The organism is Novosphingobium sp. YAF33 (genome assembly GCF_052113265.1).
Lineage (GTDB): Bacteria > Pseudomonadota > Alphaproteobacteria > Sphingomonadales > Sphingomonadaceae > Novosphingobium.
This window is the reverse complement of sequence record NZ_JBFRCW010000010.1, coordinates 56,622-159,389: the sequence shown is the minus strand read 5'-3', so window position 1 is coordinate 159,389 and position 102,768 is coordinate 56,622. Positions and strand designations below refer to the sequence as shown.

Here is a 102,768-nt window from a genome sequence, read left to right as displayed (position 1 = left end):
GCTCCCATACAACTGGGTCAATACAAACGCCGGGCAAACCATGTTCGAAATTAGCAACATCGTCACCGCTGCTTGATCACCGAAAAGACATCGGCAAACCTGACGGGGTGGCTCCACCGCCACGTGGGAGATTTTTACCGCTTACGACCTGGGCCAACGAGAAGGAGATCTACAATTCCGACTGGATCGAGATGGCGCTCGCGCATTCGGAAGACGACGACATTCGCGGTGCCTACAACAGTGCGCTCTATCTGACGCCGCGTCGCCGCATGCTCCAGGACTGGGCGGATACCATAGGGCGCAGTGGAGATGCGGCGATCGAGAAGCGGGCGTCTGCTTATGACAAGGTCGAAACGGACGCCGCTGCAGAACCAGAGGAAGGAAACGTCATCCGATTTCCTTCAAAGCTATAAACACCTTTAGAGTAGAGACTGTCCATCACAGCAACGGGCTCCATCTCGATCGCTTAAACTTCGCCACCGATCCCCGGAAGCCGCCATCACATTGGTGCAGAGTGCAATGACTGCGTCGGTGGTCGATCCGGCACCTTGAAATGGGATTCGATTGTGTCCAGCCGCAGATTCTTGCGCATCGTCTTGCGTGAGAGCCCGGGCCATGATCTCACTGGGCGAACCCATGCAGCTTCGATGGCGTTGTGTTTTGCGGACTCAGTCCTTCTTTACGAAAGGCGCAATAGCAGTCAGGAGTTTCCCGAGGGTCTCGGCCGAGCGTTCGAGTTCTGCTTTTTGCTCAGTATTGGGGGCGCTATTTCGATCAATCTCTGCGAGACCACAAACAAGCTTCGAGTACGAAGTCTGATCCGGTAGTTCAGATCCGATAACCACGGCAGCGATCCTGGCTTCTGCCGAAGTCAGTTCATTATGATAGTATTTGATCTCGGTAAGGCTGTATTTGTAGAGTCCGAGGAAGAAAAATGCAAAAATCTCAATCGAAAGGACGAGCGAGATGCGTGGTGCAAAACTGTATAGAAACTGAGATATCGTGACGTTGGCGTAGTTAGCCGTAAATACAAACACGCCTAGGGTCGTAATTCCAATAATGGTGGCCACAATGCCAATCGAGAGGTTGAGATTGCCTCTAAATTCAAGCGCCTCGATCTCTCTGCGCATTCTGTTGACCGATTGTTCCATTAAATCGGTGTATCGCTTGGCGCGATCATCGGCCAGAACGCGCTGGCTTATCCGGGCCAACAGTTCGGTATGTGCCAGATCATCGATCTGATTCTCAATCGCCTCTCGAACCTTATCCTTGTCGACCTTGCGAAGATCGTTGCCGAGACGTGCAGCGAGACGTTGAAAAGAAATCATTTTCTTTGTGTCGCCGCCAAACGGCAGGATGCTATCCGGGAAAGCCGAAGATCGTCTTCTTGTTTTGTTCAGATAAGTCAGCGTGGCCATAAACAGCGTGGCGGATGCGGCGGCGAACAGTGCAAGTAATTTGGCATCATGGGTTTGGGTAAAATTTTCAAAATCCGATTTGTTCAGGCTGGACGTGGAACCAATCAGTGCAATCAAAGCCGCGGATAGACCCATCGTTGCGGGTACTACCGACATCACTAGGTGTTTCAGTTCTTTGAGATAGTGTTTCTTCAAGAGCTTCAGTTCGACCTTACCCGCAGACACCTTCTATCCCCCTATGATTAAGGGGGGGTAATGCAAAGAATGGACGGAATGTTCAAGGCGATATCGAAGGCGCAATTCGACCGAGCGACGTCGCCCTAACGTTAATAATTTGAGAGATTAAGTGCAAAACGAGGTCGAGTTCGCACGGTGGATTGTGCTGTGAACGGTCTAATCGATCTATTTATCTATTAATCGATTGAGTATGGGACTACTTCCCGCCGAAAGCTATCGATGGAGATGTCTTTTCCGTTAGGAGGAAATGCTCTCTGGTCGCAATTATGCCGGCTACAAGTTCGGCATGAAGCTCCGATAGGTGTGGCGGGGTGGCTCAGGTTTATTTCGTCCGCGTAAACGAACTCTGCAGCGAAGTCGACTTCACACCCTAATGCAACGGCGTAGCGACGAGGGCGCTCCGCGTAGCTGCCGGTCGGCTTCACAAGACCTTTCGCCATGGAAACGTAGCGGACGCCATCTGGCATCTCCGCGAGCTGAATATGAATTCTATCAGGCACCGCGGCAGCCTCATGGACTACCCAAAGGGGGCAAGCGCCGCCGAAACGCGCAAATCGAAGGCGCGTAGCCGAGTGCCGTTTTGTGATGTTGCCGGCCAGGTCGACGCGGCAGAAATAAACTGGCGTGCCGCGTGCGTTTGGGCGCTGGAGTGTGGAAAGCCGGTGACAAACTTGCTCGAAGGTCACATTGAAAAGGTGTCGGAGCCTATCAACGTCATGCCGCATGTCGCGCGCCATCGAACGAAATTGCTCGTATGGCATCAGGATCGAACCCGCCATGTAATTGGTTAGGCCAATAGATAGAAGATTCCGAGCGGTTTTGGAGCGGACGTCTGCGTTACTTGAAATCGTCGCGATGTCTTCGTTGAAGTGCGTGCTGCTGATGTGCCAAGCTAGGTGGAACCTAAGACTGTCGTTCGCTTTTGCCGTATTTATCGTGAGTGTACTTTGTTGTTCGTCGAATAATCGAACAGGCCCTTTGTCTGAAAAAATCAGCGAGATATTTTTATCATTGAGCCACGATACCAAGTTTTGGGTTGATGGTGACAGAGTGTCTTTTGCCAATTCTTGAGAGAAAGCCTCTGCTAGGCGATCTAAATCATCGACATAATTGTTGATGTTGTGAAACCAGTCGCGGACCTCCTCCCATGGTAGCCTGCCTCCAGCCAGATTGTCTGCGCCCAGAGCCTCGTCGAGCATCTCGAGGCGCTGGGAATTGTCTCGATTCACGCGTGCAAGCTGGATGAATGACTCTGCAAAGCTTGGGAATTGTTCCACGATCTTGCGAACTTGTGCGGAGGATTGCGGATCCCGTGAGTGCGTGTCCGACATTGCGTCCTCGAAGGCGCGAAGAAGTTCGGCGCTTTGATCGACGGGGACGTCCTGCCACTCCACCGGAAAATTGCTCCGCAGGCGGTCGAAGATTGCGGGGGTCAGCGGGCGATCGTCGCTTTCGAGCTGCGACAGATATGATRCGCTGATGCCAATAGCTTTGGCTAGATCGGCTTGTTTCATCCCGCGAGCAGCACGCAGGCTCCTCAGCGTGGTTCCTGCGAAGGTGCGGCGCAATGTCATTCTGCGTGTGTAGTTTGCAAACCTCTAGTTTGCAAATTTGCAGATTTGCATTGGACAGCGATCCATTGGCCGCGCAGTTAGGCCGGAATCGGGTTTGTATGGATAGTGGATATGTCAGCCAATATCGCCGAAATGGAGAAGCGCCGCGCCGCAGCAAAGCTGGGTGGTGGTGAGAAGCGCATTGCCGCGCAGCACGCCAAGGGCAAGCTGACCGCGCGCGAACGCCTCGATATCCTGCTGGACGAAGACAGCTTCGAGGAATTCGACCTTTACGTCGAGCATGATTGCACCGATTTCGGCATGGAAAGCCAGAAGATCCCCGGCGACGGCGTCGTCACCGGCTCGGGCACCATCAACGGCCGTCTGGTCTTCGTGTTCAGCCAGGACTTCACCGTGTTCGGCGGCTCGCTCTCGCACCGTCATGCGCAGAAGATCTGCAAGCTGATGGACAACGCGATGAAGGTCGGCGCGCCGGTGATCGGCCTCAACGATTCCGGCGGCGCGCGCATTCAGGAAGGCGTGGCTTCGCTCGGCGGCTATGCCGAAGTGTTCCAGCGCAACGTGCTTGCCTCGGGCGTGGTGCCGCAGCTTTCGCTGATCATGGGCCCCTGCGCGGGCGGTGCGGTCTATTCGCCGGCGATGACGGACTTCATCTTCATGGTGAAGGACAGCTCCTACATGTTCGTCACCGGGCCCGACGTGGTGAAGACCGTGACCAACGAGGTCGTCACGCAAGAGGAACTGGGCGGTGCGATCACGCACTCCAGCAAGACCTCCGTGTCCGACCTCGCGCTGGAGAACGATATCGAGGCGCTGCTGGCAGCGCGCGATTTCTTCGACTTCCTGCCGCTCAACAACCGCGAGGAAGTGCCCGAGCGTCCTTGCGCCGATCCGTGGGACCGTGCCGAGGAAAGCCTCGACACCGTGATCCCGCCTTCGGCCAACCAGCCTTATGACATGCATGAGGTGATCCGGAAGACGCTCGACGAGGGTGACTTCTTCGAGGTCCAGCCGCTGCATGCCGGCAATATCATCGTCGGTTTCGGCCGCATCGAGGGCAAGACCGTGGGTGTCGTCGCCAACCAGCCGATGGTGCTGGCGGGCGTGCTGGACATCAACTCGTCCAAGAAGGCCGCGCGTTTCGTGCGCTTCTGCGATGCCTTCAACATCCCGATCATCACGTTCGTGGACGTTCCGGGCTTCCTGCCGGGCACCGATCAGGAGCACAACGGCATCATCAAGCACGGCGCCAAGCTGCTGTTCGCCTATGCCGAGGCGACCGTGCCGAAGATCACCGTGATCACCCGCAAGGCCTATGGCGGCGCTTATGACGTCATGGCGTCCAAGCACCTCCGCGGCGATCTGAACTATGCCTGGCCTACCGCCGAAATCGCGGTGATGGGCGCCAAGGGCGCGGTGGAGATCATCTTCCGCGGCCTCTCGCCCGAAGGCATTGCCGAGAAGACCAAGGAATACGAAGACCGCTTCGCCAATCCCTTCGTGGCGGCGAGCCGGGGCTATATCGACGAGGTGATCTACCCGCACTCGACCCGCAAGCGCATCGCGCTTGGACTGCGCAAGCTGCGGACCAAGAGCCTCGAAAACCCCTGGAAGAAGCACGACAACATTCCGCTTTGATAGCGTCACGGATCGCGGCGTATCGCCTTTGGGCGAGCACCGCGATCCACCCCAGCCGCGAAAGACGGCACGCATCGAAAAACCAGATTGGGAAGTCAGGTCATGGAAGACATCTACATCGTCAGCGGCGTACGCACGGCAGTTGGTGATTTCGGCGGCTCGCTGAAGTCGTTCATGCCCTCCGATCTGGGCGGCAAGGTCGTGACCGAGGCGCTGGCCCGCGCGGGCGTTTCGCCTGAGGACGTCGGCCACATCGTCATCGGCCAGGTCATGCCGACCAGCGCCAAGGACGAGATGCTCAGCCGCGTTATCGGCCTTAACGCGGGCGTACCGTTCGAAGTGCCTTCGATGACGCTGAACCGCCTCTGCGGATCGGGCGTGCAGGCGATCGTTTCGGCAGCGCAGATGATGAAGCTGGGCGAGGCGGGGATCACCGTTGCGGGCGGCGCGGAATCGATGTCGAACGTGCCCTATCACGACCACGGCGTGCGCTGGGGCAAGAAGATGGGCGCCAACACGCAGGAAGACGCGCTGACCGTCGGCCTGTCGGACGCCATCGGCGGCTACCACATGGGCATCACCGCCGAAAACGTGGCGGAGCGCCACTGCATCTCGCGTGAGGATATGGACACGGTCGCCGCGACCAGCCACCAGCGCGCCGCCAAGGCTATCGCGGAAGGCCGCTTCAAGGAGCAGATCCTCCCCGTCGAAGTGAAGACCCGCAAGGGCGTCACCGTCTTCGATACCGACGAACATGTCCGCGCGGACACCACCGTCGAGACGCTCGGCGCGATGCGTCCGGCGTTCAAGAAGGACGGCACGGTCACGGCGGGCAATGCCTCGGGCATCAACGACGGCGCTGCCGCCGTGGTGCTGGCGACGGCTTCGGAAGTCGAGAAGCGCGGGTTGAAGCCGATGGCGAAGATCGTCGCCTGGGGCCATGCCGGTGTCGAGCCTGCCTACATGGGCGAAGGCCCGATCAAGGCTGTACCGGTGGCTCTGAAGCGCGCCGGGCTCTCGCTCGACCAGATCGACGTGATCGAGAGCAACGAGGCTTTCGCCGCGCAGGCTGCCGCCGTTTCCAAGGTGCTCGGCTTCGATCCTGAGAAGGTGAACCCCAACGGTTCGGGCGTCTCCATCGGCCACCCGGTCGGCGCGACAGGCACGATGCTCGCCATCAAGTGCATGTACGAGCTGAAGCGCACGGGCGGGAAGTACGGCCTTGTTACCATGTGCATCGGCGGCGGCCAGGGCATCGCCCTCGTGCTGGAGAATGTGGCGTGAAGCTGGGTCGTCTCAACCACATCGGCGTCGCCACGCCTGATCTCGACGCCTCGATCGCGTTCTATCGTGACGTGATGGGCGCCACCGACATTACCGAGCCGTTCGTGCTCGAAAGCCAGCAAGTGCGCGTCTGCTTCGTCAACACACCGGGTGAAGATGGCACTGCCGGTACGCAGATCGAACTGCTCCAGCCCACCACGCCGGACTCGGCCGTGGGCAAGTGGCTGGAGAAGAACCCGCTCGGGGGCCAGCACCACATCTGCTACGAAGTGCCGGACATTCACGCGGCCAAGGCGTGGTTCGAAGGCCTTGGCAAGCGCGTGCTGGGTGAGCCGCGCATGGGCGCGCACGGGACGCTGATCTTCTTCGTCCACCCCAAGGACATGGGCGGTCAGCTCACCGAGATCATGGAAACGCCCAAAGAGGCGCATTGAATAGAAGCCGTCGCCCAAGCTCCACCGTCATCCTGAACTCTTTTCAGGATCCATTTCGCCTCCGGGCGACGACGGTGAGAGGGCGAGGAATGGATCCTGAAACGAGTTCAGGATGACGAAGCTGCAAGGGTAGTGCGATGACCGAGGGACCGAACATCAACGACTGGAAGGCAGCCGCCGACAAGGAGGTCAAGGGCAAGGACCTGACCTGGAACACGCCCGAGGGTATTGCGGTAAAGCCGCTCTACACCGCAGAGGACGTGACCGTCGATCCCGGCCTTCCCGGCTTCGCGCCGTTCACGCGCGGCGTGCGTGCCTCGATGTATGCCGGCCGTCCCTGGACCATCCGCCAGTACGCGGGCTTCTCCACTGCCGAGGAATCGAACGCCTTCTATCGCCGCAATCTTGCAGCGGGTCAGAAGGGCCTTTCGGTCGCCTTCGACCTTGCCACCCATCGCGGTTACGACAGCGACCATCCACGCGTCGTGGGTGATGTGGGCAAGGCCGGCGTCGCCATCGATTCGGTCGAGGATATGAAGATCCTGTTCGACGGTATTCCGCTCGACAAGATGTCGGTTTCGATGACGATGAACGGCGCGGTGATCCCGATCCTGGCCTTCTTCATCGTTGCCGGCGAAGAGCAGGGCGTAGACCGCAAGCTGCTCGACGGGACCATCCAGAACGACATCCTCAAGGAGTTCATGGTCCGCAACACCTACATCTACCCGCCAGAGCCTTCGATGCGGATCATCTCGGACATTTTCGGCTACACCAGCCGCGAGATGCCGAAGTTCAACTCGATCTCGATTTCCGGCTACCACATGCAGGAAGCCGGCGCGACGCAGGTGCAGGAACTGGCCTTCACCATCGCCGACGGCGCGGAATACGTGAAGTACGGCGTGGCCTCTGGCCTCGATATCGACAAGTTCGCGGGTCGCCTCTCGTTCTTCTTCGCCATCGGCATGAACTTCTTCATGGAAGTGGCCAAGCTGCGCGCCGCGCGCGTGCTGTGGCACCGGGTGATGACCGATCTGGGCGCCAAGGACGAGCGTTCGAAGATGCTGCGCACGCACTGCCAGACTTCGGGCGTGAGCTTGCAGGAGCAGGACCCCTACAACAACGTCATCCGTACCACGATCGAGGCGATGGCCTCGATGCTGGGCGGCACCCAGTCGCTGCACACCAACGCGCTGGACGAAGCGATCGCGCTGCCGACCGACTTCTCGGCCCGCATCGCCCGCAACACGCAGATCATCATCCAGGAAGAGACCGGCATGTGCAATGTCGTCGATCCGCTGGGTGGGTCCTACTACATTGAATCGCTGACGCAGCAGCTGGTCGACCAGGCCTGGGAGATCATCGATCGCGTTCAGGCCGAAGGCGGCATGGCCAAGGCCGTCGCTGCCGGTTGGCCCAAGGCGATGATCGAGACCGCTGCCGCCGCCCGTCAGGCGCGTGTGGACCGGGGCGACGACGTGATCGTCGGCGTCAACAAGTACCGCCTTGCCAGCGAAGACCTGCTGGAAACGCTGGAAGTGGACAACGCCAAGGTCCGCGAAGGCCAGATCGCCCGCATCAACAAGATGAAGGCGGAGCGTGACGAGGCTGCTTGCCAGGCCGCGCTCAAGGCCCTGCGCGACGGTGCCGCCGCGCCCGCCAGCATCGAGAACAACCTGCTCGCACTTGCCGTCGAATGCGCCCGCGCCCGCGCTACGCTGGGCGAGATCAGCTCGGCCATGGAAGACAGCTTCCAGCGCTATGGCACTCAGCCGACCCCGGTGAAGGGCGTCTATGCCGCGCCTTACGAGGGCGACAGCCGCTGGCAGCAGGTGCTGGACGGCGTGCAGGCGGTGGAGCGCCGTCTCGGCCGCAAGCCGAAGGTTCTGGTCGCCAAGATGGGTCAGGACGGCCACGATCGCGGCGCCAATGTGATCGCTTCCGCCTTCGGAGACATGGGCTTCGACGTAGTGTCCGGCCCGCTGTTCCAGACTCCGGAAGAAACCGTGGTGCTGGCGCTGGAGAGCGCGGTCGACGTGGTCGGCGCGTCCAGCCTTGCGGCAGGTCACAAGACGCTGATCCCCGAACTGATCCAGAAACTGCGCGAAGCCGGTCGCAGCGACATCAAGGTGATCGCCGGCGGCGTCATCCCGCCGCAGGACTATGAGTTCCTGCGCAACGCGGGCGTTCAGGGCATCTACGGCCCCGGTACGAACGTGGTTGAGAGTGCTGCCGACGTACTGCGCCTGCTTGGCCACAACATGCCGCCGCTCGGTTCTTCGCTGGAAGTAGCATGAACGATCCAACAGCAGGAGAGTTTGCAGAAAATCTCCGCAAACCATTCGGTACGAATACCTGGAAAACGGATATCTGATGTTCAAGAAAATCCTCATCGCAAACCGGGGCGAGATTGCCTGCCGCGTGATCAAGACCGCGCGCCGCATGGGCATTCAGACGGTGGCCGTCTATTCGGACGCCGATGCCCGCGCACCGTTCGTGCAGATGGCCGATGAGGCCGTCCACATCGGCCCCGCGCCTGCCGCGCAGTCGTACCTGATTGCCGATAAGATCATCCAGGCCTGCAAGCAGACCGGCGCCGAAGCCGTCCATCCGGGCTATGGCTTCCTGTCCGAGCGTACCTCCTTCGCAGAGGCGCTGGCCGCAGAAGGCATCGAGTTCATCGGCCCTCCCGTTGGCGCTATCGCCGCGATGGGTGACAAGATCGAGTCCAAGAAGCTTGCCAAGCAGGCCGGCGTCAATGTCGTGCCCGGCTTCGTCGGCGAGATCGAGGACACCGAGCACGCCGTGCGCATCTCGAACGAGATCGGCTATCCGGTGATGATGAAGGCTTCGGCCGGCGGCGGCGGCAAGGGCATGCGCCTTGCCTACGACGAAAAGGACGTGCGCGAGGGCTTCGAGAGCGTGAAGCGCGAGGGCCTGAACTCCTTCGGCGACGACCGCGTCTTCATCGAGAAGTTCATCCTCAACCCGCGCCATATCGAGATCCAGATCCTGGGCGATAAGCACGGCAACATCCTCTACCTGAACGAGCGCGAATGCTCGATCCAGCGTCGCCACCAGAAGGTGGTGGAGGAAGCGCCGTCGCCCTTCGTCACCGAAAAGATGCGCAAGGCCATGGGTGAGCAGTGCGTCGCCCTGTCGCGTGCAGTGGGCTACTATTCGGCCGGTACGGTGGAACTGATCGTCTCCGGCGCCGACCCGACGGGCGAGAGCTTCTACTTCCTCGAAATGAACACCCGCCTCCAGGTCGAACACCCGGTCACCGAAGCGATCACCGGTGTCGATCTGGTCGAGCAGATGATCCGCGTCGCCGCAGGCGAGAAGCTGGAGATGACGCAGGCCGACGTCAAGATCGACGGCTGGGCCATCGAAAACCGCGTCTATGCCGAAGATCCCTATCGCGGCTTCCTGCCCTCGACCGGCCGCCTCGTGCGCTATCAGCCGCCGGTTGACGGCTGGGACGACGACGGCTCCGCAAACGGCCGCCGCGGTATCGACGGCGTGCGTGTCGATGACGGCGTCTACGAAGGCGGCGAAGTCTCCATGTTCTACGACCCGATGATCGCCAAGCTGATCACCTGGGGCGAGACCCGCGACGAGGCGGCCGACAAGCAGGTTGCCGCGCTCGACCTGTTCGAGATCGAGGGCCTTGGCCACAACATCGATTTCGTCTCGGCCATCATGCAGCACCCGCGCTTCCGCTCGGGCGAGCTGACCACGGGCTTCATCGCCGAGGAATATCCCGAAGGCTTCACCGGCGCGCCTGCGTCGGAAGAACTGAAGGGCAAGCTGGCCGCCGTTGCGGCCTTCGTCGCCACCGCGCGGGCCGACCGTGCGCGCCGGGTTGACGGGCAGCTCGCCTCGCGCCGTCTGGCGCCGCCGTCGGAATGGACCGTCATCATCGACAAGGCGCCTTTCGAAGTTGTCATCGACGATGAGGACGTGACCGTGAACGGTATCTCCGTCGACCTTGCGATGGAATACACGCCGGGCGACCGCCTGATCGACGCCGAGATCGACGGCGAGGCCATCGGCATCCGTGTCGCGCCCACGCGCACGGGTCTGAAGATGACCACGCGCGGGGCGATCCACGACGTGCAGATCCTGCCCAGCCGCGTGGCTTCGCTGATCAAGCACATGATCGAAAAGATCCCGCCGGATCTTTCGAAGTTCCTGATCTGCCCGATGCCGGGCCTGCTCGTCGCGCTCCATGTGGGCGAGGGTGACAAGGTCGAAGCCGGACAGCCGCTTGCCGTCGTCGAGGCCATGAAGATGGAGAACATCCTGCGCGCCGAGAAGTCGGGCGTGGTGAAGGCGGTCAACGCCAAGGCAGGCGAAAGCCTTGCAGTGGACGCGATCATTCTGGAAATGGAGTGAGTTCGATGAAGATCCTCGTCCCCGTTAAGCGGGTGATCGATTACAACGTGAAGCCGCGCGTAAAGGCGGACGGCACGGGCGTTGACCTGGCCAACGTCAAGATGAGCATGAATCCGTTCGACGAGATCGCGGTCGAAGAAGCTATCCGCATCAAGGAAGCGGGCAAGGCTGAAGAGATCGTGGCCGTCTCGGTCGGCCCGGCCAAGGCGCAGGATACGCTGCGCACCGCACTCGCCATGGGTGCAGATCGTGCGATCCTCATCGAGACCGACGCAGAGGTCGAGCCGCTGGCCGTCGCCAAGATCCTCAAGGCGATCGTCGCCGAAGAGAATCCGGGCCTCGTGATCCTCGGCAAGCAGGCGATCGACGACGATTCGAACCAGACCGGCCAGATGCTCGCTGCCCTCACCGGCCGCCCGCAGGGCACGTTTGCCAGCAAGGTCGAGATCGACGGTGATCACGTTGCCGTGACCCGCGAAGTCGATGGCGGTCTGGAGACCGTGAAGCTTTCGCTGCCCGCGATCGTCACCACCGACCTGCGCCTCAACGAGCCGCGCTACGCTTCGCTGCCGAACATCATGAAGGCGAAGAAGAAGCAGCTCGATGTGAAGACCGCCGCCGATTACGGCGTCGACATCGCTCCGCGCCTCAAGACCATCAAGGTCTCGGAGCCGCCGGTGCGTGTCGCTGGCGTCAAGGTTGCCGACGTCGATGCGCTGGTAGCCAAGCTCAAGGAACTGGGAGTCGCCTGATGAAGACGCTCGTTTGGGTCGAACACGACAACGCGTCGGTCAAGGACGCAACGCTCCACACCGTCACTGCCGCTGCCAAGCTCGGTGAAGTTCACCTGCTGGTCGCAGGCGCTGGCTGCCGTGCCGCTGCCGAGGCTGCCGCGAAGATCGCCGGCGTCGCCAAGGTCCACGTGGCCGACAACGCCGCCTACGAACATGCGCTGGCCGAAAACGTCGCGCCGCTGATCGTGGAACTGATGGGCCACCACGACGCGTTCCTGGCGCCCGCCACCACCACCGGCAAGAACGTCGCCCCGCGCGTTGCCGCGCTGCTCGACGTGATGCAGCTGTCGGACATCCTCTCGGTCGAGGGCGAGAAGACCTTCACCCGTCCGATCTACGCCGGTAACGCCATCGCCACCGTCGAATCGAGCGATATCAAGCTGGTGATCACCGTGCGCGGCACCGCCTTCGAGAAGGCCGCTGCCGAGGGTGGTTCGGCTGCCATCGAAGACGTCGCCGGTGCCGGTGATGCGGGCCTCTCCAGCTTCGTGGGTGCCGAACTCGCCAAGTCGGAACGTCCGGAACTGACCAGTGCCAAGGTGATCGTCTCGGGCGGCCGCGCGCTGAAGGATTCGGAGACGTTCGAGCAGGTCATCATGCCGCTCGCCGACAAGCTCGGCGCTGCCGTCGGCGCCTCGCGCGCTGCGGTGGACGCGGGCTATGTGCCGAACGACTACCAGGTCGGTCAGACCGGCAAGATCGTGGCTCCCGAAGTCTACATCGCGGTCGGCATCTCGGGCGCGATCCAGCACCTTGCGGGCATGAAGGACTCCAAGACCATCATCGCCATCAACAAGGATGAGGACGCGCCGATCTTCCAGGTCGCCGACGTCGGTCTGGTGGCGGATCTGTTCAGCGCCGTGCCGGAACTGACCAAGTCCGTTTGAAATGTTCGCCGTCGCTGTCAGGGCGCTCAGGCGCCCTATCCGAAGGAAGGTTGCGGTATATGGAGGTTCGCCGCAAGGTGACCAGGAATAGATTTACAGCGTTTCAAGGCCCCTTGCTTTGAAACGCGGGCGCCGGGCGGGTCGGAGGAGGGCCTGCTCGGCGCATGACATCGAAGACCGGATTGGTTCCATCGACGAGCGAAACAATTCGGCTGACGAGGAGGCCGAAAATGGGCATTGCGGATCGAGGCGATTTGCCGATGTGCGCACCTCACACGGCGTCTTATTTCCGCATTGAACGCGAAATCGAAATAAATGGCATTTTCGCGGACATCCGCCATTTCGGTTGGAATGAGGGCAGTCGCGCTCTGTACGAGCCGAATTCATACTACCTTGATTTTTCGCTCGGCCCGCGTTGCCCAAACTCGCGATTTTTCAGGACGGCCAACGAATTGGCCGATCCTCCGGGAGACGTCGTGTTTCTGCCAAAGGGCGGCGAATTTGCGACGTGGAGTGAGCCTGGCGAGCATAGCCTTCTTTGCCTGACGTTCGCCAACGAGCGCGCCGAAGAACTGTTCGAAGATGAACGGATTGCTGATCTGGCTCCTTGTCTCGATGTTCAGAGCGTGTCGATAAGGCAGGGCCTTGCCCGATTGGCCAATGAACTGCGGCATCCGGGATTCGGTCAGGCAATTCTGCTGGAGAGCATGGCGCTCCTCCTTGCCGTCGAGCTGTGCCGCCATTTCCAGAAATCGGGATCTCCAGGGGATGCCGGATCCGGACAAATGCCGATTTGGCGATTGCAGCGAGTGAGAGACAGGATCGAAGCGGACTTGGGCACCGACCTCTCGGTATCCTGCCTCGCCGCCGAAATTCGCACCAGTCCGAGACATCTCATCCGTACCTTTCGCGCGACCACGGGAGAGACGTTGACCGGCTACATCGCCAAGCGCCGTATCGCCCGGGCTCAGGAGCAACTTCGCGACGATGCGATGATGATCAAGGTTATCGCCGGTAATTGCGGTTTCCAGAGCCCGGCCGCTTTTTCGGCGGCTTTCCGGCGGGCTACCGGCCTGACGCCGCGCGAATATCGCGAGCGCTCAATCAGTTGCACACCGTCATTCGACATGACCTCCTGACAATAGTTTGGCGCGAACGGGGCACCGTTCTTCGTTGTCGTGAGCCTCCATGGAGAGCCAGAATTCGTCATCGAAACAGGACGGATTCGCATCATGACCACGTACCTCGACCGCCTCATCGAAGACCCGACAAGCTTTTATGATGCGCCCTATGATCTGGCCTTTACGCTTGAGCAGGAGGAAATTGACAGGTTCCATCTTGCGGGCGCGCGCAAGCGCTTCGCACAGCTCCGGCCGGGTCTTTCCGTTCTCGACCGGTTGGCCCGAGAACAGGGGATCGAGACGATCGAAACGATCGATGACCTGGCGCCGCTGTTATTCCCACACACCGTCTACAAGTCCTACCCGATAAGCTATCTTGAGCGAGGCCGCTTCGACAAGCTGACCAAGTGGCTTTCGGGCCTTACGACGAGCGATATCTCTCATGTCGATGCGTCGGGAATAGAGACTATCGATGACTGGATCGATCTGCTGGATGCCGCGACCGACCTGACCGTGCAGCATACTTCGGGCACCACCGGCAAACTAAGCTTCGTACCGCGCAGCAAGGCGCAGTGGCGAGAGACCATTATCCACTCCGCGATAATCATCCGCGATTGGTGGCCGGATCGCGGTCCGGACATCCTGAAGGACGGAATGCCGATCATCATCCCGGGCTATCGCTACGGGGCGGCTGCGACGCAGCGAGGGAATGGCATTCAAATCGAGCTTTATGCCAAGGGTGAGGAAAATGCCCTTTTTCTCTATCCAGAATCCCGCTTCAGCGCGGATATTGCTTCGCTCGGTGGGCGGCTGAGGGCCGCTGAGGCGAGGGGCGAGGCTGGTGCCCTCGCTATTTCTCCTGCGCTGGCGGAACGCCGGGAGGCTCTGCTCGACCTCGAACGCCGAAGACCGGAAGACCTCAAACATTTCTTTGCCGAGGCGCAGCGTCGTTTCGGCGGCAAGGATGTCTATGCCACGGCTATGTGGGCAATCCTTTACGATTGGGCGGAAGAGGGGCTGAAACGTGGTCTCACGAACGTTTTCGGTAAAGGCAGCGTGTTGCTGACCGGAGGGGGAAACAAGGGCAAGGAGCTTCCGGACAATTGGCGCGAGCGCGTGCTCGAATTCCTTGGATTCGACACGATCTACGAAATGTATGCTACCTCGGAATTGATGGGGCTGTGCATGATGTGCGAGCAAGGCCACTATCACATCCCGCCGATCCAAATCCCGTTTCTGCTCGATCCGGCCACGGGTAAGCCCCTGCCGCGCAAGGATGGCCAGACCGGACGATACGCTTCGTTTGACCTGATGCCCAATACCTATTGGGCGGGGCTTGTCACGGGCGACGAAATCACGCTCTCAGGCTGGCAGACGCCCTGTTCCTGCGGCCGTACTGGGGTGCACATCATCCCGCCGGTTCGCCGTTACAGCGAGAAGGAGGGCGGTGATGACCGCGTAGTCTGCGCCGGCGCTCCCGAAGCTCATGACAGGGCGCTGGAATTCCTTGCCGAACTATCGATGTGAGAAAGCTGATGAACGATGACTTCCGCGTTCCTCTCATTATCCGAGGGCAAATCATCGGTGATGGTGATGTTCTCTACGGTGGACGCCGGGGAGGCGTATCCTTTCGTGCCCCGGATTTGGCAAAATACGTAGCGGATTTGCCGCTACGCACGCCGTCGTCGATGGCTGATCTCTATTCGCTGCGGTTCGAAGAAATCCTCGATTTCCTGGTCGCGCTGGGTGAACGATTGGACATCGGACGGAATCGCCATCTTCAGCATGCATTTCGTCTGTCCTGCCTGACGTCTGGACTGTCCGAAAGCATCCTGCGCCGCCACTTCCAGCATATGGGCGCGACGTTTGATCGCGGGGAGATGCGACGAATGATGGAGCGTTCGTGCGGCGTCGATTATCTGGAGGGCTGGGTTGACCAAGGACCGAGCATTTTCCCTGGCCTTTCCGCGCGCACGCGCGCTTTCGGTGCACGAGCTGTCCATGTCATAGCCGGCAATGCACCTATCGTGTCGATATTGACGGTAATCCGCAACGCGTTGACGCGATCTGATGCGATCATAAAGTTGCCGTCGAACGATCCGCTGACGGCAGCGGCGATCGTCCGGACCATGGCCGAGATGGCGCCGGAGCATCCATTGTCCAGACACATATCCGTCGCCTATTGGAAAGGCGGCGATGAGCAGGTTGAACCGGTGATCTATGATCCGCGGGGCATCGAGAAAATCGTTGCCTGGGGCGGTTTCGATTCCGTGAAGCACATCACGCGCTACCTCCAGCCAGGCATCGATCTCATAACGCAGGACCCCAAGCTCTCCGGAACGATCATCGGAAGGGAAGCCTTTGCCGACGACGCAACCATGAAACAGGTGGCGCGTCGCCTCGCTCTGGATATTGGCGCACAGAACCAGGAGGGCTGCGTTTCGGCGCGCGTCATCTACGTCGAAAGCGGGACAGATGATGTCGGACTGCGCAACGCCAACCGCCTGGGCGAACTCACCTTCGAGGCTCTCCAGCGATTGCCCGATCATCTCAGTACGCCTCACAAGGCATTCGACACAGCACTCAAGTCGGAAATTGATGGCGTTCGCCTTAACGATGAAGAGTACCGGGTTTTCGGCGGGCGATCTAATGAAGGCGCGGTGATCGTCAGCCAGGATGACTACCCAGTTGATTTCTCTCGGACACTGGCATGCCGCGTGGGCAATATCGTCCCGGTCGATACCACGGATACTGCGATCAATTCCGTGAACGCCTACACTCAGACGATTGGGATTTTCCCGGAAAGTCTCAAAGAGGCGCTGCGCGATCGCTTGGCTTATCAGGGAGTTCAACGGATCGTGTCGTTGGGGGGCGCTGCGACCATGCAGCATAACATGGAGCGGCAGGATGCGATCGAGCCGGTCCGCCGGATGGTGAAGTGGGTGACCGAGGAACATGCACCGGGTGAACTTTTGGCCTCGTTGGCGGATTGAAGGATTGAGCCATGCCCGACGCAGATTTGATCATCCGAGGCGGCACGATCGTCGACGGGACCGGCGGGAATCCATTCGTGGCAGATATTGCTGTCCTCGACGGCCGCATATCTGCCATCGGGGCGAACCTGGAGCGAGCCCGAGAAGAGATCGATGCCAATGGTCTCCTCGTGACGCCGGGCTTCATTGACATCCATACGCACTACGATGGCCAAGTGACTTGGTCGGACAGTTTGGTGCCGTCCGCCGAACACGGCGTCACAAGTGTAGTCATAGGCAATTGCGGGGTTGGCTTTGCGCCATGCCGCGCGGGCGACCGAGAAGCACTCGTCAATGTCATGGAGGGTGTTGAGGATATCCCCAAGGCTGTCATGGCCACGGGTTTGCCTTGGAACTGGGAGACTTTTCCGGAGTATCTTGAAGCGCTAGGCAACTGTGCGTGGGACGTAGACGTCGGCGCATACATTCCCCACTCTCCCTTGCGCGTCTATGCGATGGGCCAGCGCGGCCTGGACCGAGAAGCCGCGACGCCTGCGGATATCGTCCGTCTCTCCGAGCTTGTCAGCGAGGCCATGGATGCCGGCGCACTGGGGTTCGCAACCTCGCGCTCGCTCGTCCATCGTCGCGGGGACGGAGCCTTCATTCCCTCCTTCCAGGCCGCGTGCGAAGAGTTGGAAGCACTCGCCCGGGCTGTGGGAGAGAGTGGACGAGGGGCCATTCAAATGATCCCTAACCTCGACACTGCAGACTGGTCGGGCGACGTCGATCTGATGAAGCGAATGGCTTGCGCTTCCGGCAGGCCAGTGACGTATTCGCTGGCCCAGTGGGCCGGAAATCCCGATGGCTGGCGGCAGACGATGGACGCGCTGCTGGAACATAACCGTAGCGGCGCGGCACCGATCCTGGCTCAGGTCTATCCCCGGCCCATGGGAGCATTGTGCGGCCTTTCCACTTCGGCAAACGCCTTCAGTTATTGCCGGACCTATCGGGCGCTCGAGGATCCGCCATTACCTGAAAAAGGAAGGCTCATGCGCGATTCACGCTTTCGCGAACGACTTGTGGCGGAAGAGCCCGATGAAACGCCTACGCCGCTCCACGCACTGCTGCGAGCATGGGATAATCTCTTTCCGCTCGGTGATGAACCGGACTACGAGCCGTCGCCCGATTCCAGCATTGCATCTCTTGCAAAACGACGTGGAATCGAACCGGCCGAACTCGCCTACGAACTGATGCTGGAACAGGAAGGGAAATCCTTAATCCTGATGCCTTTCTCAAACTATGCGCAGTGCTCTCTCGATCCGGTGCTCGCCATGATGAAGGATCCTTGCAGCATAATCGGCCTGGGAGATGGAGGCGCGCACTACGGTATTATTTGCGATGCCAGTTATCCAACGACAATGCTCGCCTATTGGGCACGCGACCGCGGCGGTGAGCGACTTTCCGTCGCGGCTGCTGTTAAGGCGCTTAGCGCTGATAATGCCGCCTTTCTCGGTCTGCACGACAGGGGGCGGCTGGCACAAGGGCTGAAGGCCGACATCAACCTGATCGACCATGCAGCCCTCAGGCTTCATGCCCCGTACGTCGTTCATGACTTGCCGGGAGGCGGTCGCCGATTGGCGCAACATGCGTCCGGATATCGTGCGACGATGGTTAGCGGCGTCATCACTCGTTGGGATGGCGTCGATACCGGCGCACGCCCCGGACGGCTAATCCGGGCAACCTAAGCCAGCACTCCATCAGCTTGCTCGGGGTCGCACTTTGGTGCCGGCGGTCAATCCGTGGCGAATGAAGTCCGTTGCCAGGAAGTCGTGCGGGAAGCCTTTCGGAGTGAAACTGGCCGCTTCCAATCGATCGAGATGGTGCAGATCCAGCGAAACGCCGAGCGCGGTTACATTGTCCTCATATTGCCGCATCGTTCGTGCACCCAGCAACGGCGAGACCACGGCCGGGTTCGCCAAAGTCCAAGCGATGGCCGCTTGTGCCGAAGTAGCGCCGACGTCGTCGGCGACTGCCTGAACGGCGTCAGCAATGGCCAACGTACGAGCGTCCAGCTTGCCCGCAGCGGCGAGCATGGCGCCACGTCCTCCGGTGTCCTGACCCTCTCCGTTGCTCCGGGCCGCGTATTTGCCGGACAGCAAGCCGCTTGCAAGAGGAGACCACGGCATCACGCCAATGCCGAGTGCTTTTGCGGCAGGAATGAGATCCCGCTCGGCGGTACGCTCCACAAGATTGTATTCGGCTTGCAACGCTGCGAACTGGGTCCAGCCTCGCAGGTCGGCCATCGTCTGCAATCGCGCCATCTGCCAGGCGGGCGTATCGGACAGACCCAGATAAAGAACCTTGCCCTGGGTCACCAAGTCATCAAAGGCGCGCATGATTTCGTCTGCGGGGGTGCTATCGTCCCAGACATGGAGAAATAGCAGATCGATGCGATCGGTGCGAAGCCGGCGCAGGCTCGTCTCAACGGTCTGCATCATGTTGCGCCGGCTGTTTCCGGCAGCATTGGGATCTCCAACCGATCGCGTCAGGGAGTATTTGGTGGAGAGAACCAGTCTGTCGCGCTTCGCCTCGGCGAATTTGCCCGTCAAATCTTCCGAAACGCCGCCTGCGTAATATCCTGCAGTGTCGATGAAATTGCCGCCCTGATCGACGTAGGCATCGAAAATGCGTCGGGATTCCTCTTCGCCAGCGCCCCATTCCTCGCCGAATGTCATTGTACCCAGAGCCAAAGGCGAAACTCGTAAGCCCGAACGGCCAAGCAGCCGGTAGGTATCGAGCGAAAGCGGTCCTGTATGCGTGCGGTTCATGGCTGTGTTGGCTCTCTCTCTGCTTCAGTCACGACCCAATGCATCATGCGATGGACGGGCCATCCCCCGTCGTGCGGCAGGCCGCCGAACTTTCCGCTATTGATGTTGCCAAGGCCGACGATGCGTTGCGCGCCGGCCGACGACAGCCCGTCGCGCAACTGCGTGATGCGGCCGGGCGGATAGACGCCGACCGACTGGGTGGCCACGGAGACATGGGCAATCGCCTCCGCCAGGCTGGAGACGGCGACCACGTTGACAAGCTTGCCACCGGGATTGAATGCGACCGGATCGCTTGATCGAACAACCATTCCGGTGCCGTCGGGTTGTCCGAACACACGGTAGATCGGCTCGAGATTGCCGAGCATATCGAGTTCGTCCAACAATGCCTCGGGAGGACGTGGTCCGCCTTGTCCATTCCCATACCGAACATCCTTGCCCATCTCGGCTACGAGAGCCTCACAATAGGCATCGACTTGCGGTAAGGATCCCTCGACGAACTGGAAGCGAGCGCAGCTACATGCGTCCTGATTGAAAGCGATGATATCGGCCGCGCTGCGCCGGGCGATCTCGGCTATAGGCAATCCTGCGAAAGCCTCCTTGCCGATCAGCGAAATCGAGATCTTGGGGTCGAAGGATATGATCTCGAAACCGGGAGCTGCATATTTCATTGCATGGCGAACGGCCGCTTCGCCTCCCCACACCGCCAGCTTGTCGAAATACTGAGATCTGAAGATGTGCTCCTCGATCGCGGTATCGCCGCCGCGCCAATAGGCCGCCGAGAACGAGCGTGTCACCGGGTGATTTGGCCCGACATCAGCCATCGTGCGCAGAAGTGCCGTGGCAGTGAACATGTCGTTCGAGGGCATCTTCAGCAAATGAACGCCCTTGCTGATAGCCCCGCGCACGATCGTCACCGGCGGCACGATGGGGGCATTTCCGGCAAGGATATGGACCATGCGCGGCGGAAACGCCCGGATGTCGAAGGCTTGGCCCTGGATATCACGTCTAACCCAGCCGTCATTCGCGCCGAGCCAACCGAGAGATTGCTCCGCCTCGGCTTCGACGGCCTCGCGCGTGAAGAACCAACCGATGTCCCTGTAGCAGTTTTCCAGAATTCGCGCGCCAAGACTATTGCAGTGGAGATTGAGGGCTGCCGCTTCCTGTAGATAGGCATTTTTATCGAAATCGAGTGCCTTGCCGACCTCGACGAGGAAATCGACGATTTCCGCCAACGGCGTTTCGAACGCAGGTCCGGGGTCGCGTCTGGGCCAAATCAGCGCGTCGAGATCCAGTGCAGGGGTCATCACCGGGCTCGCGCTCGCTCGGGAGCGATGCTCGACTGCAGCGTCGAGCTGTACTTCTCCCTTTATGACGTGCGCTATCAGCAGCCTCGGCTCGTTGGACATGCTTTCCGGTCGCATGACTGTATCCTCGTTCAAGCCGCGACAGTCGGGGAAGACGAGATCGACCCGCGGACGTAGGAGTCGATGGATCCCGCGCAGCTGAGTTTGTCCTCGCCCCCTTCGAGATCGGCATAACGAGCTACGGCGTGGATCACCGGTGTCTTAACACCTTCAAGGCCCGATCCGAACTCCACCTGGACCTTGTCGCCGGAAATCACGCCGCCCCAACGCGCATCGGCGAGGATGTCGAAAAATGCCATACGCCCCTCGACGAGGCCGATGTCACCGGTCGTGCCGAGCAGATGCTCGCCGGACTTGTCGAGAACCAATGGGACGATCCACGGGGGTACCGCATAGGACTCGGTCGGCTGGATCTTGGCGCAGAAGCCGCTCATCTCCACCATTGCGTAAGAACTGGTAATCCGGTCGGCCGTGACGCCGAAGAATTGCTGGATCTGATCCCGGTAATCTGCCGGGACCGCAGCGCCCTTCGTGCCTCCCCCGAAACTCATCAGAGTGTCGGGGTGGAAATCTCCGTTCTTTATCCCGCGCTTTCGTAGCGTTTCTACGATCTGCCAGGCAACGCCGTACATTACGCCGATGTAAAGGGGACTGTGCCGGCGGTCTTCCAATAGGTCGATCCAGGTCTCGAACTCGGCTGCACGCTTGATGCGGCGGACCTCAAGTTCGGCTTCGTAGGCTGCGATCTCGCCCGGGCCGATCTTGCCTGCTGCCAACAAGCGCCGCAATTGCGCAGGCCTCATGGCATCGAACGCACGGATCGGATCCTCGCTCAATCGGTGCAGTTCGCCGGGCGCTGCCCAGCGAGGAAAGTGGCGGTTGCAGAAATCGATCATCTTATGGGTGCCGCGCTCCGGCATCATTGTGAAGACCGAGCGCGAGTGATCGGCGACGTAGCCGGGCGTGGACAGGTCCGCGGCATGCAGACAGGCTGTGACACTGACGTCCCGGTCCTGGTCCGATTGATCCAGAAATGAGGATTTTCCAGATGTTCCGCTCGAGGCAAATACGTGGTGGCCGGCCAAACGTGCGCGGTCCAACCACTCATCGATGTCGCGCACGTCCGACACGTCGATGTTGTCGGTAGGATAGGTCGCGAGGGTGCCGAGCCATAGGTTCATGTGAGCCCATTGCCCGTTGTCGACAAAGGCTTCCGGATAGCTCTTGTAGTTTGTGTGAGCGAAGAGAAGGGGCACAAGATCGGATAGCCGGTCTATGCCGTCGATCCCTGCCTCTCTGGCGCGCTTGTTCAGCACACCAATCTGCCCGCGCCGCTCCGAAAAACGTTCCCGTGCGGCTTCGAGCTGCAGTTCGGCCAACTGTTTCGGGGCGTTRCGGAATGGGTCTGCTGATCGTGCAAGTGCGATCAGTTCGTCGACGGCGCTCATGGTTGCGGCACTCCCGTTCGCTTGTGCCGCAGCACTATAGGAAGCGCTGTGCAGGATGCTGCAACGATGACTTTCAACACGAGGACATAGTGTCGCCGAAGCGACGTCACGTTGCGGCAAATGATTGGGCGGCAACGAACGGCCAATGCCAGGCACGAGGGATTCCGATCTTCCCAATGCGATGAAGGCCAGAGCGCCGGCCCTAACGCGGGCTGGCTATCTTTCGGCAGGGGCATTGCCTGCCATCAGTCCCCATGGTGCCCCGATTGCAGATCGGGGAGGCGAATATGGCGGGACCGTTGCAGGAAGTGCTGGCATTTTTCGGTGAAAGCGGCGGCACCGCGCAAGACATGATCTCGGCAATGAGGAAGCGATTCACGCCCATCACGCGCTGGGAAAATGTTGGCGTGGCGACGACAGTCGGAATCGAGGAAGCAATGGCCTTCGTTGAGGGTTTCCTGGCCCGCATTCCCTTCGAGCGCTGCGAAGTCGTTGTTCACCACGCCGCAGCGCATGGCAACGTCGTCCTCACGGAGCGCAGCGATATTTTTTACGGAGCAGACGGCGCGGAACTCGTTTCGCTGCGGCTGATGGGCGCACTGGAGATGGACGGGCCGTACATTACGGCATGGCGCGACTATTTCGACACCAAGGGCTTCTGAAAGGCGATAGCATGGCAAAAGGAAAAGCTGTTTGGGCACAAATCGCGCCAATGCCTGGTGAGGAGCTGGTCGCGGCGGCGCGGAGCTACGAAGCCACCGGAGTAGAGGGAGTTTGGGCACCCCAAATGTTTGGGGCGCCGTTTTCGACCCTCGCGGCCGCCGCGCCTGCCACGCAGAAAATCAAACTCGGCACGGGCATCGCCTTGGCATTCGTGCGCAGCCCGCTTGAGACCGCTTGCAGCGCGGTTGATCTCGATCTGATCAGTGGCGGCCGTGTCGTGGTGGGACTTGGCTCCAGCGCGCAAAGCCAGACGGAAGGATCGTTCGGGTCGACCTATGGAAAGCCACTTGCACACATGCGCGAAGTTGTGGGCATGATCCGCAAGATCGTGGCGCTCGGTCACACCGGCGAACTGTCGCAGCTTAAAGGCGATTACCATAGTCTCGACCTTTCGCACTTTCGCCTGCTGCAGCCGCCGGTGCGAAGTGAGATTCCGATCTATCTTCCTGCAGTATTTCAGAAGGCTTGCCTTCAGGCTGCCGAGATTGCCGATGGACTGCTGGGCCACCCTTTGTGGAACGAGGCCTGGATCGAACGCGAGGTCATTCCGAATATCCGGGCAGGGCTAGACAAATCTGGACGAGAGCGCGGAGATTTTTCGCTCAACCTTTCGATCTTCACGGCGATTGATCCGGATCGCAAAGAGGCCATCGAGGATTGCCGGGCGACCGTGGCCTATTACAGCCAGTCCCCGCAATATCTGCGCTATTTCGAGGAGATCGGCTTCGGCAAGGAAGCCTCCGCTATCCAGGCGGCATTTGCTCGAGGCGATCTAGCGGCAATGACTGCCGCATGCCCGGACGAGATGGTGGAGAGCATCGCGGTCGTAGGCGATGTAGACGAGGTGCGCGCCGGCGTGGCCAGGCGGGCAGCGGCGGCAGACGCGATTACGCCCGTAATTCCGCACTATGGCCTCTCGCCCGAAAAGAGCAGGACATACAGCGCGCGGCTGGCGGAGGCTTTCTATGGCTGATCCAGTGCGCCAACCGATCGCCTCGATGGCAGGAGCAGGTGCTTACAACCGGCATTCCGGTTTGCAGCATGCCAATCTTCATTCGGCGCTTCCTCTCTGGGAGGAGGCAGTGGGAACTATCGCTGCGAATTCCCAAGGCTTGGTTCGGATTGTGGACTACGGCGCCTCGCAAGGGCGCAATTCGCTGCTTCCTATGGGCACAGCCATCGACCTTGTGAGGGATCACAACGGCCAACGAGCACTGGAGATCATTCATACCGATCTCCCATCCAACGATTACACGTCATTGTTTGGGCTCCTTGCGACCGAATCGGACAGCTACCTTGCGGGCCGGCGCGATGTATTCCCGATGGCGGTGGGCCGGTCCTATTTCGAACAGATTCTACCCTCCGACAGCGTGGACTTGGGGTGGTCGTCCAACGCCTTGCATTGGCTCAGTCACAACCCCGTCAATGTCGCCGATCACGGCTGGGCCGTATACAGCAACAGCGTGCTCGCGCGCGAAGCGGTCGATGATGTGCTTGCCCAGGATTTGCTCAATTTCCTGCGGGCCCGGTCGCGGGAATTGAGGGTCGGAGGGCGTCTAGTGTGCCAATTCATGGGGCGTGGCGGCGACCGACATGGCTTCGAATGGATGGCTGGTCACTTCTGGGCAACGCTCCTCGACTTGAGGCGCGAGGGCCTGCTCGATGACGACGATACATTCATGGCGACCTCTCCATCGGCGGGACGTTCCCTGGAGCAATTGAAGGCGCCGTTCGAGCAGGGGCTCCTTCCTGACCTCTCGGTAGTTCACGTGTCTTGCGTCCGCTCTCCAGATCCATTCTGGGATGCCTACCGCGAAACCGGGGACGCGGAGGCATTCGGCTTTCAGTGGGCGTCGATGATGTGCGCGGCGAACGGCCCCAATTTCCTGGCCCAGATAGGCCGCGACAGAGATCCGGAACGCCTGATGAAAGAATTAAGAACAAGGCTTGCCACGCGTCTGGCCGCTGATCCGCAGCAGAGTGTTTCCTATCTCGCGCTCCTGTCGATCCGAAAAGGGAGCTAGCCACGCGGAATGGACGATCAACGAAAGTCATATCGGAACGTGTAGATTTGCGAACGGCACCTTGGTGAAGGCAGCGGAGAAAAGCGGTGAGCGATATCGAGAAAAATAAGGCGATTGCACGGCGTTATATGCGGGCTGTGGAGGAAGGAGATCTCGAGACAATCGAGGCTTTGCAGCACCCCGATTGCCAATGGTGGATATTGGGCCATGGCGACATGACACGGGCGGATTTCATCGCCAGCGTGAAGGGCGGATTGCTGTCGGCTGAGCGGCGCACGGCGAACGTTGTTGGAATCACCGCTGAAGGTGAGCGAGTTGCCGTGGAAGTGAGCGGCGAGATGGTTTTTCCCGACCGGGTCTATCGCAACGAGTACCATAACCTTCTGATCATCCGAGATGGTCAGATCGTTTCGGGCAAGGAGTACATGGATACGCGCGCGGTGGCTGAGGCTTTTTCGTCCGGCGCTTGAGCACGTCAATATTTCGCTGCTCAAGCTAGAGTGTATTTGGGATGGCCTGATGCCCCCAAGCGGCCTCGCCAACTGCATCGGACGGTAATTCGAGAGCGCCTGCTTGAGGTGCTTTTTGGGAAAGAAAATGGGCATTTTTACCCACGCGTGCCTCGGCACCAATGACTTGGGGCGGGCAGCCTGCTTCTATGATGCTGCGCTGCTGCCGCTCGGTATTGCCAATTTGGGGCCGTTTCAGGAACAAGGTCTCTGCTATGGGCGCACTGTTCCGGAATTGCTCATTCTGCATCCCCTGGAAGGCCGCGCGACTTCGTCAAATGGTGCGACCTTGGGATTCAAGGCGCCCAGCAGGCTTGCGGTCGACCAGTTTCATGCGGCCGGGTTGGCGGCGGGCGGAACCGATGCAGGGGGGCCGGGACAGCGGAATGCGGTCCCCCACGCCTATGGCGCCTATTTGCTCGATCCCGACGGTAACAAGATCTGCGCCTATTGCTTCGATCCGTGCTGATCGGATTTCCGCCACTGAACCCTATCGGATTGCAGGTTCGCTTTCGCACCTCCCCGCCATCCTGCCCACATCGGGAGACGAGAATACCCAGGAGGACAGCCCATGCATGAAGCTGCATTGCAATTGCTCAAGCGGACGATGGACGATCAGTTGGCCCGGACTGAACACCCGAGCGACTTTCCTGCCTTGCCGCCCATTCCGGCTGGACGCTACACCGATCCCCGGTTTGCGGCCCTCGAGAAAGAAGGGCTGTGGGATCGTGCGTGGTTGCTCGCCGGCATAGCTTCGGAGCTGCCAGAGCCCGGTTCTTACCGACTCTTTCAGCACCTCGATCGATCCGTGATCCTTTCCCGCGGAAAGGACGACCGGATTCGCGCATTCCACAACACCTGCCGGCACCGCGGTTCGCCCCTCCTGCTTGAGGAGGAAGGACGGGCCTCGCGGTTCGTCTGTCCTTACCACTCCTGGAGTTACGCGCTGGACGGTGCCTTGAAAGCGGTGCCCAGCCAACACGATTTTGCCTGTTTCGAAAAGTCGGACCACCGATTGGCAGAAGTGCGCTGCGAAACTTATCGCGGCTTCATCTTTATCAATTTTGATGACGCGGCGGGTCCTTTGCGCGAATTTCTTGGCGAATTTGTTGCCTTGACCGAAGGATATCCCCTCGAACGCATGGTTGTGAAGGACCGGTTCACGGTCGAAATGGATTGCAACTGGAAAATCGCCTATCACAATTTCCTCGAAATCTATCACGTCAATACTGTTCATCCAAAGACGCTTGCACCGCACCTCGATTCCCGCAGTTTCGTGATAGCTCTTTACGACGGTGGCCATATGCGTTTTGGCACGCGCAAGAAAGGCGGCGTTTCGCTCTTCGAAAAGCCGCCTGTGCAGCCTGACGATATTGCCGACGTCTTTCTCGAGAACACGGTCGCATTGCCCACTTTTCCGAACACGTTCTTCTCGCTCGATCCCGTAGGTTTCAATCTGCAATGCTTCTGGCCGGCCGGGCCGAACAAGTCGATCATGGAAGTGCGCCAGATGGGATGGGCAACGGATGACGATGCCGACAGGGAATATTGGGGCGAAATGCGAAAGGCCACCGAACACATCCTGTCAGAGGACCTTTGCCTATTCTCCAGCATACAGCAATCGCTGCGCAACGGCGCATTGGCTTCTATCATTACGGGTTATCAGGAGCGCGCGCTCTATTGGTTCGAAGAGGAAATCGACCGCCAGATTGGTCCGGATCGTGTACCGCGGGACCTTCAGGTGCAGCCGCGATTGGGCTCCTATTCCACGCCCCATAGCGAATGAGCCGGGCAAGCCGACAAGCTGCGCGATCGTCGCGGTGAACCTATCAGTTGCGCCGTCATATCGTCCATGGGCGGCATGACGGCGTGGCTGATGCGATATACTTGGTTTCCGCCGGAAATTTGATGAGCAGTTTTGGAAAAATGAATCCAGTTGTTTGCGGCAATACAAGCGCATCGGCGGAGCGGTCAAATTCTCCTCGGGGAATAGCTCCGCCGCACTGGCTCATGAAGATGGATGCGGCGCGCGCGAATATCATTCGTCGATTAAACGCGTCATGTGGTGATTTGCATGCATTCAAAAGTTGAAGAACGAGTAGACAATTTGGAACGCGCAGCTCTCGAGTTCGAGGGAGCACAATTCGCAACGCGCCACCTTCTGGCAATGCTACTATCCAGGCTCGACAGACATGAGGCTGAAGAATACTTTCGGGATCTGCAATGCACCGGGCGTAAACACGTCGTCGAGCTCGGTAAGGCCCGCTTGACCGGGTATCTAGATGAGCTTGAAGCAGTTCGTCACGCTGCTTGCCTGGCGAGAACCCAGCCAGTTACGCCCTTGCGCGTCGTTTTGTGAAGCCGATCGCCCGAGTTTGGTGGCCATCAGACGGATTTCACGACTATCGCCCTCATCAGATGTCGACGTAATATCCCTCGCAGCAGTCATTAATTCGGAGACAAATCAGAGATAGTCTTTGCCAAGGTTTCAGTTTCGCTGGCCAACGCAAAGTGCGCACCATCACAGGTGGGCGGAGTGTGGGAGAGCGTGGGTTTGGGTCAGTTCAAACCACCGGCTACCTTGTTTTTTTAAGCGCTCGTAGCGCGCGGGTAGCGGCGATCCGTCCTGCAATACCGGACACACCGCCGCCGGGATGAGCGCCTGCACCGCCGATAAGAAAGCCGGGAAATGGCGGCCGGGGGCCGCCGAAACCGGAAGCCGGACGGTGCACCCCCGATCGCAGGGCACCGAAATCTATGTGGGTGACGCACCCATTGCTGACGTTGAGCCGCTTTTCCCGTTCGCGCGCGGTTTCCACGAAGCGCCCGACCTCTGTGTCGAGCCCGTCGTAGAACTCGCCAAGATGGCTTATGATCGAGGCCATCGTTCGGTCCTTCAGCTCCGGGCTCCAGCCCTCGCGCGCATCCACAGCAACACCGGGCAAGTAGATGTATGCCAGCGAACCGCCCGCCGGAGCCTGCGAAGGATCGGTATTGGACAGCGGGCTGAGGGACATCGCGTGACGTTCGGGAATGTCGCCGCGTCGCGCCATGGCAAATGACTTCCGCACTTCGTCGGGCGTTCCGATGAGCCCCACGGCCTTGTCGAGATCGGCATCGTCATGGCGCATGTCCTGATGTCGCTTGAGCCGCAGCGGCCCGGACATCGCAATATTGGCGAGAAGCGGCGCGGCGTTGGATCGGTTCGACGGGGCATGCTCGATGCGTTGCAATAATGTGCGCGAAACGCCGCCCGGCGTCGTCAGGCGCATCGCCGTTCGTGGGTCGCACGTCGCGATCACCATCTTGGCGCGTATGATCCGGCCATTTTCCAGCCGCACGCCTTTGGCCGCGCCGTCGTCGACGATGATTTCCGCAACCGGCGCATTGAGCTCGATCGAGGCGCCCGATGCTTCGATACTGCGAGCAAGCGCGTCCGAAAACGACTGGAGGCTGCCGATGGGTTTACCGGTGCCGTATTTATGCGTGACGGCGAAGATCATGTACGCGGCAGCATTTCCGTCGTCATCGATGGGACCGGCGCCTGCGGCGATTCCCAGCAACAGCGCGATTGTTGCGGGGTCTTCAAACCTTTCGCAGGCGATCTGGTCGGCGGTCGCCTTGGACATCGCCACCAGTTCGTCTTTCAGCCGGACGTTGCGGACCGCGCTTTTGATCACCTTCGACATATTCCGCACGTCGGGGCGTCCGGGCTCGGCCATCATCATGGGAAATCCGATATCCATCATGACGTTCAACGTCTTCATGAAATCCAGATAGGCCTTGCCGTCGTTGCGGTTGATGCGGGCGATGTCTTCCGCCGTGCGGCGATAGTCATAGAAGAGGGCGATAGAGCTGCCATCGGGATGGAGGTAGGCGTAAGTGGGATCAGGATCGACAGTCCGCAGGCCGTATTTATGGAGATCGAAGTCCTCGATGATGCCAGATTTGCGCGCAAACAGCAGTTCCACGGCGCAGGGCGTTACCAAGTGCTCAGGCGCTTCCGGAATCATGTAGCCCGAGCTCGTCATCCCGCCCACTTTCGCAAGGCGCTCGACGACGACGACTTTCTTGCCCGCACGCGCCAGATAGCCTGCGGCCGCCATGCCGTTGTGGCCGGCTCCGATAACGACGACGTCGACCTCGTCCATCATTTCCCGCTATCCCTTAGCAAATCAGCCGTTCGCCGCAGCCGTGTACGCCTTGCCCCATTCGGCGAGGGCAAGAAGGCGCGTCTTTCGGTCTGCCTGGATGCGCGGGATCTGCGCCTCATCCGGACCGTCGGGCACGATCACAAGGGGCTCCTTGCCCAGGCTTGCAAGGGCCAGTGCACAGACGTTTGCGGGATCGTAGGCGGTCGAATAGTCCATCCCGAGCCCTTCGGTCGCCCGGCGCAGGGTCGGAGTGTCCATGATCGGGGCGGCAATTCCGAGGATATCTACGCCTTGTCCGTCGAGCTCTGCCCAAAGCGATTCCACGAAATTCAACTCGAAAGCCTTCGTCGCTGAGTACATAGTCAGCCAGGGCTGGCCGCCAAGACCGGCTCCCGAAGACATGACCATGATCCCCCCGCTGCGCCGCTTGACGAGTCTGTTGCCGAAGCCATGAACGGCTTCGACGACATTGGCTGCATTCATGGTCAGAAGGCTGAGCGCTCGATCAACCGGCTCTCCAAGGAAACTGTTGCCGGCCCCGTCGGCCCCGGCGTTCGAAACGAAGAGTCCGATATCGAGATCACGGGTCTCTTCGACGAGCCGGGAGCCCGTTCCCGATTGCGTGAGATCGGCAACCACCGAGCGAAACGCAATCCCGTACAAACCGGCGAGCCGTTCGCCCAGTTGATCCAGGGCCTCCTTGCGGCGGGAAACGAGGACCACGTTGATGCCCATCGCCGCAAGTTGTTCTGCATAGCTTGCACCGGTTCCTTCCGAGGCTCCGGCGATCACCGCCCAAGGGCCGTAACGGCGTGCAAATTCGGCGTGATCAAGCGGGGGAAGCTCTACTGTTCGCATGCTGGAATGATCCTTGCCCGGGTAACCCGCGTCAGTTTGTTTCATTGCGCGGATGGCGCTTGTTACAAGCTGACGGGGAAGCTCCGTCCTATCGGGAGGCAGGGAGCATCCTTGTTGATTGAAAGGACTGGGACATTGCAAGGTCGTTAATGTTCCAAAACATCGGAAAACTACCATTCCGCCCCACGCTGGTATGGATTCTTGCGGCAATGGTGTTATCCTTGCCCGGTGGAAACAGCCTCGCCTCAACGACGTATACGGATACTCCGGCGAGCAACCGAAATTTTCCTTGATCGCGGTTATGCCGGTGCGACGATCGACGACATCGCGCAGGCTGCCGGTGTGGGGAAAGTTGCGATCTATCAGCTCTTTGGTGACAAGGTGGAATTGTTCGCCGAGTGCATGATCGACGCTGCGAAAACAGCTTCGGAAGGTACCCGGTCTGTGCTGCGCTGTGATGAACCGGTTCGTGACGTACTTGTCGCGTTTGCCGAGCAGCACATTCGCCAGATGCTCCGGCCGGTCTTCGGCGCCAGGCCGTTCTACGAATTTATTCGGGTGCTCCTGAGCGCTTCGATCACACATCCAGATATCAGTGGACGCTGCCTCGATATCCTTCGGACCGAGGAAGCCGCCCGGCTGAACGACTACTTCCAAGCGATGATTGATCGGCGGACGCTGGCAGGGGGCGATGCAGATTTTCTCGCGCGCCAATTCATGCAAACGATCTTCTTTACCAATGTGGTCATTTTGGAGCCCGCAAGCGCAGAGTGCTACAGCAATCCGCGCGTTTCCGCGGAAAATGCGGTTGACCTGTTCTTGAATGGATGTGCGCGAGGCGCTCTGCGATGTCTGGCGGTTGCTTCAGATTGACGTGATCGATTCTGAATTCTCGTCGTGCCATCATCTCCGGCCAGGCCCTGATCTGCTCGCATCATGAAGATGCCAAGCTGGCCGCTTGACACTAATCCATGAGACGCACCCTACCCTTGGAAAGGCGCGAAGATGCAGGGGCTCCGCAATTCTATAGAATATGGAATTGCATCGCCGCCTCCCTTCGCCAGACGTGCCTTCCGGCCCGAGCCTGTTCGGCACGGAGCCGGTCAGTACGCCGCCGACCCGCCGCCAGGCCGTTCTTGAGCGCCTTCGCAGCAGCATCGTTTCAGGAGCCTTGCCCCCCGGTACGCTGCTGCGCGAAACGAGTTTGGCGGCGCATCTGGACGTCAGCGCGACGCCCGTTCGCGAGGCACTTGGCACGCTAGAGGCCGAAGGGCTGGTCGAGATTGAAGTGCACCGCCTGAAACGGGTTGCGCGCATTGACTTTCGCAGCATGCGGGACCTGCTTCGCGTTCAGTCCGAGCTGTGGCGGCTTGGATACATATGGGGCATGCCACATGTTGGCGCAGGGCAGGTAGCTCAACTCGAACACGCACTTGCGCGCTACCGAGCGTGTTTGGCGAGCGATGATTCCGCAGGCGCCCTCACTGCTGGGCTGGATTTCCATACGATCTTCATCGCGGCGTCAAGCAACCAGGAGCTGCTGCGCTCAACGCTCGACCGCAGAGCCCTGATTGCAAGGTTTGTCCTGCTGCACGGTCTTCAAACGATTTGCCCTCTCGGGCTTTCCCAGCATGAAGCGATCCTTGCCGCCTTCCTGGCGAACGACCGCTCCGCAGTGCTCGCTGGTGTCGACCGCATCGCCACTCGCCTGATCGCGCTGGCCGAACAGGGGTGCGAGCTGTCCGACGATGTTGCTGAAAATCAGAAAATATCACTATACGAAAGAGATACCTGAGATGGATTTCGAACTCGAGGACGAATACCGTTCCTTTCGCGACACCGTGCATCGCTGGGTCGAAAACGAGGTGCCCAAGGAGTGGGCGCGAGCGCTCGAGAAGGACGAGCATGCCTACCCCTATGCCCTTTGGGACAAGCTGACTGAGGCGGGCTTTCACGGCGTCGGCATTCCCGAGGAATACGGCGGGCAGGGCGGCGACGTGGTGATGCAGATGCTGCTGGCCCGCGAACTGGCGCGTTCCCTGGGTGGACTGGCATGGATCTGGGGGATCACCAGTTTTGCTGGGGGGAAGTCGATCGGTCTCTACGGATCTGCCGAGCAGAAGGAGAAGTATCTGCCGTTGATCGCTTCCGGTCAGCTCAAGGCCGCCATCGCATTCACGGAACCGGGGGGCGGTACCGACCTGCTTGGCGCGATGACGACAACGGCGGAACGCGTCGATGGCGGCTGGAAGCTCAACGGCGAGAAAACCTGGTCCTCATCTGCGCATGTCGCCGACTATCTTCTGGTGATTGCACGAAGTGACAGGAATCCGGAGAAAAAGCATCAGGGACTGACTCTTTTTTGGGTTCCCGCCAAGACTGCCGGAGTGACGATAACCCCGCTCGCCAAGCTCGGCATGCGATCGATGGGGAGCTGCTCGATCCATTTCGAGGATGCTTTCGTCGCAGACGAACAAGTGCTCGGCGAGCCGGACAAGGCCTGGTACATGTTGCTGCCCACGCTCAACAACGAGCGGATCATGGTCGGCGCGTTCTGCCTGGGCGTCATCGACGGCGTACTGGAAGACGCTGTCGCCTACATGCAGCAGCGCAAGGCATTCGGCGGGATCATCGGCCGTTTCCAGAGCCTGCAGCACTATGTGGCGGATATCGCCACGATGCAGAAGACCACAGAACTCATGCTGCATTTCTGCGCCGACAAGCAGAGCCGAGGCGAAGACGTTGGCGTTGAGGCGAACATGCTGAAACTCATCGCGTCAGAGAATGCCAACGCGGCCGCAGATCTCGGCATCCAGATCCTGGGCGGCATGGGCTACTCCGCAGAGACCGACATGCAGCGATACTGGCGGGACAGCCGGCTCTGGCGGATCGGCCCGATCACCAACGAGATGGTGCGAAACGGTATCGCCGAGAGCCTCGGGTTGCCCCGATCCTTCTAAGCGACAGGTGCAGGAATGACCGGCCCCGGAAATGGGGCGGGACAAACGACAGGGAGTGTGGGAGTGATGATGTTTCCGGAGCAGGCGATCCCCGATCACGTGCCGCCAGCCTTGGTGAGCCGGGACTTTCCATTCATTTTCGGAACGACGACGGACAAAGATCCGTTCGACGATCTGGCCATGCGGATCCATGACGGACCCGATATCATTTACGCGGCCCATGCCTATCCCGGAGGAACGGGAGCATGGGTGCCACGCCGCATGGCGCATCTTCGCGAAATCTATCTCGATACAGAGCACTTTTCTTCCACCGACTTTTCGCCTTTCTCGAAGCTGGTCGGTGGAGCGTGGATCAATTCGCCGGCGGAACTCGACCCTCCGGCGCATGGGCCATTCCGTCAGATGGTGAACCCGGCCTTCACGCCCAAGGCCATGGCGGCGCTGGAAGACAGGATTCGGCACTATGCGGTGGAGTACATCGAGACCTTCGCCAAGCGCGGGCAGTGTGAATTCATGGGCGAGTTCGCATTCGAATTCCCGATCAAGGTCTTCATGGAACTGATGGGTTTGCCGCTCGACCGGGTCAGCGAATTCATGGAATGGGAAATGAATCTCTTGCATAACCACGATTTGTCCAAGATCGCGGATGCCACGCGCAGTGTGCTTGACTATCTGGCCGGCGAGATTGCCGACAGGCGCGCAAATCCGCGCGACGATCTCATTTCATTCGGCGTGCGGGGCGAGATAGAGGGACGTCCTCTGACGCAGGACGAACTGCTCGGCTTCATGTTCAACCTCTTTATCGGCGGGCTCGACACCGTCTCCACGAACATGGGCCTACAATTTCGCCACCTCGGCACACACGTTGAAGACCAGGCATTTTTGAGAGCCGACCCTTCACAGATCCCGCATGCCATCGACGAATTGATGCGGGCATACGGGGCGGTCACCACGTTTCGCACCTGCAAGAAGGAAGCGGTGATAGGCGGTGTGCAGTTCAGGCCGGGAGATAAGGTCGCCATGTCGACAACGCTCGCCGGGCGGGACCCCGACGAGTTCGAAAATCCCTGCGAGGTAAAGCTGGACCGGCGGCCGAGGCACGTCGGCTTCGGCTTCGGCATACATACCTGCGTCGGCATGCACCTGGCTCGCCGCGAATTGCGGATCGCGATGGAAGAGTTCCTGGCGCGGATTCCGGAATTCCGCCTTGCGCCCGGTCATCGGGTGCGTTGTCATCTGGGCATGATCCAGCCAGTGGAATTGCCGCTGGTCTGGTGAGGTTGCGACGGAGCCGTTTCCAGGACAGTCGCTGCTTCCTGACAGGAGAGCGCCTTGGAAACGGCTTTCGAGCCTAAAGGTCGACGCAGGCTTCGTCGAAGTCCAGCCGGGGATTGCGGGGATGGAGTCCTGCCGGATCGCCGTGACCGATGTTGCACAGGAAATTGCTTTTCCAGCGGCCATCGGGGAAGAATTCGGAATCGAGGCTGGCCGCATCGAAGCCCGACATAGGACCGCAGTCGAGACCCAGGGCGCGGGCGGCCATGATGAGATAGGCGCCTTGCAATGTCGAGGAACGGGCGACAGTCTGCGCGACGAGTGCGTCATTGCCTTCAAACGTCGCCCGCATGTCCCTTGCGGGAAACAGCTTGCCGTAGAATTCATAAAACCGTGTGTCACCCGCTACGATCACAGTGCAGGGAGCCTGCATGACCTTGTCTCGGTTGCCAGTGTTGACGTGAGGCAAGAGCCGGACCTTGGCATCGGCCGAGCGGATGAAGACAAATCGGGCCGGATTGCTGTTCGCGGTCGTCGGGCCCCACTTCGCGAGTTCGTAGAGGTTCCGAATGGTCTCCGTGCTGAGCGGACGATCTTGCCAGGTGTTATGCGTGCGGGCTTCCCGAAACAGGAGGTTCAGCATCGTGTCGTGTTCGAGCGTGGTTGCGCCAGTCATCCTCATTCCTCGTCAGTGGAGTAGGAACCGCGAATTCCACGCTCGATCCATTGGCGATGTTCGCGTGCGAGGATAGCTTCGGCCTCTTCGGCCAGAAGCGCCATCTCCGCGATCTCCCAGACGCGGTGGTTTCCGGTCGCATAGGCGCGGGCGTTCTCGCGATAGAGGAGCGCATCGATGATGTTGCCGTGCAGCTTGTCAAGAACGCGCGTCACTCGGCCGGGCGTGCCCATTACCAGGGAATTTGACGGAATAATGGTGCCGGCGGGCAAGAAGCTGTGAGCAGCAACAATCGAGCCGTGGCCTATGACGCAGCGCTCCATGATCGTGGCACCGATGCCGATGAGGCAGCCGGGCTCCAATGTGCATCCGTGCAGGACTGCACGATGTCCAACTGTACAGTAGTCGCCGATGATGGTCGGGTCATTCCAGCCGATGTGGATCATGGCGTGATCTTGCACACTTGCGCATTTTCCGATGCGGACATGACCTCTCTCGCTCCGAACGACCGCGTAAGGCCACAGACTGCAATCCTGTTCCAGCATGACGTCGCCGAAGATCCGGGCTGTGGGATCGACGTAAGCTGGTAGAGAGCCGATGCTCGCCTCGGTCACGATATCGCCGTTCGTTGTCTCTGTTGCTACCCCTGCGCAGCATCCATGGGCCGTCCCTCTCTAAATGGGCTGTGGATGCTGCCACTGGGGCGATCGCCTGCCTAACACGCGATCGCCCCGGCATTTTGGATCAATAGGCACCCGGCGGAGAGATCGGATCGGCTCCGGCAAGGTTCCGGCCATAGATTTCGTAGCCGATGGTCGGGATATTCTGGATGTGGCGGAGAGCCATCGAAATATCGCGCCAGTAGCGGTTGATCGGCTTGTCCAGCGCAAAACCGGAAGAACCCGCCTGGAACATCAGCGATTCACTCGCACTGTGAACGAGTTCGACCATCTGGGCACCGCCGGAGCGCTGCTTTGCCTTCTCGGCGAGGGTGAACTCCTCACCCTGCGCAACTCGGTCGAGCTTGGCTGTGAGGTTGAACAGGATCAACTTGGCCGTGTCGATCATGGCGGCCGCTTCACCAAGGTCGCGCATGTAGGCACCGGAATTGGTGCGCGGCGAAATCGTCGTCGTCAGTACGGGCTTCTTCGGCGATTCCGCCGTAACGATCTCCAGCATGCCCTCGACTGCGCCAATGAGCTGGGCAATGCCGGTCGTGCGAACCACCGGAACGGCAGGAAGGAGGTCTGAAGGCGCGCCGAAATGACGCTTGGTACGATCGATCTGGCCCGCGCGTTCGTCCATCAATACCATCTGGTCATCGGGAATGAACACGTCCTTTGCTATCGCCGTGTCCGACCCGGTTCCCTGCATGCCCGAAACGAACCAGGTGTCCTCAATAGTCATGCTGTCCATCGGCAGATAACACATGCTGATGCCCGGAACGACCGGCCCGTCGTAGCCTTCAAGCACCACGCCCTGTTGCGCCCACTTCGACTGGCGGGAGCCGGACATGTAGGGCCATTTACCGTTGATGATCCAGCCGCCGTCCACCTTGCGCGCCTTGCCCGGCGGGTTGTAGGCGCCGCACACGGTCTGCGGGCCCTCGCCAAAAATTGTGTCCTGGACACCGTCGGGCGCGAGACTGGTGATCCAGCTGGTGCCGTTGATGATCTGCATCACCCAGCTGACCGCGGGGTCGCCCTTGGCGATTTCCATCTGGACGCGGCAAAAGTCGGTGGTCGAGAGTCCGAAGCCGCCCAGGCGTTGAGGCAGCAGAAGCCGCAGGAAACCTTCCGTCTTGAGCATTTGATCGACGGCCGGGGTTGGGCTGCGCCGCTTTTCCCCTTCAGGCGCTTCCTTTTGCAGGAATTCGCGCAGGCTGCGCGCCTTTTCCACCAGGCCGTCGGCCACCGCCTTGTCGGCGAAACCGGATTGCGTGTCTGATTCGAGCTTTGCTACTGTTGCCATGAAATCATCCTCTCGTATTTTCGGCTTGGTGGCCGGCGATTTGCATTGCGATTTCGTGCAGCCGATCGGGAGAACCGTTCCAGAGTTCCAGCCATTCACCAGTGGCCGGAATGATCAGCGTGCTAAGCTGCAGGCGAACGAGCGTGTCGCAGAATGTGTCCCGGTCTATGGTATTTCCGGTCAGTCCTTCGAAATAGTCGAGCACGGGTTCGAGAGCGCGTTGCACGGCGGCCTTGTGACGGCCGAAATGGCTGCGCAGGAAACTCAGGTGAAAGGCAGGTTCAACTTCGAAGATCCGTTCCGGCGACCGCTCGATCGTAAAACGGCCGAAGAATTTCATGACGGCACGGAACCGCTCGATCGGATCGGGAATGCCTTCGCCAGCCTCGACAATGCCCTTTTCGAAACTGCTGCAGATGTATTCGCTGACTGCCGCGAGCACTTCTTCCTTGGACGCGAAATGACGATAGAGGGTCCCGCGCGACACCCCGCTGCTTTCGCTGATGTCACTCATCGACAGTCGCCGCGTGCCGATTGTTGCGATCGCGCGCAGTGTACCGTCCATGATCTTCTGGACGCTGCCCGTGCTGTCGGTGGCGACGACTTCGCTCCAGTCGGTGTGCGGCGTCAGTTTCATGTTTGGGCTTCCATTTCGGCAAGGTTGTGCGGAACGCTTACATAGCCGGGCAGATGCTGACCGCCATCGACATTGATCAGCTCGCCATTGACGAAACGCGACATTTCCGAAGCGAGGAAGAGCACGACCGGTCCGATGTCCTTCTCGGGATCGCCCGCGCGCTTGAGCGGATTACTTGCTGTTGCCATTTCAAGGAAGCCGGGCACGTCCTCTGCCAGCTGCGCGAACACCTGGCCCWTCCCTGTCGGTGCGATCGCATTGGTCCTGATGTTGAACCGGCCCCATTCAACCGCAGCGGTGCGGGTCAGGCCCAGGATCGCCCCCTTGTTCATGTTGTAGTCGGCATGAAGCCATGCACCCGTCTGGGCGTCGATCGAGTAGAAATTGACGATCGAGCCGCCGCCGCGTGCCTTCATGTGCGGGAAGGCGGCACGCATGGCCCACCAGGTTCCCCAGGTACCGATCTCGAGAGTGCGCTGGAGCATCTCATCGGTCTTCTGTTCCAGCAACACGTTGGCAGACAGCTGCGAGGCATTGTTGATCAGGATGTCGAGGCCTCCGAACTCGGAGACGACCCGCTCGATCATGCCTTCGACGTCGTCCTTGATTCCCATGTCCGCCGAAAGGCCCATGGCGCGGGTTCCGAACTCCTGGCTTATCTCGGCCGCAACCGCTTCCGCCGCCGCGCCGTCGCGCCCGGTAATGAGGATATCGGCGCCCTCACGCGCCAGACAGCGGCTGATGCCGTAGCCCAGCCCTTTTGCCCCGCCCGTGACGATCGCGATCTTGCCCTGAACCAACCCAGTCAAGCAGCTTCTCCTGCAAATTGTTCGCCCAGCGCGCGGTCCATTTCCATGCGTTCCTGGCAATAGTCCTGCGTAAAAACGTAGCCCCGCACGTTCTTGCCGTTGTCGCGGAACAGATACTTGAGCCCCCGCTCGTCGTTGGCCGCTTCCTCCCACCGCCCGGCAACGCCGATCGGAGCCGGAAGCAGCACCACCGGGTAGGCTGTGGTCTTGACCTGCACCGAGAGCGGCGGAAAGTGGATATTGGTAGGTGTTCCGAGCGCACTGGGAGCGATGGCGCGCGCTGCCGACATGATCGGTGTTACATAGGCTGCGAGGCCTTGCGGATATTCCGCGCAGTCGCCGATAGCGTAGATGTCGGGATCGGAGGTCCGCCCGGTCTGGTCGACAGTAATGCCCCGGCCGGTCTCCAGCCCCGCCTCACATGCCAGCGCGACATGAGGGCGAAGACCCACCGCTGAAAGCACCGCAACGGCTTCAATGACCATGCCGCTGTCGAGCTGCGCGCGAACCCCGCTTGGAGACTTGTGGATGGCCGTGATCTTGCTGCCTAGGTGCCATTCGACGCCCTTGGTAGCCAGCGCATCACGGATTCGATCACCGACCCCGCTGGGTACCAGCTGAGCCAAAGGATGGAGCAGCATGTCCACGACTACCGGAAAATAGCCTGCGGCAGAAAGATCGTTCGCAAACTCAGTTCCGACAAGTCCGCCGCCCATGACCAGCACTCGCCCGCCAGCGGGCAGCCGCTCGCGAAACTCGCGGTAATTGTCGAGATTGTTGACAGCAAGAGCCCGGTGGGCCGCGTCGCCATCGATCGGCGGGCGCACAGGATCTGCTCCAAGCGCGAGGATCAGTTTGTCGTAGAAGATCGGCCCGCCAGTTGTCAGTACAGCCTTGTCCTGCCGATCTATGGCCTCGACGAGGCGTCCTGCGCGCAGATCAATTCGGAGCTGAGCCGCCATTTTCTCACCCGGCGTGGTAATCAGGGCGTCGGGCATTTTGCCCTTGGCCAGTGCGGTGGACAGCGCCGGTTTGGAATAGAAGTGGCCATCGTCCTGCGTCACCAGGGTCAACCGGGCGTGCGGCGCGAGCTTGCGTAGCTCCCGCAGGACGCCGTAGCCGGCGAGGCCGCTCCCGATGACGACGATGTGCGGGGATGACGTCACCGTGCCCGTCCGATCAGAGGAAGATCGCAAGATTGGACATTCCCAGCGTGGATTGGTCGACAATGATCTCCCTTACGGACAGCTTGTAGTTGCCATCCACAAGACGCCAGACGTCCCGACGCTGGGCAGTAAGCGTCTCGTTCTCCGGATTGTCGAAGCGGCTGCGCTCGACGAAGAGGTAGCTGACCACTTCATATTCGCCGGTCTTATCGCTCTCGGCGATCCGCACATTAGTGACGAACCGCCGCGTGCGCGAGGGCGGGTCTTCTGCCCAGGCGCTCTTCGAGAGACGACCAGTGCGCATGAGGATCGACCCGTAATTCTCGTCGAAATGCTTCATCGTCCGTACGACGTCACGGTCCTTGTTGGGGCCATTTCGCGTGAGACGCAGCGGTGCCGTATAGATCAAATCCTCCGCAAGGAAGGCGACCCAGTCGTCGAAGCGCCGCTCGTCGAGCGCAGCCGCTTCGTCATAGAGCGTTTCCAGAATGCGGTTGTAGACCTCCGAACCGAGCGGTACCCGCTTGGTGGAAACAAGACCGCGCATCACTCCAGTCTTGTCGATTGCGGCCGTGGCGTAGTTCACCATGTCGTGATCCTCCCAGTCTCAGGCTTCGGCCATCAGATTGTAGTAAGCCATCCACCAGGCCCACTGCGTGTCGTCCTTGGTGAAGCCGGGATAGAGATCGCCGCCTCCCACCCAGCCTTCCGGCCGCTCGTGGCCGTGAAGCGCCTGGTACTTGAGCGTGATGGTCTTGCTCATGTGGCCGCGTGCATTGCGCATGATCTGCGGCCAGGTATCGGCGTCGTCCTGCTCGATCGTTCCGGAGGTGCCGGTCGACCAGATGGCGTTCTGCAACATATCGCGCTTTACGTCCTCAGGTGCGTCCTTCTCCGCGAAAATGAAGTTCACGAATTCGACCCTGTCCGGCCCCTTGGGAACATAGGTGTGCAGCGACAGCGCGCCTGACGCGCCGCCATCGGTGCGAGGCGCAAAGATGAATGCGATCAGCACGTTGGGGAACATGCCGCCGACTTGCGGGGGGATCGTCGCTAACTGGTTGACCTGATCTTCCGTCAGATTCTTGAAGAGCTGAGGGATCAGGTCCTTGGTGATGCCGGGCGGCGAAAGTAGATGAAGGCGCTCTTCGGTCGACTTCCCTTCAAAACTGACATCCGCAAACATCTTGAAGGTTTGGGCCGCTTCCAGACAGCGCAGGGTATGGCCTTGCGGAACCGAGATATCGACACCGTACATGCCGGGCGCCGTATCGTAGATCGATTCGGCAGTACCGCCCATGATCCCGCCTTCCATAAGCGAGCGGTGCAGCGTCAGAGTATGGAAGCCGTCGGATCCCGACTGTTCGCCAGGGATCTTCCAATTGCAGGGCAGCACGAAGCGCTGCGGCGGGCCGAGCATTTCAAGGCCGTTATCGGTACGGCAGAACAGCTGATCGAGATAGAACTTCGCGTCGCCGAGGTAATCGTCGAACGAAAGATCCTCGTTCCACGTTGCGAAGATGAGGCCGCCGTACAGATGGACGCGGGCCTTCTTGAGCCCGAGTTCTTCCTTCTGGCGCTTGTTGCCGTGCATCTGTTCCTTTTCGATCGGGGCGCCGATAAAGCTGCCATCGGGTCGGAAGGCCCAGCCATGGTAGATGCAGCGGTGGGCATGGGCATTGCCCGCCTCGGCAGTGCAGACCTTCATTCCGCGATGCGGACACACGTTGAGCATGACGTGAATTTCGCCGCTACGGTCGCGCGAGACGATGACATTGTCCTCGGCCATATCGCGCATGACGTAGTCGCCGGCCTTGGGAATCTCGGACTCATGGCCCAGCAGGAGCCAGGTTCGCGCGAAGATGCGCTCCATCTCCAGCTCGTACAATTCCTTGTCGTTCATCACACGCAGCGACACTTCGTTCATCTCGCGGTCGATGAGATTGTCGAGCGTCGTCCCGTCGCTGAGTGTCAACCCAGGGTGGTGCAGCATCTTCCTCTCCTTGGAAAATCCGTGTTTGATCGCGTTATACATATTGAACGAAATCTGTTCAAGCTGTAATAATCCGAAAAAAGGAGAGGACTATGAGTCAGAAGCTGAAAGTCGTGATCGATAAGGCCGCATGCTGCGGATACGGCGTCTGCGCCGAGATCTGCCCCGCGGTGTACAAACTCGACGCCAACGGCATCGTATACGTGGACGACGAAATCGTGCCGGACGGCCTGGAAGAGCTGGCACGCGAAGGCGCCGAAGCATGTCCGCAGGCCGCGCTCGCAGTGGTCGACGCCTGATAAGGGCTCGGTCGGTGGTACAAGAATCCTGATTCGCCCTCTGGGCGAACCTGTCGCCGGGAAGGTCTCAGGACGGAGCGGCTAGAGGCAGCAGTGTCAGAAATCAGGCAGGACGGGAAACCACGGCACTATGGCAAGCGGCACCGAAATTCTTTTCAGGCCATGTGAAGTCGGGCCGCTAGCGCTGCCCAACCGCTTCGTAATGGCGCCGATGACGCGAAATTTCTCGCCTGACGGGATTCCGTCAGCGGGTGTGGCGGACTACTACCGCCGCCGTGCCGAAGCGGAAGTAGGTCTGATCGTCACGGAAGGCATCGGGGTGGATCATCCTGCTGCCGTCGGCAGGGAGACAATGGGGGGCGGAGCCTCGCCGATCATGCATGGCGAGGCCGCGCTTGCGCGGTGGCGCGCGGTCGTGGACGGGGTCCATGAGGCCGGGGGAAAGATCATTCCCCAGCTATGGCACCAAGGCGTCATCCGAGTCCCGGGAACCGGCTATCATCCCGACGCGCCGTCTGCGCGCCCCTCAGGCATCTGGGGCCCACTCGACAAGGCGATGGTGCCCCCGGAATATCTCGAACAGGTTCGCGAGCCTACCGCGCCGCTGACAGAGAACGAAATCGCCGACATCATCGTCGGGTTCGCACGAAGCGCGGCAAATGCGAGAGCCGCAGGCTTCGATGGCATCGCCCTCCACGGTGCACATGGCTACCTGATCGACAGCTTTCTCTGGGGAGAGACAAACCTGCGAACGGACCGGTGGGGAGGCGCACTCCCAGACCGCGCCAGGCTTGCGGCAGAGTTGGTCCGGGCAGTGAGGGCCGCGACGGCGCCCGATTTTCCGATCATGTTCCGGTACTCGCAGTGGAAATTGCAGGATTACGATGCGCGAAATGCGCAAACCCCGGATGAGCTCGAATCCTTGCTGACACCGATTGTCGAGGCGGGCGTGGACCTATTTGACGTCAGCACCCGGGTGTTCTCGGCGCCCGCATTCGACGGCTCCGATCTCAGCTTGGCGGGATGGGTAAAACGGCTTACGGGCCGGCCAACGATAGCGGTGGGCGGCGTCGGCCTCTCGCGCGATTTGCAATCGTCGTTCGCCCAGCCGACCGTGATGACCAACAATCTTTCGCTTGTGGCGGAGCGCTTGGCGAAGGGTGAGTTTGATCTGGTGGGGGTGGGAAGGGCGCTACTGATGGACCCGCAGTGGGTTTGCAAGATGCGGAAGGGAGAGAGCGTCAATCCCTTCCGGCTGGAAGCTTACGGGTCGCTGGATTAACGCTTAATGCGTGTCACAGGCGGCAAACACTTGAATCCGGGCGAGGTTGGTGCGCTCGGGCTGAGCCGCCATGTACCGCACGGCATCCGCAACATCCTCAGGTTGCATCGGCGGTATGAAACTGTCCCAGGCCGGCTGTCCGCGTGACTTCATGTCCTCGAATATTTCCGTGCTGGTCGTGCCCGGCGAAACGATACCGACTTTCACTCCAGTGCCGGCCAATTCGACCCGCAAACAATCGGTGAACCCCTCCAGTGCTCGCTTCAGGCCGCCGTAGACACCGACACCAGGTGCAACGATGTTGGCGCCGATGCTCGAAATATTGATGATCTGGCCTCTGGCTGCCGATTTCATTGTCCGTGCAAACAGAGTACTGGTGCGAACGACCGCTTCGTAATTGAGCGCCATCATCGGTCGCAACTGGTCGAGATCGAAATCGTCGATCGGTGCCGCATGAAGAATGCCCGCATTATTGACCAGAATGTCGGCTCGCCCGAACTTAGCCAGAACGAAGTCGTGCAAAGCCCGAGCGGCGTCGGGATCCGCCATGTCGGCTGAATGGACACAGGCATGCTCGCCAAGTTCGCCCGCCAGTGAGGCAAGGCGTTCGGCGCGGCGGGCGACCAGCACTGTCCTCGCGCCCGCCTCGGCGAGCGCTCGCGCAGTGGCCGCGCCTATCCCCGACGATGCCCCGGTTATAATGGCGACCTTACCTTCAAGGGCGTTCATTACCGTCACTCGTGCGCTCCTGTCTCTTTCAGCCGGATCAACCGCTTGCCGTGGTTTTCCCCACGGTAAAGGCCCGCAAGGGCATCCGGACAGCTCTCAATCCCGTCGAGTATTTCCTCGCGCCACGTCAGGCGGCCCTGCTCGGTCCACTCGCGCAGCTGCGCAACTGCGGCGGCGTAACGGGCCATGTGATCGAAGACGACGAAGCCTTCCATTCGTGCCCGCTTGACCAGAAGGTGGCGTTCCACGCGCGGACCATCGGGCCAGGGAGCCCAGCGGTCCTGCGACGCTGTTCCGCAGACGATGACACGGCCGCCGAGCGCGAGGTGGGGCATTACCGCGTCGCTGATCGGGCCGGCGACGTTGTCGAAATAGACGTGGATCCCCTGGGGCGCGACGCGGCTCAAAGTGGCGGCCACGTCCTGGCCGCGGTAGTCGATCGCAGCCTCGAATCCAAACTCCTCGACACAGCGCCGCACTTTGTCTGCTCCCCCGGCAATACCCACCGTGCGGCATCCAAGGATATTGGCAATCTGGCCCGCGGCGGACCCAACCGCGCCTGCGGCCGTGGATACCAGCACGGTTTCACCGGCGCGCGGCTGCCCGACAAGCGTGAGGGCCAGATAGGCCGTGACGCCGTTTATTCCCAAAATGCCAAGCGATGCGCGAAGTTCTTTTTCGCTGGTCTTCTGAAGGATTTGATCGGCCGCTACGCAAGCGAAATCCTGCCACCCGAACCATCCTGCGACGTATTCGCCAACTTGGAAATGTTCGTGGTTCGATTCGATGATACGGCCTGAGGCGAGGCTGCGCATGACCGAGCCCAGGGCCACCTGGTCTCCGTAGTTACCGACGTCGGCGATCCAGCCGCGCATGGCGGGCTCGACCGAGAGATAGTGATTTTGTACAAGTATCTGGCCCGGACCGGGACGGTCCACCGGAGCGCTGCGGATTTCGAAATGCTCGGCCTGGGCAATGCCTGCCGGACGAGAGCGCAACCTGACCTGCCGGTTCGTCGCCATCAAAAACCCGCTCTGACCATCGTGAATTTCCGGCGGGATATCCGCCAGCCTTCTGCCGTGCGGATCAGGCAGTCGTCATAGAATCCGGCCGCTCTGGTCGCGCTGCCTCCCGGTGCCGGGTCGGTCAGCACAGCGTCCACATAACTGCGGGCCAGAATCTCGCTATTGCGGCTCTCGACCACGATATTGGTTATGCGGTGAAGCGTCGCGCCTAGATTGCGATGCGCGGATTCCATGTACTCGGTGATCTCGCGCGGTCCGCGCCATTGACCGAAGCTGCCGTAATCCACTTCGCAGTCATTCGCGAAGCAGGAGCGAAACAAGGGCCAGTCCCGGGTATCGATGCCGGTCGCGTAGCGCAGCAGCAGATTGCGGATTGCGCGCTCGTCATCGGCCGCGACAGGCGATGTTCTCGTCAGGCTGCCTGATGTCGGCATGCTCCATCCTCCCGTTTTTGTTACTTGCGACGATAGTGCGTAATCGGGGCGACTTGCCCGTCCAAGGATAGGAGCTTGCGGGGACACGCCCCTATTTTTTACGATTTATCTGGCCCATCATTTCGTCGGCAGAGCATAGGCGATCAATTCGTCACTCGTTCCAGACAGCATGGCTGCATGGCCGCCGGCCGCGATGACGACAAATTGGCGTCCGCTGGGCCGGGACCAATACGTGGTCGGCGATGCATTGCCGCCGGCTGGCAACCGTGCTTTCCACAACACCTGCCCACTTTCCGTCGCAAGGGCGCGAAATACGTGCTCCTGAGTCGCGCCGATGAAGGTGAGGCCGCTCGAAGTCGTTAGAGACCCGCCAATGTTCGGCACCCCCATAGGTATCGGTACGAGCGAAGGCAGAGCCAGCGGCCCGCTGTCGCGCGATGAGCCCAAGGTACGGGACCATACCAGCTTGCCGGTTCTGAGATCGACGGCGTTGATGCTGCCATAGGGCGGCTGCTGACACGGGATCGCGAGCGGCGAAAGAAAGGGTGCGATTTGCGCGGCGTAAGGCACGCCCTGTTGAGCCGCTGGACCTCCCACATTGCTCATGTGCGCTGCATTCATCGGCTTGATGCCGCGCCGGTCCGCCTCCGCTCGGGAAATGAGGCGGTTGTAGTTGGCGACCTGGTTGTTGTTGACGATCATGAGGCCGCGTCTCACATCGACGGAGACACCGCCCCAGTCGATCCCCCCAAGGTAGCCAGGCCACGTAATCGTGAAGCGGTCTGTCGAGAGGGGTGTCATTTCGCCTTCGAAACGGGCTTGCCGAAAGCGGATGCGGCACAATGCCTGATCGATCGGCGTGAGCCCCCACATGCTCTTTTCCGTGGGAGCCGGGCCGCCGAAACTTGGCATCGCGGCGGAAAAGGGCTGGGTGGGAGATAGTCGCTCACCGGCGACCGCTCCGCGGGGAACAGCGCGTTCCATTACAGGCAGTAGGGGTTTACCCGTCATGCGGTCCAGGACGAAGATCTGCCCACGTTTTGTGGGTTGTACAAGTCCATGGATGCCGCCGGGCAGGTCGAAGAGAGTAGGCTGCGCCGCAACATCGTAATCCCAAAGATCGTGATGTGTCGTCTGGAACGACCAGCGGACTGCTCCTGTCTGGGCGTCAAGTGCGACAACAGCGCTGGAGTAGCGATCGTCCAGCGCCGTGCGGTGGCCGCCGAAGTAGTCAGGCGTTGCGTTTCCGGTTGGCACATAGACGAGCCCCAGAGCTTCATCGGAACTCATCGGAGCCCAGCTATTCGGCGTGCCTCTTGTGAATGTCGCGCCTGGTTCCGGTGAACCGTGATCGTCCGGGCGGCCAATATCGAATGCCCACGAAAACTCGCCCGAAACAGCATCGAACGCGCGGATGACGCCCGAAGGCTCCTGCGTTCGCTGACCGTCGATGATCCAGCCGCCGACGACCAGCCGTCCGCGAACCAGCGCCGGGGGCGAAGTGACGAAGTAATAGCCCTTTTCGACGGACCCAAGGCCCTTGGTGAGATCCACCTGGCCGTTCTGTCCGAAGGCGCCGCAGGACTGTCCCGTGGCAGCATCGAGCGCCAAAAGCCGAGCATCCAGCGTAGCGGTATAGATACGTTCTGAGCAGGTGCCCGTCGCGCCGGGCACGCGGTAATATGTCACGCCGCGGCATACAAGGCCGTAAACGCCTTCGAGGTTTGTCCTTGGCGAGTGGCGCCAGAGCTGGCGGCCGGTTTCAGGGTCGAGTGCGATTACATCATTGTTGCCCGCGCAAATGAACAAGCGATCACCGATCTTGAGGGGATTGGTTTGAAAGGCCGTGCCCTGCTTGCCGCTTGTCAGTTTGCCCGTATGGTAACTCCAGACGGGTTTCAGATTGCCGACGTTTGCTGGTGTGATCTGACCAAGCGGTGAATAGCGCGAGCCTCCGCGGTCGTTGCCGTAGGCAATCCAGTCACCTTCTTCCGAAGCTGCTGGTGCCGGTCCCCAAGCTGTGCTTGTGGCAGCAGGTGTGCGGTCAGCCCAGAACGCCGCCCCGATCCCGGCTATCCCGATTACCGCGAGGCCAGGCCAAAGTAGGCGGCCGCCGGGCAGGGCTGCCTGCTGGCCCACATGCCGGCGGTACCAACCTGTCAGCATGTAGAGACCCATGACAGTCGGCATTGCGATCCGCGGCGCCAGTGCCCAGCCATCGAGGCCGCACTCCCACAGCGCCCAGCATAAGTTCACACAGAGAAATACCCAATAGAGCAGCGCAGACTTTGCTTCCCTCCGCCATCCCAGAACTGCGCAGACAAGCATGACAAGGCCGCTCAGCACATACCAGGGCGATCCACCCAGCAAGGCGAGCTGGGCGCCAAGGACTGTCAGGGTACCGCCTGTTGCGCCCAGCAGCACCAGGAAAGCATGATTGAATAGGCGTCGCATGTCACCGCCTTGGGTCTCAGGATGGAAAGTGAGCGCGAACTCAGGACGGCAGTTGTTCAGCCAGCCAGTCCGGGACATTGATCCGGTAGCATTTCTGTTCGTAAAGGCGGCTGATCTTCCAGCCCTGCTCGGTCCGGATAAAATCGTGAATATACCAGAGGCCAAATACGAGCGTGTCGCTCGATTGCCCCTGCGAGACGGTCATCGGATTGTAGCATACCGTCTTGGTCCGGGCGGTATCGCCATCGATAGCGTATTTTGTGGTCGACACTGCGTGCTGGTAGGCGAGAATGGGAGATAGCCCCTCCACGAGGAATTGCTTGATCTCGGTCAGTCCGCCGCGCACGCCCACCATTTCTGAATAGTCTATCAGCGCGTCTTGCGTGAAGAACTCGTCAAGCGCGTCCCAATCGCGATTGTCCACGGCATAACAATATCCCACGATCAGGTCCTGCAGTTCAAACCTGTCGGACATTTCCTGCATGCTCAGGGTCATGGCCTCTCCTCCGTTCGATATGGTGCGATCGCACGGGCGTTCGTCCTGGCCGCCTTTCGTTGGGTAGGTGGCAGCAGGTGCGGGGATCGGGATGACGGGCTACGGCCTGCGCGATGGGCGGGCCAGATATCAAGCAAGGAGAATACTGATGGGCCTGGCCCCGTTCACTGAAGCCGATTTCGTCCTGTCCAAGGAGAAGCGGGCCGAAATCACAGCCGGACTGACTGAGCGGCAGGCTTTCATGGTCACGCAATGGATGGACCTGCACGAAGTCATCAATCGGGGCGATTGGGACGGCATGGATGACTTCTTCAACACCGACACCATGACGTATGACAATCCGAACCGGCCGGATCTTGGCACCTACCATATCTGGAAGACCTCGCCGCAGGGCCTCTACAAGACGTTCCCGCCCAGCACTTACCGGACTTTGAAGGCATGGGGTCGCGGCGACGATGAGGTCTGCGTGCTCTGCCATCACTACGGCAAGCACACTGGCGGTCCCTAGATGGGTGTTCAGCCGACAGGAAACGAACTCAACGTCCTGTGGTTCTCCTGGCTGCGTTTCCGCGGCGACAAGATCGACCACATCTATTCGATCTCCGACGTGCTCTCGATGCTGAAGGACCTCGAAGTGATCGATGTGCCTCAGCCAGTCGATCCCTACAAGTGATCGAGCACGCCCCGGCCGCCTGCGTTGTCGGGCGGTCGGGGTGTGAAAAGGCCCAATCTTAGAGCGGGACTTGCGGCATAGCTCGCCAAGGGTTTGACGTGGGGCTCTCGGGTGCCTCGGGGTATCGGCGTCCTTAACGCTGAGAGTTTCCCAGTAGCGGCTGGCGTCTCATTCGCCCGTCTTGGCCATCTCATCGATCCAGCCGTTGAGTTTCGCCCAGCTGTCGCTGCGCGTCGAGGCGAAGTTATGGCAATGCGCAGAACCAGCGAGCGGCATCAGGCTGATACGGCGCGACTTGCCGTAGAACGACGGCTCAAGAAGCGGATCCGGACTGACGTCAATGTCCCCGAAATGCAGATAGACGGGAACATCGATCGCGGCTGCCTCATCCGCCACGCCGCCGGGCACTATCGCAAGGCGGCCGTAGCTGTTGGGCGTGACCGAGGCGCGGGAATCGTCGGCGGCAATGACGGCTTCAGGCACGTCAGGGGCGTGGAAACTCGCGCGCATCGAACCCCGATCCGCTTGACTGTAACCACTGCCTTCGACCCGCTTTTCGAGATCTGCACGCACTTCGTCCGGCAGATCGAGGCTGATATTGGTGAACCCAAGGATCGCAACCTGATCGAAGCTGCGAAACGAGGCCTGCTGAATGATCGTGAGCATTCCGCCCATGGAGTGACCGATGCCGCTGATCCGTTTGCGCTTCGCTGCAAGTTCGGCGCCGAAATCTCCAGCGTCGATCCGGCACAGGATGTTTGCAAGCGCCTGATGGTGCGCCTGCGCGCCGAGCAGGGGATTTAGCAGTCCTTCATCGAGTGGCTTGGAACTATCCCCCATTCCCAGTGCGTCGAGGGTGAGGACGGCCTTTCCCTGGGAGAGGAAGTAATCGATGAAGCTGTAGCCGGGGTGACCGTCAATCCATGCATCCCAGTACCAGCGACTGTACGATGCGCCATGTAGGCAGACGAGCAGGTCGAGAGCATCTGAAGGCACGGTTTCGGGCAGGGCCAGCGTAGCGGCAACCGTGAGTGGCTGCGCGAATTCGATCGCGGGTGCAACGGGTATCGACAGCGTTAATTTGGACACGGTTGCTATCCTGTTTCAGAGGCTGAAGCCACCGTCGACGATGAGGGTCTGACCCGTCACGTAACCTGCACGCGCTGACGCAAGGAAGGCCACGGCGTTGGCGATATCGCCTGCGCTGCCAAAGCTCTGGAGCGCGATCCGCTTGCGCTGGGATTCCCAGATGTCCGGTGTGTAGAGAGTTGAAAGAAATTCGGCGCCAAGCCCTGCGTCGATGATGCCTGGTGCGACCATGTTCGCCCTGATGCCGTATCGCCCTTCTTCTTTCGCAACAGCCCGGCAAAGAGCCTCGATACCGGCTTTGGGAACCGATGAAAGCGCATCGCCAGGGGGGAAGCAGTAATTGGCAACCGATACGACCGCGACGAAATTGCCGAAGCCCTGCGTCCGGAAGTGCGGCAGGGCATGGGCAACCACGCGGGTGAAACCCATCAGTTCAATCTCGATGACTTCGCGCCATTGCTGTTCGACGATCTGACTGACGAATGGCTGCGGAATTTCGACGCCGCTGGCGTAAACGACGGTCCCGATTGCTCCGAACCGCTCCACGGTGCTGCGCATGGCCTCCTGGATCGAAGCATTGTCAGAAAGGTCGCAGCGGACCGCGAGGGTGCCGCCGTTTCCGCCCATTGTTTCGGCGACTGCGAGGGCTCGCTCCTGGCTGGAACGATATCCAATGGCGACTCCGTTCCAGTCAGAGGCAAGCTGCCTGCATATCTCGCTTCCGAGGCCGCCGGTTCCGCCAATGACTATTGCGGCTCCCCGGTTCATAAAGGCAGATGCTCGGCCAGATGGCGCAGCAGTCGAACTGCGAAGGCATCGTTCTGGTCGCCGGTGAACATGTGACCGACACCCTCGGCGATTTCGACCTCCAATTGCGGTGTGAGGCTTTTGAAATGGCGAACGCTCTCGTCCGAGACAAGTTCGCTGAGCTGCGCCTTCACCAGCACGACGGGTGATTTCACCCTGCCGGCCGCTGCGAACAGGGATGCGCGTTCGGAAGGCGGATGCAGGAATTCGGGTGCGGTTGTGCGCGGATCCCAATGCCAGAACAGCCGGCCGTCTTGCTTCCGCATCGACTTGGCCAGCCCGGATACATTGGCAACGCGCGGTTGGCCCAAATGGCGATGCAGAGCATCGGCTGCGTCATCCAGCGTCGCAAAGCCGGCGTCGCTGCTGCGAAAGAAATCGCGAATGCCATCCACGCCGTCATCGACGATCAGCGGCGCCACGTCCGCCAGCATGATGAGCCTGACGAGATCGGGATGACGCGAACCGCCGACCAGTGCCGATTGGCCGCCTCGCGATGCGCCGACCAGCGCAACGGGCCTGGAGAGACGGGTGACGATGGCTTCCACATCGCGCCCGTAGGCTTCCAGCTCATAGTCGCCATCGGCCGCCCAGCCGCTCTCGCCATGCCCGCGCAAATCGAACGTAAGTGCATAGTAGCCGGCCTCCGCTGTCCGCCGTGCCGAACGCGTCCATGAGCGCCGGCTTTGGCCGCCGCCATGGAAGAAGCACACTGCAGGAGCAACAGGGTCGCCGAAGGCATCGGCTACCATGTCGAGATGGTCACCGGGCCACGTAGTTTGGGAAGCGGTGATCATGCGCAAGTCTGCCGATCACGCTGCCGCGACCGGGGGTACCAGTTCTGCAAAGGAAGGATGTTCGCCTGGCCCGCGGTACGCGAACTTGCCCGGCGCATGGTGCCACTTGCCGTCGTTCCTGCTCTCGTAGGGCGAGGCGACCTCGATAAGGCAGCCATGGGTGCTTTTCGGGCCCACCCAGCTCCATTTCTGCCAGGTCATGTCCGGGTCGTTGTAGGTCTTGCCGCCGCCAAGCACCTGAATGCCTTCTGCGGCCAACTTCTCCATCGCGTCCGGTACGTCGTCCGTAGCAAAGCAGAAGTGATGCACGTGCTCGCCGACCTTTTCGAGGCGGTCGCCCATTGGCGTTCCCGGAGAGGGCTGGATGAACTGGATTTCGGTTCCGCCATTGTTGACGAAAGTGGCCCACCGCATGCCTGCATCCGCACCGCTCGAGAATTCGTCGTACTTGACGATACGCTCTTCCAGCGATGCAGGGTCGAGAACGCGCAGGATCTTGGTCCAGTTCTCGATGGCGGTGTCGAGGTCGCGTACGACCATGCAAACGTGGGCAAAAGGTCCGCTAGGCATAATCTCTCTCCTGGAGAATCTTCAGATTTCTATTGTTGCTGTGCCGGAATTGACGGTACCGCGCCCGTCCACGTCGAGCTTGAATTCGCAAGTGACCGTGCTTCCATCGATCGCCGTGACCTTGCCGGTGACGACAGCGCGATCCTCGCCATAGACATTGTCCAGAAAGCGCGAATCCATCTTCGAAATCCGGCCGTTGGGGAAGGCACGCATGAGCATGTTCATCATGTAGGCCACGTTGATTGGCCCCTGGTTGATGACGCGGTTGCCCAGGCCCTTCGCCTTTACGACTTCGACGTCGAGATGGATCGGATTGGGATCCGCGAGAAAGACCGCCCACTGCTTCATTGCATCGGAGCTGACGCGTTCGATGGTGAAGGAAGGCAGTTCGTCTCCAACGTCGTATGTCATGCCGCAAACTCCTTGCGGGGCAGTACCCACACGTTGTCGGTTTCAAGCACTTTGGTGCCGTCCAGCAGGTGCAAACGGAGCCGGTAGGTCAGTACGTCCATGACGCCGAGCTTGCGGCTGCGCTTGCGGACGAGATCGAGGATTTCGCCGGTGACCCTGTAGCTTTCGCCCACCTTCAGAGGGGCGTCGAACGTTACGCCGCTCGAGCCCATCATCGGACCGTCCTCGACGTCGAATTCGCAGGCCTCGCATACGCCGGCCACCGTCTTGCCCATCGCGACCTGGGTCGCGATGTAGTAGTAGATCGGATGCGCAGTGCCGTCAGGCGCCGGCTCGATGCCGGTCGACCGGCACAGCGCAGCGTTTTTCTCGGCACTGATCGTGAAGATCGCCCTGCCGTCCAGAGACGTGCCGGCAGCGTTCGGGGCAGGGGGCAGATCGTCGAGATCGCTCATGGCCATTTCCTTCAGAAAGAGCGGGGCAGCCCGAGGCTTTCGGCAATGGTGTTGCGAACCATCTCGTTGCTGATTGGCGTCATTCTCAGGATCCGATGATCCCGCCAGTAGCGTTGCATGTCCGTCTCTGCGGAATAGCCCATGCCGCCCAGGATCTGGATGCCTAGATCGGCCGCTTTTACTGCATTTTCAGTGGCGACCATCTTGAGCATGTTCGCCTCGACACCGCAGGGCATGCCGTTGGCTTGCATCCATGCGACGTTGTTGAGCAGCAATTCGGTCGTTTTTTGCCAGGTGGCGATATCCGCAACGTAGTGTTGAAGGATCTGAAAGCGGCCGATGATGCCCCCGAACGCCTTGCGCTGCTTCATGTAGTCGAGCGCGTCTTCAAGTACGCCGTCTATCGCACCGAGGCACTGCGCGCCGACCATGATACGCTCGTTGTTGAGCGTCGGCAGCATTGCGTACCACGCCTGCCCCGGTTCCCCGAGCACGTCCTCATCCGGGACGAAGACATCGTCGTAATGGACTTCGCACGAACCCATCGCCCGCATGCCAAGCTTGGGCAGTAGCGAGCAGGTAATGCCGGGAGATTTGGCATCGACGAAGAACATCGTGAGGCCGTGATGCTTCTTTTCGACATTGCGATCCGTCCGGGCGAGGACAAGAAGCCGGTCAGCCGCCTTGGCGGCCGTCGTCCACATCTTGGCCCCCTTCAACCTCCAGCCGCCCTCGACCTTGTCCGCGTAAGTCTTCATCGCGCCCAGGACATCGGTCCCGCCATCGGGTTCGGTCATCGACAGCGAGACGCGAAGCTTGCCCTGCGCCATCGGCCTCAGCCAGCGATTCTTCTGCTCTTCGGTTCCCACCGCACCGATCGTCTTGGCGCCTCCGAACGAGGTAAGGCCCCACACCCAGAGCAACCCCCCTGCCGTGCGGGCGAACTCGCGGGCGAAGATCATCTGCATCATGACGTCGCCGCCAAGCCCGTCATATTCTTCCGGGATGCCGATGCCGAAAAAGCCTTGCTCTGCCAGCTTGTCCCAAAGCGCGTAAGGGTAGTTTTCCTCGTCGGCTTCGAGCGTGCGCATCCAGTCCTTCGGGGCTTCTGCGTCGACCCAGCGGCGCACCACGTCACGAAAGGCCTGCTGCTCGTCGGTGAGCGAAAAATCCATTGTACTTCCTGTTCTCTTGCGCTCCCAATTGGCACCCATCCGGTGCGCTCAGAACCTATCGTCCTATAGGGTCGGCCCTGCGTGGAAGCGAAACATCTGGTCTACCATCATGGTAAGCTGGCTGGTGACGGGCGCCTGTTCGATGGGATCGCCCTCGGTTCCGACCGTGTTGATCGCAACCCCGAGAGGTGTGGGCCAACCGCGCAGGGCATGGGTTATGCTGCGAAGCTGCTGGAGCGTTCCAACCGCAGCCTGCCAGCCAGCAGCCGTGGCGATTGCGCCGACCGGCAGGCCGTCGAAGTAGCAGCGACTGTCCCGGTTCGTATCCTCGACATAATCGAGCGCGTTCTTGACGAAGCCCGATATCGCACCGTGATAGCCCGGCGAACCGATGATGATGCCATCGGCGGTCCGAAGCAGTTCAATATAACGCCGTGCTGCGTCGGAGCGCTCCTGATTTTCCGGTGCATACGGGGGGAAATTGATGTCTTCGCCCGAAAGGATGGTAGTGCGTGCGCCGCGCTCCTGCGCGATTGCTAGCGCTTTACGCAGGGCGCGTTCGGTCGATGACATGGCGCGCATGGTGCCGCCGATGGCGATGAAATGGGGCTGAGTCATATCAGATCGACAATCCACCTTCGACCGGAATGACCGATCCTGTCACGTAGGCTCCGGCGCGAGAGGCCAGATAGATGGCGGCGCCCGCCAGGTCTTCCGCAGTACCGGTGCGCCCGCGCGGCACCATGCCTTCGACCATTTTTCTCATCTCGTCGGACGTGATGACGGTCATCTCCGTCTCGAAGAAGCCGGGCGCGATGACATTGGCCGTGATGTTATCGCGGCCCAGTCGTTTGGCGAGACCCTTCGCCAGCCAGTGGATCGCACCTTTGGATGCCTGGTAGGCGTAGTTCTCCTTGGGACCGACCTTGAGAGCGCCTACCGAGCCGATGTTGATGAGGGATGCCGGCCGTTCCTTTGTCCCGCCGGCGCGCAGTAGAGGGAGAAATTTCTGAAGCAGGAAGAACGGTGCCTTCAGGTTGAGATCCATGACCTGGTCCCAGTCCTGCTCGCTGTAATCGTCGATAGGCGCCTCGGCCATCGCACCGGCATTGTTGACCAGGATATGAAGCGCATTCTCGGCTTCACTCACGCGGGCGACGAGAGCGTCCACTCCCTCCAGGGATGAGACATCAGCGGTTAGCCCGATGCATTGACCCCCGGTCGAGGTGCTGATTTCCCGGGCGGCATCGAGCACTTTGGCCTCGGTCCGCGCGCAGATATAGACCTTGGCGCCGGCGGCCGCGAAGCCGGTCGCTATATGGCGCCCAATGCCGCCGGAGCCGCCCGTCACGACGGCGATGCGGTCCTTCACCGAGAACAGTTCTGCGGGGTTCATGCGTCTACCTTCAATCCGGCGATTTTAAGGATCAGGCCGGTGGTGCCTTCGGGATCGCCCACCAGCAGAGCATGGTCGCCGGGATGTTCGTGAATGTTCCAGCCGAGCGCGCGCGCGCGCTCGTGCATCGCCGTCATTACGGTCACGGCGGCGGCGATATAGTCCACCGGTCTTGCGATGGTTTCGCTGCCCTTGGCGATGGCGCCCGCTGTCGCCTTCATTGGCTGGTCAGAAAGGTTGTCGAGCAGCCACTTTTCCCGTGCGGGATCCATGAGGTGCGGATGCTCCTTGGCAGCCGCACGCTGCATCTCGTCGACGCCCGAACCGATCGGTCCCTCGCCGGCTTCAAGCAATGCATCGAGCTGTGCGACTTGTTCCTCGGGTACATAACCCATCAGCGAGGCGATGCGCTCGCCCGAATGGGCGATAATGGCGTCGAGGTAGATGATGCTGGCGATGCGGTCGCCCACCTCTGCTATGATACCCGGCGCCACGGTGCCTGCATAGCTGTGCGCTACCAGCACGACGTCATGCAGATCTTCGAATTTGAAGACGTTGACGATGTCGCGCACGTGGGTCTCGTTGCCCACATCGCGGCCGATGAGATGGCTGCGCTCGCCAAAGCCGGTAAAGGTCGGTGTGTAGACCTTGTGCCCGTGCGCTTCGAGAATCTCCCGGACGTATTTCCAGGTCCAGCCGCCCATGCCGCCGCCGTGAAGAAGAACGAATGTGGTCATGGCAATCAGGCCTCCGCTGGTTCGGTGTTCTGGATAAATTCGGGGAATGGGTCCGGCCCCCAAAGGAACATGCTGTCGTCAGGGGCGTGGTTGGCCGAGGGCCAGTCCACATCCGCAGGAATGAAATCGATGTCGGCGGAATACTCGCTGAAGCTGCCCCAAGGATCGCGTACGTAGTAGAAGTAGTTCGCACCCAGCACGTGCTGGCCGAGGCCCCAGTTGGGTCCGTAGCCGGCGCGCGCCATGCTTGCGCCGCCGAGACCCACTTCCATGACGGAACCCACGTCCCAGCTGTTGTGATGCATACCGCGGCGGTCGGAGAGCACGAGTGCGAGCAAGTGGTGATCGCTCCCATGGACACCATGGAGAAAGGCAACAGCGGGCTCGCTCTTGTCGGAGAGCCGCAGGCCAAGCGTCCGCTCATAAAAGTCGATCGCGGCGTTCACGTCGGTGGTGAAAATCGCAAAGTGCGAAAGACGCCGGGGGTGGACCTTGGGTGCCTTGCTGTTGGGAATCGCGCCGGACTTGCCGGGTTCTGAACTCGTGAAGCTGAAGCGGCTCTTTTCGGCGGGCGTCGCCTTTTCCGCAACGCGGACGTTGATGGGAAGGCCGTCGAACCCTCTGAACCAGATACCCTTGGCTTCTGCGTTGTCAGGTGCCGGGATGAATTCCACACCGGCGCGCTTGAGGTGGCCGCGAAACGTCTCCTCCTCATCCGCGAATATCCCGAAGCTGAGATAACGCAGCCGCTTGGCATCGCCTGCCTGGCTGAGGACTGCCCACCTGTGCGGATGACCCTGCGCATAGAGTTCGAGCCGGCCATCCGCCTCGCGCACGTCCAGACCGAAGAGCGTGTAGAAGCGTCGTGCCTCGTCGAGGTCGGGCACTTCCACCGCAAAGTGATCGATGGAATGGACACCAAGTACATTGGCGCGGCGACTGGCGATGCTTTTCTCGTTCATCCTGTCCTCCATGGCGGCCGAGCGATGTTCTGGCGCATCGCTCGGCCCGAAATCACGCTGCCTTGATGGGATTGACCAGCAAGCCGATTTTTTCGATCTCCACTTCGCACACATCCCCGTCCTTCATGAAGAGCGGAGGATTGCGGGCAAGTCCGATGCCCGACGGCGTGCCCATGACCAGCACGTCGCCTGCTTCCAGCGTGAAGCATGTGGAAAGCAAGGACACCGTATCGACAACATCGAAGACCATGTCAGAGGTATTGGCGCTCTGAACCACCTGCCCGTTCAGCCTGGTCTCGATCTTGAGCCCAGCGCCGCCCGCGGGCAGTTCATCGGCCGTGACCAGCCATGGACCGAAGGCACCGGTATCGTCGAAATTCTTGCCCACGGTCCATTGCGGCGTCTTGAGCTGATAGTCGCGCACGGAGCCGTCATTGAACACCGAGTAAGCGACGATGTGGGACAGCGCGTCTTCCTTTCCGATGTTCTTTCCGCCCTTGCCGACGATTGCGACCATTTCAGCCTCGTAATCGAGCTGGTCCGATGTGGCCGGCTTGATGATCGGTGCGCCGTGGCCGATCAGGCTCGAATTGAACCGTCCGAAAACTGTCGGGAATTCGGGAACCTGAAAGCCGCCTTCGGCAGCGTGATCCTTGTAGTTGAGACCAAGGCACAGGATTTTCGGCGCCTTGATGAGCGGAGGCAGAAATTCAAGGTCGTCTTGCGCGACGCTCTCTCCCTGGGCCAGGACTTTGCCGCCCGCCTTTGCGAGCGCTTCGCCGCCCTGAGCGACAAGGTCGTCCAGATCGTAGAGTGCCGCGTCGCCGAAAATCGCCTTGATGCCGGAGCCAGTGTCCACCGCAACGCCGATGCGACCGTCCTTCGAAACTTTTGCCAAGCGCATGATTCGATCCTTTTCCAAACTCGGGCACCGTGGGGTGGCTCGGTCGGCTCGTCAATCTGAAATATATTCTAAGTACTCAAATATACCTCTAGCGTTTACCTTGCATTTCGTTGCTGCTATGGAGACTGGGATGACAAAAAAGCTCAGCCTCACCGAGCAGGCCTATCGCCGGCTGCGGGACAATCTCCTGACCTGCCGCCTTGTGCCGGGGGAGCGGATCAACATCAAAGACGTGTCGGACAACCTGGGGTTCAGTCTCGGTGCAGTCCGAGAGGCCTTGTCGCGCCTGACGTCTGAAGGGTTCGTCGTCCTTGACGATGCGCGAGGCTTTCGGGCAGCGCCGATTTCCATCGCCGATCTGACTGACCTCGTCATGGTGAGGAGTGACATCGAGGGACAGTGTCTTCGCCGCGCCATCGAACGCGGCGGCCTCGATTGGGAATCGACGATCGTGAGTGCTGCCCACCGTCTCAGCAAGACGCCGACACGCGATCCCGACATGCCGGAGCGGCTCAATGAGGACTACGCCGAGGCCCATGGTGACTTCCATCATGCCCTCGTCGATGCTTGCGACAGCCCATGGTTGCTGCGCATGCGCGAATGGCTCTACGCTCAATCCGAACGATATCGCTACCTCACGGTTCCGCTCGCAACCGGCGAGCGGGATCTGGTGCATGAGCATGCCGAAATCGTCGAAGCCACGCTTGCCAGGGATGCGGATCGGGCCGTCGCTCTCCTCAGAAGCCATCTCGAGGCAACAGCCAGGCTTCTGATCGATGGACAGACCGACCCGGCGGGTGAGGCGAACCTGCGTTTCCTGGATGACAAGGCCGCCTGACACCATTTTCAGCGTTGCCTTTGCTGGCCCGTGCCGCCCCCGCTGGCCGGCATCAGCATGTTGCTCATGCCGCCGTCGACAAGCACATCGATACCGCTGATGTGGCTGGCCTGCGAACTGGCGAGGAACAGGATGGCGTTGGCGACATCCTCGGCCAGGCCGAGTTTACGCAAAGGTATACTGGCTTCCCGCTCTTCCCGGCGCGTCTTGTCACCGTAGCCGGCGGCCGTCATCGGCGTGTAGGTAGGACCGGGAGAGACGGTATTGCAGCGGATGCCATCGGGACCCCACTCAATGCAGAGTTGCCGGATCAGCATCAGAAGCGCCGCCTTGCTGCACGAATAAAATCCGAGCCCCGGCGTGGGCTGGGTGCCCGACATCGAACCTGTAGCAATGAAGGCACCCTTGCTGGCTCGCAGGTGCGGATGCGCGGCCTTTGCTAGCAGCCAGGTGGAGCGAGTGTTTACCGCGAAGATCCGGTCGAAGTCGGCAAGTGGCTGGTCGACAAGAGCGCCACCCATGATGATGCCCGCATTGCTGATGACTGCATCGATACCGCCCATGTGGGCGAGTGCAGCCTCGACGATGCGATCGCCGCAGTCGGGCTCGGCAAGATCGACGACGCAGCCCCCTGCCGCCGGCCCAATTTTGCCCGTCACTGCTCCAAGATTGGCCTCGTCCCTGTCGGCGAGGAGCATTGAGTGCAGGCCGGGCAACACTTGTCCCGCCGCCAGCAGTTCAGCGCAGGCGCGGCCGATGCCGCTGGCTGCACCAGTAATGACCACACGCATTCCATTCTCCCTTTGCGCGCAGCGCCTGATCAGTCCTTGAGACCAAGCTCGTCCATCAACGCGCTGCGCAGCTTGAACTTCTGTATCTTCGATGCCGACATCGGCCATTCGTCGATGAACCGGATGTGCCGGGGCACCTTGAACGAGGCAAGGCGCGCCTTGGTAAAGGCGATCAATTCCTCCGGCTCGACAATCACGTCGCCGTCTCGCTCGATGTAGGCTGCAGGGATTTCGGCCAGCCGCTCGTCCGGCAGGCCAACGACCTGGGCAAGACGAACAGCCGGATGCGCGGCCAGGACCGCTTCGACTTCTGCCGCCGCGACGTTCTCGCCGCCCACCTTGAGCATGTCCTTGAACCTGCCGTGAAACATCACATGCCCGTGCGCATCGATCGAGCCGATGTCGGCGCTGTGATACCAGCCCTCGCTGTCGAGCGCCTGGGCCGTCTTCTCAGGATCTTTGTAGTATCCGTCGAACAGATTGTAACCGCGGATCAATATCTCGCCCCGTTCGTCGACGGCTTTCTCCAAGCCTGTTTCAGGGTCGATGATTTTCATTTCGATGCCGGCAAGAGGATAACCGAGCTTTCTGAAGCCCATTTCCGGCTCCATCCCGTAGCCGCCGGTGGTCACGATTCCTGTAGCCTCCGTCATGCCCATGGTCCCCACCTGCAACATACCGGGAGCCTTCTCCCGGTATGCCTGACCGACCCGGTCGGGCATGAAGGCAAAGCAGCTGTTCTGGAGCCTGACCGAGGAAAGATCTGACGTTTCCCAATCGGGATGCGCGATCATTGCCTGATGAAATGTGACGAAGGGGAGGAACATCATCGTCACGCGCTCCTGCTCGATCTGGCGCAGGCTTTCTCCGGCGTCGAAATGCGGCTGTCCGATGAAGGTACCACCTACCTCCATCGCGCCGAGCATGCAGAGCATTGCGGCGATATGGAAAAGCGGCAGCGGCGACCATGCTCGCTCGCCGGGCTGGAAGGCCCAGCGATAGTGCGCCAGGTTGTTCGCCTCGCGCGTCACGGCTTCATGGCTTAGTAGACAGCCCTTGGGATTGGCCGAAGTGCCGGAGGTGTACAGAATCATCGCGGTATCACGTACGCGAACAGTGAGGCGCGCCGCATGGATTTCGTCTTCGCTGACCTGTTCGGCGGCTTCATCGAACATCGCCTGGTCGATGAAGCCGGGAACCGAACGACCGCCAAGCATGATGATGCGGGAAAGCTTCGGTGCCGCGGCAAGTGACAGGCGAGCAGGATTGTCGGCACTCGCCAGGTCTGCAAACGCCTCGTAAAGCCGGGCACCGAAGTCGACGTGTTCAGAGACAAGATCGTTTGTGACGATGGCTGCAAGGTCGGCGTTCTCCGACACGTACGCCATCTCTGGTGCCTTGTAGCGGGCATTCATGAGAACCGAGACGGCACCGCACATCGCATTTGCGAAAAGCGTTTCGACGAATTCGATGCTGGACGGCAGCAAGATGCCGACATGGTCGCCCCGCCGAATCCCGAGCGCCCTTAGCCCCCTCGCGCGGCGCAGAACACTGGCCACGACTTCGTCATAAGTCTTGCGTTCGCCCGGAAAAACCAGGGCCTCCCTGTCCTTGCCCTTGTCCCACCCCGCCAAGAGGTGATCACCCAACGTCGTCGCGGTGATGCGAATTGCGGCGTCGTCTTCACCCGTCATGCTCACAAAAGCTCGTCCTCAAAGTTCGTCCCTGCGCGATGAGTGCGAGATTGCAGCGAACCCGCGATCCTGCGCCTTTCGTTGGATAGGTGCGGACAGGCTGGCCAGACCCAAGAGCAGGATCACGAAAACACCGATCACTGGCCGGGAAATGACGATGGAAGCCTATATCTACGATCATGTTCGCACGCCGCGCGGCAAGGGCCGGCCCGATGGCGCGCTGCATGAGATCACTTCGGTCGAAATGGCGACACAGCTGCTCAAGGCCTTGCAGGAGCGCAACGCACTCGACACCGCCTTGCTCGATGACGTTATCATTGGCATGGCGCAGCCGGTCGGCGAACAGGGCGGTGTCCTGGCGCGCGCGGCAGTTCTTCAAGCCGGCTATGCGCAATCGGTGGCTGGCCAGCAGATTCACCGATTTTGCGCGACTGGCCTCGATGCTGTCAGTCTCATCGCGGCCCAGGTCCATTCCGGCATGATCCAGGCCGGCATCGGGGGCGGCGTTGAATCCATGAGCCGGACGGTCATGGGCTATGATTCCGGTGCCTGGACGTCGGACCCGGCTGTTGCATTCGGCAACTATTATGCGCCGCAGGGCATCGGCGCGGACATCATCGCGACGCTCGACGGCTACACCCGCGAGGATGTCGACCGTTTCGCGGTCGAGAGCCAGCGCAAGGCGGCCCGTGCCTGGGAAAACGGCTATTTTCGAAATTCCATCGTGCCAGTGAAGGACGTGCTGGGCGAGGTCGTGCTCGATCATGATGAGCACATGCGTCCGGGCACCACGCTGGAGAGCCTGGCAAAGCTCAAGCCCGCATTCGAAGGCTTCGGGAAAGCCGGTTTCGAAGCTGTCGCAAAAGCGCGGTACCCCGAGATCGAGGACCTCGACTACGTCCATCACGGCGGCAACAGCTCCGGTATTGTCGACGGTTCCGGGCTCGTCCTGGTCGGCTCACGGGCGTTCGGCGAGAAAGCGGGGCTCAAGCCCCGCGGGCGCGTCCGTTCCTATGCCAATATCGGTTCTGAACCGACGATCATGCTGACGGCCCCTGCGGAGGTCTCGCGCAAGGCTTTGCGGGCCGGAGGAATGATGCCCAAGGACATCGACCTCTGGGAGCTCAACGAGGCCTTCGCCAGCGTAGTTATGCGCTTCCAGCGCGACATGGACATTCCCGACGACCGGATCAACGTGAACGGCGGCGCGATCGCCATGGGACATCCGCTCGGCGCCACCGGCGCGATGATCCTCGGCACCGTGCTCGACGAATTGGAACGCCGCGACGCCGAAACCGGCCTCATCACGCTGTGCGCGGCCAATGGTCTTGGGACCGCCGCTATCATCGAGCGCGTCTGAACGCTGCTCCATTCCTAGAAAAAGATCGGGACACACCCATGAAGACAATGCGACTGGAGAAGGCCGAAGACGGCTTCGCGATCCTGACTCTCGATGCCGAAGGTTCGATGAACGTCGTCAACGACGGCTTCATTGCGGACATGACGCAGGCCACCAGGCAGATCGCACAGGACGACGCCATCAAGGGCGTTATCCTGACCTCGGGCAAGAAGTCGTTCATGGCCGGCGCGGATCTCAAGCAGCTGGTCAATGGCTTCGATACGCTCACACCGCTCGAGGCCTATGCGTTCTCGAAGCGGGCGACCGACATGCACCGCGCGATCGAGCAGTCGGGTAAGCCGTGGGTTGCAGCGATCAATGGTTTGGCGCTGGGCGGAGGTTTCGAACTCGCGCTGGCCTGCCATCATCGCATCCTCGTCGATGATGCAAAGGCCACTGTCGGCCTGCCCGAAGTTACTGTCGGTCTCCTTCCCGGATCTGGAGGCACGGTTCGGCTCGGTATCATCGCCGGCATGAAAACGGCGCTCGACCTGCTTCTGACCGGCCGCGCCGTCGCGCCTGCCGAAGCGCTCAAACTGGGCATCGTGGATCAGGTGGTTCCCGAAGCGGAACTTCTCGATACCGCCCGGACGTGGCTGGCGAGCGGGCCCGACCCTGTCAAGCCGTGGGACGTCAAGGGCTGGGTTCCGCCTCAGAAGAAAGGGCTCACGGTACCGGAAGATTCCGCCGCGTACATGATGGCGACGGGAGGCCTTGCGAAGAGCGGCTATAATCAGCCGGCTCCGCTCGCAATTCTCAATTCGCTGTTTCAGGCATTGCAGTTGCCGTTCGACAAGGCGCTCGCAGTAGAGGGCAAATACTTTGCTAAGCTGCTAACCGATCCGGTCGCCCGCAACATCATTCGCACGACCTTCATCTCGAAGCTGGCAGCAGAAAAGGGCGCTCGCCGCCCCGCAGGCTATCCCAGGTTCGAAGCGCGAAAGGTCGGCGTGCTGGGCGCGGGGATGATGGGTGCGGGAATTGCCTACGTTGCGGCCAATGCCGGCATCGACGTCGTCTTGATCGACCGCGATGTGCCGACGGCGCAAAGGGGCAAGGACTATTCAGCCAAGGTACTCGACAAGCTGGTCGAAAAAGGCAAGGTGACGCGGGACAAGGCCGATGCGGTTCTTGCCCGCATTGTCCCGACCGACGATTTCGGCATGCTCCAGGGCTGCGATCTGGTCGTCGAAGCCGTGTTCGAGGATACCGCGATCAAGGCGGAGACCACGAAGAAGGCAGAGGCAGTGCTGCCGCCCGAAGCCATTTTTGCTTCTAACACCTCGACTCTTCCGATTTCGCAGTTGGCGCTGGCTTCGAGAAGCCCGGATCAGTTCATCGGTCTGCATTTCTTCTCGCCGGTCGATCGCATGGGTCTGGTCGAGGTCATCATGGGCAAGCAGACCAGCAAGGAAACGCTGGCCAAGGGTCTCGATTTCATCGCGCAGCTCCGCAAGACGCCGATTGTCGTCAATGACAGCCGCGGCTTTTATACCAGCCGCGTGTTCCAGATGCTGATCCACGAAGGAGCGGCCATGCTGGCGGAAGGCGTGCCACCGGCAGTGATCGAGAATGCCGCCAAGGCAGTTGGCATGCCGGTCGGTCCGCTCGCGCTGCTGGACGAACTCACGCTGGATCTGCCGCTCAAGATCGTCGACCAGGCGATCGCGGAAGAGGGCGAGGCCTATACTCCGCCGGCCGGCGTTGCCGTCATGCGCAAGATGAAGGACGAGATCGGACGCTCCAGCCGCAAGACCGGAGGAGCCTTCTACGACTACCCTGAAGGCGGCAAGAAGCACTTGTGGAAGGGGCTCGTCGAGCACTTCCCTGTCAATGACAGTTGGGACATCGAGGAACTCAAGAAGCGCTTTCTATTTGCCCAGGCGATGGAGACGGCGCGCTGCCTGGAAGAGGGCGTGTTGGAAACACCGCAGGACGCCGATCTCGGCGCGATCTATGGGTGGGGTTTCCCGACGTGGACCGGCGGAACGATCAGCTACATCGATACGATCGGCATCGGCTCGTTCGTCGGGGAAGCGGATATCCTTGCCCAGCGATATGGGCCCCGTTTCCTGCCTTCCGCGTGGCTGCGTGAGAAGGCATCGCGCGGCGAGACCTTCTACACTGCCGAAAGCGCCGACGAGGCCAAGGAGCCCATGCCAGCATGAAGCGCCTGATCTTCGAGCCGGAGCACGAGCAGTTTCGCGACAGCGTCGTCAAGTTCATGAGCGCCAATGTCGGCGCCCATGCCGAACGCTTTCGCGAACAGGGCATGGTCGATCGCGATCTTTACCTCAAGGCAGGCGAGCAGGGATTGCTCTGCACCTGGGCCGAGGAACGGTACGGGGGTGCGGGAATCGACGATTTTCGTTTCGAGCAGATTATCATCGAGGAGAATATGCGCCACGGCGACATAGGCTTCTACATCAATCTCCATAACGATTTGGTCGCGCCCTACATCGCCAAGCTCGGCACACAGGAGCAAAAGGAGCGCTGGATGCCCGGCATCGTCAGCGGCGAGACTATTCTTGCCGTGGCGATGACCGAGCCATCTACGGGCAGCGACCTTGCAGGAATGCGCACGAGCGCGGTCGAGCATGACGATCACTGGGTGCTCAACGGCGCCAAGACATACATTTCCAACGGCATTTTGGGCGATCTGGTTGTTGTCGCGGCACGGACCGATCCGGCCAGCCGCCATGGGCTTGGCCTGTTTGTGGTGGAGCGCGGCTTCGAAGGCTTCGAGCGCGGGCGCAAGCTCGCCAAGATGGGTATGAAGGCGCAGGATACCGCCGAGCTGTTCTTCAGCGATGTCAAAGTGCCCAAGCAAAACGTGCTGGGCGATCCGACGCAGGGCTTCAAGTATCTTGCGCGCTTCCTGGCACAGGAGCGCCTTGTGGCAGCGATCGGTTTCATGGCCACTGCCCAGACTGCCTTCGACCTTACGCTGGACTACGTGAAAGAGCGCAAGGCCTTCGGAAAGCCGATCGGCGCGTTTCAGAATACGCGCTTCAAGATGGCTTCCATGCGCGCGGAGCTCGATGCGATCCAGACGTACGTGGATCAATGCGTGATCCTGCTCAACGCAGGCGAACTCACTGCCGAAGATGCCTCCGCTGCCAAGTTGCTCACGAGCGAACTGGAGGGCCGGGTGATGGACGAATGCGTCCAGCTCCACGGCGGGGCCGGGTACATGGACGAGTACCGGATCAGCCGGATGTACACCGATGCCCGCGTCAGCCGCATATTCGCCGGCACGAGCGAGATCATGCGCGAGATAATCGGGCGCGGGCTCGGGCTCGACGAGCGCAAGCTGACCTGACCGAAGGGAAACTCGCTATGCTGAACCTTGAGCGCATGCGCGGTTACCGGGTCCCGATCGCGCAGGACGTTTGCGATCCGCGTTCCGCCATCCTCTACGCCCTGGGCGTGGGAGCGGGGCTCGCCGCCATCGATGAGAGCCGCTTCCTCTTTGAGCGTGACCTCACCGTTTTGCCAACCATGGCGCTTGTGCTTGGCACGCCGGGGTTCTGGCCGATGGCTGCGGAACTCGGGTGGGACTGGCCGCGAATTCTGCATGGCGAGCAGAGCTTGCGTCTTCATCGACCGCTGCAACTGGGCCAGGTCATTCATGGCCGGATCGAGATCGGAGAGGTCGCCGACAAGGGACCGGGCAAGCCCGCTCTCGTTCGGGCGAAGCGGATACTGACGACGCCGACAGACCAGCTGATTGCGGAGGCAGAGGAAATCTGGGTCCTACGGGGCGAAGGTGGTTTCGGGGGAGACCGATCTCTCGTTCCGCTTGCGGATGGACAATGTCCCGATTTTCCGCCGGATGCAGTGCTTGACCTGCCTACGGCGGCTAACCAGGCGATGCTATACCGGCTGACCGGCGACCGCAATCCGTTGCACATCGATGCCGGAACGGCGGCGGCGGCGGGGTTCGAGCGCCCGATCCTCCACGGACTGGCGACGATGGGCCTCGTTAGCCGCGCATTGATCCATTTGTGCTGCGGCGGAGACGCGTCGTTGCTGACGCGCATGCATGTCCGTTTCACCGCGCCTGTGTTCCCAGGCGAAACCATTCGGACCGAGATCTGGCGCGATGGAGATGACATTCGCTTTCGCGCGTCTGCGAGAGAACGCGGCGTGGTGGTGATCGACGGGGGCAGTGCCTGCGTTCAAGGATTTGTGAAAGAACAGGAAGAGGTCACGTGAAAATACTGGATGGAAAGGTCGCGCTCGTTTCGGGATCGGGGCGGGGCATCGGCAAGGCGATCGCGCTCAAATTGGCTAGCGCGGGCGCAAATGTCGTGGTCAATGACCTTGACGAAGACGTGGCCCGCGCCACCGCGGCCGAGATCGAAGGACTTGGCGTTCGCGCCGTCGTTTGCGTCGGCGACGTTACTGATCCGACTTTTGGCGATACCTTCGTGTCCGCAGCAGTCGCGGCTTTCGGCACGATCGATATCATCATCAATAATGCCGGCTATGCCTGGGATTCGGTGCTTCAAAAGACCAGCGACGAACAGTGGATCGCGATGCTCGATGTACACCTGAGCGCGCCTTTCCGGATTCTTCGCGCCGCGCAGCCGATCATTTCGTCCGCAGCCAAGGCCGAGATCGAACAGTACGGGCGTGCCAAGCGACGGACAGTCGTAAACATTTCGTCAGTTTCGGGTCTTGGCGGAAACCCGGGGCAGGCCGGTTATGCTGCCGGCAAGGCAGGGATTGTCGGCCTCACCAAGACTGTGATGAAAGAGTGGGGGAGATACAACACCACGGTCAATGCCGTCGCCTTCGGCGCGATCATGACGCGTATGACGGCTGGCGAGGCTGGCAGTTCAACCATCGATATCAAGGGCAAGAAGATCAAGGCCGGGGTCAGCGACGAGATCCTTGAGGCCATGGAGAAAGGAATTCCCCTCGGGCGCGCAGGCACTCCGGAAGAAGCAGCAGGAGCCGTCTATCTCCTTTGCATGCCGGAGGCCGATTACATCACAGGTCAGGTCATAGTCGCGGGGGGCGGCTGGCAGCTCTGACCTGTGGAGCGAGGGAGGAACTATGTCCTCCCTCGCTCAAGTCTTTTCGCTGCCGGAGGAATGCGGTCCTCGGAGGATACGGCATCAGGGATGAGCCTGGCTGGACGCTCGTCCCTCTGCCGGCATCAAGATCACCCGCAGCCGACTACGCCGCCATCGACCGGAATTTGCGCGCCGGTGACATAGGCTCCTGCTCGCGAGCAAAGGAAGACGACAATTCCGGCGATGTCGTCGGCGCGGCCCAGCCTGCGCAGCGGAATATGGCTGAGCAATTTCGGGTCGACTGCATCCTCGTCACGCATGTGAGCGGTCATTTTGGTAGGGAAGAAGCCCGGTATCACGGCATTGACCGTGATGTTCCGGTCGGCAAGGTCGCCGGCGAGATCCCGCGTCATCATGTGGACCGCCGCCTTGCTGGCAGCGTAACTGTAGGCATTGAGCCGTTCGGCCTTCATGCCCGCCACCGAACCGATGTTGATGACCCGCGATGGATCATCGGCCGTGCCCGCCGCGACCAGTTCGGGAAGGAGTTCGCGCACAAGAGTGAAAGGCGTCTGGACATTGACTGCCATCACGCTTGGCCAGGCCTTGTCGGGAAAGGTATCGATAGGGCCGCCCCAGGTCTTGCCGGCGTTGTTGATCAGGATGTCGCATTGGCCCAGCGCGCTGCGATACAGTGCGGCAAGCTCCACCGCGGCTTCCGGAGTAGACAGGTCTGCGGCAAGCGGCAGGCATGGCCCGAGACCCGACATTTCCGCCGCGGCGGTCTCACACACATCGGCCTTGCGCGATGTGATTGCCACGCTAGCGCCTGCGCGCAGAAGACCTTCAGCGATCATCCGCCCCAACCCCTGTGCGCCGCCGGTGACGAGGGCTTTCTTGCCGTGCAGGCTGAACAGATCGCTCACATCGTCACCACGACTTTGCCGAACTTGTGCTGGTCGCGAAGGTGAAGAAGAGCTTCCTTTGCCTTCGCCAGAGGGTAAGTAGCCTCGATGACCGGCTTGATCCGATGCTCGCCGGCGAACGCTAGCATTTCCCGGAAGTCCTGCGGATCGCCGACCTGACTGCCGACGATGCTGGCGCTCTTGAGGAAAATATCCGTCGCATTGAACTTGACCTCGTTCCCGGCGGTCGACCCGTAGATGACTATGCGCGCACCCGGGTTGATGGCGCGGACATAGTTGGCAAAGCTGGGTGACGGTGCACCATCCAGGACCACGTCAATCCCGCCGGTCAGCTTGCCAACCTGCTTTCGCCAATCCGGGTCGGTATAGAGCAGGCCGCCCTTGGCACCCATCTCGATCGCCCGGTCGAGGACTTCCTGGCTCTCACCGGTCACATAGACGTTCGCGCCCTTGGCGACGGCGAATGCGAGGCCGAACGTGGCGACTCCGCCGCCGACCCCGCTGATCAGCACAGTTTCTCCGGCCTGAAGCCGGCCCTTGAACATCAGAGCCCGCCACGATGTCAGCGCTGTGAGCGGCATTGCGCCGGCTTCCTCAAAGCTCATGAAGGAAGGTTTGGGAGCCAGGTTCTCGGCAGGGATACAGATGTATTCGGCGATCGTCCCGGCAAATGGCATGCCCAGCAAACCGAAGTCTGCAGCGGGCGCATGGCGATTGGGGCCCCAATTGCGGGCCGGATAGAGAACGACTTCTGAGCCCACGTCCACGCCGCTAACGTCGGCGCCGACCTTGTCGACAATGCCTGCGCCGTCGCAACCCAGCGTTACCGGCACCACCATGCCGGGATATTGTCCATGAGAAATGAACAGTTCTCGGTGGTTGATCGAGGCGGCTTTGAGTGCGACTCGCACTTCCCCGGGACCGGGTTCCGGCGTTTCGACGTCGGCAACGCGGGTGGATTCAGGTCCCTCGGCGTTTTCGAGATACAGGGCCTTCATGGTCAACCTTTCCTAGCTTTTGGCCCCGGCAGCTTCGGGCGGCCTGCTTGTTTCGGGCGTAAAGACGGCAATTTACGAAAATTCCCGGCCATCCGGAGCAGGACAATATCTCCGGCTCGCGAGGACCTATCTGCGGATAGGAAAAAGGATTGCGTTTAGGATTTCACACGTCAGAATATATTTCGGATCAAAAAACAAATTGCCACAAGGCATGTCCAGGAGAGAGCCATGAAAGTCATTCCGACGAGCGCTTTGCCGCATCGGATAACGCCGACATTGATTGAGCGCGCTGCCATGAGAGACCTGACGGCCAAGGTCCGCGATTCCCGATTGACGATGGTGTCAGCGCCCGCTGGAAGCGGAAAGACCACCTCGATGCTCTACTGGGCGGACCTGCTACGCGCGCAAGGCCACCCGCTCCTCTGGGTGGCGACACGTGCGGGGATCTTCAACAAGGCATCTTTCCTCTCTGCCCTCAAGGCAGCAGGCGTTGCGGCCGGCCTTCCTTGGGAGCAACTTTCCCTGGATGGCGACGATGCGCCCTGGCTCGAAGCGTTGTCGATAACGATCGACCCGCGGCCCGTCCTTGTCATCGACGATGCCCATCTGCTCGATCAAGCCGCTCTCGATTTTATCGCACAGCTATCGGCGACAGCTCGGGATGCCCTGTGCATGATCGTTTCTGCCCGCGGCGCGATTGGGCTTCCGCTGGCGCGTATGCGCGCATTGGGTTTCCTCAATGAAGTGGGAAATGCCGATCTCTCACTCACGATCGCGGAAGCGGCTCAGCTGGTAACCCAGAGCATCGGAACGCCGATCGACTCCAAGGATCTTCAGGATATCGTGCGGGACACGCAAGGTTGGGTATCCGGCGTTGTGATCGCCTGCGACTTGTACCGCCGCGGCAAACAGGGGGCCGGCAGTCCCAGGTTGACGGGCTTGCGTCCGGAATTTGCAGAGTACTTCCATGAAGAGGTGCTCAGCCGTCAGCCAGAGGACGTTCGCCGCTTCCTTGTCGATACGTCGATCCTGGATGAACTGACCCCTTCTGCCTGCGCGGCGGTCACCGGCGACGAAGATTCTCGCGCGATGCTTGACCATGTGTTCCGCCAGGGGCTCTTCCTGAACGCGATCGATCAGGAACACAGTCGATACGCGTATCACCGCCTGTTTCGTGAGATGGTCCTTGGACGCCTGATGGACAGGGCGCCCGCACGGGCGGGCCTGATGCATTGCCGTGCCAGCGACTACTTCGCCGCCAACGATCAGGCAGTCCTGGCCATCGAGCATGCCCGACTGAGCGGCGATCAAGCATTTCTGGCCCGCCAGCTCGACCAATTGGCGGAACAGCTGACCTATACCGGCTATCTCTATCGCATCGACGAGTTGGGCTCCGCCTTGCCCTGGGCGGAACTGGCCCAGCACCCTTATCTGTTGTTGGCTCTGGCATGGCGGCGCATTCGCCAATTGTCTTTCACCGCCGCCCAGCGCTTTATCGACGCAGCGCGCGCTATCCTCGAGACCAAGGTCTCCGAAGGAAGGGTCGCTGCGCACGATGCGGATCAGATCGATCTGATGATCCGCCATCGCCTGGTCATGCTGGCCGCCGCGCGCGACGACATGGTCAAGGTTGAAGCGGACGCGGAGCCGCTTTTGGTCGAGATGGCCGAAAGCCATGCCTATCTCAGCTGTACGTTGCTTGCCCAGCTCATGTCGGCACGGCGCGAACTCTACCACTTTCAGGACATGCTCAAGCTGGAAGCGGAAACTCGGCGGGCGCTGTCCAGGCCGGGTTCGGATTTTGCCTCGATTGCGCTCAAGGCCTCCGTTGCCCCGACATTGATGGCACAAGGCAAAACGCCCCTTGCCGAGCGCTTCCTCGAAGAAGCCTTTACGCTTGCGAAAGGGTTACATGGCGAGGGCTCGGGACTGGCTGCCTTGCCAGCGCTCCCGCTTGCGGAGCTGCTTTACGACGCCGGCGATCTAGATCGCGCGGCTGACCTGGTCGAACGGCACTTGCCCGTCGTGCGACAGTGGGGATTCGCCGACCAGATGGCATCCGGTTATCTCGTCGATGCTCGCCTTCGCGCGGCGCGCGGCGACCTTCCCGGCGCGCTTGTCACTCTCAATGACGCGCATCTCGTTGCGATAGAATGCGGTCTTGATCGCATGCGCGCCTTCATTGTTGCCGAAGAGGTCCGTCTGCTCGTCAAGGCGGGCCAAATCGAGGAGGCTGAGCGGCACTTCCTGGCCGGCGATCCGCAGATCGACGGCGAGCCCATACCGACGCTGCGGCCGACGCGTCGTAACGAGTGCAATGCGATCGCCTGGTTGCGCATCGAAATGCAGCATCACCGATTGACCCGGGCGCGCAAGGTGGCCCATCGCTGGCTGGAGTTCGTAAAGCGCGCCGGGGCCATTCGCTCGGCCGTAACCTTCGAATTGCTCCTTGCCGAAATCGCGGTGCTCCAGGGCAATCGCTCCGAGGCTCGCCGCGCTGTGCGTGCGGCGGTGGAAATGGCGGAACCTGCCGGCTGGATGCGCACGTTTATCGACGAGGGCGAAGTCATTTCCGCTCTTCTTACCGAGGCCTATTCCCACGGTCCTGAACTCGAAACACCTGCCGACCGGTTCGCGGTTCACTTGGTCTCCCTGATGCGAAATGGCCCGCAGATCGAGACAGACGAGGACGAGGACGACGATTTCGGACTGACCGGTCGCCTGGCCAACCGGGAGGTGGACATTCTTACCATGGTGAGTGGCGGTCTGCGCAACCGGGAAATCGGCGATCGGCTGGGACTGACCGAGGGAACGGTCAAGTGGTACATGCAGCAGATATACGACAAGCTCGGTGTTCGCCGTCGCCCTCAGGCGGTTCTGCGCGCCCGCCAACTCGGAATCCTTCCCTGACGAGCCACCTCACTGCCTATCGAAGGATAGATTGCGGGCGGCGAGGCGGCTGCCATCGAGCGGCTGCGGGAAAGGAAACATCATGGCCAAACGAAAAGTCATCATCAGTTGCGCAATCACCGGAGCGATCCATACACCCTCGATGTCACCCCATCTTCCGGTGACAGCTGACGAGATCGCGGAATCTGCGGTTGGCGCGGCCGAAGCGGGCGCAGCGATCATCCACCTTCACGCCCGCAACCCCACTGACGGCCGGCCCGACCAGGATCCCAAGCTTTTCGAACCGTTCCTCAAGGTCATCCGCCAGCGCAGCGATGCTGTGCTGAACCTGACGACCGGGGGACATCCCTCGATGACCGTCCAGGAACGCATCCGTCCCGCCCAGACTTTCGCGCCGGAAGTCGCCAGTCTCAACATGGGCACGATGGGTTTTGGATTGTTCCCGATGCTGGACCGCTTCAAGGAATTCAAACACGCCTGGGAGCCAGCGGCGCTGGAAGCATCGCGGGACTTGGTATTCAAGAATACCTACGCGGATATCGAGCATCTGCTCGGCACGCTTTCGCCTCTCGGCACGCGTTTCGAGTTCGAGTGCTACGACACCAGTCACCTCTATAACCTGAAGTACTTCCTGGACCGGGGCTTGGTAAAGGCACCGCTCTTCATACAGACATGCTTTGGCATTCTGGGCGGGATCGGCAGCCATCCCGATGATATCATGCACATGAAACGCACAGCAGATCGGCTGTTCGGCGATCAGTATCAGTGGTCGGTGCTCGGCGCGGGTGCCCGCCAGATGAGTGTCGTCGCGATGGCTGCGTCCATGGGAGGAAACGTGCGCGTCGGATTGGAAGATTCTTTGTGGGGCGGCCCCGGGCGTCTGGCCGAGACCAATGCTGAGCAGGTGCGCAACGCGCGCCAGATCATCGAGGGCATGGGGCTGGAAGTGGCAAGTCCGGACGAAGCTCGTGCCATTCTCGACCTGAAGGGCGCGGACCGGACAAATATCTGATGCCGGAACGGTCAGGGCCGCTGGTCGGCGTGCGTATCATCGAGATCGATGCGATCGGCCCGGTGCCGCTGGCAGCGATGCTGCTGGCCGACATGGGGGCGGACATCGTTCGGGTCGCGCGGCCTCCCTCCGCTGGACCCGGTGACTGGGAGGACGTGGGCGGTGATATCCTTCATCGCAGCCGAATGGTCACTTATCTCGATCTCAAAAACGAGAGGGACCGCAGCAGTCTGCTCGACCTGATCGAGCATGCAGACGGTCTGATCGAAGGCTATCGGCCAGGAGTGATGGAGCGGCTGGGTGTCGGTCCGGATGTCTGTCTTGCCCGTAATCCCAGCCTTGTGTTCGGGAGGATGACCGGCTGGGGACAGAGCGGGCCGATGGCCATGCGCGCGGGACATGACATCAACTATCTCGCAATCACAGGGGCGCTGCATGCCATGGGCAAGACCGGGGAGCCGCCGCCAGTCCCTCTCAATCTCGTCGGTGATTACGGCGGCGGCGCGATGTTCCTCATATTCGGAATGTTGAGCGCCTTGCTTTCGGCACGGCGGACGGGGGCGGGCCAAGTGGTTGATGCCTGCATCACGGACGGCGTCGCGTCGCTCATGAGCCTGTTCTACGCTTGGCAGCCGAAGGGCCTTTGGAATGATGCACCCGCATCCAATCTTCTTGACGGCGGTGCGCCGTTCTATCGATGCTACGCCTGTGCCGACGGCAAATTCGTGGCCGTGGGCTGTCTGGAACCCAAGTTCTTTGCGCAGATGCTCGAGGGTCTGGGCCTTGCAGGTCGCGGTTACGATCAACATGAGCGGGCGGGGTGGCCTGGGATGGAAGCCGATTTCGAAGCGGTCTTCCGGACGCGTACGCGCGACGAATGGGGCGAGACCTTTGCGTCGACCGATGCCTGCGTGACGCCGGTCCTAAGCATGGCCGAGGCTCCGGCGAGCCCTCACAACAACGCCCGAGATACTTTCGTCACCCTGGGCGGCGTAACGCAGCCGGCGCCATCGCCCCGTCTCACGGGGACTGTCCCGGCAATCACCGCCGGGACTGAGGCCACCATCGCGGACCTCATTCGGGCTTGGGCGCAGCCGCGTTATTGAAACTCGCAGTGACCATACGCCTCGCAGGTGGCGGTGGTAAGTATCGGCGGAGCCCCGGCTGCCCAGTCCATAAAACTGAACAGTTTTGCCCTCTTTTGTATCATTTCCTCTCCGAAGATAGGTGGTGAAAGACCGTGAATAGCGGCCATTCAGAGTGCTTTGAAAAGCCTGCGAAGAGACAGGCGGCGGGAGAGAGAGTTGATGAAATCGCGTTTGCTGAGACTTGCGCTGTTGTCGGCAGGAACGACCTTGGCCGTCCCGGCGTGGGCGCAGGATGAGAACGCTTCTGCCCCTCAGATGGAAAGCGCGGCGACGGGTGACATTATTGTCACCGCTCGCCGGCGCGAGGAGCGACTGCAGGATGTTTCCGTCTCCATTTCAGCGTTTTCCGCTGAAGCGCTCGAGCGCAGCACGGTCCAGACAGTGAGTGATTTGAGGACAATTACGCCAGGGTTCACGTTCTCGGCTGAAGGCGGTAAGGACAACGTGGCGCTGACGCTTCGCGGCATTGGCCAGCTCCCACTGGGTGAAGTAACCCCGGGCGTCGTGATCTACGTGAACGATACGCCGCTCCCGGCTGTGGGATCGAACGTGCCGACTTACGATATAAGCAGCATTCAGGTTCTGAAAGGCCCCCAAGGCACGCTGTTCGGGCGCAATACGCTCGGCGGTGCGGTGGTGATCGGCACGCAAAAGCCGACATACCGTTTCGAGGGCTTTGGCGAAGGCACATACGGCCGCTTCGACTATCGGGAGCTGCAAGGCGCGATCAACATCCCCATCGTCGAGGACAAGGTCGCGTTTCGCGCCGCGGGTCAGATTCGCCGTCAGGACCCGCGAACGATCGCCTTTGACGAGGGCCCCGGGTTCGACAATATCCATCAGGACGCCTTCCGGCTTTCGCTGCTGATTGAACCCTTCGATGGGTTCACCAGCACCACCGTATATGAGTATTTCAAGGGCGACGAGCTGGCTGGCGGGCTCTATCTTTTGCGTCAGAATTTTCCTTTCGCGGCGCTGGGCCTCGCGGCCGTCGATCCTCAAGTCGAAGCCGCGTTGGCAACCCAGGCTTCCAATCGGCGCGGATCGTTCGACGGGGGAATCGACGGAGGTGCCTCGTATCGCAAGGCAACTGCGATCACCAACGACACGTCTTACAGTTTCGGCGACATGACGGTTCGGAACATCTTTGGTTATCGGAAGAACTACAGTTACCAGCTGATCAATACGGGCGGCCTGCCGATACTCCAGATTCCCACCGGCCTCTCCGCCCCGCTGCCGGCATCGGTGCCATTCACGCTGTTTACGGCGTCGTCGGTAATTGACCGCCAATATCTCACCAACGAGACACAGCTGCTCGGCAACTTCGGCGCGTTCAATTTTATAGCGGGCGTCTTCTACAACAACGACAAGCCCCACGGGCCCACCGGATCGCAGTTCACCGCGTTCTCGGTGGGCGGGGTTCCCGCTCCTGCGGTCACGTCCCATGTCCGTAACCGAAACTGGGCTATTTATGGGCAGATCGGGTACGACATAACCGACAAGCTGAAATTGAACCTGGGGGGACGCTACAGCTGGGACAAGGTTTCAGCGTGCGGCGGCACTATCGGGACCAGCTATGTGGACGAAGCGACTTGCCTGGCAACCGCGAACACCGGGGCAATTGATGGCGTGGGCACAGTATCGAACAAGGGGCAGGAGCCCAGTTGGACGGTCGGCCTCGACTACAAGGCGACGCCCGATTGGCTGCTCTATATCGTATCGCGTCGCGGCTATCGTGGTGCCAACGTCAACACGCCGAAATTCGAAACCGTCTATACGACTGGTGGAACCGATCCTGCTTGTGTCGCAACCGGAGGTGTTTGCCCCGATCTCCGGCCATTCCAGAAGACCAACGAAGAGACGATTACCGATCTCGAAGTCGGTTCCAAGTATGACTATCGCGTGGGAACCGCGCGGGGCCACCTCAATATTGCAGCTTACTATAGCAAATACAAGAATGCCCTCCAGTTCCTGAATACGCAGACGACCGTTCCCAACGGAACGCCGGATTCTCCTTCGAATGGTTCGCTCGCGGTCAATGCGGCGAACTTGCGGATCTGGGGCGTCGAACTCGAGGCCTCGATAAGCCCGGCACGCAGTGTAACCGTCGGCTTTAACGCGGCCTATACGAACGTGACGGTCGAAAGCCTTACCCTTCCCGCTGATTTGCCGCCGACGATCGTGCTCGGAAAGGATCAGATCAACAAGTATTCACCGAGCTTTTCCGGTACGGCCAGCTTCAACTGGATCCTCCCGGTGCGGCCCGCGAATGGCGAAGTCAGCTTCAATGCCGACGTATTCATGACCGCCGATTACGGTGGCCAGAACGGCGAGAAGCTGCCCGGCTACGAATTGGCGAATGCGCGCCTGGACTGGCGGGGAATTGCGGATACCGGGATCGATCTCGGAATCTTTGTGAAGAACGTTTTCAACGAAAAGTATTTCTCGGCCGCGAGCGTGCTTCTCCCGTCCTTCCCGACGAGTTCCGTTTATGCCGGCGACCCCAGGATTTGGGGCGTGTCGGCAAAGTACACGTTCTAGAGCGGCCGGAGCGACCGGTATGAAAATCGGCCTCGAACTATCACGGAGAATGTTGTGATGCTCGACCAACTGCACCTGAGCCACGATGATGCAAATCGCATTTACAGCGCTCTCACTTCGATTTCCCTCAACGAAATGATGGCCACGGCGGAGGCGATGACGCTCGCCGCCCATGGTCCGCGCATGACATATTCGCGCAAGGTCTTCATCCCGCTGACCAAACTGTGCCGCGACGTCTGCCACTATTGCACTTTCGCCACCACGCCCGGTCGGATCGACAAAGCCTACCTGGCCGCGGAGGATGTACTGGCGATAGCGCGCGCCGGTGTGGCGGCAGGATGCCGCGAGGCGCTTTTCACACTCGGGGATCGACCTGAACTTCGCTACGGAGCCGCACGCGACGCCTTGGCCAGATTGGGGCACGAAACGACCCTTTCCTATCTCGGCGAAATGGCAGCGCTCGTCTTGAACGAAACCGGGCTGCTTCCGCACCTCAATCCGGGGCTGATGGGTGCTGCCGACTATGCCTCACTGCGTCCGCATGCGGCCTCGATGGGCCTGATGCTTGAAAGTAGCTCGCAGCGCCTGTGCGAGAGAGGAGGGCCGCACTTTGGATCGCCCGACAAGGAGCCGGCGCGGCGGCTTGAGTCGATTGCTCAGGCAGGGCTTGCCAAGGTTCCTTTCACTACCGGCCTGCTGATCGGCATCGGCGAAACGTGCCGCGAGCAGGTTGATGCACTTGTCGCCATCCGCGACCTGCATCGCCAATACGGGCACATACAGGAAGTCATAATCCAGAACTTCCGCGCCAAGCCCGGCACGCAGATGGTAGATTTCCCAGAGCCGGCATTGGATGACCATCTCTGGGCCATCGCGGCTGCTCGTATCATCCTCGGCCCCGAGATGACGATTCAGGCTCCGCCAAATCTTCAGGAAAGCCATAATTTCGCTCCGCTGCTTCGCGCTGGCGTCAATGACTGGGGAGGAGTCTCTCCGGTAACGCCTGACCATGTCAATCCGGAAGCGCCTTGGCCGCACCTCGACATGCTCGAACGCGCCACCAATGCCGCCGGGCGCACATTGCACCAGCGCCTTGCGATCGGCCCCCGCTATGCAACGGCCGCAAGGCAATGGGCCGCGCCGCCTGTCGCGGCAACCGTTCTTCGGGCAATCGATGCTCGCGGACTGCCAAAAATCGACGATTGGGCCGCGGGCAGAGGCGATGCTGCGCCGCAGCAGATCTCGGCGGGTGGATTTGCGGTATCCCCGCGCATATCGTCGATACTTGACAGCGTGAAAGCCGGCCACGTGCTGGGCGAAGCGGATATCGTGTCGATGTTCGATGCCGAAGGAGCCGACTTCACAGCGATCGTGAACTTCGCCGATCGCCTTCGCAGGGACGTAGTGGGCGAAACGCTGACTTTTGCGGTCAACCGAAACATCAATTACACCAATATCTGCCTCTACAAATGCGGCTTCTGCGCGTTTTCCAAGGGTAGTACCAAGGCCATGCGCGGGCCGGCATATCGGCTCGATTTCGCCGAGATTGGCCGCCGGTCCGCCGAAGCCTGGGATCGCGGGGCCACCGAAGTCTGCCTGCAAGGCGGTATCCACCCCGATTACGACGGTAACACCTATCTGGATATACTTCGCGCAGTGCGTCAGGCGGCGCCGGATATCCATATCCATGCCTTCTCCCCGCTTGAGGTGACGCACGGCGCGAGAACATTGGGGCTACCGCTCGAAGACTTTCTGGCCCGTCTGAAAGCAGCCGGGTTGTCGACGCTGCCCGGCACGGCCGCCGAAATCCTCGATCCCGAAATCCGCGACATCATCTGCCCGGACAAGGTTACAGCGGACGAGTGGATCGAGGTCATGCGTGTCGCCCATGGCGTTGGACTGCGCAGCACCGCCACGATCATGTTCGGCCACGTCGAGGGATATCGTCACTGGGCACGTCATCTCCTGTCGATCCGATTGCTTCAGGACGAGACAGGTGGGTTTACCGAATTCGTCCCGCTGCCTTTCGTCCATATGGAAGCGCCGATCTGGCAAAAAGGCCTGGCACGGTCGGGTCCGAGCTACCGCGAGGCGGTGCTGATGCATGCCGTCGCCCGTATCGTGCTGCATCCCGTGATCGCCAATATCCAGGTCTCGTGGGTCAAGATGGGGCCTGAGGGCGCAGCGGCGATCCTGCAGGCAGGTGCAAACGACATGGGCGGCACCCTGATGGACGAGTCGATCACCCGTGCCGCCGGCGGCGTCAACGGGCAAGAATTTGGGCCGACGCAAATGCGGGCGCTCGCCGCTTCCGTCAACCGGCCCGTGCGCCAGCGCACCACTTTGTATGAAGATCCGCCGGTTCGTCACGGCCATTGCATGGAGACGTTATGATCGATCTATCCTTTCCGTTGCGCGACAAGGTGGCTCTCGTCACCGGAGGCGGCAGCGGCATCGGGCGCGCTACCGCCCGCATGTTCGCGCAGCGCGGCGCCATGGTCGCCGTCGCCGGCCTCGACGAGGCGCCGCTGCTTCTGGTTGCCGAGGAAATTGTCGCCGCCGGCGGGCAGGCATTGCCGATTGTCATGGACGTGACGAGCGAAGACGCGATCGCAGGGGGCGTTGCGCGCCTCGCGGATCGCTTCGGCAGGCTGGATATTCTTCACAGCAATGCGGCGCAGACCGGCGAACTGCAGGAGGATGGCCTCATCGATGCAATGGACGCGGACTTTTGGGACCGCACGTTCTCGATCAACCTGCGCGGATCCATGCTTTGCGCCAAGCACGCCATTCCGCTCTTGCTGACGAGCGGGGGGGGCTCGATCATTTTCACCGGCTCCGGCAAGGGTCTCGCCGGCGATCTTGATTACCCGGCTTACGGCACGTCAAAGGCGGCCTTGCTGGGACTTTCGCGCTACATCGCGACCCAGTACGGGAAGCAGGGCATTCGCTCCAATGTCGTTGTCGTGGGCCTAGCCATGACCGAGGCGCTTGACAGGAACATGCCCGAGGCGGCGCAGAAGCTGATGACCGAGCACAATCTGGTCGACCACCTCGGCAGGCCCGAGGACATTGCCGAAGTGGTCGCATTTCTAGCTTCCGAGCAATCCCGCTACATCACGGGAGCAGCGATCGTCGCTGACGGCGGCTTCACTTCGCACTCGGCCGTCTATGCGGACATGCTGCGCTTTGCAGCGATGGATACCGGAGCCAAGGCATGACGCAACCTTCTATTGCCGTCGTTGGCGGCACGGGAAACCTTGGTGCGGCTATTGCCTGGCGGCTTGCCCGAGCAGGTTATGAGGTCGTAATCGGATCGCGAAATGCCCAAAGTGCGCAGGACGCGGCATCGGGGTTGGGGCACGGACTTCGCGGCGCGAGTAATGTCGACGCGGTGGCAGGAGCCGATATCGTGATCGTCACGGTTCCCTTCGCCGCGCAGCAATCGACGCTTGCTGATATTGCGCCGCATGTCGCAGGAAAGCTGGTGGTGGATACTACCGTTCCCCTAGTTCCTCCCAAGGTCATGCGCGTGCAACTGCCCGATGAGGGATCGGCAGCCATGAGAGCGCAAGCGGCTCTTGGCCCCAGTGCCGTGGTCGTGTCGGCGTTCCATAACGTCGCTGCGCACAAGCTCGCTCAGGACGTCGATGTCGGCTGCGATGTCCTCGTATTCGGAGACGACAAGGAAGCGCGCGGACGGATTGTGGACCTTGCCGATGCCATGGGGCTTCGGGGTCTTCACGGCGGCGCGCTTGTCAATTCCGCCGCAGCCGAGGCGCTGACCTCCATCCTCATTTTCATGAACAAGACGTACCGTGTCGACGGCGCCGGCATTCGGATCACGGGCGAGCTTATCCCGCCAGATCAGCAATAGGCAGCGGCGATGATCGAAATAGTCGAACTGAGCGGCATCGGCGAAATCGCGCCCGGCGACGACCTCGCAGCGATACTTCGAGATGCCCTCCAACGGTGTGGATCGCCGCTTCGCGATGGGGATGTACTCGTGGTAACCCAGAAGATTGTCTCGAAGGCCGAAGGACGGCAGGTCGATCTTGAGCAAGTCGAACCGGGTGAGCCGGCCCGCGAACTGTCCCAATTGACGCGCAAGGATCCGCGCATGGTTCAACTGGTGCTCGACGAATCGAGTGAGATTGTGCGAGCGGTTCCCGAAGTGCTGATCACGCGGCACAAATTGGGTCACGTCATGGCCAACGCGGGGATCGATCGTTCCAACATCGGTCCATCACTGGGCGCTCGTGCACTGCTGCTCCCCCTGGATCCTGACGCAACAGCGGCGAATTTGCATAGCGCGCTTGGAGTGCCGGTAGTGATCTCGGACAGCTTTGGAAGGCCCTGGCGCCTTGGTGTGGTCTGTGTTGCCATCGGCGCAGCGGGCCTGCCGGCTCTCCACGATCGCCGCGGCGAACTCGATCGCGACGATCGCCCTCTGGAAGTCACTCAGGTGGCGCTGGCCGACATGATAGCCAGCGCGGCAGGGTTGGTGACGGGTGAAGGCGCAGAAGGCATACCGGCCGTTCTCGTCCGCGGATGCCGCCTTGAGGGGATGCCGCGCAAAGCCGCCGAACTGGTACGCCCGAGGCGCGAAGACCTGTTTGCATGAACGGGGCGCCTGCGCGCGCCTTCGTATTTGCAATTAGCTCCGCCGCAGGACTTGCACGATGAGAAACTGGATCGCTGTGGTTCCCTGGAAACAGGGGAGGGAAACGAAGTCGCGACTGGCCCCGAGCCTGAGTGCGAGAAAGCGGCAGGCGTTGGCCTGCACGATGGCGGCGCACGTCGTGGGCTGCCTTTCCGGGATCGAGGCAATCGAATCGACTTTCGTCCTGGCGCCTGCCAGCGTGGAAGGTTGGCCGGTGCAATGGCTGCGCGACAGCGGCTTTGGTCTCAACGGCGAACTGAACAGGATCCGCGAACATTTCGGCAGTCGGCCGCTCCTTGTTATCCATGCCGACCTGCCTGCGTTGGTCGGTGAAGACGTGGAGGCCCTGCTTGCCGCGGCGCGGGGGACAGGACGCGCATTCGCCCCCGACCGGCATGGCAAAGGCACCAATGCAATCGCTCTTGCGGACTCGGGCTCTTTCACCTTCGCATTCGGTCCTGGCAGTCTAGCACATCACCGGGCGCAGTCGCCTGCTGCCGCCATTGTCGAAAGGGCGGGCCTGGGTTTCGATCTCGATACTCCGGCCGATCTCGAACACGCAGTTTCCCGACGCCTGATCAGGCAAGCCGCATGAGCCTTCGCCGCTCGCTCCCCTTCCTAAGGAAAGGTGCGAGCACGCCGCCGCGCTTCACTATCCGCCCGACATCGTGAGAGGACAGCAGATGAAACTGAACGTCAGTGTGCCCAACAGCATGCACGTGGCTGCGATGACCCAGCCCTGGGAGCATGCCCTGACGGGCGACGATATTGGGCATGCGCTGAAAATTGCAGACGATCTCGGCTTCAACAAGTGCATGCTGGGCGAGCATTTCATAATTCCCCGTGAGCACATCGAACTGTCAGGCGACCATTACGTTCATGGAACAGTGGCTCTCGCATTCCTTGCCGGCCGAACCTCCAGGATGAAAGTCAGCTCTTCGGTCACGATCCTGCCCCTCCAAAACCCGATCGTCCAGGCCAAGGCATGGTCTACGCTCGACTGGTTGAGCGGTGGGCGGGCGACCGCGCTGTTCGGCGTGGGATGGCTCAAGGAAGAGTTCGACATGCTGGGAGTGGATTTCCATAACCGGGGACGAATGGCCGACGAGTACGTGGCTGCGATCATCGAGCTGTGGACCGCTGACAATCCGGAATTCGACGGCGAGTTCGTGAAATTCAGCAATGTCGGGTTCGCACCGAAGCCGGTCCAAAAGCCGGGCCTGCCGATCTGGTTCGGCGGCGACGCGGAAGCTGTTCTCAAGCGCGTGGCAAAGTTTGGCGACGGTTGGTCTCCGTTCAGGACACCGCCCGAAAAATTCCCGGAGTGCCTGGATTTCATCCGGTCCCAGCCCGAATATGACGGGCGCCCCATCGACTTGTTCTTCGCGCTCGAAATGCTCAATGTCGGTGCGCATCACGAAATCATGGACGACCCGCGCGCGCCAGGAACTCGCGACGCGCAGAAGATCATCGACCAGATCGGATGGCTTCGCGACCTGGGTGTCAACGAGACGATCGTCCCTCTGCCGCCAGGGATTGGTGGAATGGATGAATACGTCGAGCGGCTGCAGTGGGTCGCGCAAGAGATCATGCCGAAAATCTGAACTGGGCCGTCGGAACGACGGGTTTGGTGAGCGCCGTTCCATCCAAATCGAAAAACGGGAGGTAGCAATGACCCAGTATGATGTGGTCGTGGTGGGTTCGGGCGCGGCAGGCATGACTGCCGCGCTGCGCGCGGCGGCGGCGGGGAAGTCGGTGATCGTTCTCGAGAAGGCATCGCATTTTGGGGGAACGACCTCGATCTCGGGCGGCGGTATCTGGGTTCCGGTAAGCCCGCAGGCGCGGGCCGCCGGGGTCGACGACAGCAAGGACAGGGCGCGGCAATACGTCCTGGATGTCATAGGTCCCTCGGCCGAGCCGGCGCTCATTGATGCCTACCTCGATGCAGGGCCCCGGATGGTGGAGTGGCTGGAAAAAAACAGCCGGGTCGAATTCCTGCTCTCGCCGCCGAGCAGCGATTGGTATCCCGAAGTTGACGGCGCAGCCGATCACGGTCGTTTGCTCGCCCCTAAGGAGTACGATGGCAAGAAGCTGGGCGAACACTTCGCGCAGCTGAGGCCCGCGCGGGAAGAGTTCAACGCGCCGGGAGGCTTCATGATCGACCTGTTCGATCTGCCATATCTTGCGCAAATGCCCTCGGCAAAATCGCTCGTGCACTTCGGCAAGCTGGCTGCCAAATTCGGGTTCGACAAGCTTCGCCGCTATCCTCGCGGCACGCGTCTCACGATGGGAAATGCACTGGCGGCCCGTCTCCTTCGCTCCGCGCTCGACGCGGGGATTACGCTGCGCACCAATGCGCCGGTCGATCATTTGCTGGTGCAGTCCGGCCGGGTGACCGGCATTCGGGTAGGTGACGAAGATATCGGTGCAAGGCTGGGCGTCCTGCTGGCATCGGGTGGATTTTCCGCCAGCGAGCAGCTTCGCAAGGCTTATATCCCTTTTGCCGAAAACCATGTCTCGATCCTCCCCTACGAAAACACGGGCGACGGCATGAACATGGGATTGGAGGCAGGCGGCGCGCTTGCCGAGGAAAATCTGGTCAACGCGGTATGGGCGGTGGTCTCCAAGCTCACGCGGCCCGACGGATACGTGGCACGCTATGCCCATCTCATCGATATGTCGAAGCCCGGATGCATAGCGGTCAACGCCAAGGGCGAGCGCTTCGGTAATGAAGCATCTGTGCATTTCGTTGAAGCGATGCACCGTGACGGAGCTGTTCCGGCCCACATCATCTGCGATGCCGATTTCATCAAGAAGTACGGCATGGGCATGGTCTATCCCGGCGGCGGCGGTCTCAAGAAGCTTATCGCAGCAGGCTATGTGACCGAGGGGCGCAGTCTTCGCGAACTCGCAGAGAAAATCGGCGTAGAACCGGACGGCCTTGTCGCCAGCGTGGCCAAGATCAACCGCTATGCGGAGATCGGGCATGACGCCGACTTCGGAAAGGGAGAGACACAGATCGACATCGAGATCGGCGATCCCCGGAACAAGCCCAATCCCTGCCTGGGGCGCGTCGAGCGGGCTCCATTCTATGCGATCAAGATCTACCCCGGCGATGGCTCGACGACCGTGGGCCTCAAGGTCGACGCGCAGTTTCGCGTGGTAGGGGGAGACGGCACACCTGTTCCCGGTCTTTATGCTGCCGGGTTGGATGCCAATTCGATCTGGCGAGGCAAATCGCCTGCGCATGGGTGCAACGTAGGTCCTGCCATGGTCACCGGCTTTATTGCGGGCAATTCGATGGCGCAGGCCCTGACACTCGCAAACTAGCTCTCAAGTCACATACACGGCGCTTCTCGTCCCGGCGGGAAGCGCCCTGTGCTGTGCATTGCCGGAGGGCAGCGGCAATAAGGCTGCCGAGGCGGCCCCCGCGACGCATCGGTTGATTGACCATAATCGCCGCCATCCGGGGCGGAGCGCGCAGCAAGGAACGTGACGAAGGTCGACGGCTAGCGCGCTATGCGGCAACGCCGGTTCATTCGGCACAGAATTTGGGCCGCATCGCCGCACCGTGAACGCTCCCCAGCCTCGTGCCGTCGGACGCGTCCCAATACCCACGCCAGAACCAGACCCGCCCATCGAAGTCCAGATCGAACACCGCCGCGACGAGCGCTGCCGAGCGCCGTCAATCCCAAAGCCGGCGCGCTGTGCCTAACCATTCCGTAGAGACGGGGCCGGCGTCGTGATTTCCCGGACCACGCAGTAACACTCATCGTACAGCTCACTTCGTCGCGCCAGCTCTCGGCAGATCGGATCGGCACCCTGGCGCAGCGGGGCGACTGGAAGGGCCGATTGATAGTTGGCCCTCGGTGGCAAGCGCCACGCGCAATTGGCTTAGGTCGAGATGGGGACCATGGATGAGCGCCAAAACCTGCAAAAAGCCGTATCCCAGGTCTCCGTCGAAGGTCGGGGTGGTCCCTCTCTTCGGGCAGGTTGCGCTTCGGTCGCGCCTGCGATGCTCGGTATCCCGGATGCAGCGTAAAATCGGTCCGCAAAGCCGGCAAGCTCCCTCGGCCCAGGTTCGAGGGCCTTCGCCGGGACGGACGACGCTGTAACACAAGAACACATCAGGAGAGTTCGATGGACCCACAAGCCCAACCGCAATACCGCAATGCGACGGTCGATCCTGATTGTGTGCCTCGTCCTTATCCTACCCGAACTGGTCATCTGCCGACCTCGATGGAGGGGATCGATGCCGCGTGGTTGGGATCGATTATGGCCCACAAGTATCCCGGCGTCGCGGCACGCAGCATGGAAACGGTCCAGCTGCTGAACAGCCACACGACCAAGTGGCGCGTCAAAGTGGATTGGAACGAAGCGGGCCTTGCCGCCGGGCTCCCCGCGAACCTGTGCCTGAAGGCCAACTGGTCGGGCAGCTTCGACAATGTCGATATCCATGCCGTCGAGGCCCGGTTCTATCATTTCCTCGCCAAGGAAATGAAGGTTCCCACCGCGCAGTGCTATTACGCCGACTGGGACGACGATGGCAGCGCTCACGGCCTGCTCGTGCTGGAAGACCTCAATGATCGCGGTGGACACTTTGGTCACAGTACGCAGCACTCCGGCATCGACATGATCGCCTCCAACCTCGAGGGACTGGCTGGTCTTCACGCCAGTCTCTGGGGAAGCGAAAAAATCTCCAAGGCCAATGCCCCGTGGCTGCAGACGCAGATGGATACTCCGGTCGACAGCGACCAGGTCCGCATCATGTGGCAGTGGATCGACGACAATCTGAAGGATCCGAATTTCCGCGCGATCGCGCCAAAGCACTATCTTGACGATCCGCGCCGCGTCGAGCGCGCATTCGACCGGCTGGGCGAACTTGAGCGTGCCTATGACGCGCCCTATTGCATCGCACTGGGTGATTGCCACCAGGGGAACACCTATATCCTGCCTGGCGGGGAAAGGCTTTGGTTGGATTGGCAACTGGTGCGACGTGGACGTCCGTGGCGTGATCTTACTTATTTCCTAGTCGGATCGCTGACCATCGAAGAGCGGCGCGCCCATCACAAGGATCTGCTCAAGCAGTATCTGTCTTACCTGACCGCGACGGGCGTTCCCGGAATTCCCAGTTTCGAGGAGGTCTGGGAGCAGACGCGCTTGTGGGTGATGTACGGAATTCAGGCGTGGGTCGCCAACCACGACTCCTGGGGGCAGAACGGGTTGCCTATGAACGAGCGGTTCTTCGTCGCGGGCGAGGAACTGGGGACCTGGAAGATACTGCTGGGAGAGTGAGGATGGGACTGGTTCAGGGAAAAATCGCCGTCGTCACGGGATCGGGATCCAACATCGGGGAAGCATGCGCTCGCAAGCTCGCTTGCGAGGGCGCTAAAGTGGTTCTGGCAGACATTAATCTGGCGGGAGCAGAGCGCGTGGCGAAGAGCATCCGCGCCGCCGGTGGGGAGGCGATGGCATGTCCGCTCGATCTTGCAGAAGAGGCGAGTATCGCTGCATTGGTCTACGCAGTGATCACGGCTCATGGCCGGATTGATGTCCTGCACAACAATGCCGCCAACACCGCCGTCAACCAAATGGCCGCTGACGGTGCTCTGGTCGATATGGACGCAGCGGTTTGGGATGCAGCGTTTCGTATCAACACGCGCGGCACGATGCTGATGATCAAACACGTCGCTCCCCACATGATCGCCGCGGGCGGTGGGTCGATCATCAATACAAGCACGGGCGTTTCGATCCTCGGGGATGTCTTCAACCCGGCCTATTCTTCCTCGAAAGGAGCGGTGAACAGTCTTACGCGCAACACTGCCGCCCAGTTGGGCCGCCAGAACATCCGCTGCAACGCAGTGATGCCCGGTTTGGTTCTTACACCGCAGGCGCGCGAAATGATGCCTGCAGAACAACTGCGCATGATCCAGCGGCATGTCCTGTTGCCACGAGAAAGCGTGCCTGACGATATCGCCGGGGCCGTGCTGTTCCTTGCCTCGGATCTTTCGGCATTCGTCACGGGCCAAGTCTTCTCGGTCGATGGCGGTATTTGCCACCACACTCCATATTTCGGCGATGTCATGGATATGCAAGCGGCCGCACACTAATGAAAACGGAGCGGTCAGTCGCAGACTGACCGCTCCCCACAAGATTACCTGATCGGCTCCGCGGATAACGCGGAGCCGAATTGATTTCAGAACTGGACCTTGGCAACGACCCCGTAAGTGCGCGGATCGCCTACAGCTACCGAATTGACCGGGAAGCTCTTGAGCAGGACATCCGCAGCCGCGAAATATCGCTCCTTGGTCAGATTGCGGACGAAGAAGCTGAGATCGACGCCAGTATGAGCGATGTTCTCCCAGTCCAGGCGCATGTTGACGAGATTGTAGCCTGGCAGCTTTTCACCATATTGACCACCGAAGTCCGCAGTCATGAACAGGTCACCGCTCAGCACCAGATCACCATCCGCCGGACGGACAGGCAAAGTCCAGTTCGCGCTGAAAGTGCCGGAAAAGGTCGGCGCGTATTTGTTTACGTCGGAAGAGGTGAAGGAAATTCCCTCCACGTCGGGCAGCGTGAGCTTGTCTACCCTCATGTGCGTATAAGCGCCGTTGAAGGAGACCGTCAGGTTTCTGCTGGGGCTGACGGCGGCATCCAGTTCCACGCCATAGATCGACAGGTCTGCGGCGTTCACGCCGAACGAACCGTTGGTGGGACTGTCCGGGGCGGAAGCGGGAATCAATGTTTGCGCGTTCAGAAATTGCAACGCGTTTTTATACTTGCTGTAATAGGCTGCTGTGTTGATGTGACCGTGGGCACCGGCGATGTTGAACGTCCATTTCTCGCCGATCTCGATATCGGTAAGCGTCTCTTTCCCGGTTTTCTGGAATGGCCGCAAATCAACGCATTGACCCGAGCCGGATCCGCAGGCGGGGTCGGTTCCCCCGGTCGTAAAACGCGTTTCGAACAGCGGCGTGTTTACATTGACACCGCGGTAGCCGCGACGGCTTACCACATAAAGCAGGAGGTCAGGCGCGGCCTTCCAATCCGCACCAATCGTCCAACTGGGCGCGGAGCCGCGATTGGATACCACGCCGATGCCGTCGGGAAGATTGAGCTCTGCAAGCGACCGGCAGGTCGAATCCTCGGCATAGGAAGTTCCGATGGCGCCGCCGCAAGCCGACACACGGTCCCAGCTGTAGCGCAGGCCGGCGTTGAGCGTGACGGCGTCCGTCACCTTGTAGGAGATCTGTCCGAACGCAGCGTAGTTGGTGTTCCTGACATTGGCGGTGACGACTGCGGCAGGTGTTCCGGGCGTGGTGAATGCGGAGAATGTCGAACCGGAGGGACCATCGGGTGTGTCATGGCTATAGAAGCCGCCGACAATGAAATTGAATCGGTCGAAGCTGCCAAGGAACTGCACTTCGTCGGTCAGATACTGGCGCTGAATCAGCGCAGCCGCATGGAATACTGTGAAGGGAACATCCACCGGACTGCCCAGTGCGGCGCCCGGCAGGTACATTGGGCCGAGAGCAGAAGTGTTGATCAATTGGTCGCTGCGATTCTTGCGATAACCGAAAATGTTTCGCAGCGTGAATTGGCCGAAACTTGCGGATGTGTCGTTCGAAATGCCCCAGTTGCGACGATTGGCCCGGCCGGATCCCGAATCGTCCGTGAAAGCACCGTAGAAATTCTGCTTCTGCAACGCGAGATACTGCGCTGTCTGAGCATCAAGGGAAGCGCCGATCAGTGACCCCGCAGCCGCGCCGACCGACGGGGCGAACAGGTCCGTAAAGCTGAAGTTCTGGCGAAGCAGATAATACCCTGAAGCAGATTCCCTGGCTTTGAAGTAGTCGAAAATGGTCGTGCTCTTCAGCCAGTCGGCGGGCGTGAAGAGTACCGAGGCTCGTGCGCTGTCCTGACGGACGTCATTGAACCCATCGCCGCCGTTGATCGAATATGTCATCGGATCGCGCCGTCTGATCTGTCCTGCAACGCGGATGGCCAGAACGTCCGCGATGACCGGGACATTGAGGGCGCCCTGAACTTCGCGATAGTCGTAATTGCCGTAAGTCCCCTGCAGATAGCCGCCAAAGTCCTGGCCAGGTGATTGCGGGGATATCAGAACTGCACCGCCAAGGGTGTTGCGGCCGAACAAAGTGCCCTGCGGGCCCTTGAGGACCTGGATGTTGCCGATATCGAACGTCGGCACGTTCGAGCCGAGCGAGGCAAGGGGCACGTTCGCGAAATAGGTAACTACACCGGGCGTGACTTCGCCAGTCGGTATCTGCCCGATCCCGCGAAGTGAAACCGAGGTGTTGTCCTTGCCGCCCTCCGAACTGAATGTAAGACCGGGCGAGATAGTCCGAATATCGGCAATCGTCTGGACGCTGCTACGTTCAAGGGCGGTATCGGAGAATGCTACGACCGATACAGGCACGTCCTGAAGCCGCTCCTCACGCCGCCGCGCTGTGACGACGATCTCGCCGGTCAGGGACGGGGCGGCGGAGGACTGCGCTTCAGCGGTCTGGTCGGGCGTGGGCGGGCCATCGGCGGCCCATGCCTGAACAGGAAGCACGCTCATTGCACAGAGCCCGGTCCCCGCTACGATGCGGACGAATTTAGTTTTCATGTATCGCCTCCCACTTGCGTCCGGCTTCTTGCGCCGCGCGTAGATATTCCCCGCTGCTAAAGAACGGGCAGACGGCGGGAGCTATAGAGATCTATCTCGTTTCGATTCCTATCTTCGGAGGGGGCGAGGCCCAAATTGGTTTCGGTTTTTCTGGCGCAAGGATCTGCCTTCGAAACAAGCAGATTCTGGTCGGTGACGAACATTGAGCAGAACGTCGCTTTGCTGGCTTTCGCTCAGTCTCGGCACTTCGCGCTTCACGGAATATCGGCATTCTTCCCCGTCGAGGTTATGCGCGGCGAGAATTCTTAGCCCGTTCTTGACAACGCTGTTTGCAAATCGCCTGAAATTGAATAATGACGAATTTGTCATTATAGGAGACAGGGATGCAAATCGGCAAGTTTGACACTGGCAAATTGACTGTCGCCTGCGTCGAGAATCCTGTGAACGCGGCTCGCGCATTACGCCCATTGCTCGCAGCAAATGCCGACAGATGCGAAAAGGAACGCCGCATCGTCGCGCCGGTGATAGAGGCTTTGCGCAACTCCGGCTTGTTTCACATTACTGCACCCCGGCGCGCTGGAGGGCCGGGGCATAAACTGATCACCCATATTGAAACGGTGGCGGAACTCGCTCGTGCCTGCCCGGGCACCGGATGGGCCTACGGTTTGCTGAGCGGAATAACCGGTACTGCTCTTGGATTAGGGCCGTCGATGACAGAGCTGCTTTTTCGTCATGGGGGTGAACTGTTCTGCAGCGCATCGGCGCCCAGCGGCAACGCGACGGGAGTACCCGGCGGTTACCTCGTCTCGGGACGGTGGGGATACGGTTCCGGATGCCTTCATGCCGATTGGGCGCTGAACGGCATCATGCTTGATACAGCGGTTGGCGCGCAGCCAGCCATGGCATTCTTGGACCTTCATGATCCGGCATGTTCCATCGAGGACAACTGGCATGTTGCAGGTATGGCCGGCTCGGGGAGCAACATGATCGTTGCCGAAAACGTGTTCGTGCCGGAAGAGTTGATCCTGAAACCCAGTGATACACCTCCACCAGAAGTGCTCCTCGAGATGGAAGGTCTCGAGGCGCGGGACCGCTGGCCGATGGAGCCGTTGTTCCCGCTGGGCGTGTTGGCGCCGATGCTCGGCGCAGCAATGGCGATGCTGGAGCACGTAGTAGAGGTGATGGACCGGCGGCCGGTCGTAGGCTGGACTTTTACCACTCAGACTGCCTCCGAAGCCTTGATCGGAATGACAGGACGCGCGGCAATGGAAATCGACTCGGCCTGGCTGCACGTCCGTCAAGCTGCCGCGATGCTGGACGAGGCGGCACAGCAACGGGTCTTGACTGGATACGACAAGGCGCGGATCCAGGCGGACTGTGGTTATGCCATGGAACTACTGCGTGGGGCAGGCGAGCGGCTGATGGACGTGGCCGGACCTGGTGCCTTCGCGTTGTCCAATCCCTTGCAGCGCTTCTGGCGCGACCTCAGCGTGGGCACGCGCCACAACGCGCTCAATAGCCATTTGTCCCTGGAGCTTTACGGGCGGGCAATCACGGGCCGTGCATCGAACATCCGCCTCATTCCCGACATCGGGCCGGTGCCTGTCCTTTCAAACGACCGATAACCCTTTCACCACAGGAGAGAAAATGATGCCCATTCCAACACCTCAGGCAATCGCGACCTTCCTCAAAGAGCAAGCCGAGATGTTCACCGCCGGGCGGCTCGACGATTTTCTGGCGGCGTTCAGGGCTATCGCGCCTGGAGGGTTTAGGGTGCAGGATCCAGCAACAGGTCCGATCCAGGAAGGGTGGGACAAGCTGGAGGCACTATGCCGTGAATATGCGGGCTGGAAGCTTTTCGTGGAAGATGTGAAAGTCAGCGGCAACGAAGCCGTAATCTACGTCCGCAACGAAGGGGAATATCAGGGGCAAGCCATCACTGCGTATAGCATCGAACAGTATGTGTTCAGCGATGATGGCAGCCTGCTTGCGCGCTATTTCCATCCCGTGCAATAGGACAGCATGTCCTCGGTTGCCTCCCACCTTCAAGAGCCGGATCCGCGCAGCAAGGCAGCAGCGCTGCGGCGCGAGCGGATGCGGCAGAGGCTGATTGAGGCGGTACTTGAACTCTACCAGCCAGGCCAGGCCGCGCAGCATGTCCTCATCGACGACGTGATCAAGCTGGCGGACGTCTCGCGTGGGAGTTTCTACAAGTATTTCGAATCCATCGATGCGGTAGTCGAGGAGTTGGCAGAGGCGATGACGGTGGGCATGATCGCCGATTATCGCCGCTTGTTCGAGGATATTTCTGATCCACTGGTGCGGGCCGTGGGCGGTGCGATGATGGTGATGCTGCGCGCGCTACACGATCCGCGGTGGGGAGGCTTTACCTGCCGCATCGACTTTGTGGATTATTTTGCGCGCGAGCGAGCGTTTGACCTCATGGTTCGCGATGCGCTGGAGGGTGCCAGGGATGGTGGCCAGATAATGTTCACATCGGCGGACGCCGCCGTAGACCTCATCGTGGGAATGACTGTCGAAGCTCGGCGGCGCCTCGTTCGCGGAATAAGCGATCCGCATGACTATATGGACGAGATGATCCGATGCACATTCTGCGGGCTGGCGGCAGCCCCCGACGTAGTGGCTCTCGCATGCGAGCAAGTACGGTTTCGCATTTTCCAGGAGGCAACCGAGTTGGACTGGTGGTCAAGTTCGATCGCACATGGGTGATCTGCCTTATTCGATCGCCGTCGGCCGTTCTTGAACCAGGCGTTGGCGAGCCGCACATCCATTCAGTATTTTCGCGTTGAGAGTACGCTTTGCGTCGCCAAAATCCGGTCGCTCCGTCGCCGCCAGCAAACCGCAATCGAGCCTTCATCGCACCAAAGCCTGCCAATCTGATGGTCCGGATTCCGCAGCAGGCAGCGATGACAAGGTGGGCAGCGCACACATCCGCTGCGTACCATGGCCCGGTGGAACCAATTTCGCGTTTCGCCTGCACGGGCATGCGCGGGGGCAATCTTAATCCCCGACGCCGGCCCGTGGCATTCTTTCTCGACAAATGGTGCAATAGGCTACGCTGATCAGGCCGGCGCCGGAATTGCCGTGCCTGCTCGTGTCTTAGCGGCAGCGACCAATTGGAAGAGGCCTGAATTGTACTGGGTCAACTGTTCCAGCGTTAGATCGCGGTAAGGCGTCATCGGGCAAAGCGAATCGACCACCTCCCAGAAGGGTTCGATCTTCTCAAGCACCTCATCGACCGGTCCGCAGGTGACGAACGCCTCCACCATCTCGTCGGAGACATTGCCGATCACTTTTGCAATGTCTCCATGTTCGCCGAGGCTCAGTTGGCAGGCCCGTGCCTGATCTCCAAAGCCGATCGCCTCGAAGAATGGCTCATATTCCTTGTAGCCGGAATAGGCGGCAACCGTAGCCCGGCTGTCGTTGATCGCCTGCTGTTTGTCGTCGTTGACCGCGATCCAGGGCCACGCATTAATCTCGATATCCTGACGTCTGCGGCCGTGCTTTGCCAGTGTCTCATTTATGAAGGGCAATTTGCTCCTGGTATAGGCCGCAGACCAAAGGGCGTGCACCATGAGCCCGTCGCCGATTTCGAGCGCCAGCGCGGTCATCTTGTCCTGGAGCGCCGCGATCCAGATCGGAACGCGCTCGCGAACCGGCGGCGGGGTCAGCATCATTTCCTCGAAATCGGCGGTGAAGTATTCGCCCTTGATCGGATCGAGGCCCTTATGCGCATTGGCGATCACGTAACGGATGACGCCGACGCTCTCCCGCAGGTGCGTCAACAGCTTGCGTTCCGGCTCTCCGTACATGCCGGTCACGCAGCTCTTGATGCTGGAGCCAAGGCCCAGCACGAAGCGCCCTTCGGAGATTCGGTCAACTTCTATCGCCGCATAGGCCGTTTCGAGAGGACTGCGCGTGCCGACGATAGCCACGCCAGTGCCGACCTTGAGGCTACGGGTCAGTGCGGCAGTCGCCGTCATCGGAATGAACGGAGGGCCGTAAATCTGCAGAGAGAAGCAGCCTTCGAATCCGACCTGCTCCATTTGCTGGCCAATGCCGGCCATGATCGGGGCGGAAAGAGTGGGCATGACGCCCCACCAGCGGCGCTCCGCGCCAACGGCATTGACAAGCTCGGGCATGAGTACTCCGAAGATAAAAAAAGGGCGGACACTAATGTCCGCCCAAGGGGAGAGGTCAGGTCAGAACCGGAAGAGTTCGTTGCGAAGTCCGATGATCTCGCTGCAATCTGCGCTGACGTTGTCGCGATAGGCGAAATCGCCGTTGGCTTGCCGATCGGCTAACTCCATCATCGCCATGCGGTAACGCTGACCAGCCTGGTCGAACTTGCTGTGGAGGTCCTTGCGGTCGGTATGACGCATGTAGCGCGGGCTTTGCGGGGAGGTCATGTAGCTGTCCTGGCGCGAGACCTTGTAGCCAGCTTTGGGCATGACATGACGGAACATGAGCCCGGCATTGGTCGTGTTCATCACCATTTCCATGCGCGTGCGATCCCGCGTTTCGGGCGTGCACGGATGGAAAAGAGGGACGTCGTCCCCTGGGCTGAACCGGCCATAGGCGATCGCGCAGTGCGAGCGGAGGTAGATGCGAATGACCTGGCGCACGTTTTGCGTGGGCTGCCTGATGCCGCTGAAGAACTTCATTACCGGCGCGACCGACTTGTTCACGCAGGTGCGAACCATAGTGACTGTTTCGCTGTCGTAGAAGGTTTCCACTGTCTCGCTGTCCGATCGCTCATCCCCCACGACATCGGCATGAAGGAAATCGGCGTGCGTAAGGTCGATCAGGTTTTCGAGGCTGATCGGTGCAGCGCTCTCAAAGCGTACCGTCGCGGTCATGTGCCGCGGAAGTCCGCCGTCCGGCGGCAGGAACGGCAGGCTCGGAAGGTGTACCGGATCTGCTGCGAGCGGATTGCCGAACCAGACCCACACGACGCCGTAGTGCTCCATCACCGGATAGCACCCGCGGGCGTCGGTATATTCGCTCTTGTCGCGCGCTATCCGTTCGTTCGGATGGAATTCACTGGCGATCACGGTGCCGTTCTCGCGCCAGAGAAAAACCGGATAGGAATAGACCGCACGTCGGACGGGCTTGGCCGTCACAGAATAATTGTGCGCGACTGGAAACCACGTATCGCGCATGACGATATTGTGGGGCACCCAGCGATTGATCGCATTCAGCGCGATCTGACCGGAGCCGGTGCCGGTGCCGGTGCCGGAAGGGGGACTTCCGTCGTGTTCGGCGGAACGATCAGCGACTTCAAGCATCTCTAGTTTCTCCTTCAGGCCGCTTCGGTCTTGTCGCGCACGAGCGGTGTCTGTTCGAGCATTGCGCTGCGCAGGTCCTCGCCGTGCAGTGAGACGGTGGGTTTCGTGGCACGCAGCCTGGATCCGTCTACCGATGACAGTACCGAAAGCGGATTGATTCCCCGCAGAATTGCGCCGTGCAGGCCGGGTTGGCGCACGCCCAGTGCAGATCTCCAACGCACAGCCGTGACGCCCCGCGCCGAGGGAACGGGACACAGCATCGCTCGCATTAGCTCGTTGAATTGATCGTCCCGCAGGATGAGCGTGGTTTGACCGGTCTGCGGGTGCGTTCGCGTCAGCAACGTCAGCGGAAATTCCGACACAAAGTGCGATGGCCAGTGCGGCGTGCTCCACTGACAATTGCGCTCCATCACCAGCATGCCATCTTCTTCATGAAGTTCAGACATGAGATATGGCGTGAAGCGGACTCCCCTGATCTTGAGGATCAGGCTGGGATCGTCATAGAGCGCATTGAGATACTCCTGATGGCTGCAACTCACGTTTGCAGTGCCGCAGTAGTTATACTTGTCCTCGGCTATTAGTGGAACTTTCGCCTTCGGGTCCAGGCACACACGTACAAAGCCGCCTTGTTCGAACACGCCGAACGCGTTGGCCTTGTAGACCGGCGGAAACTTCTGCTGGTCCTTCATGTTCGGGATTTCCTTCAGGCGCCCGGTCTCGCCGTCATAGCTCCATCCGTGATAGCCGCACTGAATCCAGCCATTGTCGCGGATGCAGCCGAGCGAGAGAGGAGCCCTGCGGTGCGGGCAGCGATCCTCGAGCGCGCGCGCAATGCCCTGGTTATCCCGCCACAGCACGAGCGGCTGATCGCCAATATCGACCGACAGGGGCTTCTGGGAGGTCACTTCCTCGGAACGGGCTACCGCCCACCAGAGATCATTCTCGAGACTCATAACGTCTATCCACTCTCCCTTTTGATTAAATTGACGCGTGACAATTTATAAGTCAATGACTTTTGAATATGGCCTTCCAGATGCTCGATAGACCTCAGCGCGCCCGCGGCCGTCCTGCCCAGAATGCCGACCTGGCGCTGGATGAGGACAAGCTTCTGGGCCTTGCGTTCGCCACATTTGCAGAGCGCGGATACGAGGCAACGACCTTGCGCGACCTCTCGAAGCGGCTGGGCGTCAGCCACAATCTCCTGAATGTACGTTTCGGACGAAAGGAGGATCTGTGGGTCCGTGCGGTCGATTGGCGGATGGCCCAGGCCTCTCCCTTCGTTGAAATTGCTTTCGACGAGCAGGCTGACGCCGAAGTGCGTCTGCGGCACCTGGTGGAGCGGTTCTGTCTGTGGGCGGCGAGAAACGGCGACATAGTCGCGCTTACCAACGTCGAAGGTTGCCGTTCGACCTGGCGACTGGATCACATCGTCGAGCACTTCGTGCGGCCATTCCAGCGAAGGCTGGACGATCTTCTCGATGCGGTTAGGCGCCAGCGGCCCGTCCACGGCCTTTCGACGGCTGCCCTGATGGCCCTGCTTGTGCAGGGCGTTGGATACTATTTCTGCGCGGTCCCGATGCAGCAACGACTGGGCGCCGGGCATGAGGTCGACGCGGACCACGCCGACCAGCAGGCAGCCCATTTGGCCACTTTTCTGCTGGCGGCCTTGCTCCCGCCTGTCGAGTGAACAACGCGGCGGGAGCAAGTGCAAATCACTTGTAGGGGTCGACGGGCTGCGCCACGTCGATCACACCGATGTCCTTGAGCATCGAGAGAACGTCCGAAATGCTGAAGATGCTGACGATCTTTTCGTCCTTGAACTTGACGATCGAGAACCAGTTCACCTGGAACTCGTTGCCGGTCGGTTGCACGCCCATGTACGGGCCGCCTACGTGCTTGCAGTAGTGGGTCGCATAGATCCAGATCTCGTCGTCGCCCTTGCCTACCGCGTCGATGGTCTTGTAGGCGGCGGGGAAGAAGGTCTTGTACAGCGCAACCGGCGAGGTCTTCCACTGATCGTAAGTGCCAAGATCCGGCCGGTTGGGGTTTCCATACCGAAAGTCGGAATGGAAAAAGCGGTCCATGCCATCGAAGTCACCCGCGTTCAGGGTTTCCTGAAGGTCGGTCCAGTGCTTGACCATCTTCTTCTGGGCATCGGTGAGCAACGGGGAAGCGGACACGTCCAGTTGTTCGCGAATTGATTCTTTCCAGGCCACGTTTGTCCTCTCTCTCTTTCTCTGTTCAGTCTATTGGTATTATCAATCCTCGGGCGCGATAGTCACGGTAAGACCGGACAACGCATCCGTCATCATCAGCTGACACGACAGTCGTGACCTGTCGCCGCGGTGAGGCGACCCATCCAGCAAGTCGCTTTCATCCTCCGTCACCGGAGGCAGCGTCGCTGCAAACGAGGGATCGACGTAGACATGGCATGTCGCACAGGAGCAGCAGCCGCCGCAAAGAGCCAGAAGTTCGTCGAGGCCGGAATCGCGAATGGCTTCCATTACCGATGCATTCGCGGAAGCCGCGATCGTCTGCTGCGAGCCGTCACGGGTAATGACATTCAATTCAGGCATGGCATTCCTCTGCTGGAGTCTGGTCGATGCATGGCTGTTAGCGAGCGCGCCTCGGCTCACGACCTGCCGAAAGACAGGTCGGGGAAGGAAGTTACGTCACTTCAACCTCGACATCGAAGCGGTCGAAATAGAACCCGAACGGCCGGCGCAGCTCTTCCGCTGTGACAAGGAAATCTCGTTCCAGGTCGTAGACGATCTTTCCTTTCGATTGTTCGCCGTGCTCGGCGAGATAGCGATGGAGTTCAGCCAACGCTTCGTCCGTCAGCTCAACGCCTGCGATGCGATAAATCTCTCTCAGTATCCGGTCCGGGGCTTGCGTCCATTCATCGAAATAGACATCGATTGTCTGGTCCGCTGGCAGGACATCGCGGTCCCTGACGCAGGCACGCAGCAACCTCTGATACCGATCGGGCCAGTAGCCGAGCGGTTCCGCGATATCGACGGTCTTGCGCAGCATCCGGGCAGCGTAAGTGTACATCGTAAGCTGCGAGCGGATTGAGCCGACGGGATCGCGATGGGTCAGCACGAAAGTCGCATCCGGGAATGTCTTGTAGAGGGCCGGTAGCTGTTCCATGTGCTGCGGGCACTTGATGACCCACCGATTGGGCCCCTTAAGGAACGTCAAGACTTGGAGGCATTTGCGCAAATAAGCGTATGTTCCGGATTGATCGTGACTGAGATAGTAGTCCCGCCAGCGCGGCACGAGGGCAAGCCATTCTATGAGGTAGGAGGAGAAATCGACAGCCTGCAGCTCGATGTCCTCGCTGATGTGATCGGGCGAGAACTCGTGCATGATAGCCATGTAAGGCAGGATGGATTCCATCGTTCGCCAGCCTTGTTCGGCCTTTGTCCAGCGCGGGTTGGAATCTTGGGTCGTAGGCGTTTCATCGGGCGCCGCTACCGGCGCGATTGCCTCCCACCAGGGCAAGGAACGAAACCGGCTGTCTGCCGCAAGCAGCCCCAGCAAGTGCGTCGTACCGGACCTTGGAAGGCCGGCAACAATGATCGGCCTCTCGATCGGTATTTCGAGAATCTCGGGGTGTCGCTTCACGATATCCTCGACGCGCAAACGTGTTGCTGCATAGCGGATCATCATCTGGAACAGATTTGCCCGTGTCACGGCAGAGGCGTTTTCGTCCTCGTCGATGGACTGGCACCAGACCGCCAGACGTTCCTGAAAGTCCTGGGCGCCGAAATCCGAAAGGCCCGTCTGCGCCATGGCGGCTGTCAGAATGACCTGCGGCTCGAACACAATATGCGCAGCGGCAGCTTCGGCGCCGGCGAGCACCTGCTTCTGGATTTCGTCGAGCACGGGGTGATGAAGGTCGGTGATATCTATAACGTTGGGGTGCGTTGCCCCCTTCTGAGCGGAATCGACCATGTCACTCTCCCTTGGCCTTTGCCGCATTTAAGGAGATGGACCCTGTCCTAGGCAAGGTGATCGGGCATCGCAGCTCTGCCAAATCCTGCTTCATAACGCCAGTCGCCGTGCGCGGCGGATTTCGGGAAAGGGCGCCTGGGAGAGTTTGATGGACACTGTTTCACAAATCTACGACCTGCCAGCCACTCCGGAGATGGAGTGCAGGGTCGAAGGGCGCATCGAACTTCCTGGCGTGGTGATGGAACTCCATCGCTACCGTTTTTTCGGGCGGCAGGAAGGCATCTTCACTTCGCATCGTGGGTTTCTGGATCTTGCCTTGTCGCCGCGGCCAGGCCGTCCGCGTGGCGGCTTTGAAAGCGGCGGGGAGGGAGCGCTGGGCGAAATTATCTTCGTTCCTGAGGGAAGCAGGTTGCATACGCGCTGGGGTGACGGTGAGCAGAAATCCATCTGTTGCGGATTTGACGGAGTCGGTTTCGATCTCGCGGACGCGCGCCGTCCAACAGCCGATTTGGGTTTGGCATTGCTCGACGTTCGCAGCGCGGCGGTGCGTGCAGCTCTGAGGCGTATTGCGGGCGAAATTGCACAGCCCGGGTTTTGCAGCGAATTGCTGGTGCAGGCAATGTGGCTCGAGGCGGCTATAGAGTTGCAGCGGTATTTGCGGCTGAATACGGGGGATCGAAGCGCGCGCAGCGCACTCTCGCGCCGTCAAATGGAGCGAATTAACGAGCGGATCGAAATGCCTGGAAAGCCGCCCTCAATTGCCGAAATGGCAAAAGATTGCGGTCTTTCCACGCGTCATTTTTTCCGATCGTTCCGAGCTGCCACCGGCGAAACGCTCACCAGCTACGTCACCGAGCGCAAAATCTTCAGAGCCAAGGAGAGGCTCAGCCAGACCGAGATGGCTATCAAGGTCATCGCGTGGGAATGCGGTTTCGATAGTCCCGCGGCGTTCTCCGCCGCATTTCGCAAGGCGACCGGAGTGACCCCGCGGCAGTTCCGGGATGCCCTGATGCACTAAGGCCGTTTGGCGATGGCTTTGGCAGGGCTGCGAACGTTCCGATTGTTGATGTGAAGGCCGCAACGGGCAATCTTTCGCCGAGCGGGCCAGACTTCAAAGCGGTCACAGGGAGATAGAGCGTGCCGGAGAACCTGTTCGACCTCAGCGGCAAAGTGGCACTGGTCACAGGGGCAAATTCCGGGCTTGGCTTCGGCTTCGCGCGGGGGCTTGCCCGTGCAGGCAGCGACATCGTGATCTGGGGACGCCGGCGGGAGAAGAACGAGGAGGCTGCTGCGGCCCTGCGCGCCTATGGAGTCCGGGTCTTTGCTGACAGTGTGGATGTGGCCAGTGAGCCGGCCATCGTCGCCGGGTTCTCACGCGCGCTCGAAGCCATGGGGCGGATCGACACGCTCGTTGCAAACGCAGGCATCGCAAGCCAGGTGCCCTTCACCGAAATGGACGTTACACGGTATCGTCAGCTGATCGACGTCAATCTCGACGGCGCGGTCTTCACGCTGCGCGAAGGTGCACGCCACATGAAGGCCCGCGCCGAGGCTGGCGATCCGGGGGGCTCCCTGATCATTTGCGGCAGCGGCTCGATCTTCCAGGGTGTGCCGACAATGGCGCATTACGGTATCGCCAAGGGGGCGCTCAATGCGCTTGCCAAGGCGCTGGCAGCGGAGCTCGGCCACTTCGGTGTGCGCTGCAATGTCATAGCGCCCGGCTTCATCGAGACGGAAATGACGTTCGCGGACCCGGAGATCGGCCGAAAGATCGCCGATATCGTCGCATCGAAAGCGCCGCTGGGAAGGGCAGGAACCCCGGCCGACCTGGAAGGCGCTGTGGTCTATCTGGCGAGCGACATGGCAGCATACCACACCGGTGACACGCTCGTCGTCGATGGCGGGAAGATGTCGGCCAACTGACCGGACGGCAGGTGCGAGAGGGTATTTCGCCGCCAGTCTGGAGCCTAACATCAGGAGGATTGCATGTTCGCCCGGCCAAACAGCCTGCACAGTCAGGTCGCCTACGTCACCAATGACCTGCCCACTGCCATGGCGAGGCTCAAGCAGGAATACGGT

At 60.6% G+C, this 102,768-nt stretch carries 94 protein-coding genes and 1 pseudogene (1 of these 95 cut by a window edge); 52 read left to right on the top strand and 43 right to left on the bottom strand.

The window, feature by feature from the left end:
- Positions 1–413 (top strand): annotated as a pseudogene (locus AB4Z00_RS20280) (hypothetical protein); the annotation flags it as partial.
- Positions 414–668: 255 nt separating this feature from the next.
- Here the strand turns inward: AB4Z00_RS20280 and AB4Z00_RS20275 are convergent.
- Together AB4Z00_RS20275 and AB4Z00_RS20270 are read right to left on the bottom strand one after the other, a co-directional pair.
- The gene (locus tag AB4Z00_RS20275; protein WP_442047008.1) at positions 669–1,643 is read right to left on the bottom strand and encodes a hypothetical protein; all 975 of its coding nucleotides are present in this window, start codon (positions 1,641–1,643) and stop codon (positions 669–671) included.
- A 188-nt stretch (positions 1,644–1,831) separates the two neighbouring features.
- The gene (locus tag AB4Z00_RS20270) at positions 1,832–3,229 is read right to left on the bottom strand and encodes a helix-turn-helix domain-containing protein (protein WP_442047007.1); all 1,398 of its coding nucleotides are present in this window, start codon (positions 3,227–3,229) and stop codon (positions 1,832–1,834) included.
- Positions 3,230–3,340: 111 nt separating this feature from the next.
- On the opposite strand from AB4Z00_RS20270, the gene AB4Z00_RS20265 reads away from it, so the two are divergent.
- The 11 genes from AB4Z00_RS20265 (at position 3,341) to AB4Z00_RS20215 (ending at position 18,499) form a co-directional block, all read left to right on the top strand.
- Positions 3,341–4,867: an acyl-CoA carboxylase subunit beta gene (locus tag AB4Z00_RS20265; RefSeq protein WP_442047006.1), complete on the top strand. Its 1,527-nt coding sequence runs from the start codon at positions 3,341–3,343 to the stop codon at positions 4,865–4,867.
- 102 nt (positions 4,868–4,969) lie between these two features.
- The gene (gene bktB / locus AB4Z00_RS20260; RefSeq protein ID WP_442047005.1) at positions 4,970–6,151 is read left to right on the top strand and encodes a beta-ketothiolase BktB; all 1,182 of its coding nucleotides are present in this window, start codon (positions 4,970–4,972) and stop codon (positions 6,149–6,151) included.
- A complete protein-coding gene (mce, locus tag AB4Z00_RS20255) occupies positions 6,148–6,585 on the top strand; it encodes a methylmalonyl-CoA epimerase (RefSeq protein ID WP_132385595.1) in 438 nt (145 codons plus the stop codon). Before bktB ends, mce begins: the two co-directional genes overlap by 4 nt.
- 137 nt (positions 6,586–6,722) lie before the next feature.
- Complete coding sequence (scpA, locus tag AB4Z00_RS20250; RefSeq protein WP_442047004.1) at positions 6,723–8,879, top strand: methylmalonyl-CoA mutase; 2,157 nt, start codon at positions 6,723–6,725, stop codon at positions 8,877–8,879.
- Positions 8,880–8,955: 76 nt separating this feature from the next.
- Positions 8,956–10,980 carry an ATP-binding protein gene (locus tag AB4Z00_RS20245; protein ID WP_442047003.1) on the top strand — a complete coding sequence of 675 codons (2,025 nt, stop codon included), beginning with the start codon at positions 8,956–8,958 and terminating at the stop codon, positions 10,978–10,980.
- A gap of 5 nt (positions 10,981–10,985) precedes the next feature.
- Complete coding sequence (locus AB4Z00_RS20240) at positions 10,986–11,732, top strand: electron transfer flavoprotein subunit beta/FixA family protein (RefSeq protein ID WP_442047002.1); 747 nt, start codon at positions 10,986–10,988, stop codon at positions 11,730–11,732.
- Positions 11,732–12,661, top strand: a complete 930-nt coding sequence (locus AB4Z00_RS20235) for an electron transfer flavoprotein subunit alpha/FixB family protein (RefSeq protein ID WP_442047001.1) — start codon at positions 11,732–11,734, stop codon at positions 12,659–12,661. Before AB4Z00_RS20240 ends, AB4Z00_RS20235 begins: the two co-directional genes overlap by 1 nt.
- Before the next feature lie 230 nt (positions 12,662–12,891).
- Positions 12,892–13,800: a helix-turn-helix domain-containing protein gene (locus AB4Z00_RS20230; protein ID WP_442047000.1), complete on the top strand. Its 909-nt coding sequence runs from the start codon at positions 12,892–12,894 to the stop codon at positions 13,798–13,800.
- Between the two features lie 93 nt (positions 13,801–13,893).
- Entirely contained in the window at positions 13,894–15,309 is a 1,416-nt protein-coding gene (locus AB4Z00_RS20225) for a hypothetical protein (RefSeq protein ID WP_442046999.1), read from the top strand.
- 8 nt (positions 15,310–15,317) lie between these two features.
- Complete coding sequence (locus AB4Z00_RS20220) at positions 15,318–16,775, top strand: acyl-CoA reductase (protein ID WP_442046998.1); 1,458 nt, start codon at positions 15,318–15,320, stop codon at positions 16,773–16,775.
- Positions 16,776–16,786: 11 nt separating this feature from the next.
- A complete protein-coding gene (locus tag AB4Z00_RS20215) occupies positions 16,787–18,499 on the top strand; it encodes an N-acyl-D-amino-acid deacylase family protein (RefSeq protein WP_442046997.1) in 1,713 nt (570 codons plus the stop codon).
- 12 nt (positions 18,500–18,511) lie between these two features.
- Here the strand turns inward: AB4Z00_RS20215 and AB4Z00_RS20210 are convergent, their stop codons facing one another.
- From AB4Z00_RS20210 to AB4Z00_RS20200, 3 genes are read right to left on the bottom strand one after another with little or no spacing between them, the layout of a single operon-like run.
- Complete coding sequence (locus tag AB4Z00_RS20210; RefSeq protein ID WP_159831194.1) at positions 18,512–19,582, bottom strand: aldo/keto reductase; 1,071 nt, start codon at positions 19,580–19,582, stop codon at positions 18,512–18,514.
- Positions 19,579–21,003 (bottom strand): acyl-CoA reductase, encoded by a 1,425-nt coding sequence (locus AB4Z00_RS20205; RefSeq protein ID WP_159831193.1) that lies wholly within the window; start codon positions 21,001–21,003, stop codon positions 19,579–19,581. The genes AB4Z00_RS20210 and AB4Z00_RS20205 overlap by 4 nt, the downstream gene beginning before the upstream one ends.
- Before the next feature lie 14 nt (positions 21,004–21,017).
- Positions 21,018–22,394, bottom strand: a complete 1,377-nt coding sequence (locus AB4Z00_RS20200) for a hypothetical protein (protein ID WP_133085010.1) — start codon at positions 22,392–22,394, stop codon at positions 21,018–21,020.
- Positions 22,395–22,681: 287 nt separating this feature from the next.
- On the opposite strand from AB4Z00_RS20200, the gene AB4Z00_RS20195 reads away from it, so the two are divergent.
- The 6 genes from AB4Z00_RS20195 to AB4Z00_RS20170 all read left to right on the top strand — a co-directional run bounded on the left by AB4Z00_RS20195 (position 22,682) and on the right by AB4Z00_RS20170 (position 27,436).
- Positions 22,682–23,056 carry a limonene-1,2-epoxide hydrolase family protein gene (locus AB4Z00_RS20195; RefSeq protein WP_133085011.1) on the top strand — a complete coding sequence of 125 codons (375 nt, stop codon included), beginning with the start codon at positions 22,682–22,684 and terminating at the stop codon, positions 23,054–23,056.
- A gap of 11 nt (positions 23,057–23,067) precedes the next feature.
- Positions 23,068–24,090, top strand: coding sequence for an LLM class flavin-dependent oxidoreductase (locus tag AB4Z00_RS20190; protein WP_133085012.1), 1,023 nt, complete (start codon positions 23,068–23,070; stop codon positions 24,088–24,090).
- Positions 24,083–25,141, top strand: coding sequence for a hypothetical protein (locus tag AB4Z00_RS20185; protein ID WP_442046996.1), 1,059 nt, complete (start codon positions 24,083–24,085; stop codon positions 25,139–25,141). The genes AB4Z00_RS20190 and AB4Z00_RS20185 overlap by 8 nt, the downstream gene beginning before the upstream one ends.
- 86 nt (positions 25,142–25,227) lie before the next feature.
- Positions 25,228–25,611, top strand: coding sequence for a nuclear transport factor 2 family protein (locus AB4Z00_RS20180; protein ID WP_133085014.1), 384 nt, complete (start codon positions 25,228–25,230; stop codon positions 25,609–25,611).
- 127 nt (positions 25,612–25,738) lie between these two features.
- On the top strand, positions 25,739–26,119 hold the full coding sequence (locus AB4Z00_RS20175) for a VOC family protein (RefSeq protein WP_133085015.1): 381 nt from the start codon (positions 25,739–25,741) through the stop codon (positions 26,117–26,119).
- A gap of 102 nt (positions 26,120–26,221) precedes the next feature.
- Positions 26,222–27,436 carry an aromatic ring-hydroxylating oxygenase subunit alpha gene (locus AB4Z00_RS20170; protein WP_133085016.1) on the top strand — a complete coding sequence of 405 codons (1,215 nt, stop codon included), beginning with the start codon at positions 26,222–26,224 and terminating at the stop codon, positions 27,434–27,436.
- Positions 27,437–28,226: 790 nt separating this feature from the next.
- Here AB4Z00_RS20170 and AB4Z00_RS20165 read toward each other — a convergent pair.
- Together AB4Z00_RS20165 and AB4Z00_RS20160 are read right to left on the bottom strand one after the other, a co-directional pair.
- The gene (locus tag AB4Z00_RS20165) at positions 28,227–29,804 is read right to left on the bottom strand and encodes a phytoene desaturase family protein (protein WP_133085017.1); all 1,578 of its coding nucleotides are present in this window, start codon (positions 29,802–29,804) and stop codon (positions 28,227–28,229) included.
- Between the two features lie 21 nt (positions 29,805–29,825).
- Complete coding sequence (locus AB4Z00_RS20160; RefSeq protein ID WP_442046995.1) at positions 29,826–30,707, bottom strand: SDR family NAD(P)-dependent oxidoreductase; 882 nt, start codon at positions 30,705–30,707, stop codon at positions 29,826–29,828.
- Between the two features lie 183 nt (positions 30,708–30,890).
- Here AB4Z00_RS20160 and AB4Z00_RS20155 point away from each other — a divergent pair, with 183 nt between their 5' ends.
- The 4 genes from AB4Z00_RS20155 to AB4Z00_RS20140 all read left to right on the top strand — a co-directional run bounded on the left by AB4Z00_RS20155 (position 30,891) and on the right by AB4Z00_RS20140 (position 34,900).
- A complete protein-coding gene (locus AB4Z00_RS20155; protein WP_159831192.1) occupies positions 30,891–31,535 on the top strand; it encodes a TetR/AcrR family transcriptional regulator in 645 nt (214 codons plus the stop codon).
- Positions 31,536–31,695: 160 nt separating this feature from the next.
- The gene (locus AB4Z00_RS20150; RefSeq protein WP_133085019.1) at positions 31,696–32,457 is read left to right on the top strand and encodes a GntR family transcriptional regulator; all 762 of its coding nucleotides are present in this window, start codon (positions 31,696–31,698) and stop codon (positions 32,455–32,457) included.
- 1 nt (position 32,458) lies between these two features.
- Positions 32,459–33,622 carry an acyl-CoA dehydrogenase family protein gene (locus AB4Z00_RS20145; protein ID WP_133085102.1) on the top strand — a complete coding sequence of 388 codons (1,164 nt, stop codon included), beginning with the start codon at positions 32,459–32,461 and terminating at the stop codon, positions 33,620–33,622.
- A gap of 66 nt (positions 33,623–33,688) precedes the next feature.
- Positions 33,689–34,900, top strand: coding sequence for a cytochrome P450 (locus AB4Z00_RS20140; protein WP_133085020.1), 1,212 nt, complete (start codon positions 33,689–33,691; stop codon positions 34,898–34,900).
- Positions 34,901–34,973: 73 nt separating this feature from the next.
- On the opposite strand, the gene AB4Z00_RS20135 is transcribed toward AB4Z00_RS20140, so the two are convergent.
- The 8 genes from AB4Z00_RS20135 to AB4Z00_RS20100 all read right to left on the bottom strand — a co-directional run bounded on the left by AB4Z00_RS20135 (position 34,974) and on the right by AB4Z00_RS20100 (position 42,149).
- Complete coding sequence (locus AB4Z00_RS20135; RefSeq protein ID WP_133085021.1) at positions 34,974–35,573, bottom strand: malonic semialdehyde reductase; 600 nt, start codon at positions 35,571–35,573, stop codon at positions 34,974–34,976.
- Positions 35,574–35,575: 2 nt separating this feature from the next.
- Positions 35,576–36,187: a gamma carbonic anhydrase family protein gene (locus AB4Z00_RS20130; protein WP_236549405.1), complete on the bottom strand. Its 612-nt coding sequence runs from the start codon at positions 36,185–36,187 to the stop codon at positions 35,576–35,578.
- A 130-nt stretch (positions 36,188–36,317) separates the two neighbouring features.
- Positions 36,318–37,643 carry an acyl-CoA dehydrogenase family protein gene (locus AB4Z00_RS20125; RefSeq protein ID WP_442046994.1) on the bottom strand — a complete coding sequence of 442 codons (1,326 nt, stop codon included), beginning with the start codon at positions 37,641–37,643 and terminating at the stop codon, positions 36,318–36,320.
- Positions 37,549–38,181: a TetR/AcrR family transcriptional regulator gene (locus AB4Z00_RS20120; RefSeq protein ID WP_133085022.1), complete on the bottom strand. Its 633-nt coding sequence runs from the start codon at positions 38,179–38,181 to the stop codon at positions 37,549–37,551. Before AB4Z00_RS20120 ends, AB4Z00_RS20125 begins: the two co-directional genes overlap by 95 nt.
- Positions 38,178–38,990 carry an SDR family NAD(P)-dependent oxidoreductase gene (locus tag AB4Z00_RS20115; protein WP_442046993.1) on the bottom strand — a complete coding sequence of 271 codons (813 nt, stop codon included), beginning with the start codon at positions 38,988–38,990 and terminating at the stop codon, positions 38,178–38,180. The genes AB4Z00_RS20120 and AB4Z00_RS20115 overlap by 4 nt, the downstream gene beginning before the upstream one ends.
- Positions 38,987–40,156, bottom strand: a complete 1,170-nt coding sequence (locus AB4Z00_RS20110; RefSeq protein ID WP_133085024.1) for an NAD(P)/FAD-dependent oxidoreductase — start codon at positions 40,154–40,156, stop codon at positions 38,987–38,989. Before AB4Z00_RS20110 ends, AB4Z00_RS20115 begins: the two co-directional genes overlap by 4 nt.
- Positions 40,157–40,169: 13 nt before the next feature.
- A complete protein-coding gene (locus AB4Z00_RS20105) occupies positions 40,170–40,745 on the bottom strand; it encodes an aromatic-ring-hydroxylating dioxygenase subunit beta (RefSeq protein ID WP_133085025.1) in 576 nt (191 codons plus the stop codon).
- An 18-nt stretch (positions 40,746–40,763) separates the two neighbouring features.
- Positions 40,764–42,149 (bottom strand): aromatic ring-hydroxylating dioxygenase subunit alpha, encoded by a 1,386-nt coding sequence (locus AB4Z00_RS20100; RefSeq protein WP_133085026.1) that lies wholly within the window; start codon positions 42,147–42,149, stop codon positions 40,764–40,766.
- Between the two features lie 92 nt (positions 42,150–42,241).
- Here AB4Z00_RS20100 and AB4Z00_RS20095 point away from each other — a divergent pair, with 92 nt between their 5' ends.
- Together AB4Z00_RS20095 and AB4Z00_RS20090 are read left to right on the top strand one after the other, a co-directional pair.
- On the top strand, positions 42,242–42,448 hold the full coding sequence (locus AB4Z00_RS20095; protein WP_133085027.1) for a ferredoxin: 207 nt from the start codon (positions 42,242–42,244) through the stop codon (positions 42,446–42,448).
- Between the two features lie 130 nt (positions 42,449–42,578).
- Positions 42,579–43,730 (top strand): NADH:flavin oxidoreductase, encoded by a 1,152-nt coding sequence (locus AB4Z00_RS20090; protein ID WP_133085028.1) that lies wholly within the window; start codon positions 42,579–42,581, stop codon positions 43,728–43,730.
- A 3-nt stretch (positions 43,731–43,733) separates the two neighbouring features.
- Here the strand turns inward: AB4Z00_RS20090 and AB4Z00_RS20085 are convergent, their stop codons facing one another.
- From AB4Z00_RS20085 to AB4Z00_RS20065, 5 genes are all read right to left on the bottom strand, one after another.
- The gene (locus tag AB4Z00_RS20085) at positions 43,734–44,459 is read right to left on the bottom strand and encodes an SDR family oxidoreductase (protein ID WP_133085029.1); all 726 of its coding nucleotides are present in this window, start codon (positions 44,457–44,459) and stop codon (positions 43,734–43,736) included.
- Positions 44,460–44,464: 5 nt separating this feature from the next.
- Positions 44,465–45,481: an NADP-dependent oxidoreductase gene (locus AB4Z00_RS20080; RefSeq protein WP_236549403.1), complete on the bottom strand. Its 1,017-nt coding sequence runs from the start codon at positions 45,479–45,481 to the stop codon at positions 44,465–44,467.
- Complete coding sequence (locus tag AB4Z00_RS20075; protein WP_133085031.1) at positions 45,481–45,918, bottom strand: nuclear transport factor 2 family protein; 438 nt, start codon at positions 45,916–45,918, stop codon at positions 45,481–45,483. The genes AB4Z00_RS20080 and AB4Z00_RS20075 overlap by 1 nt, the downstream gene beginning before the upstream one ends.
- A gap of 117 nt (positions 45,919–46,035) precedes the next feature.
- Entirely contained in the window at positions 46,036–48,372 is a 2,337-nt protein-coding gene (locus tag AB4Z00_RS20070; RefSeq protein ID WP_133085032.1) for a membrane-bound PQQ-dependent dehydrogenase, glucose/quinate/shikimate family, read from the bottom strand.
- 40 nt (positions 48,373–48,412) lie between these two features.
- A complete protein-coding gene (locus tag AB4Z00_RS20065; RefSeq protein WP_395335265.1) occupies positions 48,413–48,868 on the bottom strand; it encodes a nuclear transport factor 2 family protein in 456 nt (151 codons plus the stop codon).
- A 148-nt stretch (positions 48,869–49,016) separates the two neighbouring features.
- Here AB4Z00_RS20065 and AB4Z00_RS20060 point away from each other — a divergent pair, with 148 nt between their 5' ends.
- Positions 49,017–49,376, top strand: a complete 360-nt coding sequence (locus AB4Z00_RS20060; protein WP_442046992.1) for a hypothetical protein — start codon at positions 49,017–49,019, stop codon at positions 49,374–49,376.
- Positions 49,377–49,541, top strand: a complete 165-nt coding sequence (locus AB4Z00_RS20055; RefSeq protein WP_442046991.1) for a hypothetical protein — start codon at positions 49,377–49,379, stop codon at positions 49,539–49,541.
- Positions 49,542–49,709: 168 nt separating this feature from the next.
- On the opposite strand, the gene AB4Z00_RS20050 is transcribed toward AB4Z00_RS20055, so the two are convergent.
- Genes AB4Z00_RS20050 through AB4Z00_RS19995 form a run of 12 tightly spaced genes read right to left on the bottom strand, consistent with a single transcriptional unit; the run spans position 49,710 to position 58,844 of the window.
- Entirely contained in the window at positions 49,710–50,630 is a 921-nt protein-coding gene (locus AB4Z00_RS20050) for an alpha/beta fold hydrolase (RefSeq protein ID WP_159831191.1), read from the bottom strand.
- A 15-nt stretch (positions 50,631–50,645) separates the two neighbouring features.
- Entirely contained in the window at positions 50,646–51,398 is a 753-nt protein-coding gene (locus AB4Z00_RS20045; protein ID WP_133085036.1) for an SDR family NAD(P)-dependent oxidoreductase, read from the bottom strand.
- Positions 51,395–52,234 carry an alpha/beta fold hydrolase gene (locus AB4Z00_RS20040; protein ID WP_133085037.1) on the bottom strand — a complete coding sequence of 280 codons (840 nt, stop codon included), beginning with the start codon at positions 52,232–52,234 and terminating at the stop codon, positions 51,395–51,397. Before AB4Z00_RS20040 ends, AB4Z00_RS20045 begins: the two co-directional genes overlap by 4 nt.
- Positions 52,235–52,249: 15 nt before the next feature.
- The gene (locus tag AB4Z00_RS20035; RefSeq protein WP_395335258.1) at positions 52,250–52,804 is read right to left on the bottom strand and encodes a VOC family protein; all 555 of its coding nucleotides are present in this window, start codon (positions 52,802–52,804) and stop codon (positions 52,250–52,252) included.
- Between the two features lie 21 nt (positions 52,805–52,825).
- Entirely contained in the window at positions 52,826–53,215 is a 390-nt protein-coding gene (locus AB4Z00_RS20030) for a MaoC family dehydratase (RefSeq protein ID WP_133085038.1), read from the bottom strand.
- Positions 53,212–53,670 carry a hypothetical protein gene (locus AB4Z00_RS20025; protein WP_133085039.1) on the bottom strand — a complete coding sequence of 153 codons (459 nt, stop codon included), beginning with the start codon at positions 53,668–53,670 and terminating at the stop codon, positions 53,212–53,214. The genes AB4Z00_RS20030 and AB4Z00_RS20025 overlap by 4 nt, the downstream gene beginning before the upstream one ends.
- Positions 53,671–53,681: 11 nt before the next feature.
- Entirely contained in the window at positions 53,682–54,884 is a 1,203-nt protein-coding gene (locus AB4Z00_RS20020; RefSeq protein ID WP_442046990.1) for an acyl-CoA dehydrogenase family protein, read from the bottom strand.
- 24 nt (positions 54,885–54,908) lie between these two features.
- A complete protein-coding gene (locus AB4Z00_RS20015) occupies positions 54,909–55,463 on the bottom strand; it encodes an NADPH-dependent FMN reductase (protein WP_133085041.1) in 555 nt (184 codons plus the stop codon).
- A gap of 1 nt (position 55,464) precedes the next feature.
- Positions 55,465–56,241, bottom strand: a complete 777-nt coding sequence (locus AB4Z00_RS20010; RefSeq protein ID WP_133085042.1) for an SDR family oxidoreductase — start codon at positions 56,239–56,241, stop codon at positions 55,465–55,467.
- Entirely contained in the window at positions 56,238–56,978 is a 741-nt protein-coding gene (locus AB4Z00_RS20005) for an alpha/beta fold hydrolase (protein WP_133085043.1), read from the bottom strand. The genes AB4Z00_RS20010 and AB4Z00_RS20005 overlap by 4 nt, the downstream gene beginning before the upstream one ends.
- A 5-nt stretch (positions 56,979–56,983) precedes the next feature.
- Positions 56,984–57,940 carry a VOC family protein gene (locus AB4Z00_RS20000; protein ID WP_133085044.1) on the bottom strand — a complete coding sequence of 319 codons (957 nt, stop codon included), beginning with the start codon at positions 57,938–57,940 and terminating at the stop codon, positions 56,984–56,986.
- A gap of 52 nt (positions 57,941–57,992) precedes the next feature.
- Positions 57,993–58,844, bottom strand: coding sequence for a fumarylacetoacetate hydrolase family protein (locus AB4Z00_RS19995; RefSeq protein ID WP_133085045.1), 852 nt, complete (start codon positions 58,842–58,844; stop codon positions 57,993–57,995).
- Positions 58,845–58,974: 130 nt separating this feature from the next.
- Between AB4Z00_RS19995 and AB4Z00_RS19990 the strand changes: the two genes are divergently transcribed.
- Positions 58,975–59,682, top strand: a complete 708-nt coding sequence (locus AB4Z00_RS19990; RefSeq protein ID WP_201282527.1) for a GntR family transcriptional regulator — start codon at positions 58,975–58,977, stop codon at positions 59,680–59,682.
- 8 nt (positions 59,683–59,690) lie between these two features.
- Here AB4Z00_RS19990 and AB4Z00_RS19985 read toward each other — a convergent pair whose 3' ends face one another.
- Together AB4Z00_RS19985 and AB4Z00_RS19980 are read right to left on the bottom strand one after the other, a co-directional pair.
- Entirely contained in the window at positions 59,691–60,473 is a 783-nt protein-coding gene (locus AB4Z00_RS19985) for an SDR family NAD(P)-dependent oxidoreductase (protein ID WP_133085046.1), read from the bottom strand.
- 29 nt (positions 60,474–60,502) lie between these two features.
- Positions 60,503–62,167 carry a class I adenylate-forming enzyme family protein gene (locus AB4Z00_RS19980; RefSeq protein ID WP_236549399.1) on the bottom strand — a complete coding sequence of 555 codons (1,665 nt, stop codon included), beginning with the start codon at positions 62,165–62,167 and terminating at the stop codon, positions 60,503–60,505.
- Positions 62,168–62,324: 157 nt separating this feature from the next.
- On the opposite strand from AB4Z00_RS19980, the gene AB4Z00_RS19975 reads away from it, so the two are divergent.
- From AB4Z00_RS19975 to AB4Z00_RS19955, 5 genes are read left to right on the top strand one after another with little or no spacing between them, the layout of a single operon-like run.
- The gene (locus tag AB4Z00_RS19975) at positions 62,325–63,527 is read left to right on the top strand and encodes an acetyl-CoA C-acetyltransferase (RefSeq protein ID WP_133085048.1); all 1,203 of its coding nucleotides are present in this window, start codon (positions 62,325–62,327) and stop codon (positions 63,525–63,527) included.
- A 47-nt stretch (positions 63,528–63,574) separates the two neighbouring features.
- Positions 63,575–65,734 (top strand): 3-hydroxyacyl-CoA dehydrogenase NAD-binding domain-containing protein, encoded by a 2,160-nt coding sequence (locus AB4Z00_RS19970; RefSeq protein ID WP_133085107.1) that lies wholly within the window; start codon positions 63,575–63,577, stop codon positions 65,732–65,734.
- The gene (locus AB4Z00_RS19965) at positions 65,731–66,888 is read left to right on the top strand and encodes an acyl-CoA dehydrogenase family protein (protein ID WP_133085049.1); all 1,158 of its coding nucleotides are present in this window, start codon (positions 65,731–65,733) and stop codon (positions 66,886–66,888) included. Before AB4Z00_RS19970 ends, AB4Z00_RS19965 begins: the two co-directional genes overlap by 4 nt.
- A gap of 17 nt (positions 66,889–66,905) precedes the next feature.
- Positions 66,906–67,784 (top strand): MaoC family dehydratase, encoded by an 879-nt coding sequence (locus AB4Z00_RS19960; RefSeq protein WP_133085050.1) that lies wholly within the window; start codon positions 66,906–66,908, stop codon positions 67,782–67,784.
- Entirely contained in the window at positions 67,781–68,608 is an 828-nt protein-coding gene (locus tag AB4Z00_RS19955) for an SDR family NAD(P)-dependent oxidoreductase (protein ID WP_133085051.1), read from the top strand. The genes AB4Z00_RS19960 and AB4Z00_RS19955 overlap by 4 nt, the downstream gene beginning before the upstream one ends.
- Positions 68,609–68,739: 131 nt before the next feature.
- Here the strand turns inward: AB4Z00_RS19955 and AB4Z00_RS19950 are convergent, their stop codons facing one another.
- Both AB4Z00_RS19950 and AB4Z00_RS19945 read right to left on the bottom strand, forming a co-directional pair.
- The gene (locus AB4Z00_RS19950) at positions 68,740–69,516 is read right to left on the bottom strand and encodes an SDR family oxidoreductase (RefSeq protein ID WP_133085052.1); all 777 of its coding nucleotides are present in this window, start codon (positions 69,514–69,516) and stop codon (positions 68,740–68,742) included.
- On the bottom strand, positions 69,513–70,514 hold the full coding sequence (locus tag AB4Z00_RS19945) for a quinone oxidoreductase family protein (RefSeq protein ID WP_133085053.1): 1,002 nt from the start codon (positions 70,512–70,514) through the stop codon (positions 69,513–69,515). The genes AB4Z00_RS19950 and AB4Z00_RS19945 overlap by 4 nt, the downstream gene beginning before the upstream one ends.
- Positions 70,515–70,742: 228 nt before the next feature.
- Here AB4Z00_RS19945 and AB4Z00_RS19940 point away from each other — a divergent pair, with 228 nt between their 5' ends.
- From AB4Z00_RS19940 to AB4Z00_RS19880, 13 genes are all read left to right on the top strand, one after another.
- Positions 70,743–73,424, top strand: a complete 2,682-nt coding sequence (locus tag AB4Z00_RS19940; RefSeq protein ID WP_133085054.1) for a LuxR C-terminal-related transcriptional regulator — start codon at positions 70,743–70,745, stop codon at positions 73,422–73,424.
- Between the two features lie 82 nt (positions 73,425–73,506).
- The gene (locus tag AB4Z00_RS19935; protein ID WP_133085055.1) at positions 73,507–74,436 is read left to right on the top strand and encodes a 3-keto-5-aminohexanoate cleavage protein; all 930 of its coding nucleotides are present in this window, start codon (positions 73,507–73,509) and stop codon (positions 74,434–74,436) included.
- Positions 74,436–75,542 (top strand): CaiB/BaiF CoA transferase family protein, encoded by a 1,107-nt coding sequence (locus tag AB4Z00_RS19930; protein WP_133085056.1) that lies wholly within the window; start codon positions 74,436–74,438, stop codon positions 75,540–75,542. The genes AB4Z00_RS19935 and AB4Z00_RS19930 overlap by 1 nt, the downstream gene beginning before the upstream one ends.
- A 201-nt stretch (positions 75,543–75,743) precedes the next feature.
- On the top strand, positions 75,744–78,125 hold the full coding sequence (locus tag AB4Z00_RS19925) for a TonB-dependent receptor (protein WP_442046989.1): 2,382 nt from the start codon (positions 75,744–75,746) through the stop codon (positions 78,123–78,125).
- 54 nt (positions 78,126–78,179) lie between these two features.
- Entirely contained in the window at positions 78,180–80,519 is a 2,340-nt protein-coding gene (cofH, locus tag AB4Z00_RS19920) for a 5-amino-6-(D-ribitylamino)uracil--L-tyrosine 4-hydroxyphenyl transferase CofH (RefSeq protein ID WP_133085058.1), read from the top strand.
- Positions 80,516–81,346: an SDR family NAD(P)-dependent oxidoreductase gene (locus AB4Z00_RS19915; RefSeq protein WP_133085059.1), complete on the top strand. Its 831-nt coding sequence runs from the start codon at positions 80,516–80,518 to the stop codon at positions 81,344–81,346. Before cofH ends, AB4Z00_RS19915 begins: the two co-directional genes overlap by 4 nt.
- Positions 81,343–82,002 carry an NADPH-dependent F420 reductase gene (npdG, locus tag AB4Z00_RS19910; protein ID WP_133085060.1) on the top strand — a complete coding sequence of 220 codons (660 nt, stop codon included), beginning with the start codon at positions 81,343–81,345 and terminating at the stop codon, positions 82,000–82,002. Before AB4Z00_RS19915 ends, npdG begins: the two co-directional genes overlap by 4 nt.
- A 9-nt stretch (positions 82,003–82,011) precedes the next feature.
- Complete coding sequence (cofE, locus tag AB4Z00_RS19905) at positions 82,012–82,749, top strand: coenzyme F420-0:L-glutamate ligase (protein WP_133085061.1); 738 nt, start codon at positions 82,012–82,014, stop codon at positions 82,747–82,749.
- 58 nt (positions 82,750–82,807) lie between these two features.
- Positions 82,808–83,383 (top strand): 2-phospho-L-lactate guanylyltransferase, encoded by a 576-nt coding sequence (cofC, locus tag AB4Z00_RS19900; protein ID WP_133085062.1) that lies wholly within the window; start codon positions 82,808–82,810, stop codon positions 83,381–83,383.
- A gap of 88 nt (positions 83,384–83,471) precedes the next feature.
- Positions 83,472–84,392 (top strand): TIGR03619 family F420-dependent LLM class oxidoreductase, encoded by a 921-nt coding sequence (locus tag AB4Z00_RS19895; RefSeq protein ID WP_133085063.1) that lies wholly within the window; start codon positions 83,472–83,474, stop codon positions 84,390–84,392.
- On the top strand, positions 84,337–86,118 hold the full coding sequence (locus AB4Z00_RS19890) for an FAD-dependent oxidoreductase (RefSeq protein WP_442046988.1): 1,782 nt from the start codon (positions 84,337–84,339) through the stop codon (positions 86,116–86,118). The genes AB4Z00_RS19895 and AB4Z00_RS19890 overlap by 56 nt, the downstream gene beginning before the upstream one ends.
- 810 nt (positions 86,119–86,928) lie before the next feature.
- Entirely contained in the window at positions 86,929–88,083 is a 1,155-nt protein-coding gene (locus tag AB4Z00_RS19885) for an oxidoreductase family protein (protein ID WP_236549398.1), read from the top strand.
- 2 nt (positions 88,084–88,085) lie between these two features.
- A complete protein-coding gene (locus AB4Z00_RS19880; RefSeq protein ID WP_236549397.1) occupies positions 88,086–88,898 on the top strand; it encodes an SDR family NAD(P)-dependent oxidoreductase in 813 nt (270 codons plus the stop codon).
- A gap of 86 nt (positions 88,899–88,984) precedes the next feature.
- Here the strand turns inward: AB4Z00_RS19880 and AB4Z00_RS19875 are convergent, their stop codons facing one another.
- Positions 88,985–91,423 carry a TonB-dependent receptor gene (locus AB4Z00_RS19875; protein ID WP_133085065.1) on the bottom strand — a complete coding sequence of 813 codons (2,439 nt, stop codon included), beginning with the start codon at positions 91,421–91,423 and terminating at the stop codon, positions 88,985–88,987.
- Positions 91,424–91,806: 383 nt separating this feature from the next.
- On the opposite strand from AB4Z00_RS19875, the gene AB4Z00_RS19870 reads away from it, so the two are divergent.
- From AB4Z00_RS19870 to AB4Z00_RS19860, 3 genes are read left to right on the top strand one after another with little or no spacing between them, the layout of a single operon-like run.
- Positions 91,807–93,048 (top strand): acyl-CoA dehydrogenase family protein, encoded by a 1,242-nt coding sequence (locus AB4Z00_RS19870; RefSeq protein ID WP_159831189.1) that lies wholly within the window; start codon positions 91,807–91,809, stop codon positions 93,046–93,048.
- A 22-nt stretch (positions 93,049–93,070) separates the two neighbouring features.
- Positions 93,071–93,439: a hypothetical protein gene (locus AB4Z00_RS19865; protein WP_236549396.1), complete on the top strand. Its 369-nt coding sequence runs from the start codon at positions 93,071–93,073 to the stop codon at positions 93,437–93,439.
- 6 nt (positions 93,440–93,445) lie between these two features.
- Positions 93,446–94,153, top strand: a complete 708-nt coding sequence (locus tag AB4Z00_RS19860) for a TetR/AcrR family transcriptional regulator (protein ID WP_133085066.1) — start codon at positions 93,446–93,448, stop codon at positions 94,151–94,153.
- A 353-nt stretch (positions 94,154–94,506) separates the two neighbouring features.
- On the opposite strand, the gene AB4Z00_RS19855 is transcribed toward AB4Z00_RS19860, so the two are convergent.
- The 3 genes from AB4Z00_RS19855 to AB4Z00_RS19845 are packed head-to-tail and all read right to left on the bottom strand — an operon-like array spanning position 94,507 to position 97,685.
- A complete protein-coding gene (locus AB4Z00_RS19855; RefSeq protein WP_133085067.1) occupies positions 94,507–95,586 on the bottom strand; it encodes an LLM class flavin-dependent oxidoreductase in 1,080 nt (359 codons plus the stop codon).
- A 60-nt stretch (positions 95,587–95,646) separates the two neighbouring features.
- The gene (locus AB4Z00_RS19850; RefSeq protein WP_236549395.1) at positions 95,647–96,732 is read right to left on the bottom strand and encodes an aromatic ring-hydroxylating dioxygenase subunit alpha; all 1,086 of its coding nucleotides are present in this window, start codon (positions 96,730–96,732) and stop codon (positions 95,647–95,649) included.
- A gap of 14 nt (positions 96,733–96,746) precedes the next feature.
- On the bottom strand, positions 96,747–97,685 hold the full coding sequence (locus tag AB4Z00_RS19845; RefSeq protein WP_133085068.1) for a Rieske (2Fe-2S) protein: 939 nt from the start codon (positions 97,683–97,685) through the stop codon (positions 96,747–96,749).
- A 68-nt stretch (positions 97,686–97,753) separates the two neighbouring features.
- Here AB4Z00_RS19845 and AB4Z00_RS19840 point away from each other — a divergent pair, with 68 nt between their 5' ends.
- On the top strand, positions 97,754–98,419 hold the full coding sequence (locus AB4Z00_RS19840) for a TetR/AcrR family transcriptional regulator (RefSeq protein ID WP_133085069.1): 666 nt from the start codon (positions 97,754–97,756) through the stop codon (positions 98,417–98,419).
- Between the two features lie 25 nt (positions 98,420–98,444).
- Here the strand turns inward: AB4Z00_RS19840 and AB4Z00_RS19835 are convergent, their stop codons facing one another.
- The 3 genes from AB4Z00_RS19835 to AB4Z00_RS19825 all read right to left on the bottom strand — a co-directional run bounded on the left by AB4Z00_RS19835 (position 98,445) and on the right by AB4Z00_RS19825 (position 100,689).
- Complete coding sequence (locus tag AB4Z00_RS19835) at positions 98,445–98,948, bottom strand: ester cyclase (protein WP_442046987.1); 504 nt, start codon at positions 98,946–98,948, stop codon at positions 98,445–98,447.
- Positions 98,949–98,990: 42 nt separating this feature from the next.
- Positions 98,991–99,308: a 2Fe-2S iron-sulfur cluster-binding protein gene (locus AB4Z00_RS19830; protein ID WP_133085071.1), complete on the bottom strand. Its 318-nt coding sequence runs from the start codon at positions 99,306–99,308 to the stop codon at positions 98,991–98,993.
- A 91-nt stretch (positions 99,309–99,399) separates the two neighbouring features.
- Positions 99,400–100,689 carry a sulfotransferase family protein gene (locus AB4Z00_RS19825; protein WP_133085072.1) on the bottom strand — a complete coding sequence of 430 codons (1,290 nt, stop codon included), beginning with the start codon at positions 100,687–100,689 and terminating at the stop codon, positions 99,400–99,402.
- Positions 100,690–100,837: 148 nt separating this feature from the next.
- On the opposite strand from AB4Z00_RS19825, the gene AB4Z00_RS19820 reads away from it, so the two are divergent.
- The 3 genes from AB4Z00_RS19820 to AB4Z00_RS19810 form a co-directional block, all read left to right on the top strand.
- The gene (locus tag AB4Z00_RS19820; protein WP_133085073.1) at positions 100,838–101,707 is read left to right on the top strand and encodes a helix-turn-helix transcriptional regulator; all 870 of its coding nucleotides are present in this window, start codon (positions 100,838–100,840) and stop codon (positions 101,705–101,707) included.
- 119 nt (positions 101,708–101,826) lie between these two features.
- Positions 101,827–102,612, top strand: a complete 786-nt coding sequence (locus AB4Z00_RS19815) for an SDR family NAD(P)-dependent oxidoreductase (RefSeq protein ID WP_133085074.1) — start codon at positions 101,827–101,829, stop codon at positions 102,610–102,612.
- A gap of 63 nt (positions 102,613–102,675) precedes the next feature.
- Positions 102,676–102,768 carry the start of a VOC family protein gene (locus AB4Z00_RS19810; protein ID WP_133085075.1) on the top strand. Its footprint extends 420 nt past the window's final position, so 93 of the gene's 513 nt are visible here — the first part of the coding sequence; the start codon lies at positions 102,676–102,678; its stop codon lies off the right edge, out of view.

Bases quoted from the DNA above. Each gene is read 5' to 3' on its own strand.
- AB4Z00_RS20055 (WP_442046991.1), top strand. From the start codon at position 49,377: ATGGGTGTTCAGCCGACAGGAAACGAACTCAACGTCCTGTGGTTCTCC.
- AB4Z00_RS20095 (WP_133085027.1), top strand. From the start codon at position 42,242: ATGAGTCAGAAGCTGAAAGTCGTGATCGATAAGGCCGCATGCTGCGGA.
- AB4Z00_RS20080 (WP_236549403.1), bottom strand. From the start codon at position 45,481: ATGGCGACGAACCGGCAGGTCAGGTTGCGCTCTCGTCCGGCAGGCATT.
- AB4Z00_RS20120 (WP_133085022.1), bottom strand. From the start codon at position 38,181: ATGAAACTGACGCCGCACACCGACTGGAGCGAAGTCGTCGCCACCGAC.
- AB4Z00_RS20020 (WP_442046990.1), bottom strand. From the start codon at position 54,884: ATGGGTGCCAATTGGGAGCGCAAGAGAACAGGAAGTACAATGGATTTT.
- cofC (WP_133085062.1), top strand. From the start codon at position 82,808: ATGAGAAACTGGATCGCTGTGGTTCCCTGGAAACAGGGGAGGGAAACG.
- AB4Z00_RS20065 (WP_395335265.1), bottom strand. From the start codon at position 48,868: ATGACCCTGAGCATGCAGGAAATGTCCGACAGGTTTGAACTGCAGGAC.
- AB4Z00_RS19845 (WP_133085068.1), bottom strand. From the start codon at position 97,685: ATGAGTCTCGAGAATGATCTCTGGTGGGCGGTAGCCCGTTCCGAGGAA.
- AB4Z00_RS20085 (WP_133085029.1), bottom strand. From the start codon at position 44,459: ATGAACGCCCTTGAAGGTAAGGTCGCCATTATAACCGGGGCATCGTCG.
- AB4Z00_RS19945 (WP_133085053.1), bottom strand. From the start codon at position 70,514: ATGAAGGCCCTGTATCTCGAAAACGCCGAGGGACCTGAATCCACCCGC.
- AB4Z00_RS19970 (WP_133085107.1), top strand. From the start codon at position 63,575: ATGCGACTGGAGAAGGCCGAAGACGGCTTCGCGATCCTGACTCTCGAT.
- AB4Z00_RS20015 (WP_133085041.1), bottom strand. From the start codon at position 55,463: ATGACTCAGCCCCATTTCATCGCCATCGGCGGCACCATGCGCGCCATG.
- AB4Z00_RS20070 (WP_133085032.1), bottom strand. From the start codon at position 48,372: ATGCGACGCCTATTCAATCATGCTTTCCTGGTGCTGCTGGGCGCAACA.
- AB4Z00_RS19985 (WP_133085046.1), bottom strand. From the start codon at position 60,473: ATGCGTGTGGTCATTACTGGTGCAGCCAGCGGCATCGGCCGCGCCTGC.
- AB4Z00_RS19980 (WP_236549399.1), bottom strand. From the start codon at position 62,167: ATGACGGGTGAAGACGACGCCGCAATTCGCATCACCGCGACGACGTTG.
- AB4Z00_RS20215 (WP_442046997.1), top strand. From the start codon at position 16,787: ATGCCCGACGCAGATTTGATCATCCGAGGCGGCACGATCGTCGACGGG.
- AB4Z00_RS20265 (WP_442047006.1), top strand. From the start codon at position 3,341: ATGTCAGCCAATATCGCCGAAATGGAGAAGCGCCGCGCCGCAGCAAAG.
- AB4Z00_RS19990 (WP_201282527.1), top strand. From the start codon at position 58,975: ATGACAAAAAAGCTCAGCCTCACCGAGCAGGCCTATCGCCGGCTGCGG.
- AB4Z00_RS19915 (WP_133085059.1), top strand. From the start codon at position 80,516: ATGATCGATCTATCCTTTCCGTTGCGCGACAAGGTGGCTCTCGTCACC.
- AB4Z00_RS19860 (WP_133085066.1), top strand. From the start codon at position 93,446: ATGTCCTCGGTTGCCTCCCACCTTCAAGAGCCGGATCCGCGCAGCAAG.
- AB4Z00_RS19825 (WP_133085072.1), bottom strand. From the start codon at position 100,689: ATGGTCGATTCCGCTCAGAAGGGGGCAACGCACCCCAACGTTATAGAT.
- AB4Z00_RS20090 (WP_133085028.1), top strand. From the start codon at position 42,579: ATGGCAAGCGGCACCGAAATTCTTTTCAGGCCATGTGAAGTCGGGCCG.
- AB4Z00_RS20035 (WP_395335258.1), bottom strand. From the start codon at position 52,804: ATGCCTAGCGGACCTTTTGCCCACGTTTGCATGGTCGTACGCGACCTC.
- bktB (WP_442047005.1), top strand. From the start codon at position 4,970: ATGGAAGACATCTACATCGTCAGCGGCGTACGCACGGCAGTTGGTGAT.
- AB4Z00_RS20160 (WP_442046995.1), bottom strand. From the start codon at position 30,707: ATGAAACAAACTGACGCGGGTTACCCGGGCAAGGATCATTCCAGCATG.
- AB4Z00_RS19895 (WP_133085063.1), top strand. From the start codon at position 83,472: ATGAAACTGAACGTCAGTGTGCCCAACAGCATGCACGTGGCTGCGATG.
- AB4Z00_RS20225 (WP_442046999.1), top strand. From the start codon at position 13,894: ATGACCACGTACCTCGACCGCCTCATCGAAGACCCGACAAGCTTTTAT.
- AB4Z00_RS19865 (WP_236549396.1), top strand. From the start codon at position 93,071: ATGATGCCCATTCCAACACCTCAGGCAATCGCGACCTTCCTCAAAGAG.
- AB4Z00_RS19930 (WP_133085056.1), top strand. From the start codon at position 74,436: ATGCCGGAACGGTCAGGGCCGCTGGTCGGCGTGCGTATCATCGAGATC.
- scpA (WP_442047004.1), top strand. From the start codon at position 6,723: ATGACCGAGGGACCGAACATCAACGACTGGAAGGCAGCCGCCGACAAG.
- AB4Z00_RS19890 (WP_442046988.1), top strand. From the start codon at position 84,337: ATGAATACGTCGAGCGGCTGCAGTGGGTCGCGCAAGAGATCATGCCGA.
- AB4Z00_RS20140 (WP_133085020.1), top strand. From the start codon at position 33,689: ATGATGTTTCCGGAGCAGGCGATCCCCGATCACGTGCCGCCAGCCTTG.
- AB4Z00_RS20000 (WP_133085044.1), bottom strand. From the start codon at position 57,940: ATGAACGAGAAAAGCATCGCCAGTCGCCGCGCCAATGTACTTGGTGTC.
- AB4Z00_RS20030 (WP_133085038.1), bottom strand. From the start codon at position 53,215: ATGACATACGACGTTGGAGACGAACTGCCTTCCTTCACCATCGAACGC.
- AB4Z00_RS19935 (WP_133085055.1), top strand. From the start codon at position 73,507: ATGGCCAAACGAAAAGTCATCATCAGTTGCGCAATCACCGGAGCGATC.
- AB4Z00_RS19995 (WP_133085045.1), bottom strand. From the start codon at position 58,844: ATGCGCTTGGCAAAAGTTTCGAAGGACGGTCGCATCGGCGTTGCGGTG.
- AB4Z00_RS20145 (WP_133085102.1), top strand. From the start codon at position 32,459: ATGGATTTCGAACTCGAGGACGAATACCGTTCCTTTCGCGACACCGTG.
- AB4Z00_RS19830 (WP_133085071.1), bottom strand. From the start codon at position 99,308: ATGCCTGAATTGAATGTCATTACCCGTGACGGCTCGCAGCAGACGATC.
- AB4Z00_RS19880 (WP_236549397.1), top strand. From the start codon at position 88,086: ATGGGACTGGTTCAGGGAAAAATCGCCGTCGTCACGGGATCGGGATCC.
- AB4Z00_RS20025 (WP_133085039.1), bottom strand. From the start codon at position 53,670: ATGAGCGATCTCGACGATCTGCCCCCTGCCCCGAACGCTGCCGGCACG.
- AB4Z00_RS20045 (WP_133085036.1), bottom strand. From the start codon at position 51,398: ATGAACCGGGGAGCCGCAATAGTCATTGGCGGAACCGGCGGCCTCGGA.
- AB4Z00_RS19975 (WP_133085048.1), top strand. From the start codon at position 62,325: ATGGAAGCCTATATCTACGATCATGTTCGCACGCCGCGCGGCAAGGGC.
- AB4Z00_RS19855 (WP_133085067.1), bottom strand. From the start codon at position 95,586: ATGCCCGAGCTTGTCAATGCCGTTGGCGCGGAGCGCCGCTGGTGGGGC.
- AB4Z00_RS20175 (WP_133085015.1), top strand. From the start codon at position 25,739: ATGGGCATTTTTACCCACGCGTGCCTCGGCACCAATGACTTGGGGCGG.
- AB4Z00_RS20245 (WP_442047003.1), top strand. From the start codon at position 8,956: ATGTTCAAGAAAATCCTCATCGCAAACCGGGGCGAGATTGCCTGCCGC.
- AB4Z00_RS20190 (WP_133085012.1), top strand. From the start codon at position 23,068: ATGGCAAAAGGAAAAGCTGTTTGGGCACAAATCGCGCCAATGCCTGGT.
- AB4Z00_RS19940 (WP_133085054.1), top strand. From the start codon at position 70,743: ATGAAAGTCATTCCGACGAGCGCTTTGCCGCATCGGATAACGCCGACA.
- AB4Z00_RS19840 (WP_133085069.1), top strand. From the start codon at position 97,754: ATGGCCTTCCAGATGCTCGATAGACCTCAGCGCGCCCGCGGCCGTCCT.
- AB4Z00_RS19875 (WP_133085065.1), bottom strand. From the start codon at position 91,423: ATGAAAACTAAATTCGTCCGCATCGTAGCGGGGACCGGGCTCTGTGCA.
- AB4Z00_RS20230 (WP_442047000.1), top strand. From the start codon at position 12,892: ATGGGCATTGCGGATCGAGGCGATTTGCCGATGTGCGCACCTCACACG.
- AB4Z00_RS20105 (WP_133085025.1), bottom strand. From the start codon at position 40,745: ATGGTGAACTACGCCACGGCCGCAATCGACAAGACTGGAGTGATGCGC.
- AB4Z00_RS19960 (WP_133085050.1), top strand. From the start codon at position 66,906: ATGCTGAACCTTGAGCGCATGCGCGGTTACCGGGTCCCGATCGCGCAG.
- AB4Z00_RS20170 (WP_133085016.1), top strand. From the start codon at position 26,222: ATGCATGAAGCTGCATTGCAATTGCTCAAGCGGACGATGGACGATCAG.
- AB4Z00_RS20205 (WP_159831193.1), bottom strand. From the start codon at position 21,003: ATGCGACCGGAAAGCATGTCCAACGAGCCGAGGCTGCTGATAGCGCAC.
- cofE (WP_133085061.1), top strand. From the start codon at position 82,012: ATGATCGAAATAGTCGAACTGAGCGGCATCGGCGAAATCGCGCCCGGC.
- AB4Z00_RS19885 (WP_236549398.1), top strand. From the start codon at position 86,929: ATGGACCCACAAGCCCAACCGCAATACCGCAATGCGACGGTCGATCCT.
- npdG (WP_133085060.1), top strand. From the start codon at position 81,343: ATGACGCAACCTTCTATTGCCGTCGTTGGCGGCACGGGAAACCTTGGT.
- AB4Z00_RS20195 (WP_133085011.1), top strand. From the start codon at position 22,682: ATGGCGGGACCGTTGCAGGAAGTGCTGGCATTTTTCGGTGAAAGCGGC.
- AB4Z00_RS20010 (WP_133085042.1), bottom strand. From the start codon at position 56,241: ATGAACCCCGCAGAACTGTTCTCGGTGAAGGACCGCATCGCCGTCGTG.
- AB4Z00_RS19870 (WP_159831189.1), top strand. From the start codon at position 91,807: ATGCAAATCGGCAAGTTTGACACTGGCAAATTGACTGTCGCCTGCGTC.
- AB4Z00_RS20100 (WP_133085026.1), bottom strand. From the start codon at position 42,149: ATGCTGCACCACCCTGGGTTGACACTCAGCGACGGGACGACGCTCGAC.
- AB4Z00_RS20150 (WP_133085019.1), top strand. From the start codon at position 31,696: ATGGAATTGCATCGCCGCCTCCCTTCGCCAGACGTGCCTTCCGGCCCG.
- AB4Z00_RS20185 (WP_442046996.1), top strand. From the start codon at position 24,083: ATGGCTGATCCAGTGCGCCAACCGATCGCCTCGATGGCAGGAGCAGGT.
- AB4Z00_RS20075 (WP_133085031.1), bottom strand. From the start codon at position 45,918: ATGCCGACATCAGGCAGCCTGACGAGAACATCGCCTGTCGCGGCCGAT.
- AB4Z00_RS20165 (WP_133085017.1), bottom strand. From the start codon at position 29,804: ATGATGGACGAGGTCGACGTCGTCGTTATCGGAGCCGGCCACAACGGC.
- AB4Z00_RS20135 (WP_133085021.1), bottom strand. From the start codon at position 35,573: ATGACTGGCGCAACCACGCTCGAACACGACACGATGCTGAACCTCCTG.
- AB4Z00_RS20210 (WP_159831194.1), bottom strand. From the start codon at position 19,582: ATGAACCGCACGCATACAGGACCGCTTTCGCTCGATACCTACCGGCTG.
- AB4Z00_RS19820 (WP_133085073.1), top strand. From the start codon at position 100,838: ATGGACACTGTTTCACAAATCTACGACCTGCCAGCCACTCCGGAGATG.
- AB4Z00_RS20240 (WP_442047002.1), top strand. From the start codon at position 10,986: ATGAAGATCCTCGTCCCCGTTAAGCGGGTGATCGATTACAACGTGAAG.
- AB4Z00_RS20060 (WP_442046992.1), top strand. From the start codon at position 49,017: ATGGGCCTGGCCCCGTTCACTGAAGCCGATTTCGTCCTGTCCAAGGAG.
- AB4Z00_RS20040 (WP_133085037.1), bottom strand. From the start codon at position 52,234: ATGATCACCGCTTCCCAAACTACGTGGCCCGGTGACCATCTCGACATG.
- AB4Z00_RS19965 (WP_133085049.1), top strand. From the start codon at position 65,731: ATGAAGCGCCTGATCTTCGAGCCGGAGCACGAGCAGTTTCGCGACAGC.
- AB4Z00_RS20005 (WP_133085043.1), bottom strand. From the start codon at position 56,978: ATGACCACATTCGTTCTTCTTCACGGCGGCGGCATGGGCGGCTGGACC.
- AB4Z00_RS20235 (WP_442047001.1), top strand. From the start codon at position 11,732: ATGAAGACGCTCGTTTGGGTCGAACACGACAACGCGTCGGTCAAGGAC.
- AB4Z00_RS19850 (WP_236549395.1), bottom strand. From the start codon at position 96,732: ATGCTTGAAGTCGCTGATCGTTCCGCCGAACACGACGGAAGTCCCCCT.
- AB4Z00_RS20220 (WP_442046998.1), top strand. From the start codon at position 15,318: ATGAACGATGACTTCCGCGTTCCTCTCATTATCCGAGGGCAAATCATC.
- AB4Z00_RS19925 (WP_442046989.1), top strand. From the start codon at position 75,744: ATGAAATCGCGTTTGCTGAGACTTGCGCTGTTGTCGGCAGGAACGACC.